This window comes from Mucilaginibacter sp., assembly GCF_039921305.1.
Taxonomy (GTDB): domain Bacteria; phylum Bacteroidota; class Bacteroidia; order Sphingobacteriales; family Sphingobacteriaceae; genus Mucilaginibacter.
The window spans coordinates 1-115,343 of the sequence record NZ_JBDSCA010000057.1; the positions used below are offsets into that span (position 1 = coordinate 1).

Sequence of the window (115,343 nt, forward strand, 5' to 3'; positions counted from 1 at the left end):
TGGAAACCTGCCGTTCTTCCGGCCCAGGTGGGCAAAACGTAAACAAGGTGGAAACCGCAGTGCGGGGAACGCATCTACCATCTGGCTTGCAAGTTATGGCAATGGATACCCGAACACAGTTGGAAAATAAAAAGCTTTGTTTGGCCCGACTGGAAGCCAAAATAATGGTTTGGCAAACTGAACAGTTGATAGCACAACAGCAGAGCCAGTGGCAGGAGCATAACGCCCTGGAACGGGGTAATCCGGTTAAAACGATAAAGGCAGAATTGTTTTAGTTATACTGATAATTACCCCATTGCGAGATTCAATACATTCACGATGGGGTAATTATTTTCACTCAACAGGATATCAACTAGGTTCTTATATTCTCATCACAAGTAACGAATTAAGTTTGAGCTATGTAATAGTCCAAGTATAAATGCAATATATTATATGTAGTCGAGCAACTTTACCGCGCGGTTGTATTAAGTCACTTGGCTCGACCTTGGGAGATCATAAATTTTCGGGTTTATAACCAATCCCTTTTCTTGGACTTAGTTTATCAGGCACAATAATCTTTGATGACAGTTCGTCTAAATACTGGAAGATAAGCTCGATGTTTTTGTCTTGGTTCCCTAATTTGCCTTTGATCTTTTCGATCTGTAGCCATAGCTCTGTTTGATCTGCTAGTGTATCTCTTAACTTAACGAATACATCAATGATCAAAAAGCTCACTTTGATGGCTTTTTCACCTTTAAGCACGTTGGAGAGCTGTAGGATACCGTGTTCGGTAAAACAGAATGGCGCGTAGCGGAGGCCTTGCCTGTCTTCATTGGAGGTCGCAAAATGCGACCTCCAATCTGAAAATTCCAGATCGTTCATTTCGAACATGTATTGTTCCGGGAATCGTTCGATATTTCTTCTCACTTGTTCTTTTAGTCGTTTGGTTTCGACACCATACAATGCTGCAAGGTCCCGATCCAACATAACCTTCTGTCCCCTGATCAAATATATTTTATCAGCGATGATCTTATCAAAGACCATCATTTCTTTATTATCATTTTTCATAATTCAATTTTAACAGCACGTCATGAGACTATTTTTAACTATCCTAACATAATCTGTTATTCGGGGATAAACTTCTTTTTAGCCAATGTTTTTTTCAGCGTAACCATATCTTCTGTAACTTTGATTGCTAGTACCTTGGCATAATGCTGTGTTTGCTTTAAGCTTTTATGTCCCATCATTTTACTGATGGTTTCGATTGGAACATTGTTCGCTAGAGTCACTGTTGTTGCGAAAGAATTTCTAGCCATTTTCGACGTGAGCTCCTTATTAACTTTACAGGTATCGGCAATTTCTTTTAGATAGGAATTATACTTTTGATTACTCAATACCGGTAACAGCATATCTTTCGCTAAACACATCTCATCATCTTGATATTTTTTCAAAATCAGAAGTGCTATTGGCAATAGTGGTATCGCTGCGGGTGTTCCTGTTTTTTGCCTGTTCTTGTAAATTCTTAGTTCACTATTATGGCCTAAGGTTACCTCAGAACGCTTCAATTGCTTAACATCAATGAAGGAAAGTCCGGTAAAACAGCAAAACACGAACAAATCTCTTACCCGGGACAGCCGTTCATTTTGGATGCTTTTACATGTAATTCGCTGGATTTCTTCTTTGTCCAGGTAGATGGTATCAACATCTTCTCTTGTCATCTCAAATTTGGCGAATGGATCGCCAACTAGCCATCCGTTATCCACACAATCCAATACTATCTTTTTCATATTGGCAATGTTTTTCAAAGCTGAATTATGATTAAGTTCTAAACCGGCACGATACCAGTTATATAGCTTCTTAATGAACTCCAAGTCCAATGAGCGGATATTGATGTCATCCACTCGATAGATGTCTTTGATAAATTTGCAGGTGTGCCTAAAGGATGTGTTAAAATTGGTGTAAGTCCCTTTAGCGACACCATTACCAATCATTTTCTTTAAATCTTTGTTATGCGCTTCGAACAATGAAAGCAACATCCATTTCCGCTCATTAATCCCGGATAACAATTCTACTATTGCTAAAGCTGTTACCACTTTACCGCGATCGATCAAATGTTTTCTGGCATCATAAGCTTTGTTTTGCATGACGTCAAGAAACTCATTAAGCGCTTTAGCATCTTCTTTATTGCCACTGGCACGGTTCCCTTTTGAATTCCATCTGGAAGGAAGCCACGAACGTTTAACAGAAAGATCTTTGGAAACACCGTCCACAGTAATCTTGAGGTAGATATACATCATTCCACCTTCGTAATTTCTTGGCTGTTTTAAAAAAAACATTAAGCCTAAACTTTTTTCTAACATAACGATAGATTTTTAAGTGAATAAATATCGAAATACAGCGGCAAAAAGTCAAGATGTTTAATGATTGAACATGTTGTAAATCAGTTTATTAAACCATTTACATGGCGTCTTTTTTTGATGAAAAAAAGACGCCATGGATGTCGCTCATTTTATTTGCGAATTCGTGAATGTTTTGGTTAACTCATGGCAACAAAAAAGCCTGTAAACATATGATTTACAGGCTTTTGGTGTTATTTGACTATTCAATCAGCGGTGAGGGAGGGATTCGAACCCTCGGTACAGTTTCCCGTACGTCAGTTTAGCAAACTGATCCTTTCGGCCTCTCAGGCACCTCACCAGTATCATGTTCCGGTGAACACGTCCCTTTTTTTCGGGATTGCAAATATAGTAAATCGCTTATCCTGTCAAAAAAAAATTTCAGTTATTTAAGTAATCTATTCTAACGTGATAAATCCCCATCAGCATCTTCTTGAAAATCATCTTGATAGTCTCCAAATCTTTCAAAGTAATATCACTGTCTTTAAGCTGATCCTGGTCTAATTTGTACTCAATAATGCGGTCAACAAGGGCATCAATGGTTTGCGCATTGGGTTCGTGGAGCGATCGGGAGGCTGCTTCAACCGAATCTGCAAGCATCAGTACACCTGTTTCTTTAGAAAAAGGGATCGGTCCGGGGTAACGGAAAGTATTTTCGTCGATGATCTTTTCAGGGAAGTTTTTGAGGTACGACTGATAAAAGTAATCAACCCTGGTATTGCCGTGGTGTGTACGGATAAAATCGACCACAATCTCGGGTATACCTTCTTTACGTGCCATTTCTATGCCTTTGCTTACATGGCTGATGATGATCTGCGCGCTATCCTGATAAGGCAGCTTATCGTGCGGATTAAAACCCGGACTTTGGTTCTCAATAAAATAAAGCGGATTTTCCATCTTACCGATATCGTGGTATAATGCACCTGCCCTAACCAATAAAGCGTTGCCGCCAATGGCAAATATAGCGCTCTCGGCAAGGTTTGCTACCTGTAACGAGTGCTGGAACGTTCCCGGCGCACTAAAGGCCAGCTTACGCAGTAAATTGGCGTTGGTATTTGTTAGCTCGATGAGCGTGATATCAGACGTTAGGCCAAATATTTTTTCGAAAATGTAAATGAGCGGATAAGCCAGCAGCGTTAATACAACGCTGAAGATGAAAGGCACAAACTCCATCCAATCGATATTTAAAAAACTGCCTTCGCGGATGAAGGAGATGCCTAAAAAAGCGACTAAATAATTACCAACGATGATTAAGGCTGATATTAAAAACTGCTCGCGGCGGATGAGGTTTTTAATACTGTAGATGGATACCATACCGGCCGTGATCTCGTAATAAGCAAATTCAAAACTGTTGGGCACAAAAAAGCCGGCTACCAAAACTACCAGCAAGTGAATGTTTAGGGCCAAACGGGTATCAAACAAAATCCGGATAATGATGGGTACGATACAATAAGGTATCATATACAAATAAGGCAACTGTATGCGGATGGATATGGATAGCGTGGCCAGCATGGCAGTAACAACCAGCAATATCAAGCCTACCAGGCGGTTATCATAGTAAATATCTTTACGGAAAAGGTACAGAAACACCATCAACAAGGCTATCACGATAGAAACCAGCAGCACCTGCCCTAATACCACCAGGCGTGGATCGCCGGATACACGTACGTTGTCTTCAAACGCTACCCGGAAGGATTCGAGCTTTTGATAAACGTCCTGGTTTATTACTGATCCTTTTGCAACAATCAGCTCGCCCTTTTGCACCATACCGCGTGTTAGGCTCAGGCTGTTCACTACTTCGTTCTCCAAACGGGTAGTGAGCTTTTCATCGTAATTTAAATTGTATTGCAGTCGGTTTTGTATAACGGCTATAATAAAGGCTTTATCAATGCCCTTGTAGGCCGATAAGGTTTGATCAATATAGCTTAGGGCTGTTTCGCGGGTGTACAGTTGGGCGGTATTGGTTTCGTTGGCTACGTTGTTTTGCAGTATGGTAATGCGATAATTTTCTGAGCCGTGCTGATATTTTTTGTTGAGGGCCAATACACCCTTATCGTAAACCTCTTTCAGCAGATTGTTACCCAGGGTAAAATACTTTTGCTTCAAGTTTTCGGGATAGCCCGAACTACGCCATTTGATCTCGAAATCATTTTTATAGCCCTCGGCGCTTTGCTGGGCTACATCTTTATCCAGCTGATAAATGGGGGTAATACTGCGGATGGCTGCCGCCTGATCTTCTTTTAAATCGGCGTCAGATTTTAAAACCGCGAAGCTGTAGGGCGATATCAGATCTTTTTGGTTCCAGATCCTACCTTTATCATATTCGTACCTAAATTTTGCCTGCTTGGGGAGCCAAACCACAATAAAGGCAATACTCACCATCATCATTAAAAACTTAACGTTGCGTGCGTATTTGCGTAGCAGGGCCCGTTGGCGCGAAGGTGTAAGTGTTGCCATGTTAATCTGTTATCAAAAATAAGATAAGTTTTCTGTTTTTATTGGCAGAATGTTGTATTAGTTAATTGGTTGATGATCATTAATATTCCATCAAATCCCAGGCGCTTTGGTAGCCATTTACTCTTTCGGCATAACTAACCAGGTCGGCATAAAAAGGTAGAACGGCCAGTGTTGAGCTATCACCAATAATAACCAGTTTTTTGCGGGCACGTGTCATGGCTACGTTCATCCTGCGTATATCTGCCAAAAAACCAATTTCGCCATCGCTGTTACTGCGCGCCATGCCAATATAAACAATATCTCGTTCTTGTCCCTGAAAACTATCAATAGTGTTCACTGCTATTTTATGGCTGTATTGTTGTAATTCGGGCGTGTTTTCCAATTGTTCGCGCAGCAAACGTATCTGCTCCTGGTAAGGTGAAATAATAGCGACAGAAGGGAAGGTATTTGCTGTAAACATGCCACCAATTTCAGCTACCAGCTTTGATAAGTGCTTAAATAAAAAGGCGGCCTCTTCGGGGTTGGCAACACTTGTGCCAACTGGTTTTTCATTAAACCCGCAACCGGCCGTATCCACAAAAGTGAAGGGTTGATCACCATTAAATAAAACATGATGTGCTACCGATGCATCGGCCTGCAGCTTGTCGTAATAAAACACTTTAGCCGAATAGTCCATAATGGCCTCGTTCATCCGGTATTGAACGTCAAGCAAGGTAACTGCCTCGGGGTGTAGGTTGATGCATTTTTCGAGCAGGGTAGTGCTTAAGCCATTGCGGGCCGCCTCGGCAGATTTAATGGTTGGCGATAACTGGCAATGGTCGCCAGCTAAAACCAACTTCTGCGCTTTTAATATCGGGATCCAGCAGGCTGGTTCTAAGGCTTGCCCGGCTTCGTCAATAACAACTGTATTAAATTTTAGGTTACGGATGGTATAGTGGTTTGAGCCAACCAGCGTAGCTGATATTACCTGCGCTTTAGCAACCACATCGTCAATAATATATTGCTCGGTTTTATCAACGTCTTTCATTATTTTGTGGGCTTCATCAAACAGGGCTTTGCGCTGGTCGCGCTCGGCTTTGCCAAAACTGCGCTTATATTTATGCGCCATGTTTTTAAATTCAGAAGCCATCTTTTTCAGGCGTTTGATCTCTTTAGTTTGGCTGTGATCGGTCATTTTACTATCTAAAGTTAGGGCCATTAATCTATCCGATACCCGCGCCGGGTTCCCTATGCGGAGTACATTTAAACCTTCAGCAGCCAGCTTTTCGCTTAACAGATCCACCGCCGTATTACTTGGAGCAACAACCAGCACTTTGTTTTCGCCGTTGCTGATAAGCGCTTTAATAGCCTGAACCAAAGTGGTGGTTTTACCTGTTCCGGGCGGGCCGTGAATAATAGCCACATCTTGCGCCGAAACGATTTGCTTAACCGCGTTTTGTTGAGATGCGTTTAATCCCGGTAAGGATAAATGGATAGCTTCCGTTGAAAACGATGGCAGTTTATCGCTTGTTAATATTTGTACTAAGCGCGTATCCTGCATGCTGGTAGCCTGTTTAAGCGCGTTCTGCATCTCATTATAGCTATTGTTATCAAAAAGCAGGTCTACACCTAATTTGTCATTGCGGCACCAGTCTGGTAGTTCGTCAGTAAACAAGGTAAGTTTAAGCCTGTTACCACCCTGGTATGATACCGTTCCTTCCAGGCGGTCATTCTTTGGATCGTGATTAGAGAATATCGCTGCCGATGACCCGAACCTGAATTGGTGGCCGATATCTTGGTGCGTAGTGCGTTCCAATTCCACGGTTAAGTAATCTCCCCGGCTGGGTTCGGTACCGCGGATCGCCACCGGATACCAGGTTATACCATTTGTCCGGCGTTCTGCCGCCGAACTCGATTCGGTTAGTTTTAAGTACTGACTGCGATCTTCGTTTAGTTCAACTTTGAGCAGATCTTGCAGTTTTTTGAAATAGTCCATCGCGCAAAGGTAATACTTTGCTCACCGTAACATTCCTGACCCCTTAAAATCATCACGGTTTATCATTTCAATAATATTGTGTAAATAAATTGTAAGTAAATGTGGTTAAAGTGGCCGGGTTGTTAACTGTCGGTTATCATTAAGTTACCCTTTGCTTTGGTGGGCTTTCTGTTCATTAATAAAAGTTCTTTTGCAAATTATTATGGAAAAAAGACTTCTACTTATTCAATTATTATCATTGTTTTTCTGCCTTTCTACCTCCGCGCAATCGCAGGGGATCGTAGTAAAAGGTATAGTTTTAGATGCCGCTACAAAAGATCAGTTGCTTGGTGCTACAATTACTATTGCAGAGTTAAAACTAAACGCGAGCGCACGCCTCGATGGCTCTTTCAGCTTTAACAATGTACAGCCGGGGAGCTATACATTTCATTTTCGCTACGTAGGTTATATCAATAAAGATACCACGATGGAAGTGTATAGCGATAAAAAGCTAAGAATATATCTTCACCCAAAATCATCCGAGTTAAACACGGTAGTTGTATCGGCCAAACAAAGCCGCGAAAGTGAAGCTTCGGCCAAGCGTACGGAGCAATTATCGCCCAATGTAGTTAACATCGTTTCTGCCAAAGCAATTTTGCTATCGCCAGATATTACGGTGGCTAACGTAATGCAAAGGGTATCGGGTGTTTCTATCGAACGAAGCGGCAGCGGCGATGGTCGCTACGCCATTATCCGTGGTATGGATAAACGCTACAATTACACCTTGATAAACGGTATCAAAATACCAAGCCCGGATGCCAAAAACCGCTACGTTCCGTTGGATATTTTCCCGTCAGATCTGGTTGAACGTATCGAGATCAGTAAGACCTTAACCCCCGATATGGAAGGCGACGCCATTGGTGGTTCGGTAAACATGGTAATGAAAAACGCGCCCGACGAGTTATACTTTAACGCGAGCGCTTCTACAGGTACTAACCAAAATATGCTTAATCATGGGTTTAACTCTTTCCCGGTAAGTGCCATCAATACAAAATCGCCTTATGAGGCTAATGGTGCATCGTACCTTGCAAAACCTGCCGATTTTACCCGCAATAATTTAAATTATACTAATAAAAGCTTCATCCCTAATGTAATAGCTAACCTTTCTATAGGTAACAGGTTTTTTGATAAGAAATTGGGTGTAATGCTGGGCGGATCTTACCAAAATACGTATCGTACTTATAGTAATATTTTTGTACAGGGCGATCAATATCTTGATGTAGCAAATGCACCGGGGGCACTGCAAATTAAGCACGCAAGTTCCAGAGATTACTCTACACAAGTAACCCGTACAGGTTTAAACGCAAAAATTGATTATCGTTTTGATGATAAGAACAGGATAAGCGCATATGCATTTTATGCTATTCTGGATGATGCACAGGCACGTTTAACACGCGATAGTATACAAACGCCGCCACGTGCCGGTTACGGTACCGGCGAAGTTTGGTATTATGGTCGTTCAAAATATCAGCACCAATCTATTGCAAACACCACGCTTGATGGTCAGCACTTGCTGCTTCCTGGTTTAAAGTTTAACTGGATAGGCGCTTACTCGCTTGCAAAAAGCAACGTTCCCGATTTGGCAGAGTATGAATATGATGGCGGTTTTTATTCGGATGGAACCAGCTCAACCCCGTACCTGCATGCCAACAAAGTCATGGATATGAAACGTATCTGGCAGGATAACTCTGATAAGGACCTTTCCGGATATGCAAACCTGGCCTTTACCAATAAGCTAGCCAATGTTCCCTTTACCATTACAGCAGGAGGGATGTACAGGAACAAAACGCGCGATAATTTATACCAGAGTTATTTATTGCAGCCCATACCTAATAGCGATGGAACGTTTCAGCAATGGTCGGATATATATCATTTTAACTGGTCGGTTAACAATGCCGATGGAGCCCCGGCCAATGCCAATGCCTATAGGGCCAACGAAGATGTATCTGCAGGTTATGGCATGTTAAAATTCAGGATCAAAAATCTTGAATCGTTGGTTGGTTTGAGGATGGAGAATACATCATTGCATTTTGATACCGATGCCCCGTTAACATCATCTGCTAAAACCGGTGATATAACGTATACGGATATGTTACCGAGCGTTAATTTCAAATATATATTGAACGACAAAACTAACCTGCGCTTATCATACTTTGCTTCTATAAACAGGCCAAGCTTTTATGAAATTGTTCCGGGTGGGCAACCAGGAGATGATTATAACGAAGCAGGTAACCCTGCACTAAAGCACGCTACGGCAGATAACCTGGATTTTCGATATGAACTATTCCCTAAAGCTAATGAGCAAATATTGATCGGTGCTTTCTATAAAAAAATATATAACCCTATTGAGTACGGCTTTACTGATACCAAGTTTAACTCATACGCCCCGCAAAATTTTGGCGATGCTACCAATTATGGTGTAGAAGTTGTTTTCGAAAAGTACATCAGCAATTTTGGTTTAAGGGTAAATTACACCTATACCAATTCGGCCATAACAACAACCAAGTTTCAAACTATTAATAAGAAACCTGTTTTGGGTTTAGAACAAACAAGGCCATTACAAGGCCAGTCTGCACACATTGCCAACGCCGCATTATTATACAAGAATGTTAAGATGGGTATTGATGCGCAGATAGCATGGCAGTTTACCGGCGAGCGTATAGCCCTGGTTTCACCTTACTATGAGTTTGATCAATGGCAAAAAGGCTTAAACACATTTGATATCTCGGCAGAAAAACGTTTCAAAAAACATTTCGCGGTTTTTGTTAAGGCTCAAAACCTGTTAAACACAGCCGATGAATTCTTTATCAAGCAGTCAACTACACAGGGGAACGCTTACCCGGTATCATACCAAACCGTTGGCAGCAACCAAACCCTGTCGAGCAGAACTATCTACGGCCAAAATTACCAGTTAGGATTACGTTACACTTTAAAATAAAAAGACAAATAAACTCAACATCAATCACAAAAAAAATCATGAAGAAACACTTATTTAAAATGGGATTTGCAGCTGTTATGGCGCTCACCATTTTTTCTTGTAAGAAAAGCGGAAGCGGCGAAACGGCGATAATTTCAAAACCACTGTTTGTTGTAGGCCAATCTATTACAACTACCACCTTGCCACAAAAAGACGCTCAGGGAAACTCAATTCCGTTAAAGGGAACAATGCTTGCAGGTAAAACCTATGATATTACCGGTGATGTTACTGTTAACGCGGGCGATACCTTATATATTCAGCCAGGAGTTACCATATTAGTTCATGGAGATGGCCTTACAGCCGATAGCAGCCCTACCTTTTATGTAAATGGCACTTTGGTAAGCGATGGTACTAAAGAAGCTCCAAACACTTTTACCGTTTTTGAAACAGCTACAGTTAAAAAATCAAATTCAACTTTTAAAGATGATGTTGCCAACGATCCTGCTTTTAAAGGATATTGGGGTGGTTTTCAATGCGGCCCTACAGCTAAATTATTATTGTTGAGGTGGACACACTTAGAATATTTAGGTAGCCCATGGGGACCAAATTTTGCTGATTATGGCGTAAAAAGTGGTGATCCGAAATTCGGTATTTATATGAACACCGGCGCTAACAACACTACCGGTAAATTAATTGTTGAAGATTCATGGTTCTATGGCTCAAAAGATGATTGTATTGGTAAATGTGCTAACATTTATGTAAGCATTATGCGTAATACCTTTATCAAAACCGGCGGTACAGGTGGCGAAGGCGTTAACCTTAAAGATGGTGTATTTGGCGATATGGCTTATAACCTGTCATTCGGTGGTGCTACCAATGGTTTAAAAACAGCTTCGGTTGCAGGTAAAAGCACTATGGTAAATATTTACAACAACACTTTGGTACAATGCGGTTTCCGCCAAACCAAAGCAACCCGTAACGGTTCTATCAATACAGAAACCAATACAGGTGGTTTTATTTACAACAACATCATTGTTAACTGTAAATCAGGTTTGCGTATCACATACTCATCAGAAAAAGGTAGCCCGAGCGATACCTTAAATACATCATACGGTAACAGCTTAACTTGTATTGGTCGTGGTACACCAATGGGTGGTACCGAGCAGTATATGGTATTTATTGAGCCTCACCAATACACACAAAAAAGATCGACAGATTTTAATGGTTACGTTAACGGCGCTATAATTACCGGTAGCGTTGCAGATGCAGGTACCAATATTGGAACCAACACAGCAACCGATTCATTAAAATACGATCCATTGTTTGTGAACTATAATGTTGCCACAAACAGCACAGGCAGAAATTACCGTATATGCGAACTGCCTGCCGGATACGATTTTCACTTGAAAACGGGTTCACCAGCTATTGGCGCAGGTGTTTATCCAGGTGGAACAGGTAAAAATGCTATGCCAACTAAAACAGCAGCTCCGTTGTTAACACAATATGGTTTCCCGATGAAGTTAATTCCAACCGGCGGTACTTTTGGTGCAACTATTACTCCTCCAAATAAAGACCTGGGTGCTTTCCCTACCGATGGTAGTGGCAACCAGCACAAATACTAAAACCAAATACTTACACACAATTAAAGGGCGGGCAACCGCCCTTTAATATTTATCCTCGGCAATGAAGTTTTTTTATCCCGCATTCCTCATTTTAGCTTTGGTGTTTTTAAACGCCTGTTCAAAGTCGGCAGGTGACAATGCGCAGCCGGTTAAAACCGATACCATACCGGTTACTAAACCACCCGATACAATACCATCGGCAACTTATGATCTTTCGCTTTTAAGCCCTTGCGGATTGTTTAATACTGTACCAAATACCGCGACTATGGTAAGGCAGGATTATACCGAACTATCGGGAATAGCCGAAAGCCATTTAACCCCCGGCGTTTTATATGTTTTTGAAGATGGCGCGAAAACAAATTCTATTGATCTGACAAATAAATTGGGTGCAGACCTGGGTAAAGTTGTTATAGATGGTGTACAACCCCGAGACTGGGAAGATATAGCCGTTGGCCCCGGGCCTGATGCTACAAAAACCTATGTTTACATGGCCGATATAGGTGATAATAACGCGAGTTATTTGTTTGTAACTATATACAGATTTATTGAGCCGAATCTGTCGGCCGCTACACCCGGTAGTATGATACACGTAACTAACTTTGACAGAATACAGGCCAGCTATTCGCGCGGGGCAACTAATGCAGAAACGATGATGGTTGACCCTTTAACACGAGACATAATTATCGCCACTAAAGAAACCGGTAAAAGTTATATCTACCGCGTTCCTTATCCTCAATCAACCACCACAGTTACAGTTATTAAGCCATTAGCTATGCTGGGTTTTGACCTGCTTACCTCCGGCGATATATCACCCGATGGTAAAGAGGTACTGCTCAGAAACAAAAGCCAGATATGGTACTGGAAACGTGCCGATGGGGAAGATATCATTACCACCCTTCTTCGTAAACCGCAGGACGCACCTTATGCCGCCAACGAGCACCAGGGAGAAGGTGTTGGCTTTGCAGCCGATGGCGGGGGGTATTATACCGATACCGAGATTCGTGATTATCCGGGAGCGATCAGCAACATCAGCTTTTACAAACGCAAATAACATTCAAATCATCACCGAAAACCAAACCTATGTTTACCTCAAAACTTAAATACTTATTTATAGCCGCTGTTTTTTTATCGGCATGTTCTAAAAAGAATGAAGACCGAGCCAATGATCCCGAAATTACATCTTACCAGTTTGTATTCACATCCGACTCGCATTATGGCTTAACACGCCCCGCATTTCAGGGTGGTACCAATGTAGATTCGCACACGGTTAACGCTGCTATGATAGCTCAAATGAATACCCTGCCCAATTTAACCTTACCTAACGATAGCGGCGTTAATGCAGGCAAAAAAATTGGCTCGGTTGATTTTGTTTTCCATGGTGGGGATATTGCCAACCGTATGGAAACCAGCGCGAGTGTACAAACCGCGGCAAAATCATGGGATCAGTTTAATGTCGATTTTCTGCAAAACCTTAATTTAAAAAACAACACAGGCGGTAAGGCGCAATTGTTTCTGGTGCCGGGTAATCACGATGTTTCTAATACTATCGGTTACTATGCAACCATGTCGCCTTTAACCGATGCAACATCGCTAACCAATATTTACAACCTGATGTTAAGCCCGGCGGTTCCAAAAACACCAGCCACTTTAAATTACGGTACCGATAGGGTTAACTATTCAAAAAATCTTGCCGGGATACACTTCTGCTTCATCCAGATGTGGCCTGATTCTGCTGTACGGGTTTGGCTAAATAAAGATTTGCAAACCGTTGCCAACACTACACCGGTAATTATTGTAGCGCACGATCAGCCTGCCGTTGTATCCAATCACTTTACCAACCCTAACGGTAACTTCGGTATCAACAATACCGATAAGTTTGATAACGTTTTAGATGAGCATTTTAAAGATGGTAAAGTAACCACCGTTACCGCTGCTATCGAACAAAGGGCATTTGTAGCATTCTTAAAGGCGCACACCAATATCAAAGCCTATTTCCATGGTCACGTGCACCAAAGTCAGTTTTATACTTACACTGGTCCGGATAACGACATTGCGTTACCAACAGTTGGTGCCGATTCGCCAATGAAAGGTCTGCAATCACTGGCCGACGAAACCAAGCTGACTTTCCAATTCGGTGCCATCGATACCAAAACCATGACCATGACCATCAGGGAATGTTATTGGGATAGTACACCAGGCACCCCTTCAACACCAATAAAGTGGGGCAACAAGTTTACCATTAAACTGAAATAAATTTAATTAAGGGCTACAGGCAATTGAAATTTTTAGGTGCGAGTGGGTACACGTGGTTATGTAACTCTGTAAAAACTCATGGTTTTACCAATAAATTTTAAATGCCAGTAGCCCTTTACTCTAAGTAATCCCTTATTATCGATAAATATTGACGCGTTCCATTCTTTTCCATGTTTGGAATCGTAGATCATCCCATCCTCCCATGAGTTTGTATTGGGATGGTAAGTGAGGTTTCTGAGTATATTTAATCCGTGTATTTTACGATTTCTCAAAGCTGGGTTGGGGTTATGGCTATCTTTCCAATAATCCATTGGTTTGCCATCTACATCACTAAACCAGGTAATAACCGCTTTGTATTGGTTCCCCACCATAGATACTGTAATGATCAGGTTCTTTTCTGTAGCTTCCCACTTACCACAAATGCGCGCCTTTGCCGGTATCGATCCGGCGATAAGCGAAGTAACTGTTAACTGGCTAAACAAGATAAAAGTAAGTAGTGCTTTGATCGGCATATTGTGTGTTTGATTTTTGTATCGCAATATCAATGCCAGTTGCCTGTTAACTAAGTAAATATGAGTGAATTTTAAGAAGCCTGATAATTAAATCTATGCACACGGTTAAATTTAAACAGAAAAGCCACCTATTATATCATAGATGGCTTTCCTGTTTAAAAGGTTGTTAATGTTTATTTCCATCCGCCACCTAAAGAACGGTATAATTCTGAAACCGCGTTCAACTGATCACGTTTTATAGAGGCCAGTTCCAACTCGCTTTGCAGTACATTGCTTTGAGCGGTAATTACCTCAAGGTAGTTAGCCATGCCGTTTTTAAACAACAGGTTGGCATTACTGGTTGCCTGTTGTAAGGTGCTTACACGATTAGCGGCAATGCTTTGCTGCGATTTTAGCTTGTCTATCTTCACCATCGCGTCAGATACTTCGCCAACTGCATTTAATACCGACTGGCGGAATTGCAATACATCCTTTTCGCGTTCAACCTGGGCTACCTTATATTGTGTTGTAAGTTCTTTATGCTGTAATAAAGGCTGTATCACACTACCAGACACAATGCCAAATAATGATGCCGGAATGTTAAACCAGTTGCTCGCCTTAAACGAATTTACACCACCGCTTGCTGTAATGCGCAGGGCAGGGTACATATTGGCTTTGGTAATACCTACTTTACTATTGGCTATCACCAGGTTCAACTCGTTGCTTTTAACATCGGGGCGGTGACTTAACAGGGTAGTAGGTACACCGGTTGATAGGTTCCCCAAAAGAGCGATCTGATCTAAAGTTGAATTGCGGGTAATTTGATCTGGCAATTCTCCGGTTAAAATACGGATGGCATTTTCCTGTATGCTGATGCTTTGCTCAAATTGTGGCACTAACTGCGCAGCGGCTAATTGCTGGGCCTGCGCTTGTTGTATGGCTAATGATGTTACCTGGCCCGCATTGTATTGCAGTTGGATAATGCGTAAAGTGCTGTCATTAAGCTTTACGTTTTGCTTGGCTATTTTGAGTTGCTCATCCAGCATCAGCAAATTAAAATACCCTTGTGATACACCTGCCACAATATTGGTTTGGATAAGCTTACGGGCTTCGGCAGTTTGCAGGTAGGTGGCCAAAGCACTTTTTTGCTGATTATGTATTTTACCCCAGATATCCGCTTCCCACGACAGTGAAAGATTGGCAGAATAATCTTCAATATGCTTGCTGCCAACATTATATTGGCTCAAACTTAATCCGTTAAGACTATTGTCCGATGGTCGGCTTGTATTAGCCGTAACATTCAGGGCTACCTGCGGCACATAGTTCCACTTAACTTGTTTAAGCAATAATTGCGATGCCTCGATATTCTTAACAGCTATTTGCATATCATAGTTTTTGATGATAGCGCTGTCTATCAGTTTTTGCAGGGTGGCATCGGTGAAGAACGTTCTCCATTGGATATCGGCAATACTGCTGGTATCTGCTGTGGCTACCGAGTTTCTGTACGAGGATGGTAGGGCAGCAGTTGGTTTAATATCTTTTGATACTTTACAGGCGCTTAGTAAAAGCAATACTAAAGCGAGCCTGCTGATTTGAGTTTTCATTTTATTGATTTATATATGAACCATATGAACCGCCCCGTTTTTACGGGACAGTTCATTGTGTTTTGATATTAGTTGATGATTAATTCTTCACGATGAACATCAACGTGTTGTCCATTCTGTTTTTCGTGGTCATTTTCGTTCATTAAAACAGCTACGGGTATACCGGTTACTTTCTCTTGCAAATGCTGGAAGATGACGAACAATACCGGGATGATCAATACACCCAATATTACGCCCGAAACCATACCTCCGGCTGCGCCGATACTGATAGAGTGGTTACCCTGGGCTGATGGACCGGTAGCGATACTCATCGGGAACAAACCAGCTACAAAAGCCAGCGAAGTCATGATAATAGGGCGCAACCTTAACTTGGCCGCTTCTAAAGCGGCGGCTACTAATGGCTGACCGGCCTTGCGCCGTTGTACGGCAAACTCAACAATCAGGATGGCGTTTTTAGCCAGCAAACCGATGAGCATGATCAAGGCTACCTGTACGTAAATGTTGTTTTCTATTCCGGTTAAACCGATGGCGATAAACACACCCAAGATACCTGTAGGGATAGATAAGATAACCGCTAAAGGCAAAATATAGCTTTCGTATTGTGCTGATAGTAAGAAGTAAACAAATACCAAACACAACAGGAATACAATAGCTGATTGCCCACCAGAACCAATTTCTTCGCGGGTTTGGCCCGAGAATTCATAGGCGAAGCCTGAGGGTAGTTCTTCTTTAGCTGTTTCCTGTATCGCTTTAATGGCATCACCCGAGCTGTAGCCCGGTTTAGGGATGGCATTGATCTCGATAGAGTTGAACAGATTATAACGCGAAGCAGTTTCGGAACCGTAAACACGGGTTAGTTTAACTAAGGTGTTGATCGGTACCATTTCGCCGGCTCTGTTTTTTACAAATACACGATCGATGGAAGCAGGATCGGTGCGGTCGGCAATATCTGCTTGAACCACTACGCGGTAGTATTTACCAAAGCGGTTAAAATCTGATGCCTGTGCACTACCGAAGTAAGCCTGCATAGTTTGCAAAATGTCTTTAACGTTTACGCCCAATTGATTAGCCTTATCATCGTTAACTTCTAATTGCAATTGCGGATAATCGGCCTTAAAGGTGGTGAATGCGAAGGCAATTTCCTTTTTCTGCATCAGTTTACCAATAAAGCTGTTGGCCACCCCACTAAATTTATCGAGTTTGCCGCCTGTTTTATCCTGCAACACAACATCCAAAGCCTCAACGTTACTGAAACCCGGAACAGTTGGGAAACTGAATACAAAGAATGTACCGCCTGTAATGGTGGCTAATTCACCACGCATGATATTTTGGATGGCATCGATGTCTTTAACTGCGCCACGATCTTTATTAGGCTTCAGCAATACAAAGAATACCGCCGCCGAGGGACTGTTTGATGAGGTTAACAAGTTGAAACCGGATATAGCGGTAACAAACCTTGCGGCAGGTAAGGCACGTACTTTATCTTCGGCTTGTTTCAATATTTTGGTTGTTCCATCTAATGATGTACCCGATGGAGTAGATACCGAAACCGCTACGAAACCCTGATCTTCGGTAGGGATAAAGCCTGATTTTGTAGTTTGTACTAAGTAAACCGTAGCCAAAACTATAACAGCCAACCCGCCCATACTGATCCATTTATTGCGGATCAAAAACTTAAGCGCGCCAACATATCTGTTTGTTATCGAATTAAAGCTACTGTTAAAACCTGCAAAAAATTTGGTTTTAAAGCTCTTTTTAACAACTACTTCGCCGTTTTGGCTGTGGTTATCTTTTAAGAATAAGGCTGCCAATGCAGGGCTTAAAGTTAAAGCGTTAACCGCGGATATCACAATTGCGATGGCCATTGTGAAGGCGAACTGGCGGTAGAAAATACCTGTCGAGCCCGTCATGAAACCAACTGGCAAAAATACTGCCGCCATTACCAATGTGATGGATATAATGGCTCCCGTGATCTCGTGCATGGCTTCGGTAGTTGCCGCTTTTGGGCCGAGGTGCTTATGTTCCATTTTGGCATGCACGGCCTCAACCACTACAATGGCATCATCCACCACAATACCTATCGCCAATACCAATGCGAACAAGGTTAATAGGTTGATAGAGAAACCAAACAGGCTCATGAAGAAGAACGTACCAATAATAGCGACCGGAACGGCTATTGCCGGAATTAAAGTTGAACGGAAATCCTGTAAGAAAATAAACACTACGATGAATACAAGTATGAACGCTTCTATCAATGTATGTTCAACCTGCTCTATTGATTCGTCAAGTGCAGTCTTCGTCCTGTAAAAGTTATTGTATTTGATACCTGATGGGAAATCTTTTGATGCTTTCTCCATCAACTTATCTACAGCTATCTGGATCTCGTTAGCGTTTGAACCGGCTAATTGGATAACACCGATAGCGATACCGTCATGACCGTTTAAGTGGGTTACGCTGGTGTAAGAGTATGCACCTAATTCAACACGGGCCACATCCTTTAACCGCAGTACCGAACCATCGGTATTTGCACGGATAGCGATGTTCTCATACTCTTCGGGCTTGGTAAGCTTGCCCTTATACTTAATTACATATTCAAATACTTCCTTGCTGCGTTCGCCCAATTTACCGGGAGCCGCTTCGATATTCTTATCTTGTATGGCTGCCATAACTTCGGCAGGGGTGATCTTATAGGCTGCCATTTGGCCGGGATTGAGCCAAACGCGCATAGAATAATCTTTAACGCCACCGAATATACTGGCCGAACCAACACCCGGAATACGTTTAAGTTCGGGGATAATGTTGATCTGGGCGTAGTTGGCTACAAAGGTCTGATTGTACTTTTCAGGATCTTCGGTATATATACCCACAGCGCCAATTAAGCTGTTTTGCTGCTTGGTGGTAGTGATACCTTGTTGCACAACTTCGGCAGGGAGCTGACTTGTGGCCTGGGCTACACGGTTTTGTACGTTAACCGCAGCCTGATCGGGATTGGTGCCCTGTTTAAAATAAACTGTGATGGCCAATGTACCATCGTTACTGGCGGTTGAGCTCATGTAACTCATGTTCTCCACACCGTTAATAGATTCTTCTAATGATGGCGCTACTGAACGTAATACAGTTTCGGCGTTAGCACCGGGATAAACTGCTGCTACCAATACCGCAGGTGGAGCGATATCAGGGAATTGCTGCAACGGCAATTTGGTTAAACCGAGTATACCCACGATCACCAATAGAATGGAGATAACCGTTGAGAGTACCGGCCTTTTTATAAATTTTTGAAACATGATTTCTTTGATTTGTTGTTTAGTGGACTCAGGAATCAAGATGCAAGAATCAAGACTGATTACCTTATCTTGATTCTTGAGTCTTGTATCTTGACTCTTAAAATTATTTTAATGCTGCTACTTTATCAGTCGCCTTTTCGGGATGGATTACAGTACCTTCCTGTAAATGGTCAATACCGCTTAGTACAATTTGGTCGCCTTTTTTTACGCCGTCTTTAACTAAGTAATTTGTTCCGCTTTTGCCGATGATGGTAATAGGTACTTTTTTAACTTTGTTGCTATCCGCCACAGCGAAAACAAAAACCTTATCCTGCATCTCTAAGGTTGCCGATTCTGGTATAATAAGCGCGTCGGTATGTTGCAGGCTCAACCTTATTTTACCTGTATTGCCCGAACGTAACAAACCTTGCGCATTGGCGAAACTGGCCCTTACGGTGATAGCGCCGGTGTTTTTATCAAACTGGCCATCTATCATATCAATTTTACCTTGTTGAGTGTATTCGGTGTTATCGGTTAATACTAAGCTTACCGCAGGCAGGTGTTTCAACTTATCGCCAAGTGTACCGCCCGGATTTTGTTGTTTAAAGTTGATGAAATCCTGCTCACTTAATGAGAAGTAAACGTGAACGTTGTGCACATCAGATAATTGGGTTAACGCTTCCGGATCGGTTGGAGCAACCAGGCTACCTTGTTTTTTTAGCAAGCGGCCAATGTAACCGTTAACAGATGCTTTAATAGTTGTATAACCCAGGTTGATCTGTGCTGTTGCTACATTAGCTTTTGCTTGCTCTACATTGGCTTTGGCTACCTGGTAAGCTGCTTTAGCTGTTTTTAATTGATAATCAGACACTACTTTGTATTGCACCAGCGGGGTAAGCTTATCAACTTCTAACTGTGAGCTTAACATAGCGCCTTCGGCTGAATGTTGTGCTGCCAAAGCGTTGTTTAACTGTGCACGGTAAGGTTGATCGTTAATTTTGAATAAAGGTTGGCCAACGGTAACGTAGGCACCTTCGTCAACAAAAACCTTATCAAGCGCGCCAGCTACCTGTGGGCGAACTTCAACGTTTACAGCACCCTCAATAGAGGCAGGGTATTCCTGATAGGTTGTTTGGTTGCCCGATAATACCGTTGCCACTGGTAGTGACGGGGGCGGAGCTACGGCTGCGGTTTGTGGCTTTGGTGAGCAGCCGTATATGCTTAGTGCGATAAACGCGATTAATATACTTTTCATGATGTATGAATTTGGTTGATTTGTAAGTGATGTGTTGTTTGGAGATTCCATATGACTTGATTTGTAGAGATAATTAAAAAAAGATATTTAACATTGTTAAATTATTTAATGATGTTAAAATTATGTTACGTGTTTTAGTTTGTTTTTTCATGATGGTAGGGGTTTAGTTATTTATTGTTGTTTGATCTGTTAATATTTATTTAACACCGTTAAGTTATTTAACAATGTATCTGTAGGTCTAAAAAATAACGACTAATCGTTAATAGTACGGATAATGCCTGTGATAGCGGTTTTTAAAACCTCATGGTTCATCTCTTCAGACCGGCCACGGTTAACCAGGTTGATAGATATCAAACCATGAATAACAGACCAAAAGGTGAAGTATTTAGTACAAACCTCATCTTCGGTAGGTTGGGTCATCATTTTCTCTAAAGCTTCGGCAATCAGATCGTAAGGAGCCTCAGACTCCGGAATGATCTTAGCCAACTCACAACAATTGGTATTAACACCAAACATTACCTGGTATAATTCCTTCTCGGCAAAAGCGAAGTTCCAGTAAGCCAACCACATCGCCTCGAGTTGTTTGGCTGGTAAGTGGTGCTTTTCTTTTGCGGCTTCCATGTCCCGGGCCAGTATTAAAAATCCCTTTCGGGTAAGCTCTAAAATAATTGCCTCTTTACTGGCAAAATACTCATATATAATAGGAGCGGTGTATTCAATTACATCGGCAATTTTGCGCATGCTTAAAGCCTGCCATCCCTCTTCCTTAACAATTTGAAGTGCAGCTTCCAGAATGTTTATCCTGGTTTCTTCTTTCAAACGTAATATCCTGTCTTTACTTGCCATTACTTTATAGTGTGTAAATAATTTAACACTGTTAAGCAAATGTACGGTGATAAATAATTAATTATGTACATCTGATTGTCATAATTATTTTAATGGAGCTGTAATGCAGTTGAAAATTTTGTTAACATACATGCTCTTAATTAACATAATGATAATACTGAGTTAACTATTGGGTAACTTAACTTTGCGCTTTCCTTATCAATACATATGAAAGACACTAAACGTAAAGCACTAATTAAAGCCGCTAAAAAAGAAGCGAAGAAAAATATCCACAACAGTTTGATAGCGGAGCTGGAAAAAGCTGTTGGTTCTATAGGTACTGTATCGGCTAAACTGAAAAAGGTTATCGCCAAAAGTTCAGAAAAACTGGCCAAAAAAATAACCAAAGAAATTCAGTTAGATAAAGCGATAATTGCAGCTAATGCTGCACCTGTTAATGCCGAAAAATCTTCTCCTGCTAAAACTGCACCGGTTAAAGTTAAGAGCCCCGCAAAAAAGACTGAAACTAAAGTTGCCAAGGCAGAAACTGTGGTTACAGCATCATAAGTAAACTATTCTGAATATTAGGAGAGCTTTTAATAGCATTGCAATGTTTATTTTGCAATGCTATTTTGATTATGCAATTGGTTGATCATTTGTTGCTTATATTTGAGATAAATGAGTCGGCATCTCAAGTATGTTTTAGCTTTTAGTTTCCTGATCTTATCCTTGTTTAGCAGGGCCGCTTCGATATTGATGCCGATGGATGAGGCTCAAAAAGATCATTTGAAAGCCTATGGCGTAGCTTTTTGGGTACTAAAGAACGGCGGCGAAGTAGACTGGCTGCTCAATTACCGTGGCGGTAGTTTCATGACCAGGTATGATGTCAAAGCCGAAAACGAATGCAAGATACGTGGTGTGAGTTACGAGATCGTACCCGACGGAAAGGTAGCCCAAATAGTAGCCCTGATAAACGATCCATCGGTAAATATGGATTTGGTTAAGTTGGAAAAAGCACCGCGTATGGCTGTTTACTCGCCCCGCAATAAGGGTCCGCTCGAAGATGCCGTTGTGTTGGTGTTGAATTACGCCGAAATTCCATTTGATTATGTTTACGATGAAGAAGTTTTAAAGGGCGAACTGCCAAAATACGATTGGCTGCACCTGCATCATGAAGATTTTACCGGGCAGTATAGTAAATTTAATGGCGGCCTTTTAGGCGGTATGACGGTTAAATCCAATCCATTTAATACTAATGCGACAGGCAGCATAGCATCCAACCAAAACTGGTACGTTGAAGACCGTAAAACACAAGAGGATAGGGCACATCGGATGGGTTTTAAAAAGGTATCTAAAATGAAACTGGCCGTGGCTCAAAATATCCGGGATTTTTGCGCCGGTGGCGGATTCTTGTTTGCGATGTGCTCTGGTGCCGATAGTTTTGATATAGCACTGGCCGCGGCCAATACCGATATTTGCGATGCAAAATACGATGGTGATGGTATTGACCCGAAGGCTCAGTCAAAGCTGGATTTTAGCCAGACCGTAGCTTTCCAAAACTTTACCGTTGCTTTAAATCCCTTTGCACGTAATTTTAGTGATATTGATGTTGGCCATAGCCGTATGGTTGATAGGGCGCACGATTTTTTTACCCTGTTTGAATTTTCGGCCAAGTGGGATGTGGTGCCCAGTATGTTAACTCAGGATCACGAAAGGGTGATCAAAGGTTTTATGGGCCTCGCTACTGCTTTTAAAAAGGATAAACTTAAACCAGGCGTTACCATATTAGGCGAACTTAAAACAGCCAACGAGGCTCGCTACATTCACGGCGAATACGGAAAGGGCCAGTGGACATTTTATGGTGGTCACGACCCTGAAGATTATCAGCACAGTTTTACTGAACCGCCAACAGATCTGAGTTTGCACCCCAATTCGCCCGGATACCGCTTGATATTGAACAATGTGCTTTTCCCCGCGGCTAAAAAAAGGAAGCAAAAAACGTAGGATGCCTTCTACTCAAAACCCTTGCTTCGTCAAGAATTTGTTCCTCTTGGTGTAAAATAGTTTAGTATGGCCTATGGTTTAACTTGTTTAGCGATGTAATTCATTCATCTCTAAACATAAAACCATGAAAAATCACATCGAATCGCATGACGACTTTGCTTCCGAACAGAATAACGATGGCGTAGATCGCCGCGGCTTTTTAGAATGTATGGCCTGGGCTGGTACCGGCGTACTCTGGATGATGTCGGGCGGTACAATGAAATCATTCGGCATGAGCCAGATGATAGACAGAACAACCGGCGGCCTGAAAAAGGGATTGGTAATGCCTAAGTCTGATTTTAGCTTTGTGCAGATCAGCGATAGCCACATTGGTTTCAGCAAGCCTGCCAATACCGATGTTTTGGGTACCCTTAACGCCACCATAGCCAAAATAAATGCGATGCCTACAACACCATCGTTTGTATTGCACACCGGCGATTTAACACACCTTGCGCAAGCCGAGGAGTTTGATACCCTTGACCAGGCACTAAAAGCCGTAAAAACCGAAAAGATATTTTATGTACCCGGCGAGCACGACGTTACCGATAACGGCAAGCTTTACCTTGAGCGTTACGGAAAAGGCACCCTTGGGGATGGGTGGTATAGCTTCGACTCGCACGGTGTACATTTTATTGCCTTGGTAAACGTTACCAACCACGTTGATGGCGGCTTAGGTTATATTGGCGCCGCACAGTTAAAATGGATGGAGAATGATTTGAAACCCATATCAAGCAGTACACCTATCGTTGTATTTGCGCACATACCGCTTTGGGCCATATATCCGCAATGGGGCTGGGGAACCGATGATAGCGCACAGGCGTTGGCGCTGTTAAAACGCTTTGGTTCGGTATCCGTTTTAAACGGACACATCCATCAAACTATACAAAAGGTTGAGGGCAATATTACTTTCCATACAGCAAATTCAACCGCGTTTCCGCAACCAGCACCCGGCACTGCACCCGGCCCCGGCCCAATGAAAGTTCCCGCCGAAAAATTACGTGGCCTATTAGGATTAACAAGTGTAAATTATGTTGAACATAACCACACGCTTGCCATTACAGATACCCCATTAATCCAAGCCGATAATACAATTCTACAGAAGTAACATGAAAAAGATAACCATACTATTATTAATATTGCTTGTCTCAAAAATAAGCCCGGCACAACTTAAACCGGTTGAGCAAGGCTCAACACTTACCTTCAATATCAAAAACCTGGGCTTTGGCGTTAAGGGTTCATTTAAGGGCTTTGAAGGTAACATCAATTTTGACCCTCAAAATGCAGAGGGCAGCAACTTTGATGTTACCGTTAACTCATCAACTGTAAATACCGATAACAACCTGCGCGATGAGCATTTGCGCGGCGAAGGGTACTTTGATGTCAAAAACCACCCGAATATCCGTTTGGTATCTACCAAAATTGCAGAGAAAAACGGATCATACATGTTTACTGGCGTGCTAATCATTAAAGGTAAATCTCAAAACATCAATTTCCCGTTTACGGCAACACCATTTGCGGATGGTTACCTTTTTAAAGGCGTGTTCAAAATCAAACGGAAGGATTTTGGGGTAGGGGGCACAAGCACTGTATCCGACGAGTTGGAAGTAACCTTAAACGTGATCGCGAAAAAATGAACCGTAAATTAATTATCATTGCAGGTATGGCGGTAAGTGTAACCATTGCATCTGCCGCCGCCACACGCACTGCCGAACCGTCACGTTATACAAACCTCAAAGTACTTCCCAAAAACATTAGCTCAAAAGAACTGCAAAGCATTATGACCGATGATTTTGAAGATGCCCTTGGCGTAAGCTGCGGCTTTTGCCATGCCAATAACAAAGATGGCCACGGCCTTGATTTTGCCAGCGATGCCAAGCCCGAAAAGGAGATAAGCCGAACCATGATGCGCATGACACTGGGTGTCAACAAAACCTATCTCAAGCTCAAGCACCCGCAATTAGGCAGTGCCGCGCTTGTGGTATCTTGTAACACCTGCCACAAAGGGCAGGCCTTTCCTGATGGTGATGTGCCGAAATAGTTGTATTTGATGCCCGATATTGCCACTTTAGCTAACTGATTACCGTTTTGGATTTTAAAAAAGTAACATATCATATTGGTTTTTGGCTGCTGGCCTACGTTTTCTGGATCTTTATTTTCCGGAATGGTACGCTGGTGCTCACCCATACCATTACTATCCAGTTTTGCTATCTGGCTTTCATCTCGGCTAATTACTATTTTAATGCCGCTTATACCATTCCGCAATTGCTCAATAAAAAGCGATATGCAAAGTTTGGTTTGCTATTCATTGCTGGCATTATCCTCACGGCCATCATCCGGATACCGGTATCTATGCTGGTGATCACCTATGTTTTTAAGGTTGTAAATCCTCATTTTGATTATCTCTCCATCTTTTACAACTCCTTTATTAACATATTCTTTTGGGTGGTTTGCATTCTATCGGCACACATGGTAATTGAAAAGATCAGATCGCAGATCTATATCGAACAAATAGAAAAGGAAAAAGCAACTAATGAGCTCAATTTTTTGAGAGCCCAGTTTAACCCGCATTTCCTGTTCAATTCTATCAATTCCATTTACGGCCATATTGATAAATCAAATAAATATGCCCGTGAAATGCTGCTCGTTTTCTCCGAAATGCTACGCTACCAGCTTTATGAATGCAACGTAGAACAGATTGAGCTGGATAGCGAGATCAATTATATCCGCAACTACATAGCCATACAAAAGGGCAGGATAGACGAGCGCATCCAGGTTTCGCTTTGCGCGGATGGGATTAGCGGACAGATCAATGTAGCTCCCTTGCTTTTTATCACCTTTTTAGAGAATGCTTTTAAATATGTTGGCTTTAACGAGGACACGGAAAACCGTATTGATGTAAGTTTGAAATACGAAAATGGCAACCTGTTGTTCCGCGTTTATAATACCAAAGATGCCTTTATCGATCAATCTGAAAGAGCATCGGGCCTGGGGATTGCCAATACCAAAAGGCGTTTAGAAATATTGTATCCCGAAAGGCATAAGCTTAGTATTGTGAATGAGAACGATTATTATGAGATCAATTTAACCCTGCTCGGTGTATGATTTTAAACTGCATCATAATTGACGATGAACCCATAGCCCGTAAACTTTTACAGGAATACATAGATGAAACCGATTATTTAGAATTGGTTGGCTCTGCCGAAAACCCGCTGAAAGCAACCGCTTTGATCAATGAGTTGGATGTGGACCTGATCTTTCTCGACGTTAATATGCCCAAAATGAACGGTTTTCAGTTCCTGCGTTCCGCAACTAATTTACCTATGGTGATCATGACTACGGCTTACGGTCAGTACGCGCTTGATGGTTTTGAGCTGGCCGTGGTTGATTATCTGGTTAAACCATTCTCGCTGGAGCGTTTTATCAAAGCCACACAAAAGGCGCTGGAGCTAAAGTCGCTTAAGCAGAAGAGCAGCAGCGCAGCAGATACACAAGCCGATCACTTTTACGTAAAGTGCGATGGCAAAATAGAACGCGTTTTATACAACGAACTCATTTATATAGAAGCCATGGCTAACTACATTACACTCTATACCGATAGCAAAAAGCTCGTGGTGTACCTCACCATTAAAGGTATTCAAGAAAAGCTGCCGGCGGATAAATTTATACAGGTGCATAAAAGCCATATCATCAATACCGATAAAATAAGCAGTATTGAAGGCAGTATGCTCAACCTGGGTAATACCAAAATCAATATCGGCAGTAGCTTTTACGACGATGTAATTGATAAGCTATTAAAAGGCCGCTTGTTTAAACGATAATATTATCTAATTAACCTCCACGCTCGAACCCAATAGTGCACCTTGCGGCAGTACAACCCGCTTAACCTTAGCGTTAATACTCAAATTAACGCTAAGTTGAGTACGCGATGGATCGGATACCCAAACCCGTTGCTTGCCCGCTATTGTTTTGCATACTATCATACAAGCCTTATCCGGTTGTATGTTGTAGTCTGTTACCTGCAATAAACCAGGTGTATAAAAAGTAGCTATCAAAGTATTACCCGACTGAATAGCTTGAATCTCTGCAGTATTCTTAATAACCTTTACCAGGATGCTTTGCGCCAGCTTAGTCATGCTTTTAGCATCAGTTTCGGGCCTAACTATATAGGCGTAAGTATCGAGTGTTGATTGTGGCTGATAAAGCGTAAATACCGAATCACTCAGCATCTGCTTATCCGCGGCGTTATCAACCGTGTTCCACGAGCCTGCTTGTGCTTTAATTGTAGTTACAGGCTTGCTGTTTTTATCAATAAAAAAGTACCCTGTATTGTTATGCCAAACCCACGGAAGTAGCGGACTATTAGCCTGCGACTTTACAACCTTACCCGTATAATAATTCTGATCAACTGTAGTTACCAAATTCTTTCTGTGTGCGCTTTCAATTCCAGCGCCCAGGCAAACCATCATATCGCCAACAAAAAAATAGCTTTTATGGGCTTTAACGCCTAATCTGTCATAAGTCATGGCGGTTGCACCTATTGTGCCATCGCTTATCAAACCGGTAAATACACCCAGGTTACTGGTTTTAAAAACCTCCCGATCATAAGGCTTAATGGTAGTATCACTGGTAGTTCCGGGTAACATGGCCCAGTTCCATACAGCCTGAATATCGCGGTATTCTTTGCCACTTTGCTGTATTAGTGTAACCCCATCAGCTAAAAAGGCGCCTTTCATGTTTTCGCCGTTTATACTTTCCACTTTACTTACACCGGGGCCATGCATTTTAACACTCATGGCATAATGGCCTCCCTTAAGCTGTACCATATAGTCCGATCGCCAAAAAGCTTTATTGCCATTTATAGGGCAACCATCGCTCAAACCATCCAAAGCATATTTACATGGGTCGCCATTATCGAATGATTTCAGCAGGTTAAAGTTATCCAGCAAAGTTTGCCCCCGTTTCACAGCCGAGTTCGGTCGCGATTGTCTGCCTATTGCCGTAATATCCATAGCACCCTTGAAAACGCTCCAGCGGATGCCGTTTGAACAGTAATCAAATATCATCTTCTGCTTATCGGCATCAAAAGCAAAGCCGGTATTGGCAGTAACCTTCATCCAAAAAAGCAAACTGTTAATAAAATGCAGCCCATAATTGCCAAATTGTAGCATTGGCCCATGCTGATGAAACGAGTAATCGGGCTGTATCCCTTCGCCAACGCCAACACTTATTACCGATTGCATGTTTTGAATTGCTGTGTTAAAAGCACCCGCATTATGATGGATGAGTGCAATGCGGCTCTCAATATCATGCTGCCATATTTTATTCTGGCCAACGGGTTTCTTTTGCTGCACCCGTTTAATCAGCACATTATTCAAAAAGTCTGTTTCGGTGGCATTGGCATCTTTATCCATCATCAGCATAATGGTAGAATAGACATACGGAACATTGATCTGATTTTGCCACCAGTTGGTACATATAAAATCGTTAGCTATCCAAAATTTTAAGGTACGATGGATGGCATCCAGATATTTAGGATCGTTGTTTTTATGATACTCCCTAACCAACAGCATCACCCGGTATAAATGCCACGATGGCCTCCAGGCGCTGGGCGCGTCGGTGTGGTAATTCAGATCAGGCCAACTGCCATCCGCGGCCAGGTGAGCATAATAACCTTGGGCATCCGTAGTGTACTTTACATCATCAGTTAAACGGTAGCTTTGTTCGGTAGCATAAGCCGTGTCTGATAGTAACAGGCTTCTGGTTCTGCCAAATACAGTTTCCATGTCCTTTAACTGAGTGTTTTGAGCGCCCGCCTTAAATAAGGTCAGCAATAACGATATCAAAAATATACAACGAATAAAACGCATAATTATAAATAGGAGAGAGCAGTACGCTCAAGGTTTACAACAACTAAAGTAGCAGAAAAGCCGATAGATAGCTTAAACTAAATAAGCCTCATATGATGCTGTTTTGGCAATAGTGAACACATGTTACAAAATCTCTGTGAGCTCTGTGTTTCCCCTCTCAGTGCACTCTGTGGTTAATTCAAAACCTCACACACTTGGGTAAAAGTGGGTGTTTGAAAAAACAAAATCATAGCCTTTCGGGATTGGCTAACCGCTATATAAGATACAAAATAATACTCAATTACACTTCCCTAAATCCTCACTAATCATATCCGCATCAACCAACCCAATCTTATTCCCAAACGAATTACCCACGAAGGTAATTACCTCAGCAATCTCAATCGAAGTTAATTGAGCCGGCGGCATAGCCTGCGAGTAGGGCTTACCATTTACAATAATATTCCCCATAACGCCATTTTTAATAAAGCAAGGTAATTGGTGTAAGTTAGTTTTAAGATAAGATGAATCCGTTAAAGGCGGAATCAATGCCCCCAAACCTTCGCCCTGGGCGCCATGGCAATTTTGACAATGGTTTTGATAAACAGATTGCCCGGTACTGTAATAGCGCTTAAAGGTTAATTGCCCCTCATCCTGACAGCTTGTTATAACCGTAGCAGCTATCACAAAACAGAAAATAACCAGGATAACTTTCAGCTTCATCTTATTTCTCTAATTGCAACGTATGCATATCGGCAATCAATTGCTTAACCTGCTCCGGAATGGTGCCATCGTATGATCCGCGGATGCGTTTTTGCTTGTCGACCAATAAAAACCAGCCTTCGTGTATCAGACCGTCTTTGCCATCGTTAACACGGGTTAGGTAATGCTTTTCGGCCAGTTGATAGATCTCTTCCTTCTGCCCGTAAAGTAACCACCACGAGTTACCTTGAATACCCAGCTTATCGGCATAATCTTTTAAAACGGGTACGCTGTCATGCTTAGGGTCAATCGTATGCGAAAGTATCTTCACATTCGGGTCGCTCTTAAACTCGTTGTAAACCAAAAGCATATTCCGCTGCATAATAGGGCAGATAGACGGGCAACTGGTGAAAAAAAAGTCGGCCACATATATCTTTCCATCCAGGTTTTTATTGCTGATGGTATCGCCGTATTGGTTCACAAATTTGAACGGTGGTATGGTTTGGTATAGCGTATCGGTAACGGGTTTGCCATCTACCGTTTTGGTTACAGGGGTACGCTCGCCAAAAATAGGCAGGGTTTTAGTACTGTTGCCTGTATTACACGCGGCTAAAAACATTATTCCGCTTATGGCCCAAATTAGTTTTCTCATTTTTGAGTTGTCTTTATAAACGCTGTAGCTTCATCGGTGGCAGCCACCAGTAACGAGTCTACTTGTTTTACCTTAGCATGTTGCTCACGCCAGTATTTCATAATGTCATCGTGGTTTTTACCCGAATTATCCAGATTCAGGTTTTTCATCCAATCGCTCATGGCGTCATCAGCAGCGGTTAGCTTGCCGCTTAATAACGTGGCAGTTTGTTTGTTTATTTTTAAACTATCCGCTTTTTGTATCAGCGTATCCAGCTTCATTTTATTGATCATGGCTTTTTCATCATCGGCCATCACCTTATCATGACTGTCTAATACTTCCTTCTGTAAAGCTTTTTCTTCGTTACGGGCGTTCTGGCAGCTGGTTAATACAATGGCAAGTAATCCAATATAAAATAGTTTCTTCATTTTGCGATAGGGGTGTAGGATAAATTAGTTTGGTGCCGCAAAGGTATATTATCTAACGAAAGTTATATAATCAATGTTAGGTAAAACAAAGCCTTCTTCTTTCATTAATGTCATAATTTGGCCGCGGTGGTGTGTGCCGTGGTTAATTACATGCGCAAGCAGGTCACTTAATTGTGTGTTATAAGTTTCACCGCTGGAATTAGTATAAGTAACCCTGCCCTCAAAATCATCCGCTTGCAGGCGGTTAATAAAATCAACCCAGGCCAGGTGATAATTTTCGGTATCCTCGCGCATCTCATCCGGCAAACGCTCTCCCCATAATATAGCGCTTTGCGGTAAGCCTAAACACCTGTCTAACCAAATGCGCTGTGCCGATAACAAATGCGACATCAGCACATAAATACGCGGGTTTTGTGGAAACTGGTGCTCAAACTTCTCCAACAAGGCATTGTTGGCCCATTTATCGTACTCAAATAGCTTTTTAAAATGTGCTTGCATGGGTAGGAGTGTTATTAGGTTAGTATGTTATAAGTTAAGGCTGGGCAGAATGTTTTGCTAAAATAAGAATAACCTAATAACTGAATTAACGGTACTGCTCCAACTGCATCCAAGCCTTGGCCGGACGGGTATTGGGATAACCATGCTGCGCCCTAAAAGTCTTTCGCTCGGCAGTAAAATGCCACCATTGTTTGCCGTTACCGGGATGATTTGCATAATGCACAATCAGCCTGAACTGGTCCTCAACACAAGGATCGGTCCACGCGCCAATTAATCGCTCGTGGTCATTCAATAATTCGGCACCGCTTTTATCTTTCAATTGCGATAGGGTGTAGTACCCCATGTCGATCAGGTCCTGCGCAAACTTTGGCCCTACAGACGGGATAGCCTGGAACTCGATCAAAGCAGCAATTTGTTTAGCTCTTGGTTCAGGCGCGTTAAGAATAGCGCAAATCTCATCCGGAGCATAATCAACCAATTGATTCATCCGGATACCCGCTTTTTTTAGCGAAGATTTTTCAGATACACTTAAATCAAGCTTAGGAGTCTTCATTGTTTAAACCAATCAACTACTCACCCAATCAACTAATCAACAACTTAATTCTTCTTCCCGCCAAATACCGAGAAGCTTACATAATTCTTCGGATGCGCCTTAATATCAATAAACAGGTTATTCAAGTTAGCCGATGCATCCTTCAGGTTGTTATACATCTTATCGTCATTCAGCAATAAAGCCATCGAACCTGTACCATTATTGATCTTGGCAATAGTAGCCTGTAGCTCGGCAACAGCCTTATTTGCGTTCTCTAAAGTTTCTTTAATATGGCCTTTGGCAACATCATCGCTTATCTTGTTAAAGTTAGATAATGTACCGGTCAAATATTGATTACTGCTTTTTAAATTAGCCGAAATAGACTCCACATTAGCCAAAATATTATTAATGCGCACACTTTGCTTACCCACCAAAGCGTCAACCTTTTGCGTTGTACCCTCTAACGATTGTAGGGTATTGGCGATGCTGTTAAAGCTGCGGTCAACATTTTTTTGGAAACGCGGGTTCATAATATTGTTAACCGAGGATAGTATCGAATCCATTTTAGCTACTATTAATTTGGCTTTCTCTTGCACCGGTTGCAGGCTTTCGGCCAAACTTCCTTTCACACTGGCATCAAGCGTGGCTCCGCTTTCGGCCATTTCTTTACTGTTACCTAACTGAAAGTTGATGGTTTTATTTCCTAAAAGGTCGCCATCTAACTTAGCAACGGTGTTTTTAGGCACATCATACTTATCCTGAACTTTAAATTCAACCAGGGTTGTACCACTGGGTTGTAGAGTTAAGTGTGATACGCGCCCTATCTGGAAACCATTTACCAGCACTGGTTTTGATACCGTAAGGCCGGTAACATCGGTATAAACTGCATAAAACTTATTTTCGGTGGTAAAAACGTCATTACCCTTTAAAAAACTGTAGCCTAATATTAGTATAGCTACACTCACAACGGTTAACGCGCCTATTTTGGTTTCGTTTGATATTTTCAAAATTGTGTTTTGTTAGGTGAACTTTTTATTCAACTTCTTTTTTGTACTCAATTAATGCACGCACAATTGATGCCACTATTTCATTCTGCCCGGCTTCCGAGTTTAAATACTCTTCGTCGGTTGGGTTATTGATAAAGCCGGTTTCAATTAGCACTGCGGGCATTGCGCTGTGGCATAAAACCAATATACCCTGTTCTTTTACACCATCGCTATGCCTACCATCCGTATCTACGAATTCACCGTTCACTAAGTTTGCAAAACGTATGCTGTTTTTACGGTATTTAGCTTTAAATGCATTCAATTGTATCAACGCTACAGGGTCATTAGGGTCAAAAGCCTGGGCTATGCCTTTTCCGCCGGCTTGCTCTTCAAACAAGTTTTCCCGCAACGCTGCAGTTTCTTCTTTATCCCTATGAAAACCGTAAACCAATACTAAAACGCCACGGCCACTTTTATCCGGCACACGTATCTTTTTACCATGGCTGTATGATGTCCTGTCGGACAGCGAGTTACAGTGTAACGATATGAACAAGTCTCCCTTACTATTGTTCGCTATGTCCGATCGTTTTTGCAACGATACACCGGCCGGAGTGGTACGTGTCATCACCACATTCAGGCCCGGTATATTTTTTTCTACCGCTTTTTGCAATTTAAATGCCAACGCCAGCGTTACACCTTCTTCGGTAGAATATGAACCCGCGGCACCGGTATGGCCACCGTGCCCGGCATCAATAATCAGCGTGCGCATTTTAAAACTTGCGTTTACCGTATCCTTCTTGGTTTTTTTAACAGGAGCGTCTGTTTTGTAAGAACATAGCAGTAATAAAAAAAGTAATGGTGACAAACTATAAATGTATCTTTTCAATGCCTTATTTTTCATTATTTTTGAAGCCGCAAGTAATCAATATCTGCAAAAATACTATTCATAATCAATTTTGAAATTTATAAGTCTCTTTTTTCTTTTATTGTTTGCTTTTCTTGTCCACGTACACTCGGCGCCCCGTCGTGCAAATGTAAGCCATATCAGCTTGCGCGATACTATTATTCAGCTTGATACGCTAAAAAATAAAAATCTGTTAAGAAACCGCAATAGAAAGCCCCAGGTAAAAAACGAAGTAACCATTAAAGGAACTAAAGCAGATACCACAAAAAAATCTAAAAGCGCTCTCGCATCCGAAATTAAATATACGGCAAAAGATTCAACTCATGCTGATAATGTGAATCAAACATTACAGTTATGGGGCTCGGCGCGCGTAACGTACGAAGATTTTGAGCTCGACGCGGATTATATACGTGTTGATTATAAAAAGAATACCATATTCGCCAGCGGCTTGCCCGACCCCAGAACAAAGCGTTACAGCGTTCGTCCACTTTTTAAGCAAGGGTCTGATAAACCCCTCGCGGCCGATTCATTGCTCTTTAATTATAAAACCAAAAAGGGTTTAATTTTTAATGCCGCATCCGAGCAGGATGGTAATTTTTTATCGGGCGGTACTGCAAAGCGATTGAATGACGAAGAGGTAGCCTATAAAAATGTACTCTTTAGTACCTGTGATCTGCCTTATCCCGATACCCACTTTGGTATTGTGATAACCAAAGGTATTGCCGAAAAGCATCACATCATATCCGGCCCGGCATATCTTGAAATTGAGGGCGTACCTTTGCCTTTATTTATTCCGTTCGGCTTTTTCCCAAAACCCGATTCAAAATCGTCAGGGTTTATTTTGCCAACCTTTGGCGAAGATCAACAATTGGGTTTTTACCTAAAAGGCTTTGGTTACTACTTTGCCGTGAGCGATTATATGGATGTAACAACGCTGGGTAACTATTACACTAAAGGTTCGTACACTGTTGATGTATCATCGCGCTATTTAAAGAAGTACAAATACCAGGGTAATATATCATTAAGCTATGCCTCAACTAAAGTTGGATTAGAAACCGACCCGCCCAGTAAAGATTTTCACATCAACTGGAGCCATAGTCAAGATGCTAATGCCCACCCGGGTACAACGTTTAGCGCTTCGGTAAATGCGGGTACATCAAGCTATTACCAAAATACCCGTGCCAATGGCGATTATAATATCCAGGCCCTAACACAAAATAACATAGGCTCAAGTATAGCTTTCGGTAAAACATGGCCAGGTTCGCCCTTTAACTTTACAGCCAACTTAGCTCACCGGCAAGATTTGACCAAGCAAACCGTTGATCTAACCTTGCCAAGCTTTAGCTTAAACATGGCAACCTTAAGCCCGTTTGATTCTAAAGACCGTATTGGCGAACAAAAATGGTATCAGCGCATTACCGTAGGTTATAGTTTGCAGGGAACCAATTCGGTGTCCCAAATTCCGGAGGCTCAGTTATTTACGGCAAATACCTTTAAAAAGAAATTTCAAAATGGGTTTAACCAACAAATACCGGTAAGCTTAAGTTTAAACATTTTAAAATATTTCCAGTTTAACTCAAGCTTTAACTATAACGAACGCGATTATTTCCAAACCATACGCAAGCATTACGAGCGTGGCAGCGTTTTGGGTGATAATACACTGGTTGTTGATACCGTTCAGGGTTTTAGGCGTGCCGGCGATTACAGTATTTCCAGCGGTTTCTCAACTAAGTTATACAGTACTGTGTTATTTAAAAAGGGTAACTTAAAGGCTATCCGGCAGGTTATAACCCCCAATGTGAGTTTCCAGTACAGGCCAAACTTTGCCGATCCTAAATATGGTTATTACAACACCATTGTTAGTAATGCAACCATCCCATATCCTTATACCACCCAAACTTATTCTATTTTTGAGCAAAGCGTATATGGTGGGCCGGGTGGTGGTAAATCTGCCGGGTTAGCTATAAGTCTGGATAACAATATAGAAGCAAAAATGGCCGCCAAAAGTAGCGATACATCCGGCACCGAACGCAAAATACCCATTTTACAAGGTCTTTCGTTCTCAACTTTTTACAACCTCATTGCCGATTCATTAAAACTTTCGCCTATCAGTTTTTCGGGCCGTACAGCGTTGTTTAATCAAAAGCTGGGCATCAGCTTCAGCGGTACATTAAACCCCTACGTTAACCAGGTACGCGATTCTGTAAGCGGCAACCAGTTAGTTCGTTACGCACATGTTATTGATCGCTATACCTGGCAGGATGGGCATTTTCCAACCCTAACCAATTTTAGCTTATCAATGGATGTCAGCTTAAACTCGGCATCGTTGCATAGCCCAACCAATAAGGCCGCCGAGGCGCAGCAGGTTAACACCATCAACAACATGAATAAGAACCAGGCGCAAAAACTGGCCCTGATCAATCCCGATCCAAACGCTTATGTCGATTTTAATATTCCCTGGAACGTTAATTTGAGCTTTAACTTTTTTTATAGTAATACAGGGGTAGCTACCACTACCACAAGTACGCTTAATTTAAATGGTGATATCAATATCACACCCAAGTGGAAACTGGTGTATACATCGGGCTTTGATGTGAAACAAGCCAAGGTAAGTACAACCTCGCTCTCCATTTACCGCGACTTGCATTGCTGGGACTTATCCTTCCAATGGATACCTTTTGGATATTATAAATTTTATAGTGTAGATTTAAAGGTGAAAGCTTCTGTATTACAGGATTTGAAACTGAGTAAAAGGAAAGATTACAACAATAACTATTAACATGCTTGCAGAAATTATTACCATTGGCGATGAAATATTGATAGGCCAGATAGTTGATACCAATTCTGCATGGATAGCACAGCAGTTAAACGCTATTGGTGTGCGTGTAAAGCAAATCAGTTCGGTATCTGATAGTAAAGAACATATCCTTACCGCTTTAAGCGAAGCTAAAAACCGCGCCAATATCATCATCATTACAGGTGGCCTGGGCCCAACTAAAGATGATATCACAAAAAAAACCATTGCCGAATATTTTAATGTAGGCATGGTGCAAAACCAGCAGGCGTTAGATAATGTGGCTAAAATATTTGCCAAATATAATCGTCCGCTATTAGAAGTAAACATTAAACAAGCCGAAATACCCGCCAATTGCGAGGTAATTGTAAACCACAACGGCACAGCTCCCGGTATGTGGTTTAATGTTGATGGCAAGGTATATGTATCCATGCCCGGCGTACCGCACGAAATGATGTACATGGTTGAAGAATCGGTTATCCCGAAACTGAAAGCCACCTTCAAGCTTCCGGTAATCACCCACAAAACCATATTGACAGTAGGCGAGGGCGAGTCCTTTTTAGCCGAAAAGATTGCTGATATTGAAGATTCGCTGCCATCGCACATTAAACTGGCCTACTTGCCCAAATTAGGCTCGGTACGTTTAAGATTAAGCGCCTACGGCGAAAACGAAGAAACTTTGCAACAAGAGATTAAGCTTTACGCTGATCAGATCATGATGCGGGTTGGCAGAAGCGTGGTAACCGACGTTGATGTACCGATAGAAAAAGCGATACTGGACGAAATGGCTGATAAAGGCCTAACCTTATCTGTTGCCGAAAGCTGCACGGGTGGTTATATATCGCATTTATTTACCCAACATGCCGGTTCATCACAGGTATTTTTAGGTGGCGCGATATCCTATTCATACGATTTGAAAGAGAGTATGCTGGGTGTAAAAAACGAAACGCTTTGGAGCCATGGTGCCGTAAGCGAAGAAACGGTAACCGAAATGGTAGAAGGTGCCCTGATCAATTTAAAGTCGGACTATGCCATAGCTGTTACCGGGGTAGCAGGCCCTGGCGGTGGTTCTGATGATAAACCGGTTGGTACAGTTTGGATAGCCGTAGCCAATAAAAATAAAACTGTTGCCCGTAAATTTACCTTCGGCAAAAAGCGGATCCAGAATATTGAACGTACTGCCATAACAGGAATGGGCATGCTGATAAATTTACTCAGGGAAAATTCGTAAATTTGCGTTATTATTGTTTATAATTCCAAACAACTACTAACATTATAGATGGCCTTATACAATTTACTTTTGCCAAAAATGGGGGAGAGCGTTGCCGAAGCAACCATTATTAAATGGAGCAAAGGTGTAGGCGACCGTATTACAATGGATGATACCGTTATGGAAATCGCTACCGATAAGGTAGACTCCGAAGTGCCATCACCGGTAGCAGGTACACTGGTAAAGCAATTATATAATATAAACGATGTTGTACAGGTAGGCTCTGTTATAGCCGTTATTGAAACCGCAGAGGCCGGAGCATCGGCATCCGCCCCACAAGCGGCAGCACCGGCACCACAGCCCGAATACAAAGCACCGGAACCGGTTAAACAAGCGCCAACGCCACAACCGGTAACACAAGCCGCGCCAGAGCCGGTTTACACACCACCATATGTTGAACAAATACAACAACCAAGGGCAATAAAACCACTACCGCCAGCAGGCAGCAGGTTTTACTCGCCATTGGTGAAAAATATAGCCATACAAGAAAAAGTTAGTCCGCAAGAATTAGACACTATCCCCGGCAGTGGTGCCGAGGGCCGTTTAACTAAGGAGGATCTATTAGCTTATGTTAAAGAGCGGGCAAACAGGCCACCTGCGCCAAAGCCAGCTCCGCCACGTCCGCAACCTCCTGCACAAAGGCCGCAGTCGGTACAACAACAAAGGCCGGTAACGCAAAACGCGCCACAGCCGCAAGCTGCACCCCAACCACGCCCACAGCCGCCGGTTCAGCAGCAAACTCCTGTGCCACAACCGGCTCAAGTGCAAGCGCCAGCTCAACAGCCGCCAGTGCAACAAGCGCGGCCTGTACAACAACAAGCGCCGCCTGTTCAACAGCCTCCGGCGCAGCAACAATATTATCAACCACCTGTTCAACAGCAACCGCCTGCCCAGCAATATTACCAGCAAGCGCCGCCACAGCCGCAATATATACAACAAGCGCCTGTGCAACAATACATGCCACCACCACAGCAGCAAGCATCACGCGCCGTGTCTTTAAATCCCGGCGACGAGATCATTGAGATGGACCGTATGCGCCGCCTGATTGCTGATCACATGGTGATGAGTGTACACACCTCGCCACACGTAACCTCGTTCATTGAGGCCGATGTAACCAATATGGTAGTATGGCGCGAAAAGGTTAAAAACCAATTCGAAGAGCGCGAAAAAACAAAGATCACTTTTACACCTTTGTTTATCGAAGCCATAGCCCGTGCGATAAAGGATTTGCCGATGATCAATGTATCTGTTAATGGTACACAGATCATCAAACGCAAGGATATAAACATTGGTATGGCAACTGCTTTACCAACAGGTAACCTCATAGTACCCGTGATCCGCCGGGCCGATCAATTGAATCTGGTAGGTTTAACCAAGGCCGTTAACGATCTTTCATCCCGCGCTCGTGTTAACAAACTGGCTCCCGATGAAGTTAAAGACGGTACTTTCACTGTAACTAACGTAGGCTCGTTTGGCAATGTAATGGGTACACCTATTATCAACCAGCCGCAGGTAGCTATTATGGCATTGGGTGTGATCAAAAAGAAGCCTGCCGTTATTTCAACTTCCGAAGGTGATGTAATTGGTATACGCCATATGATGTTCCTATCCTTATCTTACGATCACCGTGTAGTTGATGGTTCTTTAGGGGGCTCATTCCTTCGCAAAGTAGCCGATTACATGGAGCAGTGGGATGTGAATAGGGGATTTTAATTTCGATACTTGTTTAAGTAACAGAAGGACTGAGTGCTTTTTTTTCATGCAGACTCTAAATTGTAGGTCCAATTATATACAAAGTTAATCGGTCGCGGATGTCGGATCAGAGAACGGCAATTAATTTGCGATATTCTTAACCATTTTCATCAATTCGTTTTAGTCATATAACGAAATTTAGCTAACTTGGTAATTACTTACGCGGTGAATATCATGTAATTATCTACCTGCACAAGCTAAAATCATTGTATGTATATCAAGAAAGCGAAATCGGTTGCCATAGCTACTATAATTTTAATCTCTTCGTTTAGCTATCAGAGTAAGGCTAATTTTAAAATAACGATAACAGTAGCAAATTGTAAGGAAGACTTAAAGGCCTATTTAGCCACTGATCTTTCCGGTCGCGAGGTTTCCAATGTAATTGATAGTTGTGCATTAAATGCTGGCGAATTCAAGCTCGAAGGCCATGTTGATAAACCCCAATTCATGACGGTGTATTTGCTTTCAAATCGTCATAACAAGATCAATTATGCAACCCCGATTATAGGATTATTTGTTGAGGATAGTGATATTAGAATAGTTAAGGACTTCGTTAATATTCCGCATTATAACACAGTAACAGCCAGTAATTATCCGTATAATAAAGTTAAGGTTACCGGGTCTGACTTGCAAAATCGTTTAATTGAATTTTATGATGAATTAGATACCAGGAAAAAACAGTATTCAATATTATTAAAAAACTATGTTGCTTACTTAAAATCCCTGAAGGAATCACCGGTGGGATCGGTATCGAGAGGGCTGACCATAATTAAACCATTGGACAGTATCAAAATGAGCACTAGGAAATATATGTTGGCTACTATCAAAGAGAACGAAACTAATCCTTTGGGTATATTGATTACTGAAAAGAATATTGATAAGTTCTCGAAAAAAGAAATAGACAGTGTTTACAGGAGGCTAAATCAGCATTACTTAGGAAGTTCAAAATTGACTGAACTGAACAAAAAAATTATAGAATATAATAAATCCAGCGTGGGCGCACCATTTTTAAATTATGTCCTTCAGGATACTTCCGGCAAGATGGTTAATCTTTCAGATCATGTTCTGAAAAAAGGGAAGTATGTATTATTGGAATTTTGGGCAGAATGGGATAACCCGTCCCGGTTGGGTTTCCCACATCTGAAAAAGTTATATGATCTATATAAATCTTCAGGATTTGAGGTTGTAGGGATAGCACTTAATGATAACGAAGAGAAATGGAAAAAGGCAATAAAAGAAGATGGCACTACCTGGATCCAACTGAGAAACACAAAAGGTCTTTTAGATATTGATCTACTTCGTTTGTACAATTTTAATTCAATACCGTTTAGTGTATTGATAAGTCCGGATGGAACGATTGTTAATCGGGACGCAAGGGAATCGTGGCTGGATAAAAACCTGATCTCTGTTTTTGGAAATAAATTTGCCAACTTATATTAGCCAATATTATCATTTTTAACTAGGTAGTTCCACTGATGGTCAATATACAAGGCTAACCTAATCGCTCCACAAAATCACCAGTAGTACAAAAGCGGTAACCTTCCTTCTGCGCCCAGCCAATAAAGTTGTCTATCCGTTTTTCAAAATCAACACCGGTATTCTTACTTACATATCCGGGGAAACCAAATTTCTCAGGCTTTTTCAGATCAGTGAACTCCCAGGGATGAAAGTAAAGGTTGAGGTATCCATCCTTACGATAAGTTTTTTTACTTAACCATTTCAAAATACCCATCGGCAAATTATGAAATGACAGCCAAAATAACGGGAAACGTACCAACGGCGATACCGAAGATGGCAATTGCAACACTCCATCCTGATAAAACCAGGTGCGGGGCTTGCTAAAGTTATTATACCTTCCGGGAAGGTAGGTTGGGTTAATGGACGAATTGTATTGGTAACCCGCTTTAAATATCTCCAGCTCATCTACAGGCATCATCCGGGCCATGCGGTAGCCTTTTACTTGTTTGCCGGTTAGCTGCTCCAAAGTATCTTTTGATTGCTTTAAATGCTCCACCTTAAAGTCGGAATGATAATAACCATGCGATGCTATTTCGTGACCTTCGTTCACAATACGGGCAATAACATCTGGTTTGTTCAGGGCGTAATTAGCCGTGCAATAAAATGTTGCTTTGATATTACGCCTGGCCATAATATCCAATATTTTATTGGTGCCTTCGGTTGATATGGCTAATTGCTCGGCAAAATCAATGCTTTTACCGTATTCAAACGGCATATCAAACTCTTCAATATCAAAGCTCAGTAGTATCAATATTTTGTGTTTTCGAGGTTAGTTGACCGGATAATATAATTAGGGCGCTGCTTGGCCTGCATAAACATTTTACCTAAGTAAAGGCCAATAATGCCCAAAACCATTAAATTTAAGCCCCCGAAAAATACAACCGAGGCCAAAACCGAAGCCCAACCAGGTGATTCATGTCCGTACATAAAGGTCCAGGCAATGTAGGGGATATAAAGCAGCGACATACACGAAAAGAATGCCCCAATACCAATAGCGATATTCAACGGGCGAACGCTGAATGCCGTAATACCTTCAACGGCAAACTTCACCATCCGCTTAACGGTGTACTTGCTTTTGCCAGAGAAACGGGCATCCGCCTGGTAGTTAATGGCGTATTGTTTAAAGCCCAACCATTTGATCAGCCCACGCATAAACAAGCCGTTCTCATTCAACTGTACCAAAACGTTGGCTACCTTACGGTCTATCAACCTGAAATCGGCGGTGCCTTTTTCCAGTTTGGTATCCGATAGCGAGTTGATCATATTATAAAATATATCCGATGTTTTGGTTTTGAAAAACGTGGCATCGTCCTGGTATTCGCGGGTAGAATACACTACATCATATCCTTCTTCCCACTTCTCAATAAACTGGGTGATCAGCTCCGGCGGGTGCTGCATATCGCCATCCATACTGATGATGCAATCGCCGGTGGCGAAATCATAACCGGCCTTTAAAGCATTCTGATGCCCAAAATTTCGCGAAAGTTCCAGGTAATAAAAGTTAGGGTCCATCTGCGATAGCCCTTTCAGTTTATCTAAAGTATGGTCGGAACTGCCATCATCAATAAAAATAACCTCGTAAACGTATTGGGGTAAAGTTTTGAGCACATCCAACAACCTCGAAGCTAAAACCTCAATATTTCCTTCCTCATTAAAGGATGGTACAACTACCGATATTTTCCTTTTCATGTGGTTAACGTAGGTTGTAGTTTGGGCTCAGTTTCATTGGTGCTGAATGGCCTTGTCCAGGTTTCATAAATAATTTTGAGCCATATCATTAAACAAGGTAGTGCCTTTAAAGCATATTTTTTAGTGATATGTGTACTAATGTATTTAGGGAACAGATCTGACGGTGAAAAACTGGTGATCACCACCGCGAAAATAAGCAGGAACCATTCAAAATTGGTAATGGGCCTATCCAGATTAATAAACCAGATGGCCACACCCAAAAAGGCGATAATATAAGTTGGAGATTCGCTGCTGCTGCTAAAAATAATAGGGAATATCAAGGTAGAAGCCAATATCAGCAATTGAAAGTTTACGTTTTTGTAAGCGTTGATCCGGATGTATGATGATAGATAAAGCAATACCCCCGGCACCAAAAACCAAATTTTTGATAAGCCTGGTACATTAAAAATGCGCCTTGCCATACCCTTAACAGAGATATCCTGCATGGTAGAGCCTGAGTTTTCAATATCTTTTTCGGATAAGCTTTTATACCAATCCTTATAACATTGCACCGTAAAATGGGGCGATGAGAACGGCATCGGTAACACAAAGAAAACTACCGTCCAGAAAACCATGCTCAACGTGAACTTGATCTTGTTTTCCGAAAAGAAGAAAAAGGCCAGTCCCACAATCCCATAAAGCTTTATGTAAGTTCCCAGGGCTATCATACAGGCCGCCCAAAAATCCTGCTTGTTGCGGATGAATATAAAACTCAATATAATTAAGCTGGTAGCCAGTGGGTTAACCTGCACGCTGAACGAGGTTGTCATCAATTCATGAGCGCAAATTAAAAATATGGCCACCTGCTTTTTATCGGTGATGGGCAAAAGCGTAACCGCTTTATATAACATGTATGAGTTGAATACACTCCACAACATTACCCCAAAACCGTCGGGTAAAAAGTAAAAGGGCATTATAACCAGCGCGAATACTGGCCCGTAGTGGTTTTTATCTTCAAAAAACTGGGGGTATTGTAAAAACAGGTTTTTTTGATTGATGAGATCGTAAAACGTGTATTTATAGATTTTGTAATTGTTGATGGCATGGAAAAGCACCTGTTTAAGGGCGGCAATAAAACTAAGGCCAAACCAAAGTATTAATACAAATTTGCGGTTGGTAAACAGTTTCTTTATCGATTCTATCAAGGCGGCGGATGTGAGATTGAAATGCAAAAATATAAAATATACGCGGTGTGCAAAACAGGCTATTGTAAGTAAAATACATTAGGGAGAGAAGAACGTACAAAAAAAGGGATGTCTCTTAAACATCCCCTGACTTTAACATTTTCCAGAAAAGTCTACTACAAATCACGGCTGTTCAATTATTCTACACAGAAAGTTTTATCTCACTTAAATCACCAACACATGCAACAAATGCATTTTGTGATGATATACGATGCTGGTTTGCGATCAGGCTTTTTAATTTCAAAGTTCCGATCACAAAACGGAAATTACCCGAATAGTAACGTTCCTGAATGTGGCTAAAGCCGAGTGCCTCTACCAAACTTTCATCATCATAACGCAGGTAAATATCCAGCTCAATATCGTTGGTAAATTTCAGGTCTTTCTTTTCGTGCGCTTTTTTGTACTCGTACTGATAATCGTAACGCAAAGCCGCTATGTCCGACAATACCGCCGAACCCGTTGGGTGTCCACCAGCTCCCTTACCAAAAAAGAATTGCTGATCAGCAAAAGCGGCCTGTACTACCACACCATTGTATTCGTTATCCACGTTGTATAAAAACTGACCAGCGCTCACAAATCGTGGTAACACAAACATGGCTACATGTTTATCGTCTAATTCTTTAGCTACGGGTACTAATTTTATTTTAAGGCTCTTCTCTTTAGCATATTGCAGGTCGTAGTTTGATAAGGTTTGGATCCCGATATTCAAAACCTCCTCGGGCTTAACCACAACACCATAAGCATGCGATGCTGCGATAACCAGTTTGTATTTAGCATCAAAACCACCAACATCCGATGTTGGGTCGGTTTCGGCGAAGCCTAAATCCTGCGCTTGCTTTAATGCGGTATCGTAATCTAAACCTTCGTTGTAAACTTTGGATAGGATATAGTTTGACGAGCCGTTAAAAATACCGCTGATAGAGTGTAATAACTCATTATCATAATACTCTTCGAGGTTGCGGATGATGGGGATACTACCGCAAACAGCGCCCTCGTATAATAGAGAAGTACCGTGCTCTTTTTGCAGTTGGATAAGTTCTTCCAGATTATCGGCAATCATTTTTTTACTTGCCGATACCACATTTTTACCGGTTGATAATGCCTGCTTAACAATTTGATAAGCCGCTTCCGAATCATTGATCAATTCAACAATAGTATCGATCTCCGGGTTATCCAGTATCACATTTCTGTCGGTAGTGAATAGTTCGGCAGGTAAGCTGCGTTTCTTGTTAGGGTCTTTGATCGCGAACTTTATGATCTCGAAATTTAAGGCTTTGGTGCGGATAATATCGTGTAGTCCTTGTCCCACTACACCGAAGCCAAATATGCCTAATTTTAGTTTTTTGCTCATTTATTGTGTTGGTATTCTGTTGTTGTTTTTTATATATCAAGTATATCATTGCCAGCCTGCCTGTCGGCAGACAGGGAACGAAGCAATCGCGAACTATGCAAGGCCTCTGTCCTTGATTCCTGATTGTCGCTTCTTAATTCTATCTTAAGCTGTTTGCATTTGCACTACTTTCCCACTCAAGCTATCGCCTAAAAAGGCTCCGATTGTGTTGGTTAATATCTCCGTCTCAATCAAAAAGCTATCATGCGCGAATGGCGAATCAAATTCCGAGTAAACGGCATTAGGGATATGCTCTGCTAGTATTTTCTGTTCGTTTGTAGGAAATAAAAAGTCCGACTTAATGCCGATAACCAAAGTTTTAGCCTGAATAGCATTCAAAGCTTGCTCCACACCATCCCGGCCACGGCCCACATTGTGCGAATCCATCGCCTTACTTAAATACCAATAGCTGTAAGCGTTAAAGCGCTTTACCAACTTTTCGCCCTGGTAGTTTTGGTATGATGATGCTTTGTAATCGTCAAGTTTATCCTGGTCTTTATCTAACTGTGTGCTGCAATAAGCCTCGTAGCCACGGTAGGATAGGAGCGCCATACTACGGGCCGCTTTTAAGCCTTTGTTACCACCATTAGGTTTGTTGGCGTAAAATGTACGATCGGTAGCTATGGCCAAACGTTGAGCTTCGTTAAAGGCTATACCCCATGGCGAATGCTTAGCATTGGTAGCAATTAATATCAGATGCTCGGCTTTTCCAGGTTCAATAATAGCCCACTCCATAGCCTGCTGACCGCCTAATGAGCCGCCAATTAATACTTTAATTTTATCAATACCCAAATGATCAGCTAATAATTGGTGCGCCTGAACCATATCCCTGATGGTAACCTGCGGGAATGCTAAATAATAACTTTGTTTGGTAAGTGGATTAATACTCAACGGGTTAGTTGTTCCGTAAGGCGATGTTAAAACATTGGCACATACAATATAATGCTCTTCGGGGTTAAACAGGTCGTTATCGCCAAAAAGGCCGGCCCACCAATCCATCACATCCGAGTTTGCCGTTAGTGCATGGCAAACCCAAATTACGTTATTGCGGTTTTTATTCAGCTTACCAAAAGTATGATACCCAATTTGTAACCCATGAAGCTTTTGGCCGGATTCCAGTGTAATGGTTTTTGGATATTTAAATGTTTCTGCGCTCATTAATTTATGTAGATACTTCCCAATAATGGAAGCTTATTTTTTGATGTTGTTGATTTGAAAATCTCAAGCGGATGCCTTTACTTTGAAATTGTACACGAAATTTTCTTGTAGAAAAAGTACGCGCTCTCTGTCGTTTAGCAATTAATGCTGCTACACATATACATTGGTTTGTTTGAAACAGGAACCAAAGCATAAGCACGACGAGCGTTCGTACGGAAATTAAAGAGGTCTAAAAGCAACAACAGTATTTTCATGGTTGTACATTTATATCCCCCGATGATCCATTCACCGGGCCAGGATTTGGCACCTTCTCCGCCTTGGAGGGTTGCCAGTGGGTTAATGAGCCTGATCTCTCGCCACTTCTTTATAAACCAAACCTTTTGAGGGATTGATCTTTATGGTATCGCTACCAAATAATGTTTCAAATATAGTACAGTAAAAACTACTTTACAAAACTATATTCTGTAATTTTTATATCGTATTGATAGCCAGTGAGATATCTTCTATCAAATCGTCAATGTTTTCTAATCCTACCGATACCCTGAGCAGGTTTTTAGGCGTTTTGGTATCTGGCCCTTCAACCATGGCCCGGTGCTCGATTAAGCTTTCTACACCGCCTAAACTGGTTGCCTGAGTGAAAATTTTAACGGCGTTTACCACTTTAACGGCTTCATCAGCGCCGCCTTTTACACAAAAAGATAACATCCCGCCAAAGCTTAACATTTGTTTTTTGGCTACAGTATATTGTGGGTGTGATGGTAAACCCGGGTACATTACTTTTTCAATTTTAGGATGCTTTTCTAAAAACTCAGCCAGTGCTTGCGCGTTTTGAACATGACCTTTCATCCGATAAGGCAACGTTTTGATGCTGCGCACCAGCATATAGCAATCATGAGGCGAGGGGATAGCACCACCCATTTCCTGCACCTGGCGTATTTTATCCCACCAATCACTTTTATCGACGGTAATTAAAGCGCCACCCATCAAATCGCTATGGCCGCCAAAGTATTTGGTTGTGGAATGCATTACCACATCGGCACCTAAACTTAAAGGCTGCTGGCAAATTGGAGTAGCAAAGGTATTATCAACCGCCACCAACAGGTTATTCTGTTTAGCTATCGCGACAATTTTTTTAATATCTGTAATTTTTAATAATGGATTTGATGGTGTTTCCAGCCAGATCAAACCCGTGTTGGGTTTAATGGTATTCAATAAAGTTTGTTCATCGTTCACATCTACAAAATCAAACTCTAATATCCCAACAAAAACGTTTTTTAACAGGTTACGCAAACCATGATACATATCATCAGGCGCAATTATATGGCTGCCCGGTTTTAACGATTGAAATACCGCCATACCCGCCGAGTTGCCCGATGAAAATGCTGCCGCATCTGCACCGCCCTCTAATTGAGCCAATACATGCTCTAACGAAGTACGGTTAGGATTACTCGATCTACTATAGATATGCCCGCCTGGGTACTCACCATTTTCCCGTTTAAAGGTGGTTGACATGGTGATGGACTGTATTACGGCACCGCTTTCCTTATCGGCCTGGTTACCTGCATGTATAGCTATGGTTTCAATTTTCATGGTATTTGCGTAGAGGTTGCAAAGCTACAAATAGATTGTTTATTGCAACAAATTGCAGATATCCGAATGTCCGTTATTTTTGGCAGCCTGGCAAACACTTAAACCATTTTTACTGGTGAAGTTTTTATCGGCATGGAATTGTAATAGTAGTTTAACTTCTTCTTCGTACCCATATTGAGCGGCTAAAAAAAGAGCAGTTTCTTTGTCGCGGGTAACAACTTCGGTGTTGGCACCGTTTTCGAGTAGTAGTTTTACTATTTTAACGTGACCTTTAAATGATGAAATAATTAACGGCGTAGTATTATCTAAAGCCTTACTATTTACGTTAGCTCCTTTTTTTATCAATAACTCTACAATATCAGTCTTTCCGTTTCGTGATGCGATGATTATCGGGTTCCATTCATGTTCACCTTTAGCATCAATATTACTGTTTTTACTGATCAGATAAGAAGCCATCTCTACATCTCCAACCTGGCAAACTATCATCAAAGGTGTCCAGCCGGATTTTGTTTTGTCCGTAACATCAGCCCCATTTTCAACCAGAATTTTCAAAGCTTTAAAATCGTTTAAACTTGCTGCTTTTAAAATGGGAGTCATGTCATTTTTGTCTGTAACTTTCAAATTCTTTTCAGCCTTTGCCAGAATAGCCAATTGCTCATAGTTCTGATTGATCAAGGTGCTAAATATTTCCTGAGAAAATGCCGTCAGTGGAAGGATAAGCAATAATAAGATGATCGATTTTTTCATGTGATGTTAATGTTACCGATGAAGGTAATATTTTTTATAAGTATTTGCTGTAGCGATCGATGAGCTTTTATCGTACTGTTATAAATATCTCACAATGAAAACCAAACTTTATCTTATCCTCACATTAGTTATCCTTTTAACATCCTGCTCTAAAGAGATCGTTTCTACATCGGGCTTAACTTATGATCAAAGCTTAAAAAAATGGATCGCCTATAAAGCCAGTGTAAATAATAACTATAGCTATACAGTTGTTTCCGGCTCTGTATTTGGTTTTGGATCTTCGACAAAAATAATTGTCCAGGGCGGCAAAATTACAGCGCGCGACTATATAGCTACCCGTAGAATAAATAACGGACCATTAGAAACTTATAAAACATGGAGCGAAACCGCTGCTAATTTGAATACACATAATTTAGAAGGGGCTGACCTGTTAACATTGGATGATATATATACCAAAGCTAAAAATGAGTGGCTGACAGTAGACAAGGAGAAAAATACGATTTACTTTGAAACGGATGATAAAGGCTTACTATCAAGCTGTGGGCATGTGCCTGAAGGATGCCAGGATGATTGTTTTATGGGGATAACGATTAAGGAGATTGTAGGATTATAAGGTGTTTATAATAAAAGTTATAACATGTATTTCTTTGTTACATCAAAATGATCAAAAAATTTGCCCCTTTATCGTACTTTTGCGAACAAAGGAATTACAATGGACTCCGAACTATCTCTAACCGTCTTATTGAATAACCCGCACCTGCTGCCCGAATTAAAGGCTATAGCCCAAAAGGTTTACAACAACGAGCGCATTACTTTTGATGAAGGTGTATTACTTTACGAAAAAGGCGAACTGGCCTACCTGGGTACTTTAGCCAACTACATCCGCGAAAAACGCCACGGCAATAAAACTTATTTTAACCGTAACTTCCATATCGAGCCTACTAACCTTTGCGTGTACGATTGCAAGTTTTGCTCGTACTCCCGCTTAATTAAAGAGCGCTCACAAGGTTGGGAATATACTATGGATGATATGCTCAACATCGTAAAAAAATACGATAATGAACCTGTTACCGAGGTACACATTGTAGGTGGTGTATTGCCACAATACGATGTTCCGTTTTATGCTGAGTTGTTCCGCCGGATAAAAGAGCACAGACCAGAGTTGCATGTAAAAGCTTTAACGCCGGTTGAATACCACTACATCTTCAAAAAAGCCAAAATGGATTACGCAACCGGAATGGCGCTGATGAAAGATGCCGGGCTGGAATCAATGCCGGGCGGTGGCGCCGAGATATTTGATCCTGAAATTCGCGACCAGATAGCTAAAGATAAATGTACTGGCGAGCAATGGCTACAGATCCACGAGGAATGGCACAAACTGGGTATGCGCTCAAACGCGACCATGCTTTATGGCCACATCGAGCAATTTAAACACCGTGTTGACCACATGGAAAGGCTGCGTACTTTGCAGGATAAAACAGGTGGTTTCCAAACGTTTATCCCACTCAAGTTCCGTAACCAGGATAACCAGATGAGCAACGTGCCCGAATCAACTGTAGTTGAAGACTTGCGTAATTACGCTATCGCGCGAATCTATCTCGATAACTTTGATCACATTAAAGCTTATTGGGCTATGATAAGCCGAACTACAGCGCAATTATCATTGAATTTTGGTGTGGATGATATTGACGGGACACTTGACGATACCACCAAGATCTATTCGATGGCAGGAGCAGAGGAGAAAAATCCGGGTATGAGCACTAAGGAACTGGTTGAACTAATAAAACACGTTGGCCGTTACCCTATAGAACGCGACACCTTATATAATGTAATTACAGACTATAACAACGTTGAGTTTACTGATGCACCTAAGCCGCAATTTTATAGATTGCCAGTAGTTCAATAGTTCATTGGTTCACTGGCCATTGGTTCATTAGTGCTAAGCAAGGCAACGAATCAGTAGGTCAAAACCAATCAACTAAATGAACCAATGAACTAATAAACTAATGATAAAAACACTATACATCATCCGCCACGGGCAAACCGACCTGAACAAGCAGGGTATTATTCAAGGCAGTGGAATTGATGCCGATTTGAACGACAGGGGCCGCGCTCAAGGCGCCGCTTTTTACGAAACATATAAGAATATTCCGTTTGATAAGGTTTATATATCAAACCTGAAACGCACTTACCAAACCGTTCAGAAATTTATTGAAGCAGGTATCCCTTATGAAAAACTGGGTGGCTTAAACGAGTTAGCCTGGGGTATTTACGAAGGCCAAACCAGCACGTCCGAAAATAAGGCTGCTTTTTTAAAGATCATGCGTGATTGGATGGAAGGCCGTTTAGACGAAAAACTGCAAGGCGGAGAAAGCCCAAACGAGTTGCAGGCTAAACAAAAGCAGGCGCTTGAAGTGATCATGAGTCACCAGGAAGAAGAAACGGTATTAATTTGTATGCATGGCCGTGCTATGCGTTTGTTTTTATGCTTGTTAACAGGGGTTGATTTAACACATATGGATGAGTTTCCGCATCAAAATGTGATATTATACAAAGTTACCTTTGATGGTAGTAAATTTGAAATAGCAGAGTTTAACAACTCTAACCATCTAAAAAATATGGCTCCCGATCTGTGAAAAAAATAAGAATATCTGCCGTTAGTTATACCAATACCAAACCCTTTTTATACGGTATAAACCACTCTCCGAATATATTAGACAAGATAGAACTGAGCCTTGATGCCCCGGCAGATTGCGCCCAGAAGCTGATTGATGATGTAGTTGATATTGGCCTGATACCCGTTGCCGCTGTATTGAACATTCCCAATTGGGAAATCATTTCCGATTATTGCATCGGTGCGGTAGGTGCTGTTAATTCTGTTTTCATATTTAGCAATTGTGAGATTAAGGATGTGAGAACGTTGCAGTTAGACCCGCAATCGCGCTCGTCAAATAACCTGGCTAAAGTGTTGTTGGAAAATTACTGGAAGCTACAACCGGAGTTTGTTGTTGATGCTGATGATTACAGCCGATCGGCGGAAGCTACTACCGCCTTTGTGCAAATAGGGGACAGGACCTTTGGTAAAGCGGAGAAATACGCTTACGCTTATGATTTGGCCGAAGAGTGGCAAAAGTTTACCGGGCTGCCGTTTATGTTTGCCGGTTGGATAGCTAATAAGCCAATTGCTGAAGATTTTATTGAAGAGTTTAATGCCGCTCTGAAACTTGGTCTAGAGAATCGCGACAAGCTATTTAAAGAATTACCAAGTTACGGCGATTTTGATGTGGAAGATTACCTGATGCATAAGATAGATTTTAACATTACGCCCGAAAAGAAAGAAGCGATGCAAATGTTTCTTGATTACATCAGGAAGCTTTAAGCAGTACTTCTATCTTATCTAATAGCTGGAAAATATCAAAAGGTTTGGCTACAAAATCATTCGCGCCCGACTCCATAACCGATTGGGTTAAGTTTGGCGTGGCCGATATCATGATCACTGGTATCATGTTGGTTTTTTCATTCGCTTTTATCTCTTTGCAAATCTCACGGCCATCTAAGCCCGATAGCATAATGTCCAGTAAAATGATATCCGGAGAAAACTCGTCTATTTTTTTGAACACCTCATCGCCTTTAGGTGTGGTGCTTACTTCATAACCGGAGTATTTCAAAAGCTCAACCAAGGCATCTAAAATATAAGGATCATCGTCAACGGCAAGTACTTTTTTTAACATTAGCTTAAATATTAGTAGGGGAATGAAATTAAGTATCTTAAAAGCATAAATTCAGCATTTTTTAAGTGTTTGTCCGCTTTTTTATGTTGTATATAAAAAGCTACACCAACATGTGTGTGAATGATAAATATCAACCCATGGTTAAATAATGGTCAATTTTTATGCCATTTTACGCTTGTATTTAAGAAATTGGAAAATATAGTGTTCATATTTCCATACAATAATATAAAAAGCCTTTGGATATGCGATTGCGACATTGTTTAATGTTTTGTAATAGGATAGTTATTAATTTATTGAAGAATATTCCATAGTTGTACAACATGCGCGAATAATGTTACGCATCAGGCAGATCACTTTGGATAACTTGCACAAACCAAAAACTAATACTACCTTTGCGCCACAATTAACAGAATATTTAACGCTTTAATATTATTCAAGAAATGTATTTAAGTACTGAATGGAAATCAGAGATTTTCGCAAAACATGGTGGCGTTGCTACCAACACAGGTTCAACAGAAGCACAAGTTGCTTTATTTACTTCACGCATTGCTCACTTAACCGGCCACTTAAAGAAAAATAAGAAAGATTTTTCTACACAGTTGTCCCTTCAAAAGTTAGTAGGTAAACGTCGTGGATTGTTAGCCTACCTTTACAAAAAAGATATTAACAGATATCGTGCTATTATCAAAGCTTTAGAGCTTCGCGATATCATCAAGTAAATATTCTTGAGATCTTATAAAAAGCCGTCGCATTTTGCTGATGGCTTTTTTACTTTTGTTTCCAACAAAAAACACTATAAAAACCGCTGCATTCCTAAAGATGAAAAATGCAGTTAAACAAAAACAAGATGAGTTTAAACGTAATTAAAAAGGTAATCGATTTAGGTGACGGCCGCACCATTGAGATCGAAACAGGAAAATTGGCCAAACAAGCCGATGGCTCTGTGGTAATTAAAATGGGTGATACCATGTTATTGGCTACAGTAGTATCGTCAAAAGAAGCAAAAGAAGGTATTGACTTTTTGCCTCTATCTGTTGATTATCAAGAAAAATATGCTGCTACCGGTCGTATCCCCGGTGGATTTTTACGCCGTGAGGCGCGTTTGTCAGACTATGAGGTTTTAATCTCCCGTTTGGTTGACCGTGCATTGCGCCCAATGTTCCCTGGTGATTACCATGCGGATACACAAGTAATGATCTCGTTAATATCAGCTGATAAAGATATCATGCCTGATTGTTTAGCCGGTTTAGCTGCATCAGCAGCCTTAGCTTGTTCTGATATCCCGTTCAACGGCCCTATATCAGAAGTACGTGTGGCTAAAGTTGATGGTCAGTTAGTGATCAACCCAACTTTAACCCAATTGCAACGTGCAACTTTAGAATTTATAGTTGCAGGTAGCGAACACGATATTAACATGGTTGAAGGCGAAAGTGCCGAGATTCAGGAAGCTGAATTGGTTGAAGCCATTAAATTCGCTCACACCGCTATTAAAATACAGTGTTTAGTTCAAAAAGAATTAACTGCTGAACTTGGTAAAACCGAAAAACGCGTTTACAGCCACGAGCATAGCAACGAAGATTTGAAGAAAGCTATCTACGCTGCAACTTACGATCAGGTTTACGCTATCGCCGGCGCTGCATCTGGTAAAGATGAGCGTGGTGCTAAGTTTAAAGAAGTTAGAGATGCTTATATCGCTACTTTAGGCGAGATAGATGATATCACTAAATCATTAGCTAAAAAATATTATCACGATGTTGAGTACGACGCTATCCGTAACCTTGTATTAGATGAAGGCAAACGTTTAGATGGCCGTACAACTACACAAATACGCCCTATCTGGAGCGAAGTTGGTTATTTACCCGCTGCTCACGGTTCTGCGGTATTTACACGTGGCGAAACACAATCATTAACCTCGGTTACTTTAGGTGCTAAGGATGATGAGCAAATGATTGATGGCGCGTTCATCAATGGTTACCAAAAATTCTTGTTGCACTACAACTTCCCAGGTTTCTCAACCGGCGAGGTTCGCCCGAACAGGGGAGCTGGCCGTCGCGAGATTGGTCACGGTAACTTGGCTATGCGTTCATTAAAACGTGTATTACCTGCCGAAGATCAAAATCCTTACACTATCCGTATCGTTTCTGATATTTTGGAATCAAACGGTTCATCATCAATGGCTACGGTTTGTGCCGGTACATTGGCATTGATGGATGCAGGTATCAAAATTACCAACCCGGTATCAGGTATCGCCATGGGATTGATCACCAACGAAATGGGTACTAAATACGCTATCCTTTCTGATATCTTAGGTGATGAAGATCACTTGGGTGATATGGACTTTAAAGTAACCGGTACTAAAAATGGTATAGTTGCTGTTCAAATGGACTTAAAAATAAACGGTTTATCATACGAAGTTTTAACCAATGCGTTAAACCAGGCTAAAGATGGTCGTTTACATATCCTTGGCGAAATGGCTAAAACCATTACCGCTCCGCGCGAAGACTATAAAGAACACGCTCCACGTATCGTTTCTATGCGTATCGATAAAGAATTTATTGGTGCTATCATCGGTCCCGGTGGTAAGATCATCCAGGAAATGCAACGTGAAAGCGGCGCAACCATTTCTATCGAAGAGAAAGACAATCAAGGTATCATCCAGATTTTTGGTGATAACAAAGAATCTATCGATAAAGCGGTTACCCGTATCCGCCAGATCGTAGCTAAACCAGAGGTTGGCGAAATTTACGAAGGTAAGGTTCGTTCTATCATGCCTTTCGGCGCGTTTGTTGAGATCATGCCGGGTAAAGATGGTTTATTGCACATATCAGAAATTGACCACAAACGTATCGAAACAATGGATGGTATTTTTGAAATTGGCGATGAAGTGCGTGTGAAATTATTGGATGTTGATAAGCAAGGTAAGTTAAAACTTTCTCGTAAAGCTTTATTACCACGCCCTGAGGCTCCTGCTAAAAACTAATTTTAGTAAAAGCTATATTTTATTTAAAAGCCCCCAGCAATGGGGGCTTTTTTTGCATTATGGCAAGATAATTGCTGACAAATTCGTATGTATTTTATGGGGCGCTATGAAAAGTTGATTTTTTTAGGAAATTTGCATACTCAGGTTATGTATTTGATTCACTAATTATAACTAATGATTAACAGCGTCCCAATATCCGATCCTACTTGTAAATGATTACGCCGCCACCAACATCTGATCCGTTAGGCTTTCTAAACAGCCCATCGGGCGAACCGCCACGTCAAACCGGGCAGACTGATCTGATACAGGATCTGTTGTATGAAATTATCCGCGTTAAAGATCTGATCAAATATTACGAAGAAATCCCCAATGGTGCCGGAGCTTTAGGCGCCGCCATCCTGATAGAACTTGTTGCCGAAGCTTATAAATCACTGGTTGATTATGATACGATTTTGATGAAGAAGTATTATGATCTGCTGTTGAATTGTGATTGATACGATCCTGTATATTTTATTTTTTGTGTAAGTTTGGCGCATGAACCATCTGCTCTCCCCATCTATATTAACGGCTGATTTTGCCAATTTACAAAGAGACATAGACATGCTTAACCAAAGCGAAGGCGACTGGATACATGTTGATGTGATGGACGGTGTTTTTGTACCTAATATCTCGTTTGGTTTCGCGGTTATTAAGGCTATCAAAAAGTACGCGCAGAAACCTTTGGATGTGCATTTGATGATCGTTGATCCCGATAGATACCTCGAAGAATTTAAGAGCGCCGGCGCCGATGGTATCACTGTACATTACGAAGCCTGCATGCACTTAAACAGAACCGTTAACAAGATAAAAGAGTTAGGTTGCAGGGCAGGGGTAGCTATTAATCCGCATACGCCTGTGGCCGTGCTGGATGATATTATTGAAGATTTGGATATGGTGCTTATCATGTCTGTAAATCCGGGTTTTGGGGCACAAAAATTTATCCCGAACACCTATAAAAAAATAGCTGATCTTAAAAAATTAAGCGCTACACGTAACCCCGATGTTTATATTGAGATTGATGGTGGTGTGGATGAAAGCAACGCTGCCAAACTAATAAGCACAGGTGCTAATGTATTGGTTGCGGGCAATGCTGTGTTTTCGGCGGCCGATCCAAAAAATGCCATCAGCAGGCTTAAACACATTTCCTGAATTTTTAGTAAAGATTTATTAACATTTAGCTAATCGGTGTTATCAAATAATTTTGATAAAAAGTAGCTAACTAATTTCAAATTGCTAACTTCGGGGCGTTAAAATTTACATACTCTTAATAGAGTACTTTGTTTTTAGCAAGTATGATAATATACCAAGTCTATAGTTTTTAACGTTAAAACCTTATTCTTGGCCAGATAAGCATAATAAACACAATTAATATGAAACATAATTTTGGTGCCGGACCAGGCATTTTACCACACGAAGTACTGAAACAAGCCGCCGAGGCTGTTGTAGATTTGAACGGAATTGGATTGTCAATTTTAGAGATATCACACCGATCGGCAGAGTTTGAGGCTGTTTTGGACGAAGCTATCAGTTTGGTAAAAGAACTGTTTAACGTTCCCGAAGGTTACTCTGTATTGTTTTTACAAGGTGGGGCCAGTACTCAATTTGCTATGGTGCCTTATAACCTATTACCATCAACCGGCAAAGCTGCTTATGTTGAGAGTGGTGTTTGGGCAAACAAGGCTTTAAAAGAAGCTAAGTATTTTGGCGATGTAGAAGTTTTGGCTACAGCTAAAGAGGATAACTTCCGCCATATCCCTAAAGATTTTGTGATCCCTACGGATGCGGCTTATTTGCACATCACATCAAACAATACCATTTACGGTACACAGTTACATGAGTTCCCTAAATCGCCAATACCAATGATTTGCGATATGTCGTCGGATATATTTAGCCGCGTAGTTAACGTTGCCGATTTTGGTTTGATATATGCAGGCGCTCAAAAAAACATGGGCCCTGCCGGTACAACTTTGGTAATTGTTAAGGATGATATTTTAGGCAAGGTTGATCGTAAGATACCATCAATGTTTAACTATCAAACACAGATAGAAGGTGGCTCAATGTACAATACGCCTCCATGCTTTGCTATCTATGTATCTATGCTTACCCTGCGTTGGTTAAAAGCCAATGGTGGTGTTGCAGCTATCGAGAAGGCTAACGATGCCAAGGCAGCAGCTTTGTACGAAGAGATTGACCGTAACCCTTTATTTAAAGGTGTATGCGTTCCGGAAGACCGTTCGAAGATGAATGTATGCTTCCTGGTTGAAAATCCGGAGCACGAAAAACCGTTCCTTAAATTAGCCGAAGAGCGCGGTATAGTAGGTATCAAAGGTCACCGCAGTGCAGGTGGTTTCAGGGCATCTATTTACAATGCATTACCTATCACCAGCGTGCATGTGCTGATCGAAGCTATGCAAGATTTTGCTGAAAAGAATGCTTAGTAGATAGTTCATTGTTCATAGATCATGGTAAAAAAGCTATGCTCACAATGAACACCATGAACCATGATCTATTAACCATGAACAAATATTGAACTATAAAAAGTAAAAAACAAATGATCAAATTATTAGCTAATGATGGTATCGACCCGGCTGGTAAGGCTCTTTTAGAGGCTGCTGGTTTTGTAGTAGATACTGTAAATATTCCGCAGGATGAACTTCCCGCAAGGTTAAACGAATACGACGCTATAACTGTACGTAGCGCTACCAAAGTGCGTAAAGCATTATTAGACGCCTGCCCTAACATTAAGTTGGTTGGCCGTGGCGGTGTTGGTGTTGATAATATTGATGTTGATTACGCTAAAGAAAAAGGCGTAGCAGTGTTCAATACTCCGGCTGCATCTTCGCGTTCGGTTGCCGAATTGGTTTTTGGTCATTTGTTTAGCGGCGTTCGCTTTTTACAGGATAGTAACCGCAAAATGCCTGTTGAAGGCAATACCAAATTTAACGATCTAAAAAAGGCTTATGCTAAAGGTGTTGAGTTAGGAGGCAAAACCCTTGGTATTTTGGGCTTTGGCCGTATCGGCCGCGAAGTAGCTAAAATGGCCATTGGTTTAGGTATGGATGTTATAGCTTACGATTTGTTCCCTTTTAACCCTGAGTTGGATCTGGAATTAGGTGGTGGCCTTAAGGTTAAAGCAAGCGTGAAGACCGCTACTTTAGAAGAGGTTATCAAAAACAGCGACTTTATCACATTGCATACCCCATTTATTGACAAGGCTCTTTTAGGTGCTGAAGAATTAGCACAGCTTAAAAAAGGCGTAGGTTTGGTTAACTGCTCACGTGGTGGCCTGATAGACGAATTGGCTTTGGTTGATGCTTTGAACAGCGGACAAGTTAGTTTTGCCGCTTTAGATGTTTATGATAACGAGCCTACACCACGTGCCGAGATCATAACTCATCCAAAGATATCACTAACGCCGCATATTGGTGCCGCTACCAACGAAGCGCAAGAGCGTATTGGTGTTGAGTTGGCCAACCTGATTATTGGTTACTTTAAAAAATAATTTAACAACCATAAAAAAATGCTCCGTGGAAATATTCTACGGAGCATTTTTGTTTTTAAAGCAGGAGTTATTACTGTAAGGAAACATCAAATGTTCCCGAAACTTTTACAAGAGCGTTGGTTGCCATGTTTACCATTTTACCATCAAAAGTGCCTTTTGCCGAACCTTTCACGGTGCCTAAATCTGTTGATGTAATTGTGAAGCTTTCGGATGTTACCGTTACAACCTCTGTACCACCGGCACCAGTTAATTCTATAGTGGGCAGTTTAATGAAAGATCCGGCAAAATTCATACTATAAGTGCCCGGTTTAACACCCTCAAAACTAACACTAAAGGCGTGATTTATAAACTGTTGAACATCCGCCGAACCTGAAGTTATTAATGTGGATGGAACGGTTGAAAAAGCAAGTACCCCTGTTGTAGGCGTAGTACCGAAACCCATAAAATAATTAGGCAAGGTCCAGGTATATGTACCCATATTTTCTATGGTAAATGTAACTGTACCCGTTGTTGTGCCAAAGGTAGCGCTACCGGTAGTTGGTGTTGTAAAAGATGTTCCAGAGCCACCTGTGACGGCATGGCCAGGCATTTTAGTACATGCGTTTACCAAAAAACACGTGGATAGGGCTAACAGGAAAATTACAAATCTTGATTTTTGTAAATAAGGCATCGTAAATTAATTAGATATATTAAATGAACCCGAAACCCTTACCGAATCGCTTTTGGCACTTTTGGTATCAGTTACATAACCGTCAAAAGTTCCTTTAACAGTACCTCGCGCTTCGTTGCTTTGGGTGTTAGAAACAGCAATGCTCTCCGAAATAACTTTAGTTTTAAATGTTGATGTAGCCCCGGTTTGTTGCAGATCAACACCTGTCATGGTCAAATGAAAAAATCTTACCTTGTATGTTCCGGCACTCGTTCCGGTATAATCAATGCTAAAATAAGTAGTGAACAACATGTCGAAAGAAGAAACTGAAGTTGAATATCCACTGCCCGACGATAATGCAAGGCTATTAATGGCAAAAACGTAGGATGGAGAAGATAAAGCTTTTTCGGCATCATTGCCTATCTTGAAAATCACGGTATTTGTTGCTCCAATAGCAACCGGGCCAACACCGTCACTACTGGAACTGCCCGTGCTGCCAGTTGAGCCTGTAGTGCCGGAAGATGTAGTTGTGGTTTTTGCTACAATGCCGGTATAATGGCCGGGCATTTTTGTGCACGATGTTAAAATTAAAGCCGCGTAAAGACAATTGAGTAAGGTTTTTTTCATAGAGAAATAAATACTCAATAAATATAGCGATTATATAAACACTAACAATATTAATATTGAATGCTGTAGCTACCGGTTACCAAAACAGAATCTGCAGCTGATGATTTATTGAATGAGTAAAAGGTGAAGCTACCATTGTACGTTTTACCTGTATCATCAATTTTAGCTACCCTTACTATATCGTTTTTTTTGGATGCTAAAGATATGTATGTGCTTGTGCCCACAAGCAGTTGTGAGCCCTCCATCACATACTGGCCGCTTCCTAAGCTATCTATATGGAATGATAAGGTGAAGCCTAAACTACCATCAATACTATTGCCTTTAACTAAATATTGCCTGTAATTTGGGAGCGTTGTGTTAATAGCCGTGGTATTAAATGTAATAACATCCGGAACGGACTTTATTATGTAAGTCTGCCCGCCAAGGCTGATCTGGATCACACGGGTTACTTTTTCGGATGGCAATAGGTAACCCTCACTTTTTTTCTGACAAGCTGAAAATAAGGTTATACAAATTATCGCGGAAGCAATAAAAGCAACGTATAAATTATAAGGGGATACTCTTTTCACATTCAAATACTTGGGTTAAAGTTAAATACTTTTCCGCATTATTTAAACAGGCTAAAATTCGTAGGTCAAATCCTTTTCGGCGATAGTTACTTTATAGCCGTCGGCATCTAAAGCGTCGGCCATTGCCTGCATGCTTACGGTTTCGCCGTGTACCAAAAAAATGTTTTTAAGTTTAGCGCTATCCTGTTGTTTAATAGTGTTGATCAGATCATTATGATCACCATGGGCGCTAAACAAATCTGTTTTTTTAATGGTAGCGTACACGGCCAGGTCACGGTCTTTAATGTGAACAATAGGATCGCCACGAAGTAATCTGTAACCTAATGTTCCTTTAGCGCAGTAACCGATGAATAGGATGGTGCAATAGTAATTTTGGATGTTATTGTACAGATGATCCTGTATCCGGCCCCCTTCCAGCATACCCGCCGATGAGATAATGATACAAGGTTCAAAATAATTTGATACCTGCCGGCTGTCTTTTAAACTCTCAACATAAGTTAAATTTTCAAATTCAAATTCGTCGCCCAGTTTGTGGTAAAAGTCTTTGGCGTCGTCGTTCAGCATGCTGTGGTGCTTGCGAAAAACGGTGGTTGCCATGCTGGCCATAGGGCTATCAACAAATACTTTTACAGGAGGCAATAAACCACTGCTGAATATTTTATTGAGCGAAAACACCAGGGCCTGTGTGCGCCCGATACTGAATGCCGGAATAATTAACCTGCCCGATTCTTTAATACAGCACTGGTTAATTACTTCAACCAAAGTTTGCTCAATGGTTTTATCTTTGGTGTGGTAGCGGCCTCCGTAGGTTGACTCGCAAACCAAGTAATCAACTGGTGGTATGTCTTGAGGGTCGTTTAATACCGGGTAGTTTTTTCTGCCGATATCACCGGTAAAGGCTATTGATCTTTGTTCGCCGTTCTCTGTAACGTTTAATACTGCTGCACCGGCACCTAATAAATGGCCAACCGGGATAAAGGTTAATTCGATATCGCCATTGATGCGGAAGGGGCGGTTAAAGCCGATGGTAACAAAGCGGTCAACCGTATCCATTACATGTTTTTGCAAATAAAGTGGTTGCCTGCCCTTGCCCGGATGTTTGCGGTTATGCTTGCGCGATGTTTGTTCTTTGCGCAAAAATATGTTTACCGAGTCCATCAATAATAGTTCGGTGAGTTCGGCGGTGGGTGGGGTACAAAGTATCTGGCCGTTAAAGCCCATCCGCACCAGTGTAGGTAAATTTCCCGAATGGTCTATGTGAGCGTGGGTTAGTACCACAACGTCTACCTCTTCGGGGCGGAAGGGGAAGTTTTCGTTGAGCATAATATTGTGGTCGCGTTCGTAATCGAGGCCGCAATCAATCAGTATCTTATATTTTCCTACTTCGAGCAGGTGCATGCTCCCGGTAACCTGCTGAGCCGCGCCGTGTATAGTTAGTTTCATTATATGGAAGATGTATCAGGTAAGATGGAAGATGTGTCGGCTTCCATTGATCGCTATATTTTATTAATGTATTTATTTATTAATTTATAAAGCGTCATTGCGAGGAACGAAGCAATCTCTACATAGGCAGAATCAACTTGTATAGCTGCTCTGTATAGTTAGGGATTGCTTCGTTCCTCGCAATGACGAGTGGTGAGAAGTATTGCCAATGTTAACTTAACTCAAACTGCAACCCGCTCAAATACCTGTACAATCCCTGTTCGTTTTTGAGCAATTCATCGTGGCTGCCGCTTTCTAATATAACACCTTTTTCTAACACTATGATCTTATCTGCCTCACGAATTGTAGATAATCTGTGGGCGATGATGATTGAGGTACGGTTTTTCATCAATTCTTCCAGGGCTTCCTGCACCAAACGTTCTGATTCTGAATCGAGTGAGGAGGTGGCTTCGTCTAAAATTAAAATAGCCGGGTCTTTTAATAAAGCACGGGCTATAGCTACGCGTTGCCTTTGTCCGCCCGAGAGTTTCACACCACGTTCGCCTACTATGGTATCATACCCTTCCGGGAAACCGCTGATGAATTCATGGGCGTTAGCGCGTTTGCTGGCTTGTATGATATCTTCTTCGCTGGATGATAGTTTGCCATAGGCGATGTTTTCGCGGATGGTGCCGCCAAAAAGCATCACATCTTGCGGAACAATGGCTACCTGGTTGCGGATATCAGTAAGCTCATAATCTTTGGCTGGCTTACCATCAAACAATAGCTCTCCACTTTGCGGGTAGTAAAATTGCAGTATCAATGCCGCTGTGGTTGATTTACCCGAACCGCTTGGCCCTACAATAGCCACCTTTTGCCCCGCGCTTGCCTCGAACGATACATCTTTTAATACCTCGATCTCATCCCGAGAAGGGTAATGGAACTTTACATTTTTAAAGGCCAGATTACCCTCTATCTTTTGCTTAATGGTGTTTTCACTTTCGCGGATGGAAACATCTTCGCCGGTTTCGTCCAGTATCTCTAAAACGCGCTCGCTTGATCCCAATGCTTTCTGCATGTTGGCATAAAGCTCGGGCAAGGCACTTAATCCTGAACTCACAAAGGCCGCGTAAATAATAAACTTGGTTAATGTGCCAAAAGTTAAACCATGATCATGAATGCTTACTAAATACGAACCATACCATACCACGCAGGATATGGTACCGAACATAAAAAATACGACAAACGATGCGAACAATCCACGGAATTTTGCGGTTTTGATGGAAAGATTGACCACATCGCGGATAACATTGGTATAGCGGTCTGCCTCAAAAGCTTCGTTAACAAAAGCCTTTACATTAGCTATGCCTTGTAAGGTTTCTTCAACTATCGTATTTGATTCGGCCAGTTTATCTTGTGTTTCACGGGCTAAACGTCGCGTAAAGCGGCCAAAAAACTTACCTAACACAATTAATACAGGCAAAACTAATAATATAGCGAATGTGAGTTTGAACGATATAATGGCCAGTATAACAATGCCACCAACCACTATTATGGTACTACGCAGCATTTCGGCAAGGGTAGAGGTAATGGCTCCCTGTATTTGCGACAGGTCGGCAGAAATACGGCTGTTCAATTCGCCAACCCGGCGATTGGAGAAAAAATTCATCTCCAAAGTAATGAGCTTAAAAAACGTATCACGACGAATATCCGCCAAAGCACGTTCGGCAGCCTGGGTGAAAAATGTAACCCGGAAATACGAAATAATGGCCTGTACAAATAATACAGCCAATGCTAATAAACCCACTCCGGTTAAGGTATTGGGCATATAACCTTGTTTGTGTATGCCTTGTGATAAATCTATGAGCGCGCCAAAAAATGCCGGGAAGGCTAAACCGGTTACACTGGTTAAAATTAAAAAGATGAAACCGCCGATAAACTGCCCACGATAGGGCCTTACATAGGAGAGTAGTTTGGTGATGTTTTTTAAACTTTCTCGCGTTATTTTAGCTTTTGGAAGGTCTATTCTTGATTTGCTGTCGCTTTGTGCGTGTCCACGTGCCATTATCTTAATTTAAAAAATACATATTACAGTGGATAACGATGGTGCAATCAAAATACTTTAAATAACTATTCATTATCTAACATGGCACAATATATCAAAAATAAGCTTTTATGCTTTGCTTGTATTACTTCGGCGCAAAAAAAGAAAAATTGACGTTGCAATGAGCAACAGGATAATGATGATATGCATGGTGAGTTTTTGATGATATTGGTTTGATTCCCGTGCCGAGTCAGCTTTTAGCTCGTCGTTTAGCTGGCGTAGTTTATTAATGGTAACCATGTAGTTAAAACTGCGGTCGGCATTGTCATGCGATTGGGCTACTACCTGCGTGGTTTGGAAGGTTTTAAAATCGAGCAATACTTTGATCTCTTTAAATATCACCTCATCGGTTTGGGCAATGTCCATTAATATCTCGCCTGATCGGCGGATATCCTTTTTAGTTTGCCAGCCGAAGATGCCTGTTTTGGTGTTAAGGCTAACCGAGTATTGATTGAACTTTTGGGCACGCTGAGCCAATAAGTCATTTATTTTGTTGCGTTGGAGTTGATAGGCGGCAGAGTCTGTACTGATATCGGCATGCGCAACAGAGAGGGTTAGCGCCATTAGCAGGCACATTAAAAATGTTTTCATAAGTATAAAAAGGATTTACTGGAAATCGATAATTACGCTATCGCCAAGGTTTAGGCCGAGTAATCCGCTGGCATTGCCTTTGTTAATGGCAATTTCAAGGTGATCGCTAATCCCAAACATACACAGCTTTTCGCCCTCGGGCACCTCGTTGTAGTGCCAGCTCAGGTGATTGATAGTTTCGTTACGTTTAAAGTATAGTACAAACCTGCGGCCTTTTTGTTCGCTGTTAAAAAAATCTTTGGTAATGTTAGTGATCACATTCTGGAAGGCATCGATGTAGATCACGCTGCCCTTGATCACGTTTTTCTCTACCACAGGTTGCAGGTTCATTTTCTTTTCGAGCGTGGTTACCGGTAAGCCAATTAGTTCGGGAGCGTTACTTTCTGCCAAATGGCAGGCGGCCTTTACGAAGATATCGGCAAGGGGGAAGTGGAGGAACTTGAGATCTTGCATAATGTTGATCTCGTAAATTTCTTTCACATCATCGGTAAACATGAGCGAAAATATGCCGTTATCGGCCCCTACAAAGTACTGGTTGCGGTAGCGCACCATAAGGTATTTGGTGTGGGCGTTGTATACGGTATCAATCCCGATAAGGTGAACGGTATTGTCAGGAAAATAATGAAAACTATTTTTTAAAATGAACGCGGCTTGTTGTACATTAAACGCGGCAACCGAGTGTGTAATATCAACAATAGTTACGGTGGGGATTAACTTTAATATACTACCTTTAAGTACGGCCTGATAAATATCTTTATCACCAAGGTCAGTAGTTAAAGTTATAATTGCCATTAATTTTTTAAATATTATTGCTAATCTTGTGAACGCCTTAGCGGGTACAAATATTCAATTTTTAATTCAATAAAAAACTCAAAAACTAAAAAATACATAGCTTGAACGAACTAAAATTAACTATTGAGCATATTAACCCCGCCGTGCTGTGGGGCCCGAACAATGATCACTTTGAGATCATTAAAAAACAGTATCCTAAATTGAAATTAGTTGCCCGTGGCAATGATATTAAAGTGTTGGGAGATGAGCAGGAACTGTTGTTATTTCAGGAGAAGCTTAATAAGTTGATACAGCATGTAGAGAAATACGAAACGCTGGATACCAATGATTTAGGTAGGATAATGGGCGCTAAAATTCAGGATACACCCGTTGCCGAAGCCGGGAGCGATAAACCGGGTAGTATGGGCGAGGTAATTGTATTTGGCCCTAACGGTATTATGGTGAAGGCGCGTACAGCTAACCAGCGGCGCATGGTTGATACCATTGTGAAAAATGATATCATCTTCGCTATTGGTCCTGCGGGTACCGGTAAAACCTATACCGCGGTTGCATTGGCAGTTCGGGCTTTGAAGAATAAGGAGGTTAAGCGCATCATTTTAACCCGACCGGCTGTTGAGGCAGGGGAGAACCTGGGTTTTTTACCGGGCGACTTAAAGGAAAAGATTGATCCGTACCTGCGCCCTTTGTATGATGCTTTGGATGATATGATACCTGCGGAAAAGCTGAAGCTTTACCTGGAAAACCGCACCATCGAAATTGCACCCCTGGCTTTTATGCGTGGCCGTACCTTGGATAATTGCTTTGTAATATTGGATGAGGCCCAAAATGCCACCGATATGCAGCTCAAAATGTTTTTAACCCGGATGGGCCCAACGGCCAAGTTTATTGTTACCGGCGATGTTACGCAGATAGATTTACCTAAAAAGCAACAATCGGGTTTGCATACAGCATTGCGCATTTTAACTGATATTAAAGGAATTGACATTATTTACCTTACCGGCGAAGATGTGGTGCGCCACAAATTGGTAAGGAAGATTTTGGAAGCCTACGGGGATATACAGTAAGAATAGAATCAGGAGCCAAGAGTCAGGAATCAAGACTTGGTTTGGCAGGATTAAAATAAAAGGGTATGTCATTTCGAACGAGGTACGAGGAGAAATCTTTTGCGCTTGATAGGTCTACAAGTAGACTTGTCGCATGCAAAAGATTTCTCCCTGCGGTTCGAAATGACATTTTCTTTTAATTAGCTATACAATTAAACTAGCAATGAATTCAATAAAAGAAACACATTTCAATTTCCCAGATCAAACCAATTACTATAAGGGTAAGGTTAGGGATGTTTATACTATTGCGGATAGATACCTGGCTATGGTGGTTACCGACAGGATATCGGCCTTTGATGTGGTTTTGCCGGAGCCTATCCCGTTTAAGGGGCAGGTATTAAACCAGATTGCCGCCAAGTTTTTGAGTGCTACAGCGGATATTGTACCTAACTGGGTGCTTGCCGTACCAGACCCAAACGTGACCATTGGACGCATTTGCGAACCGTTTAAAGTAGAGATGGTGATTCGTGGTTACCTTGCAGGCCATGCAGCCCGTGAATACGCTACCGGCAGGCGTTTAGTTTGTGGCGTTAGCTTACCGGAAGGTTTAAAAGAGAACGATAAACTCGCCGCGCCAATTATTACGCCCACAACCAAGGCGGCTGTTGGGCATGATGAGGATATATCCCGTGAGGATATTTTAGCTAAAGGCATTGTATCAGAAAGTGATTATTTGCAGTTGGAAGCCTATACGCGCGCACTGTTTGCCCGTGGTACCGAGATGGCCGCCAAACAAGGTTTAATACTAGTTGATACAAAATATGAGTTTGGTAAAGTTAATGGTGTGATCTATTTGATAGATGAGATCCACACGCCGGATTCTTCCCGCTATTTTTATAAAGAGGGTTACGAACAACGCCAGCAAACCGGTGAGCCGCAAAAGCAGTTGAGCAAAGAGTTTGTGCGCCGCTGGCTGATAGAGAATGGTTTTCAGGGGAAAGAGGGGCAGCAGGTACCGGTAATGGATACGGATAAGGTTAATTCTATCTCCGAAAGGTATATTGAACTTTATGAACAGATCATTGGTGAAAAATTTGTGAAACCATCTGCAGGGGATGTTTTGGAAAGGGTGGAGAAGAACATTGCTGAAGCGATTGGGAAGTTAGGATAGGCTTGCCAAGACAGTGCTTTCAGAATATAAACAAAAAATAGCGATGGGTTTCATCGCTATTTTTTGTTTGGTTGAAAGTGTGAATATCTCTTCTTCAGAAAGTAACGGGTGCTGTGTCCGTTTCATTCCTTCGTTTTTTGCGTAAGAGGAGCACAATGTTAGCCACCAGCACTATCAAAGTAGTACGATCAGGGGAGATTATTGTAAACAAAAAATACTATGATGCATAAATGATCACGAAAAGGAATTTACACCAAACTTTTTTTGAGGGCTTGTAGCCGCTGGTATAGCCAGTGGGTGTGGTATGGGATGTGTTACCCATAAGATGGGTTTATCTATTGAGTTCATTTAGGGGTAAAAACAAGGTTGATATAAAAAATAAATTTTATATATTAATATATCCTCATTATTCATTTGTATTGTTAATCATTTAATAAAGCCTATTTTATTTGCACTTAAAATAATATACCTTTACATCACAATTTATTAGCCATGAAATTTAGTGTAGATAAGCACGAAAAATATGTTTTGGTTAAGCTTAACGAAAGTAAGCTCAATTCATCCATTACACCTCAGCTTAAATCGGAGTTGATATTAATGAACACCGAAGGGCAGAGGAATATTGTTCTGGACCTTTCGATGGTGAAATTTGCAGATTCGTCGGGCTTAAGCAGTTTGCTGGTTGGGCATCGTTTATGTAAAAATGGTGATGGTGTATTTATACTGGTTGGTTTAAATTCATCAGTTGCACGATTGATCACTATATCACAATTGGATAACGTTTTAACCGTTGTTAATACATCAGACGAAGCTATCGACCTGATCTTTATGGAGGAGATAGAAAAAGATCTGAAAAACGAAGCAAGATAAGGCTCTATTTGTTAACCGAACATGAGATTTGATGTAACCATCCTGGGCAGTAGTTCGGCAACACCTATTTACAACAGAAATCCCACCGCGCAGGCGCTTAATATTAACGAGCGTTTTTACCTGATAGATTGCGGCGAGGGCACACAGCAGCAAATGTTGAGGTTCGATATCAAATCGAGCCGGATAGACTATATTTTCATCAGTCATTTGCATGGCGATCATTACCTTGGGCTTGTTGGTTTACTATCATCACTGCATTTAAACGGCAGGAAAAAGCCTATTACCCTATTTGGTCCGGCTCATTTAAAAGAGATCATTGATATTCAATTTCTATACTCAGAAACTACTTTACACTTTGATCTGGTATTTGTAGCAATTAACCCTTTACAATCAGAAGTTATTCTGGATAACCAGGATGTTATTGTCGAAACCATCGTATTAGATCATAGAATAGCTTGTACAGGTTTTTTGTTCAGGCAAAAGAAACGTTTACGCAAGATCAATAAAGAAAAGGTTGAAGAATTAGGAGTGCCGGTTGAGTATTACTCCGCTTTAAAAAGGGGAGTTGATTATTTTGCTGTGAATGGTACCGTACATCCCAATAGTGAATTAACCAACTCGCCAGACGAGCCGATGGCTTATGCTTATTGCTCGGATACGTTATACAATGAAAGCTATTTTGAAAAGATAGCGAAGGTTGACCTGCTTTATCATGAAGCTACCTTTGCGCATGATATGCTGGAGCGGGCTAATACAACCCATCATACCACGGCCTGGCAAGCAGGAGAGGTAGCCAGAATTACGGGTGCTAAGAAACTAATTATAGGTCATTTCTCGGCAAGGTATAAAACACTGAATGAGTTGCTGGACGAGGCACGTTCGGTATTCCCAAATACAGAATTAGCTATTGAGGGCAAAACGTTTGTTATAGGCACTTAATATGGGTGTAGAGATTGAACGTAAGTTTTTGGTTGATCATGCTCAGTGGAACCAATTAAGCAAACCCAAAGGTATGGTAATCCGTCAGGGTTATATGCTGAAAGCCGATGATAAAACAATCCGGATCCGGGTAAAAGATGATCAGAGTTATATCACCATTAAGGGTAAAACGCAAGGCATCTCGCGTAGTGAATATGAATATGCTATTCCGTTAAAAGAGGGTAATGAATTATTAGCCGCGTTTTGTGCCGCTGTTATTGATAAAACCCGTTACAATATAACTTTTGCTGGTAAACTTTGGGAGGTTGATGTGTTTGAAGGCGATAATGCGGGTTTGATAGTTGCCGAAATTGAATTGGAAAGCGAGGATGAAATGTTTGATTTACCGGAGTGGATCACTAAAGAAGTAACTGATGATGCGCGGTATTTCAATTCTAACTTATCTGTTAATCCGTATAAAAACTGGTAAATAAAAAAGCGACGTGCTTTTAAGTACATCGCTATGTTTTAAGTATGGCTGATTCTGTTTAGCTAAATATGGTGGTCTGGTTTTCTATAACCTTCTCAATTGATAATTTACCCGAACCAATAACGCTGAATACAACCAATAGTACTAAAACTATAATAGCTATACTGGTTTCGGTATTAACAGGTAATTGTACTGAGTTTGACATGATAACGGCGGTAACCATAATAGGTATTTGCACAAGCGCCGCTACGCGGGTTAATACACCAAGGGCGATCATGATACCTCCCACAAGATGAAAAAACGCCACCAGGTAAACAAAAAACATTAAGGTAGAATCTGATAAACCCATCGCGTTTTGGTTTACCAGGATGCTGTGAATGGTGTAGGTGTTGTTCATAAAGGAGATGCCTTTGAACAGTAAGAAAACGCCAAGTGCAATGCGGATAGGATCAAGTACCACAGGGTGATGTTTGTTACCCCAGGTTTCAATTTTGTGAACTAAGTTCATAACGGCCTCCTTTTTTAAAGTTTAAATTAATTTGGTGCTATAAAGTTACAAATAGAGTATTTGTATAGCAATAGATTAATACTGAAAAATTACTTCAATATGTTAATAATCAAATTATTATGAATAGTTTACCTGTAGAGGTTTAAGGGTTTAAAACTTGTAATAAAAATGCTTTAAGAGTTAAAAGCATAGCAGTAAAAAAGACTAAGCTTGCAAATTTGATTTCGGGAAAGTTAAGGCTGTGATAACAGTGTGAACAAAACTATACCAGGAAGTAGTGAAATAGCGAGAAACCAATGAGCGCGCCCATTACACTACCCGCTAAAACCTGCATTGGTGTATGCACTTTAAGGTAAAGCCTTGCCATACAAACGGTAACGGTTAAAAACAGAATAATGTAATACAGTAGCTCAAATTCGGGGCTTGGGTAGCGTGTTTGAAGTTCCCATAGTATGGCGAACATGCCCCAGGCACCGCACGCGTGGGTGCTTATTTTCCAGAAAGGGGTGATCAGGGTTAGGCCGATAACAGATACCGATACGGCTACCATAGATAAGGTGAGCGCGTTTGTTGCCCCTTGGGTATAAACCAGAAACAAACATACCGCCGCATAAATAAAACAGGAGAATATTTGAGGTATTACCCGGTCTTCCTTATTATCCAGCGTAAGCGTTTTTATTTTTTTTTGCTTATATAGTATAAATACAACAATGAATGGGAGCAGGGTAGTGGCCAGCAATATATATAATATAGCCAGTAGTTTATCGCTTGTGTTGTGAATGTGTGTTAGGCCGGGGAAAAAGAAAAGGATGATCCAAAACAGGTATGCAGGAGCAATAAGGGGGATAAGTATAATAGAAACTATATGCGCTGCAATTCTTTTCATCTGGTTATTAAGGGTATGCGTTGTTGTGATTTTTAAAAACAAGTGATTACTAAGGGAACAAAATATTCTGGCTTATCCAAAAAAATGTATTAAAAAGCCTTTACCGTTAAAAGCAAGGTGAAAGATTTTTGTTTTTTATGAAAAATATAATTATCTGCTGTTTTTGGCTTGTGAAATTATTAAATTTGTAAAAGTGTATTGGTATGATGCTTTCGTGCTATCAAAAATGCGTTGTTTTGCGACTTTATTATGCGGTTTGTTGCCGTTTTGGTTTGTTTTTATCATAAATGATGATGTTTTGTAGCAAAAGTTCTACTATCTATATTAATTTGATAGTTTTTTTATGAATAATTGAAATTTTATTATAGATTCGCATTCATTATTGAATTATTCGTTACAAAAATTGCATATTTGAAGCAAGCTTTACAAAAACACAATTAACAATGGCAACAAAACTCGAATACATTTGGCTTGACGGCTACAAACCAACACAAAGCCTACGTAGCAAAACTAAAATTGTAGATGATTTCGGCGGAACATTAGGCGAATGCCCTGATTGGAGCTTTGACGGTTCTTCGACCGAGCAGGCACCAGGTGGCTCATCTGATTGTATCCTGAAACCAGTTTACATCTGTCCGGATCCACAAAGAAAAAGCGCTTTCTTAGTAATGTGCGAAGTTTTAAATTCTAAAGGTGAAGCTCACGAATCAAATGGTCGTGCGTTGATCCAGGATGATGATAACGATTTTTGGTTCGGTTTTGAGCAAGAATATTTCTTGTGGGATCCTAAAACTAACAAGCCACTTGGTTTCCCGGTTAACGGTTATCCAGGTCCGCAAGGTCCATACTATTGTTCTGTAGGCGCTAATAACGCTTTCGGTCGCGAGATCGTTGAAGAGCACTTAGATGTATGTTTAGAAGCAGGTTTAAATGTTGAAGGTATCAATGCTGAAGTTGCTGCAGGTCAATGGGAATTCCAGATCTTCGCTAAAGGCGCTAAAGAAGCTGGTGACCAGATCTGGGTTGCACGTTATTTGTTAGAGCGTATCGGCGAAAGCTATGGTGTTTCTATCAACTGGCATTGCAAACCATTAGGTCAGTTAGACTGGAATGGTTCTGGTATGCACGCTAACTTCTCAAACACAACTTTGAGAACTGCTGCAAGTCAAGAAACTTATACTAAAATATTAGAAGCTTTCCGCCCACCTGCTGTAGTAGCTGAGCATATCGCCGTTTACGGTGCCGATAACGATCAACGTTTAACAGGTAAACACGAAACCGCTTCTATCAACGATTATAGCTATGGTGTTTCAGATCGTGGCGCTTCTATCCGTATTCCTTTATTCACAGTTCAAAAAGGCTGGAGCGGATATTTGGAAGATCGTCGCCCTAACTCTGCTGCCGATCCATACAAAGTAGCTGCTGTTATCATCAAAACTGTAAAATCAGCTAAATTATAATACTGGCTTACCAGATATAGAAATCCTCCCGAAGTAATTCGGGGGGATTTTTTTTTGCCTTTATAATCCGTAAATAATACCCTGCCAATAGCTATATTTGCTATTAAGATACCAATATATACCATGGATAAGCAGCAACTCATTGATTACCTCAATGAAAAGGATATACATAAGATCAAGTTCGCCTTTGCCGATATTGATGGCGTACTGCGTGGCAAGATCATCAACAAACAAAAATTTATTGATGGCCTGCAAGATGGCTATGGCTTTTGCGATGTGGTTTTTGGTTGGGACACTACCGATACCTGTTATGATAATGTAGCCATAACGGGCTGGCATACCGGTTACCCGGATAGGCCATGCCGTATTGATATTGATACTTTTAGAACCATTCCGTGGCAGGATGATATTCCTTTCTTTTTGGCCGATTTTAGTAAAGCCGAGGGTGATGATCTGCATACCTGCTCACGCAGTTTGCTTAAGCACATTGCTGCTGATGCCAAGCAAATGGGTTACCATACCGAGTTTGCACAGGAGTTTGAGTGGTTCAACTTTAACGAAACACCGCAAAGTTTGCAGGATAAAGGCTTTACTAAGTTGCAAACACTAACACCGGGCATGTTTGGTTATTCTATCCTGCGTCCATCGCAACATAGCGACTTTTATTACGATCTGTTTAATCTGCTTGAAAAATTCAATGTGCCTCTCGAAGGTTTGCATACCGAAACCGGACCCGGCGTTTACGAAGCCGCTATAGTTCACGATCATGTTTTGGCTGCTGCCGATAAGGCTGTGCTGTTTAAAAACGCCGCCAAAGAGATAGCCTCCAAGCATGGCATCACCGCGTCATTCATGGCTAAATGGAGCGAAGCCTTGCCGGGATGCAGCGGGCATATTCACCAGAGTTTATGGAGCCTGGATAAAACCGATAACTTGTTTTATGACGCTAATGACGCGCATGATATGAGCGATACGATGAAACATTATCTGGCCGGGCAGCTTTATTGTTTGCCGCATATATTGCCTATGTACGCGCCAACCATCAATAGCTTTAAGCGTTTGGTAGAAGGGGCCTGGGCACCAACTACCGTAACCTGGGGTTTTGATAACCGTACAGCCGCATTACGCGTATTACATCCGTCTAAAAAATATACCCGGTTAGAAACCCGTATTCCGGGTTCTGATAGTAATCCGTATTTAGCGATGGCTGCTGCGCTGGCATCGGGTTTATATGGTATTAAGCATAAGCTTGCTTTGGATATCCCGCCAACGGTGGGCAATGCTTATCAGGATACTAAAAATGGTAAGCTAAGAAGTAATTTGCATGAAGCAGCTACCGATATGAAGAACTCGGCTGTAGCCAAAGAACTTTTTGGCGAAGCTTTTGTTGAGCACTTTACACAAACCCGCCTGTGGGAGTGGAAACAATATGCCAAACATGTGAGCGATTGGGAGTTGAAGAGGTATTTTGAGATAATTTAGATTTTTTACCACAGAGGGCACTGAGAAATAAAAACACAGAGCAACACAGAGGGATTTTATGAGTGAAAATGAGATTTCTGGGATTATTATTGGGGCAGCTATTGATGTGCATAAGGTTTTAGGCCCTGGGTTATTGGAAAGTGCTTATAAGGAGTGTTTGTATTATAAAATACTCCAAACCGGTTTGATTGTTGAGAAAGAAAGAGCAATGCCGTTAGTTTTTGAAGGGGTGAAACTTGAAGTTGGTTATAGAATTGATATTTTGGTTGAAAATAGAATTGTAATTGAAGTGAAAAGTGTTGATGCGTTAAATGATATTCATTTGGCTCAAACTTTAACCTACATGAAACTCGGTAATTATAGATTAGGCTTATTGATGAATTTTAATGTTTTAAAACTGAAAGAAGGGGTTAAACGAGTTGTTAACGGTTATGAAAATGCAACTCTGTGAACCTCCGTGTAAAAACTCTGTTCTCTCTGTGGTTAAAACAAACTATGTAATATGAACTATTCATCCATTATAAAAAAAGCGTGGAACGGTTATGATAGCTCGAAGGTTATTAAACGGGTGGAGGATATTAGCGCTATGGTATCTACCAATCATGTTTTCAGGATAACTTTTGAGGATGAAGATATCATTATTGCCAAGATGTCTACCTACGGAAAGTACGAGCATTTTAAAGAGGATCATCGCATTATCCATTCACTATCAAATAATCTGTTATACCCTTTCGAAAATTTAGTGGCGCGCTCGCTGCTCAAAAATAACCGGGTGTATACTTACCGTTACAAATGGCGTAAAAATGATGCCTGGGTAGTTTTTTATAATCCGGTAAGGGTTAATAAGCGTTTGCCAAGAAGGCTGGAAGAAGACCAGATCAAGCAATTGGGCCAGCAAATGGCAAAATTTCATAAAGCTTGTTTCCGTATTAATAATGTTTTGCCAAAGTCGTCAAAAACCCTGGGTACAGATATCCGGATATTGATAGAGCGTCTTGAAAAACAGCCCGAAGACTTCGGTACACCTGAGCAGGTTGTGATGCTGAGGCAACATTGCGACGACTTTTTAAAGAACCGTGCTAAATACAATGCTAAAGGTTCGTTGGGGAGCATACCCGTTTTTTTAGATTGGAATATTGGTAATTTCTCGGTCGACAGGCATTTGAATCTGTATTCGCGCTGGGATTACGATTGGTTTAGGATGAGCAGCCGGATACTTGACTTTTATTTTTTGAGCAGGGTGGTATCTGATGCCGGCGATCGTACGGTATTTAGTTATGTGATAGGCCCTATGATGGAAGACCGGTTTATTATCTTTTTGAAAGAATATCACAAAACATACCCAATAAAAGCCGAAGAGATCTATTTTTTAAAAGATGCTTACCGTTTTTTTATCCTTAACTATGTGATTAAAGATGGTAAATACTTTTTTAGCGAGCAATACGCCAAAAAACTGCAAATCGAAGCGCTCGAAATTTATCTGCCATCAATAGCTACTGAGTTTGATGCCGAAAAACTATTGAACGCGCTTGAAATACCTATCCCAACATCCAGATTAGCCACCGTATAAGTCCACTATTAGAATGATTCAAACCCAAAACTTTAAAGATATTGTTGATCAGTACAAGGTTATATTTTTCGATTCTTTTGGCGTGATCAAAAACTACCAGGGTTTAGTGCCGGGAATGAATAAAACCTTTGAATACCTTGAAGAGCAAAACAAAAAGTACTATATTGTAACTAACGACGCTTCGCGTAGCCCTATACAACTGGCCGATGGGTTTCATAAAATAGGTTTGCCAACCATTAAATACAGCAACATCATATCATCGGGCATGTTGGCTAAAGAGTATCTGGATTTAAAGGTACATGATGGAATTGTAGCCTACCTGGGTACACCGAATTCTGCTCATTATATTGAAACATCGGGCTTGCATACCTTGCCGGTTAGTGATATAAACGATAGTAATATCAACCAGGTAAATGCATTGGTATTGCTTGATGATGAGGGATTTAACTGGTATAGCGATTTAAATAAAGTAGTTAACCTGTTGCGTCGCCGTAATATTCCGACTATTGTGGCCAATACTGATCTGGCTTATCCTCTTTCATCAACAGATGTGGCTATCGCGATAGGAGGTATCGCGAATATGATCGAAACTATTTTGGGTAGAGAGTTTATTCGCTTTGGTAAGCCCGATTCTCAAACCTTTATGTTCGCTTATGACCTGGTTCGCGAGAAGATGTCTATCAACAAAAAGGATATTTTGATGGTAGGGGATACGCTGCATACCGATATTTTGGGTGGCAATAAATTTGGTTTGGATACCGTATTGGTATTCACCGGCAATACCCTGCCTAAAGATGCCGAAACACGGATAGCTTCGACTGGTATAGTGCCAACCTACATTTGCGATGACGCGGTGGTTGATATTTATCCGGAATATTTTCATTTCCAATCTAAATAGTCTCTCAAACCAATAAAAGCCTTTCAGTGTGAAAGGCTTTTGGTGATGTGTCCCGGCTATAAGAAAATATTTTTTATTGCGATTTGGTTATTTAAACTGAATATTAGTGTTCTGGAAATAAATATGGAACGCTTTTTGAATAATATTACCAAACGAAGCGGAATTACGTTGATCAAAAGTTTTTAACAATTGAGAACAATTTATTTGTTAAGCGTAACTTTGCGAGTTGCAATAAAATACGAAAAATAAATATTTTTATGTTAATCGCAGTAGAAATAGTGCTGATGGTGGTTTCTGTTATTTTACCACTGTACACTCCAAAAAAGAAATTCAATAAAGTTGTCGATACCAATACTAATGGTTCGCATTATGCCATTGATGAATATGGCTACATTGTGAAACTTTAGTTTTTAAGGAACGCCGATCTAAAAAAATTTGAAGCCGGCCTGTGTATGAAAAATACGCTCGTCGGCTTCTTATTGTTTAACAAGTATACAAATTATGCTTTAAATGTAAAATAAAACGCTCTTAATTTTTCATGAAATGATTTTAAACCGAAAAAAGGCGAGCAAAAAGTTAAAATTTGGATAAATAATCTCCATAAAATAAAATTTGTGAGCCGGAATTTAAATTCATAGCTAAAATTGAAGTGTCAAAAAAGGTTTTCTCAAAATCTTAATATCAAACCAATACTTGTAGTTCTTCATATTGGGCAATTGCTAAATTAGGTTGCATTTTTATCATAAAAGTTTCTATCGGCCCACTGTTTTCCCGCTGATCGCCGGTGGCGAGCACCAAATTATCGTGAATTGTAGTTACTAAAGTTAATCCACCTGTAACGTAGGTAATCGACACCTCGTGGGCCGTTTTTATAGTCAAATCTGATGTTAAAAGTTTAAATTCGGCTATCTCAAAATGTACCCCGTTGCCTAACTGATCTTACAGCCCCGGTATTTTATTGCAAAGCTCTTCAACAATGTGTGTTACAGCAATGCTGAGTTTATAATGCAATGAGTTTGCCCGGCCATCGTTGGTCTTGATCTCTTCAAAAGTTTTAAACTTACCATCTATATTATAAGCCTGAGATTTCATCAGAAATTCCTGATAGGATATATTGAAAACCTTTTGCTCAAAATCACTTACCGATAACGTGTTTATAACTTGTTTATATGCCAGCTTAATTAATGCTTTAGCCATAATGTGTAGTGTTTAGATATGTTGTTATGATTTATAAGGCCAGCGCTATGGTAAATGTACCTGTGTATCCTGCTGCAACGCTTCCGCTTAGGGTTAGCATCTCAGCAGCCAGGTCTGTGGCCGAATCACCAAAAACACTGTCGGTTGCGTTTGTGGTTGTATTCACTCCGTGTGCCGCGTATAAAGTACTCACATGTACTGTGTTTGATATGGTTTCGCTAAAAGCCATCTGGCTGGTTTTTTTCAAAACATTATTAATATATACCTCAATATGGATATGCGTGGCCCGGCCAGAATACCAGCCCGGGTAAATGGTGGTAAATTTAACCTGGCCATTAGTATCTGACAATTGATACCCTCTTAACCATGTTTTACCAACATAACTTTGAGTGCCCAATATACCGGGTTGGTTAGCATAGCCAGAATAATAGCCGTCTTTATTACATTGCCAGATATCAACCCTAACATTAGGTACAACCGCTTTGCTGTTATTGATATTAATAACGTTTAAAGTTAAGGCTAATGGTATACCGGTTTGTCCATCGGTAACATCAACACGTTGTAAAGGGTTGGTGATCTCGCCGCCGACGTAAGGATAGGGGCCTTCGGTTTCTGTTGGGGTTTCGCCGGCAACGGTTGTGCTGCTACTGGATGTTGTTGTTGTTGTGCCATCATCTGATGCTGTTTTTTTGCAGGCCTCGAGTACCATTGGGCCGGCAGCTGCTGCAATAGCAAAGGTTCTTAAAAAATTTTTACGTTCCATAGTTTTATTATATTAGGGTGTAAGCTAATAGTAAAACTATATAGGGCACATGAAAATTAAATGAAGGGGAAGAAAAGCGCTTGTTAATGAATGTTAAATTAATACCACAGTTCATGATGCCTGTTTCAAAATATATTTGTTATTTAATGCCCAATTATATCCTATCGTAAAATTACATCATGAAAAACAAACTGATACTGGCTTTAACCATTTTGCCTTTATTTGCCGCTGCTCAAAACAATAATAAATTATGGTATAATAAGCCCGCCAAAGTATGGACAGAGGCACTACCCTTGGGGAATGGCCGCCTGGGCGCGATGGTTTTTGGCCGGGTTGATCATGAGTTGATACAGCTAAACGAAGGCACACTTTGGAGCGGTGGGCCGGTAAAGCATAATGTGAACCCCGGTGCTTTTGGCTTTTTACAACAAACCCGTGATGCTTTAAAAGAAGAGAATTATACTAAAGCCGCAGGCCTTGCCCGTAAAATACAGGGTGTTTATTCCGAATCGTTTGAGCCGTTGGGCGATGTGATGATCAGTCAGCAATTTAAAAGTAAAGAACCAAGCGCTTATTACCGTGAGTTGGATATTCATGATGCCATAACCACCACCCGTTTTACGATGGATGGTACCGAGTTTACGCGGCAATTGTTTGTTTCGGCGCCCGATCAGGTTATTGTGATGCGTTTTACATCAAATATAACCGGGCAGTTAAACTTTAAAGTATCAACCAAGAGCCTGTTGAAATATCAAAACGATGTTGTTAACGATGGCGAGATAGCCATGAAAGGCCGAGCTCCTTTTCACGTTGATCCCAACTATGTAAGGTATAACAAACAGCCTGTGATTTATCAGGATAGCCTTACCGGGAAACAAGGTATGCGCTATGTATTGTTGATAAAAGCTATTGGCAATGGTACTATTACCAGCGATACCAGTGGCATATCTGTTCAAAATGGCTCGGATGTAACCCTGTTTTTATCTGCCGCCACAAGCTTTAACGGGTTTGATAAATCTCCGGATAAGGAAGGTAAAGATGAAGTGAAGCTGGCCACGCAATACTTAGATGCAGCTACGCTAAAAAACTGGCAAACACTGTTTAATAATCATTTAACTGATTACCATAAATATTATGATCGTGTAAGTTTCAATTTAACCGCTCCTGTGGATAATACTAATGCCATTTTACCCACAAACGAACGTTTAATTGGTTATACAAAAGGCGCTAAAGACCCTGAACTGGAAACATTATACTATAATTTTGGAAGGTATTTATTGATATCGTGCTCAAGGCCCGGGGGCGCCGCTGCCAACCTGCAAGGCATTTGGAACGATAACATGCGCCCATCATGGAGCTCAAACTTTACTACCAATATTAATACCCAGATGAATTATTGGCCATCTGAAATGACTAACCTTTCGGAGTTGAACGAGCCCTTGTTTGAGCAAATTAAGCACCTTGCCGTTACCGGGAAGGCTACCGCTACCGAGTTTTACCATGCTAACGGTTGGGCTGTACACCATAATAGTGATATATGGGCGCTATCAAACCCCGTTGGCGATATGAAGGGCGACCCTAAATGGGCCAACTGGAGCATGGGCTCGCCGTGGTTGAGCCAGCATTTGTTTACGCATTACCAATTTACCGGCGATAAAGAGTTTTTGAAAACAACGGCTTATCCGCTAATGAAAGGGGCCGCCGAATTTTGCCTGAGCTGGCTGATTGAAGATAAGAATGGTTTATTGGTAACAGCGCCAGCATTATCGCCCGAGAATGATTTTATTGATGATAAAGGCCAAAAGGGTAGTGTATCTGTAGCTACTACCATGGATATCTCTATCATTTGGGATTTGTTTACCAACGTGATAGAAGCCTCGAACATCCTGGAAACAGATAAAGCTTTCCGCGATCTGATCATCGCCAAAAGGGAAAAGCTGTTCCCACTACACATTGGAAAAAAAGGAAATTTACAGGAATGGTATAAAGATTGGGAAGACGTAGACCCGCACCACCGCCATGTATCTCACCTGTTCGGTTTACATCCTGGTCGCGAGATATCGCCATTAACTACCCCTGATTTTGCAGCTGCCGCAAAAAAAACTTTAGAACTGCGTGGTGATGATGGCACTGGTTGGAGCCTGGCCTGGAAAATTAACTTTTGGGCGCGTTTGATGGATGGGAATCATGCTTACAGTTTGATCCGTGATCTGCTGCGCGCCGCGGGGGGTAAAACTCTTGGTGAAAACTACAGCGGTAATGGTTCGGGGACTTATCCAAACCTGTTTGATGCCCATCCGCCGTTCCAGATAGATGGTAATTTTGGCGGTACGGCCGGTATGACCGAGCTATTGCTGCAAAGCCATATGGGTGAGGTTGATTTGTTGCCCGCCTTGCCTGATGCGTGGCCATCGGGAGCTATTAAAGGGTTAAAAGCCCGTGGCAATTTTGAGATTGGTATGGTGTGGAATAATCATAAGTTGACAACTTCGACCATTAAAGCGGAAATAGGAGGTGTATGTAAGATCAGAACCATGTCGCCAATAAAAGTTGTTGGGTTACCTGTGAAATCGCAAAAAAGCACCATTGGTTATTTAACCACGCTTCAAACTGTGAAGGGTAAAACGTACCAGTTGATAGGTGAGTAATACAGATTTTGCACAGGAAGTTTACCGTTTGTATACAGAATGATTAGCTAATATTGGTTAAAATCCAAATTAAAAGATCATGAAAAAGAACCTGTTATTTGCTGTATTGTTATCGGCTACAGCTACAATTGGCTTGCATGCGCAAGATGTAAAAATTAAGGATGTACCTGCGAATGTAAAAGCGGCCTTTGCTAAAAAATATCCCGAGTCGGCTAAGTTTAAAGTAAGCTGGGAAAAGGAGAAAGGTAATTTTGAAGCCAACTGGGGTGGTAAAAGCGGCGAAGCTAATTCTGCCGTGTTTACACCTGCTGCTGAGTTTGTTGAATTGGTTGTATCAATACCAATAAGCGCTTTACCTGCCGCTGTTGCACCATATATAAAAGCTCATTATAAAAAATCAATTGCCGAAGCAGGTAAAGTTACGGATGCCAGCGGTAAACAATTTTACGAGGCCGAAGTTAAAGGCGAAAAGGATTTAATATTTGATGAGAGCGGCAAGTTTGTGAAAGCAGATTAGGTTAAAACTTTTATGTCATCTCGAGCGATAGTGAGAGATCTTTTGCGCATGCTTGGTATGCGCTTTATTCCCGCGCAAAAGATTTCTCGTCGTACCTTCTTGAAATGACATGGCCGAGAGAGAGCTATGGTTAGATATTAGTTATTGCTCCTCGTAATGATAGGTTAGGCCACCATCTACAAAGTAGGTTGATCCGGTGACGTAAGCTGCATCGGCGGAAGCTAAGAATGAAACTACCGCCGCTACATCTTCTGGCTTGCCCAATTTTTTCATGGGGATGTTTTTCAATACATTATTAAGTAACTCCGGATTGGCCATTAGCGATTGGTTGATAGGAGTGGAGATGGCTCCGGGGGCTACGTTGTTGATGCGGATATTTAGAGGTGCCAATTCGGTAGCCAGATTGCGGGTTAGCATTTTTAAGGCGCCTTTGCTGGCACAGTAAGCTGCGAAATGCGGAAAAATGATCTCTTCGTGGACCGAGCTCATGTTCACAACTACCCCTTCGCGTTTAGCGCCCATGCAATACTTTACGAATGCCTGTATGCCAAAGAATATGCCTTTGAGGTTGGTATCCATAACAAAATCGTATTCTTCTTCGGTTACTTCCCAAAAGTTATGGTTTTTTTCTACACCTGCGTTATTTACCAAAATGTCCAGAGTGCCGTAAGTCGCGATAGCATCACCAATTAGCTTCACCACATCTGCAGATGCGCTTACATCGGCAGCTATAAAGGTAGCGCGCCTGCCCATAGCGGTTATCTGGTTGATCAAACCTTCGGCGCGTTCATCGTATTTGCGGCCATTCAGTATAATATCGGCACCTTCACTGGCCAGCCTTAAAGCGCATGCCGCGCCAATGCCTTGTGTGCTACCTGTAATTAAAGCTATCTTATTTTCAAAACGATTCATTGGTACTATGTTTTATGTAAGTTAAGGTTTACGGGCGGGGAATGTTTAGCAGGAGATGTTTTTTAATGATTTGTTAATGTGGGAGGTGGATTGTGAGGTTTTGATGGGGATAAGTGGGCGATTTTTCGTATATTTGAGAGATTAGATAAAGGAGTAAGGAACAAGGAATAAAGATCTTTTTATTTCTTACTTTATCTCCCTCCTTATGGTTTGAATAGCCCAGACTTTACTTTCTGGAATGCCGAAATAATTGGGCATATCGTAATATAATAACACCCATAAATACCCATATTTTGTTATTTAAGTTATTGAGGTTGTGTGAGTTATTGTTTGGTATTGAATTATGAATTTGATAATTTAAATTTAGTATTTAACGGAAAACACCCATAAATACCCATGTCTTTATGACGTTCCCGTCAGGATGGGTTATGAATATTGTAATTTATAGTAGGGTTATCAAGCCTGTCCAGCCGGTTTGGTGGCTGGCTCCTAAACCCTTGCCGGTATCGCCATTAAAATACTCGTGGTAGAGGATATAATCTTTAAAATGAGGGTCGTGATTGAATTTGGGATGACCGCCAAATACGGCGCGCTCGCCGTGTTCGTTGCGCAGGAAGATGGCTTTAAGGCGCTTGCTTAGTAAGCCCGCAACATCTGCCAGCGAAAAGTATTGGTTTGAGCCGGTTGGATATTCCACTTTAAAATCATCACCATAATAGGCATGGAAATGATATAACGATTGGATGAGCAGGTAATTAACGGGCATCCATATGGGGCCGCGCCAATTGCTGTTGCCGCCAAACATGCCTGTTTCGCTTTCGGCGGCGGTGTATTTGACAGAGAAGTCGGTGCCATTGAGCCAGTATTCGTAAGGCTCATTCTCGTAAGTTTTTGATATGGAGCGGATGCCGAAGTCGGAAAGAAATTCATTAGGATCAAGCATCCGGCGCAACAAAAGCTTCATGCGGTGGCCGCGTAACAGGGATAGCAAATGCTGCTCATCGCCGTTCTTATCTTTCCAGTAGCTCACCAGTTGCACCAGATCGGGCCGTTGCTGCATAAAAAAATCCAGATGCGCCCTTAGTTTAGGTAGCTTATCCCAACGGGCATCGTCAAACACATTAACCGCGAACATGGGTATCAGGCCAACCAAAGTACGAACACGGAGCCTATCGTAATTGCCATCGGGTTTGCGCAGCAAGTCGTAATAAAAGCCGTCTTGTTCGTCCCATAGGCCGTATGAATCTTCGCCCATATTAGCTATGGAGCCCGCAATGAACAAGAAGTGTTCCACAAACTTGATGGCCATGTTCTCGTAAATAGGATTGCCTATACTTAGCTCCGTGCTGATGTGCAGCATATTGAGGGCATACATGGCCATCCAACTTGTACCATCGGCTTGTTCCAAACAGCCGCCACCGGGTACGGGAGCGCTGCGGTTAAATACGCCTATATTATCGAGGCCTAAAAAGCCGCCTTCAAAAACGTTGTTGCCCTCGCTGTCTTTCTGGTTAACCCACCAGGTGAAATTGAGGAGCAATTTGTTGAAGATATCCTGTAAAAAGGCAGTATCGGGTTTGCCTTTTACATTCTTATCCAGTTCGTAAACATGCAGGGTTGCTAAAGCGTGTACCGGAGGGTTTACGTCGCTAAAATCCCATTCGTAGGCGGGTAATTGTCCGCTTGGGTGTATGTATTTGGCGCTAACCAGCAGGCTCAGTTGCTGCTTGGCAAAATCGGGATCGATAGGGGCTATGGCCATGCAATGGAAAGCCAGGTCCCAGGCGGCAAACCAAGGGTATTCCCATTTATCGGGCATCGAGATAATATCACCAGCCATAAGGTGTTTCCAGCGATGGTTGCGTCCACGCCGTCTTTTTTCAGGTGGTGAAGGCTGTTCCGGGTCGCCTTCTATCCAGCGGTTCACATCGTATAAAAAGAATTGCTTGCTCCACAGCATCCCGGCCCAGGCCTGGCGTTGTACCAGTTTTTCGTCGTCGTTGATTAGAGTGGTTTGCTTGTCGCGATAAAAGTCATCAGCTTCGGCTTGGCGCGATGCAAGCAAGGTGTCAAAATTCCCGAAAGGTGTTTTTTGCTGATTTTTGCTTAACCTGAGTTTAAAAGTTACGCTACCCTGAGCAGGTACATTTTCTTGATACCATATGGCCGCTTTAGTCCCCTCGTGTTGCGGGTTAATGGCGTTATTATCGCCATTAATAACGTGGTTGTTAATACCATCCTTAACAAAAGGCGAAGGGTTTGGCGAGTTGTATAAGCGCTCGGTATTAGTCTCGTTCTCGGTAAATAGGAACTCGGCATTGCCATCGGCGTAACAATAATAATCGCCTATGATGTTTGATCGCATCATCATACAATTATTGCCCTGGTAAAGCATTTGAGGTTTAGCCGTATCATTGCCCAAGCCCCAGGTTTTGCGGAACCAAAGTTGAGGTAAGGCATGTATAACAGCATCGTTCACACCCCGGTTATGGATGGTGTATTGGATCAGCAGGTCGTCTTCGGCGTTTTTGGCGTATTCGATGAATACATCAAAATAGCTGTTATCGTTAAACAGGCCAGTATCTATCAGTTCAAACTCCGGGTCGTTTTTACCACGGCGGGCGTTCTCATCAATCAACTGGCTGTAAGGGTATGGTTGCTGTGTGTATTTGTACAGCATTTTCATATAGCTGTGGGTAGGCGTGTTATCCAGATAGTAATATAGCTCTTTAACATCTTCGCCGTGATTGCCTTGCTGGTTGGTTAAGCCAAATAAACGTTCTTTTAATATCGCATCCTTACCATTCCACAGCGCTAATCCCATGCATAATATCTGCTTGTCGTCGCTTATCCCGGCAAGGCCTTCTTCGCCCCAACGGTAAGCTTTGCTGCGGGCCATATCGTGCGTGATGTAGTTCCAGGCATCGCCGTTGGCGCTGTAATCTTCACGCACGGTTCCCCATTGCCGTTCGGATAGGTATGGTCCCCATTTTAGCCAGTTGCTTTTTTGAGCGTAATGGTCGTTAAGTCGGCTTTGTTCGGTGGTCATGTTTCGGTGGCAGATATTTAATATCTAAGCTAAGGTTTAAATCTGGTTTTTGTGCTGGCGCACGATGTGCTTTAATGTAAGCTTAATGTTATTTTTAATTAGGAAAGGCGATTTTTTAAGAAGCAATACAATAGAGTGTTACTTTTACCAGCAACAATTTAAAGCAATATAACATACAATGGAACTCTTTATAAAAATGACGGTAAGCGCCTGGGACACTCAAAATGCCCGCTTAAACAAACTGGTAACCAGCCTGACTACCGAGCAAATGGCTGCCGAAACCGCGCCAAACCGCAATACCGGTAACTATCTTTTTGGCCATTTAATTGCTGTGAGCGATGCCTTATTACCTATAATGGGATGGGGTGAAAGATTATATCCTGAGCTGGAAACTATCTTTCTGAAAAATCCAGATAAATGTGGTTTAGAGCAACCGTCGCTGGAAACGTTAAAATCTTACTTCGTGATAGTGAACGAGAAGATTGATAAACACATTGAAAGCATGAGCGTAAAAGATTGGTTTAGTCGCCATACCGCGGTATCTGCCGAGGACTTTGAGAAGGAACCACATCGCAATAAGCTGAATATCCTGATCAACAGAACAAACCACACCAGTTACCATTTGGGCCAAATGGCTTATCTGGCTAATAAGGCCGATATTGGTTAACTGCGCAATTGATAAAACGTTTTATAACAGAAGGCGCAGTAATAAGGCCTAATGGGTATAAAGAATAAAATGTTCCGGCCGATCCAATTGCGGCGCTCCGGATGATTGAGATTGCCGGAACATTTTAGGCAGTACCGAACTTGTTGTTTCATGATCATGTATGTGATTTTTAAAACAACAAGCTGTAGCTATTTTGAAATCTATGGTCGCCTTGGTGGGGGTGGCAAATGCCCGGGTGCCGGTGGCCTGTGCAGTACAATTTTTCTGTGAGCAGGCGGATGCTTTATTTTAGGCCATTTTATATGCGGCGTTTTTAAATGTAAGCGTGGCGGTGGTGGCGGCCCGCCATTGGGGTGCGGTGGTAAATGTATTTGCGCACTGGCGTTAATGGCTACCGTAGTTAATACGGCTGCTATCAATAGTTTTAAAGTTTTCATCGTATCGGGTTAAGTAATTACTTGGTGATAACTAAAATATAAGCAAAAAGTTTTATTTGCACCTATTTACCCTAAGTAAAAAACTATTAGGCTATTTAAACAGTATGTATTAACGTTTGACCATATATATGAAATATATTGCCTGTTTGTTATTCACTGTTATGAGCATATCCGCATTAGCGCAAAGCCAGCAGGTAGAAGAAACCATTAACGTAAATGGCGTTAAGCGTGAATTTACAACTTACCTACCTACAGATGCTATTGGAGGTATGCCTGTTGTTATTTCATTGCATGGCGGTTTCGCCAGTCCGAAAGGGCAATTTAAACTGGCAGATTTTCGCCCCATCGCGGATAAGGATAAGTTTATTGTAGTTTGTCCCGCTTCAAAACACGGCTGGGAGGATGGTAAAGACGTAGGCAAAATTGATGAGGTTAAATTTATAGATCAACTGATAAGCTACCTTATTAAAACCTACCATGCTAACGGTAACCGGATTTACGTTACCGGGATTTCAAAAGGTGGCTTTATGACGGCCAGATTGGCTTGCCAGTTAAGTAGCCGGATAGCCGCTGTTGCCATAGTAGCTGCCACCTTGGATAGCAACGAAGGCTATACGCCTCAATATCCAATGCCTATACTGTTTATCCACGGCACAAAAGATCCAATTGTTTCTTATAATGGTGGCAGCCTTTTTGGGCGTGAAGTATATTCACATCGCGATATCATTAAAAAATGGGCGGCTATTGATAATTGTAATCCTAAGCCCGTTATTACCAATATACCCGATAAGGCCGGTGATGGCACAAGCCTTATAAAAGAAGAATACACCAACAGCGCTACAGGTATGCAGGTAATAGGCTATACGGTAAATAATGGTGGCCATACCTGGCCCGGAGGCTCTCAATATTTGCCCCGTTTTTTGATCGGGAAAACCACCAAAAACTTAAACGCCTGTCAAACCATATGGGATTTTTTTAAACCGTACACCTTACAGTAATAGTAATTTAGTAAGGCTTGTCAATTGATATAGTTAGTGCCATTCAGGTTCACACAATTTTTGTTTATTTGTTTCGGGATATAAATAGTATGACTTTAAATACAACACTTGCGAATGATAAATTGGTGCAAACTAAAAAACTGCAACAATTGCTGGCTTATTTGAATCAAAGCTCGCCCTTTTATCAACAATTATTTAAGGGAAATCGGGTTGATATCAGTACCATAAAATCCCTTGCTGATTTGCAAATATTGCCATTCACAACTAAAGAAGATCTGCAACAACGCAACAATGATTTTGTATGCGTTAGCCGCGATCAGGTTATAGAATACGCCTCAACATCAGGAACATTAGGTAGCCCGGTAACTATTGCCTTAACCGAAAACGATCTTAATCGCCTTGCTATAAACGAGTATAATTCTTTCGCTTGCGCGGATGGTTCAGCAACAGATATTTACCAGCTCATGCTTACGCTCGACAGGCAATTTATGGCCGGAATAGCCTATTATATGGGTTTGCGCAAAATGGGGGCGGGTATTATCAGGTTAGGCCCCGGTGTGCCATCCTTACAGTGGGAAACTATCCAAAGGCTTAAGCCAACGGCTATTGTTGCTGTGCCATCGTTTATTTTGAAACTTATCGCATTCGCGAAAGATCATGGTATCGATTTGAATCAATCTTCGGTGAAAAAAGCTGTTTGTATAGGCGAGAATATCCGGAATACAGATTTCTCTTATAACATCCTCGGCAAAAAAATAACAGATGCGTGGGACATTCAACTCTACTCAACCTACGCCTCAACCGAAATGCAAACGGCTTTTACCGAGTGTAGCGAGGGCCATGGCGGCCATTTACAGCCTGATTTATTGATAGTTGAGCTATTGGATGATAATAACCAACCCGTACCACCGAACACTCCCGGCGAGGTTACAATAACCACATTAGGTGTAGAGGGTATGCCACTGTTACGCTATAAAACCGGCGATATTTGCATGTATCATGATGAACCTTGTGGCTGTGGCCGCACAAGCCTGCGCTTATCACCCATTATAGGTCGTAAAAAGCAGATGATCAAATTTAAGGGCACCACATTATATCCACCTGCTTTGTTTGACTTGCTGAATGAGATAGAAGAGGTATTGGATTTTGTAGTAGAAGTTTACCCCAACGAAGTTGGTTTAGACGAGGTTTTGCTTCACTTGCTACCAACCGACCAGACCGAAGCAACCGACCGTAATATACGCGCTAATTTACAGGCCCGCCTACGTGTAAGCCCTGGCATTAAATACATTACCCAACCCGAAATACAGAAAATGCAATTCCCCGAAGCGAGCCGTAAAGCCATAAAGTTTATTGATAAGCGAGTTTAGGTAAATATTTTAGTGTATTTGTTTAGTAGGGTTTATATTTGTTGGTTGAGTATTAAAACTTCTTTATCATTTCGAACGTTAGTGAGAAATGACAGATAGATCAACCTCACAGAATAAGTAATAATTAAAATTCGCCTATGATATCTGTTGGACAGAATGTCCTTTCTTTAGCTGATTTTTCCGAATTGGTATTCAAAGGAAAATCCGTTAATATCCCCGAAAATGCTTTAAATAAGGTTGATACCAATTTTAAATTTTTGCAGCAATTTTCCTCAAATAAGCTTATTTACGGTATTAATACCGGCTTTGGCCCTATGGCGCAATATAAAGTAAGCGAAGAAAACTTGTTGCAATTACAATATAACCTCATCCGCAGCCATAGCTCCGGCAACGGCGAACTGCTTACGCCAACCTTAGTTAAGGCGTTAATGATAGCCCGCTTAAACAGCATGATGCAGGCCTATTCTGGCGTTCATACCGATGTGGTGGAACTGCTGCGCGAACTGATCAATCAAAACGTAACGCCTTGCATTTACGAGCACGGCGGCGTAGGTGCCAGTGGCGATTTGGTTCAGTTGGCCCATTTGGGTTTGGTACTGATAGGTGAGGGAGAGGTGTTATACGAAGGCGCTAAGTACCCAACTATCGAGATCTATAATAAGCTTAACATCAAACCGCTAACCATTCATGTGCGCGAAGGCCTGGCTATTATTAATGGCACCTCTGCCATGACGGGCATTGGTATGGTGAACGTGATACAAGCCCAAAAACTTTTAGGCTGGGCCGCCACGCTATCTGCCATGACCAACGAAGTTGTGGAAGCCTATGACGATCATTTTTCGCATGAACTGAACATCGTAAAGCATCATAAAGGGCAAAACAAAATAGCCGCTATGCTGCGCGATATCTTGCAGGATAGTCAGATGATTCGCAGCCGCTCAGAACATTTGTACCAACCGGATAATATTGGTCATGATGTTTTTGAGGATAAGGTGCAGGAATATTACTCACTACGTTGTGTAACGCAGGTTTTGGGGCCTATTTATGATACCATTGTTAATGCCGAAACTGTTTTAGTGAATGAGCTAAACTCCGTTAACGATAACCCGGTGATTGACCACATTAATCAAAACGTATTCCACGGTGGTAATTTCCATGGCGATTATGTATCGCTTGAGATGGATAAACTCAAAATAGCGATCACCAAATTATCAATGCTTTCAGAACGTCAATTAAATTATTTGATGAACGAAAAGCTGAACAAAAAATTCCCGCCGTTTTTAAACCTGGGTATTTTAGGCTTAAACTTTGGTATGCAGGGTATGCAATTTACGGCAACCTCAACCACTGCCGAAAACCAAACGCTGTCTTTCCCAATGTATGTGCATAGTATCCCAAATAATAATGATAATCAGGATATTGTGAGCATGGGCTGCAACGCAGCTTTAATGACGAAGCGTGTTATTGATAATGCCTTTGCTGTACTGGCCATTCAATTAATGAGTCTGTTACAAGCTGTTGATTATTTGAAGTGTCAGGGCAAACTGGCATCGCACACGTTGGATGTGTATACAAAAATGAGAGAAATTTTCCCGGTATTTATTGAAGATCAGCCTAAATATAAAGATCTCGAAAACGTAAAACAATATCTCGAAGTAACCGATCCGTCTATCTCATTCAATTCGTAAATATTTTAGGTGGGTGTGAAATGACTTTTTTATCTTAAATAATGGCAGGCGTTTACATAGTTTCGGATAACATTACATCGCCCCTAGGTACAACAACTGCTGATAACTTCGCACAGTTAAAAAATGGTATTTCGGGTGTCAGGCTACATAACAATAGCATGTCTGACACGTCATTTTATGCATCTTTATTTGGTGATGATACTTTCGCTGATAATGTTCAACACACCAAATTTGAGCAGTTGTTGATCGCATCCATTACAAATGCTTTAGAAGGTACAGGATTGGAACCAGCGGGTTCTAAAACAGCTCTGATCATATCGTCAACCAAGGGAAATATTAGTTTGTTAGAAACCGAAGTGCATACGCCAGAGTTAAATAAACGTATCGCGTTGCACAATTCAGCTAAATTAGTCGCAAATCACTTCGGTTTTATCACACAACCTATCGTGGTATCTAATGCCTGTATTTCGGGCATATTAGGCACTGTAACAGGCATGCGGTTGATAGAATCGGGTCAATATGAAACCGTGATTGTTAGCGGTGCAGATGTAATCTCAAAATTTATCCTTTCGGGGTTCCAATCCTTCAATGCCATTAGCTCGCAACCTTGCAAGCCATTTGATGCCGATAGGGACGGGATAACATTGGGCGAAGGCGCGGCTACCATCATCTTATCATCAAACCCAAAATACAACAGGGGTATCCGGGTAATGGGTGGTGCCAGCAGTAACGATGCTAACCATATTTCGGCGCCATCGCGTACGGGGGAGGAACTGGCGCAAGCCATCAACGCAAGTTTAAAACAAGCGGGACTATCATCAAGCGATATTGATTTGATCTCGGCACACGGTACGGCAACCATCTACAACGACGAAATGGAAGCCAAAGCTATTACCTTAGCGGGGCTACAAACAACTCCACTGAACAGCCTAAAGGGTTTTTACGGGCACACGCTAGGGGCAGCGGGATTAATTGAATCTATCATATCCCTGCAATCGTTAAAACAGAATATCATTATACCAACAGCCGGTTTTAATCAAATTGGCGTGCCAACGCCCGTAAATGTTTGTACCGAACTAACATCCCAGCCATTAAAAAACATTCTAAAAACAGCATCCGGTTTTGGCGGTTGTAATGGAGCTGTAATATTCAGTAAAGCAGATTAATGGTATCAGATACACATATTAGCGCCACTTGCATTATAAGCAACAATATAGTTTGTAAGAACGGGGGAACCGCATTTACAAGCAATGAAGCAAATATGTCTGAATTTTTGGTAGATATATATAAGCATTTTGAGCTTAACTATACCCGTTTTTATAAAATGGATAGGCTGAGTAAATTGGGTTGGCTAACATCAGAACTTTTACTCAAGGAGAGTTTTGATAAAGAGAAATACAACCCTGCCGAAGTTGGGATAGTTTTTGCCAATGCAAACTCGAGTTTAGATTCTGATGTTAAATACATGTCATCGGTATCAGATATTCCGAGTCCGGCTTTGTTTGTTTATACCTTGCCTAACATCATGATCGGCGAGATCAGTATTCGCAATCACTTTAAAGGTGAAGCGGCTTTTTTTGTATCCGAAAGTTTTGATGCTACTTTTATGGAACAATACATTAATAATTTGTTCTATAATGATATTTTTAAGGCCTGTATTTGTGGTTGGGTTGATGTGTTGGGGAATGATTATAAAGCTGTTTTATTTTTAGTTGAGAAGGGCAATGGAATAATCTCCTTCACGACAGATAACATGAATAAATATTTTAATGACTGAACAGAATAATGAGTTCTGAAGTATATATATCAGGTTTGGGTGCGATAACCGCCATTGGCAATAATGTTGCCGAGTGCTATGCCGCGCTCCGGAATGGTCAGGCAGGCATGGGAGAAATTACGGGTCTGGCTACGATACACCGTAACAAAATTCCGGTTGCGGAAGTTAAATTGACCAATGATGAACTGGCAGAGATGGGAGGCTTATCAGCACACTTAAGCCGCACCGCTTTATTGAGCATGGTAGCCGCGCGCGAAGCATTGAACGATGCCGGGATAGCCGGTTTAAATCAACTCCGTACTGGTTTTGTTTCTGCCAATACCGTTGGCGGGATGGATAAAAGCGAGGAGTTTTTTGTCGAGTTTTTAGCGGATAATGCCAAAGGCAAACTCAAAAATGTTTACGACCACGAATGTGGCAGCATGACCGAACTGGTAGCTGTGCCTTTGGGTATCAGTAAGCAAATGACTACCATCAGTACCGCCTGTTCATCATCGGCCAACGCCATATTTTACGGCGCCCGGATGATCAAAAACGGTTTGTTAGATGTAGTAATAGCCGGCGGTACAGATGCACTGGCTAAATTCACGCTCAACGGTTTTAACACATTAATGATATTGGATAAAGCGTTTTGCAAGCCATTTGATGAGAACCGAGAAGGCCTGAACTTAGGCGAAGGCGCGGGTTATGTGGTTTTAGTATCTGATAAGGTAGCCAAAACCCTAAATAAACAACCCTACTGCAAACTAAGTGGCTATAATAACAGTAACGATGCCTATCATCAAACCGCTTCATCGCCCGAAGGCACTGGCTCGTATCTGGCTATGCAGGGGGCTTTAAAAAAAGCGGGTCTGCAAACGTCGGATATCAGCTACATTAATCTGCATGGAACAGGGACACCTAATAATGATAGTGCCGAAGGTACTGCGGTAAAGCGCTTATTTGAACCAAATTTTCCGCCTATGAGTTCTACCAAATCATACACTGGTCATACCCTGGGGGCAAGTGGTGCGGTTGAGGCGGTGTTTTCTGTGCTGGCTATTCAGCATAATGTGATATATCCAAACCTGCGTTTCGAAACTCAAATGCACGAGTTGCCGTTTGCGCCCGAAACGGAATTGAGGACAGATGTGCAAGTTAACCACGTAATGTCAAACTCGTTTGGTTTTGGTGGCAATTGTACATCCTTAATATTCTCGAAATTATGAAGATGTATATCCGTTCGGCCACCTGTATATCTGCACAAAAAACATTTGAGAGCGATGGCTTTCTAACTGATATTATTGAAAACACTGGCACACGCCTAAAACCCGTTGAACCCGATTATTCAAAATACATCGATTTGAAACTGGCCCGCCGCATGAGCCATATCATTAAGATGGGTGTAGCCGCTGCAAAACAATGTTTAACTAATGCCGACGTAGAAATGCCCGGTGCTATTATTACCGGAACGGCCTTTGGTTGTATGGAAGATACGGTAACGTTCTTAACCCGGCTTGTTGAGTTGAACGAAGAAATGCTACCGCCAACGGCTTTCATCCAATCTACCCATAACACGGTGGCCGCGCAGATAGCCTTGATGTTGAAGTGCCACAACTATAACAATACCTTTGTACATAAGGGTATATCATTTGAAAGTGCCGTTCAGGATGCCTGGATGCTGTTAAATGAGGGTGATGCCAATGATATTTTAGTAGGTGGAATAGACGAAATGGTAGATACCAGCTTTAAGGTATTAACCCGGTTGGGTTTGTACAAACGTTCGCCTATATCAAACCTGCAACTATTTAATACCCCAACAAGTGGCACACTAGGAGGTGAGGGAGCCGCTTTCTTTTTACTGAATAATAAGCCCTCAATAGATAATTTAGCCGAATTTAGTGGCTTTAAAACCTTTTATGGAGAATACGATAGCGAAGCATTAGCTCAGCAGATCAATACTTTCTTATCAGAGCATGATCAGCATATATCTAATATCGACCTGGTCATTACGGGCCGTAACGGGGATACAAAAAACGATGCTGTTTATAACGATTTAAGCATCCTCAACAATAAGGCCCAGGCTAATTACAAGCATTTATCAGGAGAGTATTCCGTATCGTCGTCATTTGCCCTATGGATGGCAGCGAATATTCTAAACAAAGGTGTTGTACCCGAGATCGTTGTTCATGCCGATTTAAGCACTCAGTCGCCAAAAACTGTATTGATCTACAATCATTACCAAGCTAAGTACCATTCGCTAATGCTGGTTTCCGCTTGCTGATATATTATAGGATTTCCCCTTTAAGGGAGAAAGGGCTTACTTCGTTCTGTTAGCCGTAATATAATCGGCCATGGTGTTCACATTAACCAAAACTTTACGGCCATCTTTAGGGTCACGGATATCGATACCGTATTCACGTTTCAGCAATACGATCAATTCTAACGAGTCGATAGAATCTAAACCCAAGCCATCACCAAATAAAGGCGCGTCGTCCTTAATTTCATCAGGCGTCATCGGGGTTAGGTTTAAAAACGATATAATTTGTTCTTTTAACTGTTGTTTTAATTCTGCAATTTCCATCAAAATTTGTTCTATATACTAACGTCCGGTCTTTCGGACTAACTAAATCAATTTCTTCATTTTCAAACCTGCAATCGCTACAGCCTGAAATATGATCGTAATACCCAGCAAAGGTATAATATTTACCAGAACATCCTTTAAGCCGCCGCCCTCTAAAAACAAGCCGTAATAAGCCTCAAGGCACCAATGTAAAGGCGATAACTTCATTACCACCTGGAACGATTCGGGCATGGCAAAACTTGGTACCATTAAGCCGCCAATAGCTGCCAGCATCACAATAGATATGGCGCCAAAGCCATTGGCCTGTTCCTGCGTTTGCGCGAAAACGCCGATACAAATAGCATAGCTCACCGCGCACCAGCCACATATTAGTGATACAATAACCAATCCCAAAACATCTGCCGGTAAGTTCAATACTGGCAAACCCATTGCCGGGAAAAGCCATATTCCAATGGCGAATATCACTGCCGCTTGCAACATGGTAACTGCCAGGTAAGTAATTTGTTTGGATAACAATGCGACGAAATAATTAGTAGGCAAAGTTTTTAACCTGATAAAGCTGCCACTCAATTTTTCGCGAACAAGGCTTCCGGCTAAAGATATCACCACAAAAAACATGGCGAAGATGGTCCATGCCGGTACATTATGTTGTGATGCATTGGGGATGTTCCGGCTACCATTTTTTGAAACGGGTGTTTCGTTTATGGCTATTTTGTTATTCAATAATTCGTTCTCTAATTTGGCCGGAAGTTGCTTCTCGTTTATTGAGAAATACATATTGCGCAATATCTGCTTGCTTTCTACCAACTGCAGGGCGCTATATAAAGCCCCCTGCACAGAACGGCGGAACTGATCCTGCAAAGCAGGTTTATAATATAAATTGAGCGGCAAGGTGTTGTTTGCTGATGAATCTGTTTTACCGCCATCCAAGCCAAAAGTATTCAGAGCTTTGCCCGATACAGATTGAGCCTGAGCATTTATTTTTGCCGAAAAATCGGACGGAATAACAATGGCCAAAGGCGCATCTGTATTATGCATTTGCTCCGTAATAGCTTTATCACTTTCTCCTTTCGGGATAAACTGCATCTTAAACATCGCGATTTTATTAACCGATGCTATAAACTCTTTGCTTATTTTTCCGGTATCGCGGTTGCACACCAGTAAAGCCACCTTGTTTTTGTTCACTAGTTCAAAGGTGTTATTCTGGATACTGGTAATGATCAGCACTAAAGCGATTGGCATGCCAAACATGAGCGCTATACCAACCTTATCACGGGTTAATATGCGGATGTCTTTAACGATAGTTGCCCAAAGTTTAAACATGCTAATTCCTGTAATCCTTTCCGGTTAAGTTTAAAAACAGACCTTCTAAACCACCCTGATCATGTTCAGCCAATAAATTAGGCAAAGTATCATGAGCTATAATTTTACCTGAGTCTATCATGGCTACCCGCTCGCACAATGCCTCGGCCTCACTTAACTGGTGCGATGTATAGATCAGCGTGGTACCGCTCTCATTCAACTCCAATAGGTAATTAATAATAGCGTGGCGTGTTTGTACATCTACACCTACAGTAGGTTCATCTAAAAATAGGATAGAGGGGTTATGTATTACCCCAATAGCCAGGTTAACCCTGCGTTTCATCCCGCCCGAAAAATTCTGAACCTGCTCATCGCGAACATCAGTCAAACCCAAAATCTCTAACAATTCAGTGGTTCGTGTCCTGATCTGCTGTTTATTTAAGCCCGACCAGGCACCAAAAAATTCCAGATTTTCAACCGGGCTCAATTCATGATAAAAAGAAAAATCCTGTGGCACAAAGCCAAACAGCTTATTGATCTTTTTATGATTACCCTTCATCTCATGACCTAACAGCTTAATGTTTCCTTCCGGGAAAGGGAGTAAACCCGTCATCAAGTTCATCAGCGTAGTTTTACCCGCGCCGTTCGGGCCGAATAATCCAAAACGCTCGCCCTTGGCTATCTGTAAATTAAAATGCGAGAAAAACGTACCGGTATTACCGGGATAATTAAACGCCACATTTTGTATATCGATAGCCAAAATATCCATCACCATTTGATTTTGGATAAAGCGGTAAATGCCTGTTTTTCTATCTCGGCAATTTCAAACAAGTAATCGCTCATTTGATTGAAATCTTCCTGACTACCAATCCGGCCTTTGTATATCCCCGATGCCTGTACAGCGGCAGTTCGCCACAGATCACCTGCTTGAGTAAATGTATTGGATATTTCCAGCAACTCATCCTGAGGTAAATAAGCATGAGCCTGTTGTAAAAAAGCCCCGTAAATATAACGGAAACCACCGCCCCCCGTACCAATTTCTTCTTGCATGCGCACTAATTGGGCAAGGTATAATCCAGCGGTTTTTAAACCCAGTTTATCGCGCCAGTTTTTTATCCGTTTGGCGATGAATTTGATGCCATCAACTCCGGTAATAGGGCCGGGGATATGTAGCATATTATTAACATTCTTTTTAATCCCTCTTTTTATTGCTTTGCGTATCTGATCATCGGTAACTGGTCTGCTTTCTTTTGGGTAGTATAATTGTCCGTTAGGTGCTAAAGCACCCTTGGCAAAACGTACACGTTCCAGTTCGTAACCCGTCATGGTGGTTACGGTTTCCATCACCGGGTCGCTTATCAGGTAATTATCGCCTTCTTTACCATAAACTATCAGGTTATGGGCATTGAAATGAAAGCGGTATTCTTTCGGGAAATATGGTAAATAATAAACCCCAACCTGGCAACCAACCGGGTGACCGGCAGCTAAGCATTCATCCAAATAGCTTTGTGCTTTAAGCTTTGAGCTAAATTTTTTACGCACAACGGGTATATCCAAAGCCTTGCAGGTACGGTTAAAAACTAATCCTGGCAAAGTACGGAAAGCTATCGCGGGTCCGTTATTGATTTTAATAAGTGGTATATAAACAAAGAATAAACCGGCGCCAATACCAAATGCTAATGGCTCAGTAATTTGATGAACACCAATATTTTGCAACAGGCTTGTGGTAACCCCATTTTCGCAATGGGCTGCCTGCAAGTGTTCATAATCAAGCTTCATTAACTTTCATGCTTTTTAAATCTGGTACGCTTATGTTAAAAACTTCGGCGTAACGTTGTAGTTTTTTATCAGATAAGGTTTTAAAAACCTCCGGCTTTAAATGTCTTTTGATTTGCCATTTCCAAAAGCCTGTGTAATCAGCCAGTATGCTAATATCCATCAAAGATTTCTCCATAAAATAAAGCAATGGACTGGCCTCACCATTTAAAACCTTTTGTTTAGCTTGTTCTACACGGTCGGCAATTTCGTCCCAGGCAGCATCAAGGGCGGTTATTTTAACATCCCAGCCCTTGCTTAGTTCGGTGGTGTATTTGCCGCTTTTATCGGTAGCATAGCAAACCTCCTTGGTTATTTTACCCAACGAACTAAGATCTTGAGGAACATCTTCCTTTTTCATTTTCCAATTAAACAACAGTAAGCATGGCATACATATACGAAAAGCGCGAGCTTTCGGGTACCAATAAGAGCAGTTTTTCGCCAACTTTCAATTTGCCGCTGTTAAACAATTCGTTTATCATCAGGTAAATAGAGGCCGCGCCCACATTACCAACGGTATAAAGGTTGATAAACCATTTTTCGTAAGGGATGCCGCCGCCATATATCTCAACCAGATCGTAAATTTTGCTTTTGAAAAAATTGCTTGATATATGTGGTAAAAAATGATCAATATCGGCAACAGTTAAACCACGCCTGTCAAATATCTCTTTGATTTTTTTGCCACCCAGCGCAACAATATTATCGCTCAATAAATTAATATCCTGCTTAACGCTGAAGATGCTTTTGGTCATGATCTCTTCGGGAGTATAATCCATAAAGCCCTTTAATGTGCCATCAGGTTGTTTTTCGCCACCCATGTACATACAGGTTTCCATTTCGTTGGCGTAGGATACACCTTCTATCCAATCCAATCGCAAACTGATACCTTCCTTATTTGGTTCGTCCGACATTAAGAAGGCCGATGCACCATCAGATAACATCCATCTCAAAAAATCCTTTTGGAAAGAGATATAAGGGTTCTCATTTAATTCGACCAGTTTGTGTGCTTCTTCTTCAAATACATCCGATACTAATAATCCCGAAAATCTTTCAGAGCCTGTAGCTACAGCCAGCTTTACATCGCCGGTGCGGATAGCCATATAAGCGTATTTTAAAGCGTGCATCCCAGCGCAGCAAACACCTGCCGGTGATACTACTTCTATGGCCTCAGCTTCGGGTAGCCAACCATGTGTCATTACACCGTGGCTCGGCATCATTTGATCGGGAGAGGAGGTGCCGCATGATAGCAGTTCAATATCTTTAATATGCTCTGGCTCGTCTTTAAACAATTCTTTAACAGCTAAGGCTGTCATCTGCGCATTGGTATGGGTTGATTTTCCGCCCTTTTCTAAGGCATAATAGCGGTTAGTTATAGCGTTGTTACGCAGTACAATGTTTTTTGATTTAGATGGTTTGCCGTTGATATAGCCCAGGTACAGTTCCATATCTTGGTTTGGAACGGGCTCATTAGGGAAATAGGCAGACGTTTTATTAATATAAACAGGCATATATAAATTTATGATAAACTTAAAAAATGTTGTTTCCGGGCTTTAATTCGCTTAGGCGTTGTAAAGCGGAAAAATATAGCGTTGAGTGTTAGCATTATTGGCGCGCCTATCCAAAACGCAATTAGCAGATAATACTTAAATACCTTTAACCAAGCTGTTTTGTTTTTTCTTTTTGAAATAAAGGTGGCCCAAACCTTAAATATTTTGCCCGCCACAGTTTCAATAACCATTAAGTTGTATTTTAATACCACAGCGCGTTGCTTGTCTAATTCGTTTTGAAAACCTTCATAATTATTACCAAGCAGATGTGGCAGCAGGCTTTCGCCGAAAGCTGCGCTGCGCTTAATTTCAGAATCGGGCACGCCTGGTGGCGGAAATATCCCCAGGTAACTATCCTTTTTACCCTTCAGCATCCAATGAAAAATAGTTACAAAACTAATCGGGTTAGGGTGGGTGTCAACCAACGCAATGTTGCCAACCAGTGTGGCGCCAGCGGCCTTAATTAGCTTTTTAACCCGTACAAAAGCATTGAGCCACATGTTACGTGCGCCGGTAACAGTTATTACCGGTGTATCTTTTAAAATAGCTTTGAACCTTGCATCATTCATTAACGAATTAAATGGAATGCTTGGTGATAAAAACCAGGCCTGGTAACCTAATACGATCAGGTCGTATTTGGTTTCTGCTAAGGTAAATGGTTCCAGTTCTGCCGGTACATCAAGTTGGCAATCGGGCATCACACTAAAAAAACGGTCGGTTGTCCACGGGAATGCATAGTTATGTTTCAAATTAACATTAACCCTTTCAACTGAAATTCCTACGTTCTCTAAGGGAACAGTAAAATTATCAAGAATCTCCCTTAACTGGCCCGATTGCGTGTAGCAAATAGCTAATACCTTTTTAGTCATGCTCAAAAATTAGAGGTCTTGTGGGCGTAAAATTTTTGAACTTTTACTGTAATCTGCAATGGCAGATTGTATGGTTGGTGATAAATTTTTGTACGATTTAATAATGTACGCCTTATCGCTTTGCAACTGGGCTTTATACTTTACAATTTTGGGCGCGTTCTCTTGTATTATCAATCTTAAAAAGCGGTACTCGGCATTGGTGCTATCTTTGGATAGCACGGTTTCTAATTTAATGCGCCCATTTTTAAACAGCTTTAATTTTTCGCCAGGAATGGCTACTAAACCCGCTTTGCGCATTAACAGGGTTCCTTCGTAGGCTTCCTTATCGCTTCCGGTGGAGGTATTTAATATAGATAGTTCATTATTGATCTCGCTTAATTTACCCAACCGGATAGTCACGTAAAATGCTGATTTATCGAATTTTTGCATCAGGTTTTCGCCCTTTGCAATAGCGAATACAGCAACCAAAAACAATAAAAATATAAACCTCGTCTTCATAGATGATCCTGGTCAATTACCATGCGAATATAAAGATTTATGTTGAATGTGATATTTAGTGCCATTCCCTTAACCGAATTTTCGCAGATTTCTATTACTTTTGAGGGTTAACTACCAAGCTGTCTATAGACTACGACTTTACTCAATACTAAGTGCAAACTTCCCCAAAGCAATTTTCAAATCAATGGGCCATTATATTGGGCGGTTCAAGCGGCTTTGGCTTTGCGGCTGTTGAAAAGCTGGCTTCGCGCGGTATGAACGTGGCTCTTTTGTATCGTGAAATGCGTTCATCCGAAAAGGAACTCAAACAAAAGCTGGATGAACTTGCCGAAGCTAACGGAGTAACCATTTTGCCTTTCAACGTTAACGCGCTTGATGTTACCGGTCGTGATCAGTTTATTGAGCAGGTTGATCATGTTATCCCAAAAGGTAGTGTAAAACTATTACTCCATTCCATTGCCCGTGGTAACTTAAAGCCATTGGTAGGAGAGGATGCAACGCTTTCTGCAGAAGATATTCAACATACCAGCTATGCCATGAGCAATAGTTTGCTTGATTGGGCAAGGCTTATCATAAAAAACGAATTGTTTAACACCGATGCCCGCATTATTGGTTTAACAAGCGAGGGAGCTCACCGTTATTGGGATGGCTATGCCGCGGTTTCTATCGCGAAAGCATCATTAGAGAGCCTGGCTACTTATATGGCTGTAGAGTTGAGCAAATATGGCCTGCGCACCAACATAATACAGGCAGGCGTTACCGATACACCATCGTTAAGAATGATTGCCGGTAGCGAACAATTGATTGATAATGCTGTTATCAGGAACCCGATGGGTAGAATGACAGAGCCGCAGGATGTGGCCAACGTAATTTACCTGTTGTGTACACCCGAAGCAGCCTGGATAAACGGATCGTTAATTCATGTAGATGGCGGGGAGCACTGCCGGTAGTTTTTACTTTTGATTGAACATGAATAACGATATACTTAGCTATTTACCTTACAAATCATCTTTCCTGTTTGTTGATAATATATCGGCTTTGGACAGTGATGGGGTAACCGGCGATCATACTTTAAAACCCGATGCCTTTTTTTACGAAGATCATTTTGTAAATAACCCGGTAACTCCCGGCGTTATCATTACCGAAATTATGGCGCAAATAGGTTTGGTGGTTTTAGGGATCCATTTGATGATAAGCGGACAACACGAAGACCAGGTTTTGATGGATGAGGGTTCGTTCCCGTTGCTCACCTCAACCAATGTAGATTTTTATAAAATGGTGCTGCCCGGAGAAAAAGTTGTGGTAACATCTAAAAAACAATATTTTAGGTTTGGTAAATTAAAATGTGCCGTAGAGATGCATAATGGCTCAAACGAATTAGTGGCTAAAGGGATATTTTCGGGCGTAATTAAAAGCGCTATTCCTAAAAAAGATAAAGAAGCAGAATGAGTCGTCGTGTAGTAATTACAGGTTTAGGTGTGGTTTCTCCCAATGGGATAGGCGTGCCCGATTTTTTACATGCCATCCAAAATGGCACATCAGGTATTAAATTCTATCCCGAATTTGAAGAGTTGAAATTTAATTGCCAGGTAGCGGGTATCCCTCAATTTGAGTGGGAGCAACTGCGCAACTACATTCCCGAAACATCATTATACGGTTTGAAAGGTAAAGGTATAGCCTTCGGCATAAAAGCGGCCTTAGATGCCTGGATGGATGCCGGTAACGAAATATACAGTGAAGAAACTTTGTGGGATACCGGGTGTGTTTTTGGCAGCAGTGTGTCTGATACGGATGTGATCAAAATGGCCATCAATAGAGTTGATGCCAAAGAGTCTAAAAAATTAGGCTCACGCGTGGTAGAACAAATAATGAATAGCGGTGTTACTGCTTATATATCAGGCCGTTTAGGCTTGGGTAACAAAGTTATCAATAACTCGGCGGCTTGTGCTACGGGTACGCAATCTGTAATATTAGGGTACGAATGCATTAAATTCGGGATGGCTAAACGGATGGTTGTAGGTAGCTGTGAGTTTGTTGACCGTTACATATTCGGAGGTTTTGATTCAATGCGGGTATTATCACGTAAGTTTAATGATAATCCCGAAGCGGCATCAAGACCTATGAGTTTAACTGCCGGTGGCTTTGTTCCGGGGTCTGGAGCAGGTGCGTTGGTACTGGAAGATTTAGAATACGCCTTAGCTCGTGGAGCAAAGATATACGCTGAAATATTGGGTGGATCAACCAATAGCGGTGGCCAGCGCAATGGCGGCAGCATGACGGCACCCGGCCCGGCGGGCGTAATCAAGTGTATTGATGATGCCATTAAATTGGCAAACATTGATGCGGATCAGGTCGATCTGGTAAGCGGCCATTTAACCGCTACCATGGCCGATAAATATGAAATAGAGAACTGGAGCAAGGTTTTAAATCGTAGGGGCGACAACTTCCCTATGGTGAACTCGCTTAAATCAATGGTGGGGCATAGCCTTAGCGCGGCGGGTTCGCTGGAGATGGTTGCAGCGGTTTTGCAAATAGTGCACAATTTTGTGCATCCAAATATTAACTTAGAGGACCCAAATCCCGAAATAGTGGAGATAGCGGGCCAAAACAATTTACCAACAAAATTGGTAAACAAGGAGGTTAATATCGTGGCGAAAGCTAATTTTGGCTTTGGCGATGTTAATGCCTGTTTAATAATATCAAAATATAAATAACTAATGAGTAGAGCAGAAATTCTGGACGAACTAAAAAAAGTACTAACCCCTTACACGGAAAATAAAGAAATGCTCGCCGGCATTACCGAAGAAACTGACCTGATCAAAGACCTGAAGATCAATTCGGCTAATTTGGTTGATATAATTATTGATGCCGAATCACAATACAACATCGAGATTGATTTTGACTCTGCCGAAAAAATGTTCTCGGTAGGTAATTGTATAGATGTTATTGCCGATAAAGTAAATCACTCTGCTTGATAAGTATTGGGAACGATATTGTAGCGTTAGGAGCCATTAACAGGCAACGCAGCAACGATACCCGTTTCCATTCCAAATTTATAACACCAACCGAACTCGCGCTTTACCAACAGCCTGCCATTGCCGCAATGCCATTCGAAAGTTTTGTATGGCTGCTATGGTCGGTTAAAGAGGCGGCCTATAAATATCAAAAACGGCTTGAGCCCGATCTGATTTTTTCTCCGGCAAAAATCGTTGTTCAGCATATCATTATCCCGGCAACTTATCCCAATAAGGTAATAGAAGATGCCTGGGAAATTGATGTGTTAGGTGTGGATTTTATCCACGGCGAAGTTCATATCAATACAGGCAAATTATATTTCAAATCAATTATTAATGCTGATCTGATAGCTACTGTTGTTGATCAGGAGCCAGCATTTCAAAATATCTATTGGGGTATTCAAAAAATAGTGCATACTGATAGTGAAAACCAATCCCGTTTGGTTAGGGTGTTCTTACTCAATAAATTCCAAAGCGTCTTCCCGCAAGGCAACCTAACCTTGCAAAAAAGCGCTGTTGGTTATCCTGTTTTATTCAATAACGGGGTAGAAACAGGCATCCTCATTTCGTTGGCACATCATGGGCATTTTACCTCTTATTGTTTTAATATGGCCCATCAGGTATTAATTTAGTGGTAAGCGAGGATATTGAAGATGCAGTTATTCGCCCCAGGCTGTTATCATCAAGTTCCTGTTACCACCATAATTGCGGTGCTCGCACAGGTAAATACCTTGCCATGTACCCAAAGCTAACCTGCCATTGCGGATAGGTATCATTACAGAACAGCCTAGTAATGCCGCTTTTAAATGCGCGGGCATATCGTCAGAGCCTTCATCGTCATGCAAATAATCCGGGTCGTTCTCGGGCACGGTCTTATTAAAAAACATCTCGAAATCTTTTCGCACAGTAGGGTCGGCATTTTCATTAATACTTAATGATGCCGATGTATGTTGAATAAACACCTGGCACATCCCCGTTTTAATACTGCCTATCTGCGGCACTGATCGCACAATTTCTGACGTGATCAAATGGAATCCCCGCTTTTGTTCTCTGATCTGGATCTGTTGCTGATGTATCTGCATTGGTATTTGCTTTGTGGAAATATAACAAAAATACGTACTAATAGTTGCGTTTAAAGCTCAAATCAATATCTTTAGGTTTAACCAAGCCGTATGGAGCAATTTTTTCAACTCAAAAAAAATAATACCACCATCGCTACCGAAGTTATTGCCGGGGCATCGTCTTTTCTGGCCACATCTTATATCATCGTAGTAAACCCGTCTATTTTAAGCCAGGCAGGTATGCCATTTGCCGCTGTGCTTACCGCTACAATACTGGTGTCGTTTTTCAGTAGCTTAATGATGGGGCTGTATGCTAAGAACCCTATACTCGTAGCTCCAGGGATGGGCCTCAATGCATTTTTTACCTTTACCGTAGTATTGGGTATGAAAGTACCCTGGCAAACCGCGTTGGGTGCTGTGTTCTGGTCGGGCATCATATTTCTATTGCTTTCCATATTCAATATCCGTACGCATATTGTAAAAGCCATACCTAAACAATTGCGTTACGCCATTACAGCGGGGATAGGCTTGTTTATCACGCTCATTGGTTTTACCAGTGCAAAGTTTATCGTCGCTAATCCGGCAACTATTATTGGCATCGGCGCTTTAAAGCCAGCTTTGGTAACGTTTCTTGCTGGCTTTTTTGTAATGGCTGTTCTGCTTATCCGTAAAGCAAAAGGAGCCATCCTTTTCGGGATTTTGTTTACCACCTTAGCGGCATACCCCATCGGGCGGTATTGGGGTGGGGCAGATCCGTTGGTTAGTTATAAAGGAGTGTTCGGTATGCCCAATTTTAGCCTGCTTTTTAATCTCGATATTATTGGATCTTTAAAATGGTCCTTCCTCCCGGTTATCTTCGCTTTCGTCTTCACAGATATGTTCGATAGTTTGTCCACCTTCATCGGCCTGTCCGAAGCTGCCAATTTATTAGACGAAAACGGAGAGCCTCAAAACGTAAAACAATCCCTTTTAACCGATGCCGTTTCAACAACGCTGGCAAGCCTCGTAGGTTCAAGCCCCGGCACTGCTTATATCGAATCTGCAGTGGGTATTGGCAGCGGCGGTCGCACAGGTTTAACGGCTGTAGTTGGCGCATTGTTATTCTTGCCTTTCCTGTTCTTAGCGCCATTATTATCTATTGTTCCGTCAATAGCAACCGCGCCAGCGCTGGTATTGGTGGGCGTATTCATGCTGCAATCAGTCATTAAAATAAACTGGACCCGGTTAGACGATGCCATTCCCGCCTTCCTTGCGCTGGTACTTATCCCATTCACTTACTCAATTACTCAAGGCATCATCTGGGGATTCCTAAGCTTTACTATACTCAAGGTATGTTCCGGAAAAGCAAAAGAAATTAGCCCCGCACTTTGGATCATTGATGCATTCGCCATAATGGCTTTAATATTAGCATAATAAACATGAAGAAACTTATACTACTCGCATTCATTATTCTATTCAATCTTCAATTATCAAAGTCACAAACCATAGGTATATTGGGTGCTTTTGGTGCCGAAGTGGCTCTTATTCATTCACGCATTCAAAATCCTGAAGAGATCGTTATTCAAAATATACATTTTACCAGGGGGATATTGAACGGTCATCCAGTAGTGCTGGCGCAAACCGGTATGGGTAAGGTGAACGCGGCTATCACAACCTCGCTGTTGCTTGATCACTTTAAACCAAGCCAGGTGCTGTTTACAGGTATAGCCGGTGGGGTAGACCCACAACTTGCTCCCGGCGACTTAGTCATAGGTGATAAAATAGCCCATCACGATTATGGCACAATAACTCCCGACAGCATGCAAAGGCGCGCCACTCAAGACCCTGTTACCATGCTCCCTAATCCACAATACTTTCTTAGCGCGCCAAAACTGGTTAAACTGGCTCAGGATGTAAGCAGCAAGCTTGAGTTCGCTAAAATTGGTTCGGGCAAACATGCACCCAAAATTGTGACGGGCACTATTGTAACAGGCGATGTTTTTGTGGCATCAACCTTAGCTACCCGGCAACTATGGCAAAAAATGCATGCCGAGGCTACCGAAATGGAAGGTGCTGCCGTGGCACAAACCTGCTGGCAACAAACGGTGCCTTTCCTGGTTATTCGTAGCCTGAGCGATAGCGCGAGCAATAACGCGCACCAGGATGTTGCTTCGTTTTACCAAACCGCCGCTATAAATTCGGCAACTTTGGTAATGGCTATTGTTGGGCAAATAAAATAGAGGCGTATGCCGCATTTTGTAAATTATTATACTGTATCGTTATAAATCTTCTATTTTTTAACGTTTTTTCAAAATATCGATCTTAAAATAAAATAATCACTTTTTTACACTTAATTATTGCAAAAAGTATTTTTTACAAACATTTTTCGCATATTTGGCAAGGTATTATCCTGTATTCATAAAATACAGCCTTCTCAAATAAAATATAATGGATCTAACTCACGCTAACCACAATACCAGCACCCTCGACGAACTTGATTTTTCTATTCTAATGCTTTTGCAGGAAGACGGCCGCATGTCGTTCACCGTAATGGCCGAAAAACTGGGTGTTTCAATCAGTAACATCCGTACCCGTGTGGGTAAACTTATTGAAGATAAAACTATCCAAATTGTAGGCCGCGTTAACCCCGAAAAGGTTGGTTTCCATGCTTACGCCCATATCAAGATCTCCATCCGCCCGGCAAATTTGATCGAAGATGTAGCCAAAAAAGTAATGGAGTTTCCCGAAGTTAGCTTTCTCGCCAGCACATCAGGCGATTTTGACTTAGAGGTTGACGTAATGTGCCGCGATAACAGTCACCTGGTAGAGGTAGTGAACGAACGCATAGCCCGCATAGAAGGCGTTTACCAAACCAAAACCGATATGTATTTCAAAGTACTTAAGCTGGCTCAACCAGATTTAAGCGGATTGAGATAATAACCGAAATAAGAATTTTGTCGGTATTTGTCGGTGTTTTCAAAACGAAAATCACCACGAGTCATTGCGAACGATAGTGAAGCAATCCCCGACTATGTACGTTGCATGTTTTATAAGAACCAATAATCGGCATAACTTAACTAACAATTTTGTCGGTATTTATCGGTATTTTTAAATGTGTTGGTTCCTGTATATTAGTTCTTAACTCTCTTCCCTCCAATATACAAAAAATATCCCACATCCTCAAATCACTCTGTACACTTACTAATCCACGTCTGTAATTATTCTGCATAATTTGCAAAAAAATATTAATTTTTTGCAAATTATGTTTTTTGTGCGTATGTTTAAACCTTATTGACAATTGTTGATAGTTCATACCCTAATTGTAGATACTTCTTTTCCAATTTAGGTTTTTGATAACTAACAATGCCAATTACAATTAAACTAAATTATAAAATGAAGTACGGTTCAGTTAAAAATTACATACACGGCCAGTTTATTGATGCCCCCGCCGATAGATACATGGATGTGGTATCGCCTGTGGATGGTTCCTTATTATCCAAAGTTCCTATGTCTGCTGCTGCGGAATTGGATTCTGCAGTTCAATCCGCAAAATCAGCAGCCAAAGGCTGGGCAAATACGCCTATTAAAGAGCGGGTACAGGTATTCTTCCGCTATAAGCAATTATTGCATCAAAATCTCGAAGAACTCTCCAAACTCATCGTAGAAGAGAACGGTAAAACGTACACCGAGGCTGTAGCCGAAATAGAAAAAGCGATAGAGTTAACCGAATTCGCTACGTCGTTACCACAACTCATAACTGGCGAATTACTTGAAGTAAGCCGCGGCATCGAATGTCGCACCGAATATGTGCCTTTGGGCGTAGTAGCCTCCATCGTGCCCTTCAACTTCCCAAGCATGGTACCTAACTGGACTATCCCTAACGCGATAGCCTTAGGTAACTGTATGATCATGAAACCATCAGAAAAAGTGCCATTGAGCGTTGGCCGGATAGCCGAATTGTTAAAAGAAGCCGGTTTACCCGATGGTGTATTTAATGTGGTACATGGTGATAGCGTAATAGTTGAAGCTATTTGCGATCATCCCGGTATCGAGGCGGTATCTTTTGTAGGATCAACCAAAGTAGCCAAGATCGTTTACCGCCGCGCTACCTATAATTACAAACGTTGCCTGGCTTTAGGTGGTGCCAAAAATCACTTGCTGGTATTGCCCGATGCTATTCCGGGAATGACGGCGGCTAACATTACCGCGTCGATGAGCGGTTGTGGTGGGCAGCGTTGTATGGCAGCATCGGCCATGGTTGGCGTTGGCGAAATCGATCACATCGTATCAAAAATAGTTGATGAGGTAAATAAAATAGTGGTAGGCGATAATTTGGGCGCGGTGATCAGCAAAGCATCAAAAGATAACATCGAAAAATATATTACCAGCGCCGAAGCGCAGGGAGCCAAAATATTGGTAGATGGCCGTAACACTGTAGTTAAAGGTAAAGAGGACGGCTTTTACGTTGGCCCAACCGTTATTGATTACGTTACTCCGGATATGGATGTGGCCCGCGAAGAGATCTTTGGTCCGGTGATCAGCATCATGCGCGCCAAAACATTAGACGAGGCATTAGCCATTGAAAATGCCAACCCTTATGGTAACGCTGCAGCGGTATTCACTCAAAATGGTGGAGCGGCAAGGCACGTGATCAGCAACGCGAGCGCAGGTATGATAGGCGTGAACGTAGGTGTACCCGTACCACGTGAACCATTCTCATTCGGTGGCTGGAACGAAAGCAAATTCGGCGTAGGAGACATCACCGGAAAAAGCTCTATCGAGTTCTGGACTAAATTGAAAAAAACAACCACCAAGTGGAACCCAGAAGCGGGCGTAAACTGGATGAGCTAGCCCCCCGACCCCCTAAAGGGGGAGGAATAGGGCAAACGAATACTAAAGAAAACTAAATATTAACTTTTATTCCCCCTTTAGGGGGTTAGGGGGCTTAACTATGCTAACATCAGAAACATTATCAGAAACAGAAGAGATCGTACAGAACAGTATGGATTATACCCTGTTTTCATGGAGCAAACAAAAGGGTATTAACCCAATAGCTATAAAAAGCGCGCAAGGCGTTTACCTATACGATTACGAAGGCAAACGTTATATCGACTTTTCATCAGGTTTGATGAACGTGAACATCGGCCACAACAACCCGCGCGTGGCACAGGCTGTGTTTGAGCAAATGTCGCAGGTAAGTTATGTTACCCCAAGCTGCGTTACCAAAGTACGTGGCGAACTGGGTAAAAAACTGGCCGAGATAACCCCGGGTAACCTGACTAAAACATTATTCACCGTATGTGGGGCTACGGCTATCGAGAACGCCATTAAACTGGCGCGCCTTTACACAGGTCGTCATAAAATTATAACCCGTTACAGGGCGTTTCACGGTGCGTCTTATGGCGCTATGACGGCTGGCGGTGATCCGCGTAAAATTGCGTCCGATTCCCAGCAAGCGCCAAACTTTGTGCACGTTGAAGATCCATACTGCTACCGCTGCCCCTGGGGGAAAGAGATTCAAAGCTGTAACCGTGAATGTGTAAGCCACATAGAGCGTGTAATTGAATTTGAAGGGCCGGAAACTGTAGCCGCCATACTAATGGAAGGTGAAAGCGGAACATCGGGCTGTATCAAATACCCGCCTGATTATTTGAAAAAACTACGTGCCCTGTGTGATAAACATGGTATCCTGTTAATTGTAGATGAGGTAATGAGCGGCTTTGGCCGTACTGGTAAATGGTTTGGTGTGGATAATAACGGTGGTGTTGTTCCGGATATGATAGCGACAGCCAAAGGTATTACCGCAGGTTATTTACCATTAGGCGCTTTAATTGTAACCGATACAATTGCCGCCGCTTTTGATGATAAACCATTGATGCTGGGTTTAACATATTCTGCCCACCCGGTAAGTTGTGCCGCAGGGCTGGAAGTTCTTAAAATATACGAAGACGAAAACCTGATCGAAAACGCCGCCAACATGGGGCGCTACATCGAAGAGTTGGTTGAAGAAATGAAGAAATCGCACCCGAGCATCGGCGATTTTCGTAACACGGGCTTGCTGGGCTGTATCGAGTTGGTGAAAAACCGTAATACCAAAGAGCCTATGGCACCTTACAACGCTAAGGCCAGCGAAATGGAGATCATGAACAAGGTTGCTGCTAAGATAAAAGAACTCGGCATGTACGCTTTTGTTAGGTGGAATTATGTGTTCATCGCTCCACCGCTATCTATCACTAAAGAGCAGGTTGACGAGGGTATGGAAATCATATCTAAGGCTATTAGTATTGCCGATGAATACGTATATTAACGTTTTAAAATGTTAGTATAAAATGAAGGATACATCAACCATCTCAACCGAAATAATGGACGCGGAATTGCACAGCGAAGACCTCGCCGCTATCCCTATGGATAAGCGCACCTGGAATACCTGGAATTACGCCGCTCTTTGGATCAGCATGAGCTTATGTATCCCTACCTACATGCTGGCCAGCTCATTAATCGAAGGCGGCATGAACTGGTGGCAATCTATACTAACCATTTTGATAGGTAACACTATTGTGTTGATTCCCATGGTATTAAACGGACGCGCGGGCGCTAAATATGGCATCCCGTTTCCGGTTTTTGCAAGGGCGAGTTTTGGTATAAGGGGAGCCAATATTCCGGCTATGCTTCGCGCCATAATTGCCTGTGGCTGGTTCGGTATCCAAACCTGGATAGGTGGTTACGCCCTTTATCAAATGGTTAAATTGTGGATTCCGGGCATCGCCACGCTTCCGCAGATCTTCCCGGTTTCCTGGGCTTTAGAAACCGGTCCGGCTATCATGTTCCTGCTGTTTTGGGCGCTAAATATGTATGTAGTTTATTTGGGTGTTGATAGCATTAAAAAACTATTGGTGTTCAAAGCTTTCTTTTTACCCGCTGCTGCGTTGGCCTTGTTGTTCTGGGCTATCAATGCCGGGCATGGTTTAGGTCCTATTTTAGATCAGCCATCCAAATTCAAATCAACCGGCGAATTCTGGCATTACTTTTTCCCTTCCCTTACGGGGATGGTAGGTTTCTGGGCAACATTATCATTAAATATTCCCGATTTTACCCGCTACGCCAAAAGCCAAAAAGCACAGGTAATGGGGCAGGCTATAGGCTTGCCAACCTCCATGACGTTGTTTTCGTTCATCGGTGTGGTGGTAACCTCGGCAACGTTCATCATCTACGGTAAAACCATTTGGGATCCCGTAGTGCTGGCCGGAAAATTCGATAGCAAACTATTGGTAAGCATTGCCATGTTAGCTGTAGCCTTATCAACATTGGCAACCAATATAGCGGCCAATATCGTAAGTCCGGCTAACGATTTTGCTAACCTGTCGCCATCAAAAATCAACTTTAAAACAGGTGGTTATATCACTGGTATCATAGGTATGTGTATCTTCCCATGGAAACTAATTGCCGATCCATCAGGCTATATTTTTACCTGGCTGGTAGGCTATTCAGGCTTATTGGGGCCAATAGGAGGTATCATGATAGCGGACTACTATTTCATCCGCAAACAAACTCTAAGTTTAAAAGAACTGTACAGCTACAATGGCCGCTACACATTTGGCAACGGTTTTAACACCGCAGCTATTGTGGCATTGGTATTAGGTATCGCGCCAAACATCCCCGGCTTTTTAACCACTATACATGTATTGAGTAAAGATGCCGTTTGGCCCTGGGTTGATTACCTGTACAACTATGCCTGGTTTGTAGGCTTCTTCATTTCGGGCTTGGTTTACCTCGTAATGATGCAAAAACAAAAAGAAACCGTAACCGAATTTACTAATCTTAACGAAGGAGATCTGAATGTCAGTATTAATTAAAAATGGCAGGGTCATCACTGCCGCTGATGATTCTATTGCTGATATCTATATCGAAGGCGAAACAATTGTCGCTATCGGAAAAAATTTAAGCTATAAAGCCGATAAGGTTATCGATGCCACAGGAAAAATGGTTTTCCCGGGTGGTATCGATCCCCACGTACACCTGAGCATGCCTTTTATGGGTACATTCTCCAGCGATACCTACGAAACAGGTACACGTGCCGCATTATACGGCGGCACCACAACCGTGATCGATTTTGTGCTGCAAACACAAGGCGATTCACTAAAAAATGCTTTGACGGATTGGCAATCACGCGCAACAGGCACTGCCGTTGGCGATTACAGCTTCCATATGGCTGTAACAGATTATAACGAAAATGTAAAGGCCGAGATCAAACAAATGGTTGAGGAGGAGGGAATAACCTCTTTCAAAACATTTATGGCTTATAAAGGTGCACTGATGGTTGATGACCGTCAGATGTTTGGTTTGATGAGTGAAGTGAAAAAACAGGGTGGGATGGTTACAGCTCACGCGACTAATGGAGATATGATTGACCTCCTGGTTGCCAAGCACCGCTCCGAAGGCAAACTATCCCCCCTGTATCACTATTTATCGCAACCAGAAGTTACCGAGGCCGAGGCATCAAACCGGTTCGCCCAAATGGCTGGTTATACGGGCTGCCCTGCCTACATTGTTCACCTAACCTGTGAGGGCGCGTTGAACGCCGTTCGCGAAGCTGGTGCCCGCAATTACCAGGTATTTGCCGAAACCTGTATCCAGTATTTAATTTTAGATGCATCGTTATACGAGCAAAATTTTGAGGGCGCTAAATGGGTAATGAGTCCGCCCTTACGGAAAAAGAAAGATCAGGCAGCGTTATGGGCCGGTATCAATCAAGGCTTGCTCCAAATTGTAGCTACCGACCACTGCCCCTTCATGTGGGAGCAAAAACTGATGGGCAAGGATGATTTTTCAAAGATCCCGAACGGACACCCTGCGATAGAGAACAGGTTTGAATTGTTATTCTCCGAAGGTGTGAACAAAGGCAAAATAAGCCTTTCCAAATTTGTAGAAGTATCAGCTACCAACGCCGCCAAAGCATTCGGTATGTATCCCCGCAAGGGAACCATAGCGGTAGGCAGCGATGCCGATGTCGTGATCTTCGATCCGAATGAACAGCACACGCTATCAGCAGCCACTCACCACATGAACGTGGATTACTCCGGCTACGAAGGCTGGCAAGTTACAGGCAAAGTGAAAACGGTATTGTTGCGTGGTAAGGTTGCTATTGACGATAATAATTGTTTGGTTGATAAAGGTTACGGGCAGTTTATTAAGAGGAATAAGGTAACAGGGAAATTATAATTAACACAACCAACTATGTCATTTCGACGATAGGAGAAATCTTCTGCTCAATAAAAGTCTGCGACGTGCAAAGTTCACAAGCATGGAGCAGAAGATTTCTCTCTCGTACCTCGTTCGAAATGACAAATTTTAAATAAGGGATAACATTAACTATACTATAGAAAAACATTTACATGCCAAGAATCATTAAATCAGGCTTAATACAAATGAGTTTGCCGCTTACCGAAGGTGAGGGAACCATTCCCGAAATTGTGAACGCCATGGTACAAAAGCACATCCCTTACATTGAGGAAGCCGGAAAGCAAGGTGTACAAATATTGTGCCTGCAAGAGATTTTCAATACCCCATACTTTTGCCCCGGTCAGGATGCCAAATGG

At 41.7% G+C, this 115,343-nt stretch carries 109 protein-coding genes, 1 tRNA gene and 1 riboswitch (1 of these 111 running past the window's edge); of the genes, 60 read left to right on the forward strand and 50 right to left on the reverse strand.

Annotated features, from left to right (window positions below):
- Positions 1-275, forward strand: a 275-nt coding sequence (locus tag ABIN91_RS17735; RefSeq protein WP_348052740.1) for a peptide chain release factor-like protein, incomplete at its 5' end; no start/stop codon positions are given.
- A gap of 217 nt (positions 276-492) precedes the next feature.
- Here the strand turns inward: ABIN91_RS17735 and ABIN91_RS17740 are convergent.
- The 5 genes from ABIN91_RS17740 to ABIN91_RS17760 form a co-directional block, all read right to left on the reverse strand.
- A complete protein-coding gene (locus ABIN91_RS17740; RefSeq protein WP_348052742.1) occupies positions 493-1,026 on the reverse strand; it encodes an ORF6N domain-containing protein in 534 nt (177 codons plus the stop codon).
- A gap of 77 nt (positions 1,027-1,103) precedes the next feature.
- Positions 1,104-2,339, reverse strand: a complete 1,236-nt coding sequence (locus ABIN91_RS17745; protein WP_348052744.1) for a site-specific integrase — start codon at positions 2,337-2,339, stop codon at positions 1,104-1,106.
- Positions 2,340-2,589: 250 nt separating this feature from the next.
- Positions 2,590-2,676, reverse strand: a tRNA-Ser gene (locus ABIN91_RS17750).
- 80 nt (positions 2,677-2,756) lie between these two features.
- Positions 2,757-4,832: an HDIG domain-containing metalloprotein gene (locus ABIN91_RS17755; protein ID WP_348052746.1), complete on the reverse strand. Its 2,076-nt coding sequence runs from the start codon at positions 4,830-4,832 to the stop codon at positions 2,757-2,759.
- A 79-nt stretch (positions 4,833-4,911) separates the two neighbouring features.
- Positions 4,912-6,807 (reverse strand): AAA domain-containing protein, encoded by a 1,896-nt coding sequence (locus ABIN91_RS17760; protein WP_348052748.1) that lies wholly within the window; start codon positions 6,805-6,807, stop codon positions 4,912-4,914.
- A gap of 202 nt (positions 6,808-7,009) precedes the next feature.
- Between ABIN91_RS17760 and ABIN91_RS17765 the strand changes: the two genes are divergently transcribed.
- From ABIN91_RS17765 to ABIN91_RS17780, 4 genes are all read left to right on the forward strand, one after another.
- Positions 7,010-9,784: a TonB-dependent receptor gene (locus ABIN91_RS17765; RefSeq protein ID WP_348052750.1), complete on the forward strand. Its 2,775-nt coding sequence runs from the start codon at positions 7,010-7,012 to the stop codon at positions 9,782-9,784.
- A gap of 38 nt (positions 9,785-9,822) precedes the next feature.
- The gene (locus ABIN91_RS17770; protein WP_348052752.1) at positions 9,823-11,385 is read left to right on the forward strand and encodes a hypothetical protein; all 1,563 of its coding nucleotides are present in this window, start codon (positions 9,823-9,825) and stop codon (positions 11,383-11,385) included.
- A gap of 61 nt (positions 11,386-11,446) precedes the next feature.
- A complete protein-coding gene (locus ABIN91_RS17775) occupies positions 11,447-12,436 on the forward strand; it encodes a hypothetical protein (RefSeq protein WP_348052754.1) in 990 nt (329 codons plus the stop codon).
- Between the two features lie 29 nt (positions 12,437-12,465).
- The gene (locus ABIN91_RS17780) at positions 12,466-13,638 is read left to right on the forward strand and encodes a metallophosphoesterase (protein ID WP_348052755.1); all 1,173 of its coding nucleotides are present in this window, start codon (positions 12,466-12,468) and stop codon (positions 13,636-13,638) included.
- Positions 13,639-13,694: 56 nt separating this feature from the next.
- Here the strand turns inward: ABIN91_RS17780 and ABIN91_RS17785 are convergent, their stop codons facing one another.
- The 5 genes from ABIN91_RS17785 to ABIN91_RS17805 form a co-directional block, all read right to left on the reverse strand.
- Positions 13,695-14,150, reverse strand: a complete 456-nt coding sequence (locus ABIN91_RS17785; protein WP_348052757.1) for a DUF2147 domain-containing protein — start codon at positions 14,148-14,150, stop codon at positions 13,695-13,697.
- 173 nt (positions 14,151-14,323) lie between these two features.
- Complete coding sequence (locus ABIN91_RS17790; protein WP_348052759.1) at positions 14,324-15,733, reverse strand: efflux transporter outer membrane subunit; 1,410 nt, start codon at positions 15,731-15,733, stop codon at positions 14,324-14,326.
- 68 nt (positions 15,734-15,801) lie between these two features.
- Positions 15,802-19,017 (reverse strand): efflux RND transporter permease subunit, encoded by a 3,216-nt coding sequence (locus tag ABIN91_RS17795; protein ID WP_348052760.1) that lies wholly within the window; start codon positions 19,015-19,017, stop codon positions 15,802-15,804.
- Between the two features lie 103 nt (positions 19,018-19,120).
- Entirely contained in the window at positions 19,121-20,251 is a 1,131-nt protein-coding gene (locus tag ABIN91_RS17800; protein WP_348052762.1) for an efflux RND transporter periplasmic adaptor subunit, read from the reverse strand.
- Between the two features lie 252 nt (positions 20,252-20,503).
- Positions 20,504-21,097 carry a TetR/AcrR family transcriptional regulator gene (locus tag ABIN91_RS17805; RefSeq protein WP_348052764.1) on the reverse strand — a complete coding sequence of 198 codons (594 nt, stop codon included), beginning with the start codon at positions 21,095-21,097 and terminating at the stop codon, positions 20,504-20,506.
- Positions 21,098-21,304: 207 nt separating this feature from the next.
- Between ABIN91_RS17805 and ABIN91_RS17810 the strand changes: the two genes are divergently transcribed.
- The 7 genes from ABIN91_RS17810 (at position 21,305) to ABIN91_RS17840 (ending at position 26,937) form a co-directional block, all read left to right on the forward strand.
- Positions 21,305-21,643, forward strand: coding sequence for a hypothetical protein (locus tag ABIN91_RS17810; protein WP_348052766.1), 339 nt, complete (start codon positions 21,305-21,307; stop codon positions 21,641-21,643).
- 111 nt (positions 21,644-21,754) lie between these two features.
- Positions 21,755-23,080, forward strand: a complete 1,326-nt coding sequence (locus tag ABIN91_RS17815; protein WP_348052768.1) for an asparagine synthetase B — start codon at positions 21,755-21,757, stop codon at positions 23,078-23,080.
- Positions 23,081-23,204: 124 nt separating this feature from the next.
- A complete protein-coding gene (locus tag ABIN91_RS17820; protein WP_348052769.1) occupies positions 23,205-24,224 on the forward strand; it encodes a metallophosphoesterase in 1,020 nt (339 codons plus the stop codon).
- A gap of 1 nt (position 24,225) precedes the next feature.
- Positions 24,226-24,753 (forward strand): YceI family protein, encoded by a 528-nt coding sequence (locus tag ABIN91_RS17825; RefSeq protein ID WP_348052771.1) that lies wholly within the window; start codon positions 24,226-24,228, stop codon positions 24,751-24,753.
- Positions 24,750-25,157 (forward strand): c-type cytochrome, encoded by a 408-nt coding sequence (locus ABIN91_RS17830; RefSeq protein ID WP_348052772.1) that lies wholly within the window; start codon positions 24,750-24,752, stop codon positions 25,155-25,157. Before ABIN91_RS17825 ends, ABIN91_RS17830 begins: the two co-directional genes overlap by 4 nt.
- 47 nt (positions 25,158-25,204) lie before the next feature.
- A complete protein-coding gene (locus tag ABIN91_RS17835) occupies positions 25,205-26,221 on the forward strand; it encodes a histidine kinase (protein ID WP_348052773.1) in 1,017 nt (338 codons plus the stop codon).
- The gene (locus ABIN91_RS17840; RefSeq protein WP_348052774.1) at positions 26,218-26,937 is read left to right on the forward strand and encodes a LytTR family DNA-binding domain-containing protein; all 720 of its coding nucleotides are present in this window, start codon (positions 26,218-26,220) and stop codon (positions 26,935-26,937) included. Before ABIN91_RS17835 ends, ABIN91_RS17840 begins: the two co-directional genes overlap by 4 nt.
- Before the next feature lie 6 nt (positions 26,938-26,943).
- Here ABIN91_RS17840 and ABIN91_RS17845 read toward each other — a convergent pair whose 3' ends face one another.
- From ABIN91_RS17845 to ABIN91_RS17880, 8 genes are all read right to left on the reverse strand, one after another.
- Positions 26,944-28,902 carry a polysaccharide lyase family 8 super-sandwich domain-containing protein gene (locus ABIN91_RS17845; RefSeq protein WP_348052775.1) on the reverse strand — a complete coding sequence of 653 codons (1,959 nt, stop codon included), beginning with the start codon at positions 28,900-28,902 and terminating at the stop codon, positions 26,944-26,946.
- A 360-nt stretch (positions 28,903-29,262) separates the two neighbouring features.
- A complete protein-coding gene (locus ABIN91_RS17850) occupies positions 29,263-29,685 on the reverse strand; it encodes a cytochrome c (RefSeq protein ID WP_348052776.1) in 423 nt (140 codons plus the stop codon).
- Position 29,686: 1 nt separating this feature from the next.
- Entirely contained in the window at positions 29,687-30,316 is a 630-nt protein-coding gene (locus tag ABIN91_RS17855; protein ID WP_348052777.1) for an SCO family protein, read from the reverse strand.
- Positions 30,313-30,723, reverse strand: coding sequence for a hypothetical protein (locus tag ABIN91_RS17860; RefSeq protein WP_348052778.1), 411 nt, complete (start codon positions 30,721-30,723; stop codon positions 30,313-30,315). Before ABIN91_RS17860 ends, ABIN91_RS17855 begins: the two co-directional genes overlap by 4 nt.
- A gap of 48 nt (positions 30,724-30,771) precedes the next feature.
- Entirely contained in the window at positions 30,772-31,221 is a 450-nt protein-coding gene (locus tag ABIN91_RS17865) for a DinB family protein (protein ID WP_348052779.1), read from the reverse strand.
- Between the two features lie 85 nt (positions 31,222-31,306).
- Positions 31,307-31,774 (reverse strand): helix-hairpin-helix domain-containing protein, encoded by a 468-nt coding sequence (locus ABIN91_RS17870; RefSeq protein WP_348052780.1) that lies wholly within the window; start codon positions 31,772-31,774, stop codon positions 31,307-31,309.
- Between the two features lie 44 nt (positions 31,775-31,818).
- Complete coding sequence (locus ABIN91_RS17875; protein ID WP_348052781.1) at positions 31,819-32,760, reverse strand: MlaD family protein; 942 nt, start codon at positions 32,758-32,760, stop codon at positions 31,819-31,821.
- 25 nt (positions 32,761-32,785) lie between these two features.
- On the reverse strand, positions 32,786-33,640 hold the full coding sequence (locus ABIN91_RS17880) for an N-acetylmuramoyl-L-alanine amidase (protein ID WP_348052782.1): 855 nt from the start codon (positions 33,638-33,640) through the stop codon (positions 32,786-32,788).
- Between the two features lie 55 nt (positions 33,641-33,695).
- On the opposite strand from ABIN91_RS17880, the gene ABIN91_RS17885 reads away from it, so the two are divergent.
- The 4 genes from ABIN91_RS17885 to ABIN91_RS17900 all read left to right on the forward strand — a co-directional run bounded on the left by ABIN91_RS17885 (position 33,696) and on the right by ABIN91_RS17900 (position 40,899).
- On the forward strand, positions 33,696-36,422 hold the full coding sequence (locus ABIN91_RS17885) for a putative LPS assembly protein LptD (RefSeq protein WP_348052783.1): 2,727 nt from the start codon (positions 33,696-33,698) through the stop codon (positions 36,420-36,422).
- A gap of 1 nt (position 36,423) precedes the next feature.
- Positions 36,424-37,668: a competence/damage-inducible protein A gene (locus tag ABIN91_RS17890; protein ID WP_348052784.1), complete on the forward strand. Its 1,245-nt coding sequence runs from the start codon at positions 36,424-36,426 to the stop codon at positions 37,666-37,668.
- A 78-nt stretch (positions 37,669-37,746) separates the two neighbouring features.
- Positions 37,747-39,420: a dihydrolipoamide acetyltransferase family protein gene (locus ABIN91_RS17895; RefSeq protein WP_348052785.1), complete on the forward strand. Its 1,674-nt coding sequence runs from the start codon at positions 37,747-37,749 to the stop codon at positions 39,418-39,420.
- 249 nt (positions 39,421-39,669) lie between these two features.
- Positions 39,670-40,899, forward strand: a complete 1,230-nt coding sequence (locus ABIN91_RS17900; RefSeq protein ID WP_348052786.1) for a TlpA disulfide reductase family protein — start codon at positions 39,670-39,672, stop codon at positions 40,897-40,899.
- 52 nt (positions 40,900-40,951) lie between these two features.
- Here the strand turns inward: ABIN91_RS17900 and ABIN91_RS17905 are convergent, their stop codons facing one another.
- The 7 genes from ABIN91_RS17905 to ABIN91_RS17935 all read right to left on the reverse strand — a co-directional run bounded on the left by ABIN91_RS17905 (position 40,952) and on the right by ABIN91_RS17935 (position 48,774).
- Complete coding sequence (locus ABIN91_RS17905; RefSeq protein ID WP_348052787.1) at positions 40,952-41,728, reverse strand: polysaccharide deacetylase family protein; 777 nt, start codon at positions 41,726-41,728, stop codon at positions 40,952-40,954.
- Positions 41,725-42,666, reverse strand: a complete 942-nt coding sequence (locus ABIN91_RS17910; protein WP_348052789.1) for a glycosyltransferase family 2 protein — start codon at positions 42,664-42,666, stop codon at positions 41,725-41,727. The genes ABIN91_RS17905 and ABIN91_RS17910 overlap by 4 nt, the downstream gene beginning before the upstream one ends.
- Positions 42,663-43,877, reverse strand: coding sequence for a glycosyltransferase family 87 protein (locus tag ABIN91_RS17915; protein ID WP_348052791.1), 1,215 nt, complete (start codon positions 43,875-43,877; stop codon positions 42,663-42,665). The genes ABIN91_RS17910 and ABIN91_RS17915 overlap by 4 nt, the downstream gene beginning before the upstream one ends.
- 154 nt (positions 43,878-44,031) lie before the next feature.
- Positions 44,032-45,240: a homoserine dehydrogenase gene (locus ABIN91_RS17920; protein ID WP_348052793.1), complete on the reverse strand. Its 1,209-nt coding sequence runs from the start codon at positions 45,238-45,240 to the stop codon at positions 44,032-44,034.
- A 144-nt stretch (positions 45,241-45,384) separates the two neighbouring features.
- Positions 45,385-46,437 (reverse strand): homoserine O-acetyltransferase, encoded by a 1,053-nt coding sequence (gene metX / locus ABIN91_RS17925; protein ID WP_348052795.1) that lies wholly within the window; start codon positions 46,435-46,437, stop codon positions 45,385-45,387.
- Positions 46,438-46,698: 261 nt separating this feature from the next.
- Positions 46,699-46,810: riboswitch (SAM riboswitch) on the reverse strand.
- Positions 46,811-46,908: 98 nt separating this feature from the next.
- The gene (locus tag ABIN91_RS17930) at positions 46,909-48,027 is read right to left on the reverse strand and encodes an aminotransferase class I/II-fold pyridoxal phosphate-dependent enzyme (RefSeq protein WP_348052797.1); all 1,119 of its coding nucleotides are present in this window, start codon (positions 48,025-48,027) and stop codon (positions 46,909-46,911) included.
- A 39-nt stretch (positions 48,028-48,066) separates the two neighbouring features.
- A complete protein-coding gene (locus ABIN91_RS17935) occupies positions 48,067-48,774 on the reverse strand; it encodes an ankyrin repeat domain-containing protein (protein WP_348052799.1) in 708 nt (235 codons plus the stop codon).
- A 94-nt stretch (positions 48,775-48,868) separates the two neighbouring features.
- On the opposite strand from ABIN91_RS17935, the gene ABIN91_RS17940 reads away from it, so the two are divergent.
- The 4 genes from ABIN91_RS17940 (at position 48,869) to ABIN91_RS17955 (ending at position 52,153) form a co-directional block, all read left to right on the forward strand.
- Positions 48,869-49,387, forward strand: a complete 519-nt coding sequence (locus ABIN91_RS17940) for a hypothetical protein (protein ID WP_348052800.1) — start codon at positions 48,869-48,871, stop codon at positions 49,385-49,387.
- 99 nt (positions 49,388-49,486) lie between these two features.
- Positions 49,487-50,680: an aminofutalosine synthase MqnE gene (gene mqnE, locus ABIN91_RS17945; RefSeq protein ID WP_348052802.1), complete on the forward strand. Its 1,194-nt coding sequence runs from the start codon at positions 49,487-49,489 to the stop codon at positions 50,678-50,680.
- A gap of 100 nt (positions 50,681-50,780) precedes the next feature.
- On the forward strand, positions 50,781-51,410 hold the full coding sequence (locus tag ABIN91_RS17950; protein WP_348052804.1) for a histidine phosphatase family protein: 630 nt from the start codon (positions 50,781-50,783) through the stop codon (positions 51,408-51,410).
- Complete coding sequence (locus tag ABIN91_RS17955; protein WP_348052805.1) at positions 51,407-52,153, forward strand: menaquinone biosynthesis protein; 747 nt, start codon at positions 51,407-51,409, stop codon at positions 52,151-52,153. Before ABIN91_RS17950 ends, ABIN91_RS17955 begins: the two co-directional genes overlap by 4 nt.
- Here ABIN91_RS17955 and ABIN91_RS17960 read toward each other — a convergent pair.
- Positions 52,140-52,505, reverse strand: coding sequence for a response regulator transcription factor (locus ABIN91_RS17960; RefSeq protein ID WP_348052807.1), 366 nt, complete (start codon positions 52,503-52,505; stop codon positions 52,140-52,142). The two genes, ABIN91_RS17955 and ABIN91_RS17960, sit on opposite strands and share 14 nt — an antisense overlap.
- 440 nt (positions 52,506-52,945) lie before the next feature.
- On the opposite strand from ABIN91_RS17960, the gene rpsO reads away from it, so the two are divergent.
- The 6 genes from rpsO (at position 52,946) to ABIN91_RS17990 (ending at position 59,026) form a co-directional block, all read left to right on the forward strand.
- A complete protein-coding gene (gene rpsO / locus ABIN91_RS17965) occupies positions 52,946-53,224 on the forward strand; it encodes a 30S ribosomal protein S15 (RefSeq protein ID WP_348052808.1) in 279 nt (92 codons plus the stop codon).
- Positions 53,225-53,352: 128 nt separating this feature from the next.
- Positions 53,353-55,485 carry a polyribonucleotide nucleotidyltransferase gene (gene pnp, locus ABIN91_RS17970; protein WP_348052810.1) on the forward strand — a complete coding sequence of 711 codons (2,133 nt, stop codon included), beginning with the start codon at positions 53,353-53,355 and terminating at the stop codon, positions 55,483-55,485.
- A 212-nt stretch (positions 55,486-55,697) separates the two neighbouring features.
- Positions 55,698-55,979 carry a hypothetical protein gene (locus ABIN91_RS17975; protein WP_348052812.1) on the forward strand — a complete coding sequence of 94 codons (282 nt, stop codon included), beginning with the start codon at positions 55,698-55,700 and terminating at the stop codon, positions 55,977-55,979.
- Between the two features lie 40 nt (positions 55,980-56,019).
- Entirely contained in the window at positions 56,020-56,673 is a 654-nt protein-coding gene (rpe, locus tag ABIN91_RS17980; protein WP_348052813.1) for a ribulose-phosphate 3-epimerase, read from the forward strand.
- Between the two features lie 221 nt (positions 56,674-56,894).
- Positions 56,895-57,962, forward strand: coding sequence for a 3-phosphoserine/phosphohydroxythreonine transaminase (serC, locus tag ABIN91_RS17985; protein ID WP_348052815.1), 1,068 nt, complete (start codon positions 56,895-56,897; stop codon positions 57,960-57,962).
- Between the two features lie 113 nt (positions 57,963-58,075).
- On the forward strand, positions 58,076-59,026 hold the full coding sequence (locus ABIN91_RS17990; protein WP_348052816.1) for a D-2-hydroxyacid dehydrogenase: 951 nt from the start codon (positions 58,076-58,078) through the stop codon (positions 59,024-59,026).
- A gap of 70 nt (positions 59,027-59,096) precedes the next feature.
- Here ABIN91_RS17990 and ABIN91_RS17995 read toward each other — a convergent pair whose 3' ends face one another.
- The 7 genes from ABIN91_RS17995 to ABIN91_RS18025 form a co-directional block, all read right to left on the reverse strand.
- The gene (locus ABIN91_RS17995) at positions 59,097-59,615 is read right to left on the reverse strand and encodes a hypothetical protein (RefSeq protein WP_348052817.1); all 519 of its coding nucleotides are present in this window, start codon (positions 59,613-59,615) and stop codon (positions 59,097-59,099) included.
- A gap of 87 nt (positions 59,616-59,702) precedes the next feature.
- A complete protein-coding gene (locus ABIN91_RS18000; RefSeq protein ID WP_348052819.1) occupies positions 59,703-60,302 on the reverse strand; it encodes a hypothetical protein in 600 nt (199 codons plus the stop codon).
- A gap of 50 nt (positions 60,303-60,352) precedes the next feature.
- A complete protein-coding gene (locus ABIN91_RS18005) occupies positions 60,353-60,871 on the reverse strand; it encodes a hypothetical protein (protein ID WP_348052821.1) in 519 nt (172 codons plus the stop codon).
- Positions 60,872-60,922: 51 nt separating this feature from the next.
- Complete coding sequence (locus ABIN91_RS18010) at positions 60,923-62,314, reverse strand: MBL fold metallo-hydrolase (protein ID WP_348052823.1); 1,392 nt, start codon at positions 62,312-62,314, stop codon at positions 60,923-60,925.
- 211 nt (positions 62,315-62,525) lie between these two features.
- Positions 62,526-64,358, reverse strand: a complete 1,833-nt coding sequence (locus tag ABIN91_RS18015) for an ABC transporter transmembrane domain-containing protein (protein ID WP_348052825.1) — start codon at positions 64,356-64,358, stop codon at positions 62,526-62,528.
- Positions 64,359-64,466: 108 nt separating this feature from the next.
- Positions 64,467-64,988: a hypothetical protein gene (locus ABIN91_RS18020; protein WP_348052827.1), complete on the reverse strand. Its 522-nt coding sequence runs from the start codon at positions 64,986-64,988 to the stop codon at positions 64,467-64,469.
- 15 nt (positions 64,989-65,003) lie between these two features.
- A complete protein-coding gene (locus ABIN91_RS18025; protein WP_348052829.1) occupies positions 65,004-65,780 on the reverse strand; it encodes an SAM-dependent chlorinase/fluorinase in 777 nt (258 codons plus the stop codon).
- A gap of 101 nt (positions 65,781-65,881) precedes the next feature.
- Between ABIN91_RS18025 and ABIN91_RS18030 the strand changes: the two genes are divergently transcribed.
- The 5 genes from ABIN91_RS18030 (at position 65,882) to ABIN91_RS18050 (ending at position 70,272) form a co-directional block, all read left to right on the forward strand.
- Positions 65,882-66,844 (forward strand): PhoH family protein, encoded by a 963-nt coding sequence (locus ABIN91_RS18030; protein ID WP_348052831.1) that lies wholly within the window; start codon positions 65,882-65,884, stop codon positions 66,842-66,844.
- Between the two features lie 202 nt (positions 66,845-67,046).
- Positions 67,047-67,994, forward strand: coding sequence for a phosphoribosylaminoimidazolesuccinocarboxamide synthase (locus tag ABIN91_RS18035; protein WP_348052832.1), 948 nt, complete (start codon positions 67,047-67,049; stop codon positions 67,992-67,994).
- A gap of 492 nt (positions 67,995-68,486) precedes the next feature.
- A complete protein-coding gene (locus ABIN91_RS18040) occupies positions 68,487-68,864 on the forward strand; it encodes an STAS domain-containing protein (protein ID WP_348052833.1) in 378 nt (125 codons plus the stop codon).
- 21 nt (positions 68,865-68,885) lie between these two features.
- Positions 68,886-69,803, forward strand: a complete 918-nt coding sequence (locus ABIN91_RS18045; RefSeq protein ID WP_348052834.1) for a ribonuclease Z — start codon at positions 68,886-68,888, stop codon at positions 69,801-69,803.
- Between the two features lies 1 nt (position 69,804).
- Positions 69,805-70,272 carry a CYTH domain-containing protein gene (locus ABIN91_RS18050; RefSeq protein WP_348052835.1) on the forward strand — a complete coding sequence of 156 codons (468 nt, stop codon included), beginning with the start codon at positions 69,805-69,807 and terminating at the stop codon, positions 70,270-70,272.
- Between the two features lie 58 nt (positions 70,273-70,330).
- On the opposite strand, the gene ABIN91_RS18055 is transcribed toward ABIN91_RS18050, so the two are convergent.
- Both ABIN91_RS18055 and ABIN91_RS18060 read right to left on the reverse strand, forming a co-directional pair.
- A complete protein-coding gene (locus ABIN91_RS18055; protein ID WP_348052836.1) occupies positions 70,331-70,780 on the reverse strand; it encodes a DoxX family protein in 450 nt (149 codons plus the stop codon).
- A gap of 262 nt (positions 70,781-71,042) precedes the next feature.
- Positions 71,043-71,666 carry a phosphatase PAP2 family protein gene (locus ABIN91_RS18060; RefSeq protein ID WP_348052837.1) on the reverse strand — a complete coding sequence of 208 codons (624 nt, stop codon included), beginning with the start codon at positions 71,664-71,666 and terminating at the stop codon, positions 71,043-71,045.
- 443 nt (positions 71,667-72,109) lie between these two features.
- Between ABIN91_RS18060 and ABIN91_RS18065 the strand changes: the two genes are divergently transcribed.
- The 6 genes from ABIN91_RS18065 to ABIN91_RS18090 all read left to right on the forward strand — a co-directional run bounded on the left by ABIN91_RS18065 (position 72,110) and on the right by ABIN91_RS18090 (position 77,483).
- Complete coding sequence (locus tag ABIN91_RS18065) at positions 72,110-73,126, forward strand: glutamine synthetase beta-grasp domain-containing protein (protein WP_348052839.1); 1,017 nt, start codon at positions 72,110-72,112, stop codon at positions 73,124-73,126.
- Between the two features lie 123 nt (positions 73,127-73,249).
- Positions 73,250-74,608: a glutamine synthetase family protein gene (locus ABIN91_RS18070; protein ID WP_348052841.1), complete on the forward strand. Its 1,359-nt coding sequence runs from the start codon at positions 73,250-73,252 to the stop codon at positions 74,606-74,608.
- A 58-nt stretch (positions 74,609-74,666) separates the two neighbouring features.
- A complete protein-coding gene (locus ABIN91_RS18075; RefSeq protein WP_348052843.1) occupies positions 74,667-75,059 on the forward strand; it encodes a GxxExxY protein in 393 nt (130 codons plus the stop codon).
- Positions 75,060-75,110: 51 nt separating this feature from the next.
- On the forward strand, positions 75,111-76,178 hold the full coding sequence (locus ABIN91_RS18080) for a hypothetical protein (RefSeq protein WP_348052844.1): 1,068 nt from the start codon (positions 75,111-75,113) through the stop codon (positions 76,176-76,178).
- A gap of 13 nt (positions 76,179-76,191) precedes the next feature.
- Positions 76,192-77,076, forward strand: coding sequence for an HAD-IIA family hydrolase (locus ABIN91_RS18085; RefSeq protein ID WP_348052845.1), 885 nt, complete (start codon positions 76,192-76,194; stop codon positions 77,074-77,076).
- A gap of 257 nt (positions 77,077-77,333) precedes the next feature.
- Entirely contained in the window at positions 77,334-77,483 is a 150-nt protein-coding gene (locus tag ABIN91_RS18090) for a hypothetical protein (protein ID WP_348052846.1), read from the forward strand.
- Positions 77,484-77,757: 274 nt separating this feature from the next.
- Here ABIN91_RS18090 and ABIN91_RS18095 read toward each other — a convergent pair whose 3' ends face one another.
- Genes ABIN91_RS18095 through ABIN91_RS18105 form a run of 3 tightly spaced genes read right to left on the reverse strand, consistent with a single transcriptional unit; the run spans position 77,758 to position 79,036 of the window.
- The gene (locus tag ABIN91_RS18095; protein ID WP_348052847.1) at positions 77,758-77,955 is read right to left on the reverse strand and encodes a hypothetical protein; all 198 of its coding nucleotides are present in this window, start codon (positions 77,953-77,955) and stop codon (positions 77,758-77,760) included.
- A 60-nt stretch (positions 77,956-78,015) separates the two neighbouring features.
- Positions 78,016-78,273: a hypothetical protein gene (locus ABIN91_RS18100; protein ID WP_348052848.1), complete on the reverse strand. Its 258-nt coding sequence runs from the start codon at positions 78,271-78,273 to the stop codon at positions 78,016-78,018.
- Between the two features lie 31 nt (positions 78,274-78,304).
- Positions 78,305-79,036: an intradiol ring-cleavage dioxygenase gene (locus ABIN91_RS18105; protein ID WP_348052849.1), complete on the reverse strand. Its 732-nt coding sequence runs from the start codon at positions 79,034-79,036 to the stop codon at positions 78,305-78,307.
- 179 nt (positions 79,037-79,215) lie between these two features.
- Between ABIN91_RS18105 and ABIN91_RS18110 the strand changes: the two genes are divergently transcribed.
- Positions 79,216-81,684 (forward strand): glycoside hydrolase family 95 protein, encoded by a 2,469-nt coding sequence (locus ABIN91_RS18110; RefSeq protein WP_348052850.1) that lies wholly within the window; start codon positions 79,216-79,218, stop codon positions 81,682-81,684.
- Between the two features lie 79 nt (positions 81,685-81,763).
- A complete protein-coding gene (locus tag ABIN91_RS18115; protein ID WP_348052851.1) occupies positions 81,764-82,201 on the forward strand; it encodes a PepSY-like domain-containing protein in 438 nt (145 codons plus the stop codon).
- A gap of 141 nt (positions 82,202-82,342) precedes the next feature.
- Here ABIN91_RS18115 and ABIN91_RS18120 read toward each other — a convergent pair whose 3' ends face one another.
- Complete coding sequence (locus ABIN91_RS18120; protein ID WP_348052852.1) at positions 82,343-83,113, reverse strand: glucose 1-dehydrogenase; 771 nt, start codon at positions 83,111-83,113, stop codon at positions 82,343-82,345.
- A 442-nt stretch (positions 83,114-83,555) separates the two neighbouring features.
- Positions 83,556-86,162, reverse strand: coding sequence for a glucosidase (locus ABIN91_RS18125; protein ID WP_348052853.1), 2,607 nt, complete (start codon positions 86,160-86,162; stop codon positions 83,556-83,558).
- Positions 86,163-86,340: 178 nt separating this feature from the next.
- Between ABIN91_RS18125 and ABIN91_RS18130 the strand changes: the two genes are divergently transcribed.
- A complete protein-coding gene (locus ABIN91_RS18130) occupies positions 86,341-86,829 on the forward strand; it encodes a DinB family protein (RefSeq protein ID WP_348052854.1) in 489 nt (162 codons plus the stop codon).
- 200 nt (positions 86,830-87,029) lie between these two features.
- On the opposite strand, the gene ABIN91_RS18135 is transcribed toward ABIN91_RS18130, so the two are convergent.
- On the reverse strand, positions 87,030-87,266 hold the full coding sequence (locus ABIN91_RS18135; protein WP_348052855.1) for a hypothetical protein: 237 nt from the start codon (positions 87,264-87,266) through the stop codon (positions 87,030-87,032).
- A 161-nt stretch (positions 87,267-87,427) separates the two neighbouring features.
- On the opposite strand from ABIN91_RS18135, the gene ABIN91_RS18140 reads away from it, so the two are divergent.
- The 7 genes from ABIN91_RS18140 to ABIN91_RS18170 all read left to right on the forward strand — a co-directional run bounded on the left by ABIN91_RS18140 (position 87,428) and on the right by ABIN91_RS18170 (position 95,362).
- Positions 87,428-88,264 (forward strand): hypothetical protein, encoded by an 837-nt coding sequence (locus tag ABIN91_RS18140; RefSeq protein ID WP_348052856.1) that lies wholly within the window; start codon positions 87,428-87,430, stop codon positions 88,262-88,264.
- A gap of 89 nt (positions 88,265-88,353) precedes the next feature.
- Entirely contained in the window at positions 88,354-89,634 is a 1,281-nt protein-coding gene (locus ABIN91_RS18145) for an AMP-binding protein (protein WP_348052857.1), read from the forward strand.
- Between the two features lie 137 nt (positions 89,635-89,771).
- Positions 89,772-91,322 (forward strand): aromatic amino acid ammonia-lyase, encoded by a 1,551-nt coding sequence (locus ABIN91_RS18150; protein ID WP_348052858.1) that lies wholly within the window; start codon positions 89,772-89,774, stop codon positions 91,320-91,322.
- Between the two features lie 41 nt (positions 91,323-91,363).
- Positions 91,364-92,488, forward strand: a complete 1,125-nt coding sequence (locus ABIN91_RS18155; protein WP_348052859.1) for a beta-ketoacyl synthase N-terminal-like domain-containing protein — start codon at positions 91,364-91,366, stop codon at positions 92,486-92,488.
- Positions 92,489-92,583: 95 nt separating this feature from the next.
- On the forward strand, positions 92,584-93,099 hold the full coding sequence (locus tag ABIN91_RS18160; RefSeq protein ID WP_348052860.1) for a hypothetical protein: 516 nt from the start codon (positions 92,584-92,586) through the stop codon (positions 93,097-93,099).
- Between the two features lie 8 nt (positions 93,100-93,107).
- On the forward strand, positions 93,108-94,307 hold the full coding sequence (locus ABIN91_RS18165; RefSeq protein WP_348052861.1) for a beta-ketoacyl-[acyl-carrier-protein] synthase family protein: 1,200 nt from the start codon (positions 93,108-93,110) through the stop codon (positions 94,305-94,307).
- Positions 94,304-95,362 carry a beta-ketoacyl synthase chain length factor gene (locus ABIN91_RS18170; protein ID WP_348052862.1) on the forward strand — a complete coding sequence of 353 codons (1,059 nt, stop codon included), beginning with the start codon at positions 94,304-94,306 and terminating at the stop codon, positions 95,360-95,362. The genes ABIN91_RS18165 and ABIN91_RS18170 overlap by 4 nt, the downstream gene beginning before the upstream one ends.
- A 36-nt stretch (positions 95,363-95,398) precedes the next feature.
- Here ABIN91_RS18170 and ABIN91_RS18175 read toward each other — a convergent pair whose 3' ends face one another.
- Genes ABIN91_RS18175 through ABIN91_RS18210 form a run of 8 tightly spaced genes read right to left on the reverse strand, consistent with a single transcriptional unit; the run spans position 95,399 to position 101,693 of the window.
- A complete protein-coding gene (locus ABIN91_RS18175) occupies positions 95,399-95,662 on the reverse strand; it encodes a phosphopantetheine-binding protein (RefSeq protein ID WP_348052863.1) in 264 nt (87 codons plus the stop codon).
- A gap of 42 nt (positions 95,663-95,704) precedes the next feature.
- Positions 95,705-96,985 (reverse strand): ABC transporter permease, encoded by a 1,281-nt coding sequence (locus tag ABIN91_RS18180; RefSeq protein ID WP_348052864.1) that lies wholly within the window; start codon positions 96,983-96,985, stop codon positions 95,705-95,707.
- 1 nt (position 96,986) lies between these two features.
- Entirely contained in the window at positions 96,987-97,739 is a 753-nt protein-coding gene (locus ABIN91_RS18185; protein ID WP_348052865.1) for an ABC transporter ATP-binding protein, read from the reverse strand.
- Positions 97,733-98,743 carry a BtrH N-terminal domain-containing protein gene (locus tag ABIN91_RS18190; RefSeq protein WP_348052866.1) on the reverse strand — a complete coding sequence of 337 codons (1,011 nt, stop codon included), beginning with the start codon at positions 98,741-98,743 and terminating at the stop codon, positions 97,733-97,735. The genes ABIN91_RS18185 and ABIN91_RS18190 overlap by 7 nt, the downstream gene beginning before the upstream one ends.
- Positions 98,733-99,140 (reverse strand): hypothetical protein, encoded by a 408-nt coding sequence (locus tag ABIN91_RS18195; RefSeq protein WP_348052867.1) that lies wholly within the window; start codon positions 99,138-99,140, stop codon positions 98,733-98,735. Before ABIN91_RS18195 ends, ABIN91_RS18190 begins: the two co-directional genes overlap by 11 nt.
- A 7-nt stretch (positions 99,141-99,147) precedes the next feature.
- Positions 99,148-100,287 carry a beta-ketoacyl-ACP synthase III gene (locus ABIN91_RS18200; protein ID WP_348052868.1) on the reverse strand — a complete coding sequence of 380 codons (1,140 nt, stop codon included), beginning with the start codon at positions 100,285-100,287 and terminating at the stop codon, positions 99,148-99,150.
- A gap of 8 nt (positions 100,288-100,295) precedes the next feature.
- A complete protein-coding gene (locus tag ABIN91_RS18205) occupies positions 100,296-101,195 on the reverse strand; it encodes a hypothetical protein (protein ID WP_348052869.1) in 900 nt (299 codons plus the stop codon).
- 9 nt (positions 101,196-101,204) lie between these two features.
- A complete protein-coding gene (locus ABIN91_RS18210; RefSeq protein WP_348052870.1) occupies positions 101,205-101,693 on the reverse strand; it encodes a hypothetical protein in 489 nt (162 codons plus the stop codon).
- A 152-nt stretch (positions 101,694-101,845) separates the two neighbouring features.
- Between ABIN91_RS18210 and ABIN91_RS18215 the strand changes: the two genes are divergently transcribed.
- The 5 genes from ABIN91_RS18215 to ABIN91_RS18235 are packed head-to-tail and all read left to right on the forward strand — an operon-like array spanning position 101,846 to position 105,339.
- On the forward strand, positions 101,846-102,643 hold the full coding sequence (locus ABIN91_RS18215) for an SDR family oxidoreductase (RefSeq protein ID WP_348052871.1): 798 nt from the start codon (positions 101,846-101,848) through the stop codon (positions 102,641-102,643).
- Between the two features lie 19 nt (positions 102,644-102,662).
- The gene (locus tag ABIN91_RS18220) at positions 102,663-103,142 is read left to right on the forward strand and encodes a FabA/FabZ family ACP-dehydratase (protein ID WP_348052872.1); all 480 of its coding nucleotides are present in this window, start codon (positions 102,663-102,665) and stop codon (positions 103,140-103,142) included.
- Entirely contained in the window at positions 103,139-104,407 is a 1,269-nt protein-coding gene (locus ABIN91_RS18225; RefSeq protein ID WP_348052873.1) for a beta-ketoacyl-[acyl-carrier-protein] synthase family protein, read from the forward strand. The genes ABIN91_RS18220 and ABIN91_RS18225 overlap by 4 nt, the downstream gene beginning before the upstream one ends.
- Positions 104,408-104,410: 3 nt before the next feature.
- Complete coding sequence (locus ABIN91_RS18230) at positions 104,411-104,668, forward strand: acyl carrier protein (protein ID WP_348052874.1); 258 nt, start codon at positions 104,411-104,413, stop codon at positions 104,666-104,668.
- On the forward strand, positions 104,665-105,339 hold the full coding sequence (locus ABIN91_RS18235) for a 4'-phosphopantetheinyl transferase superfamily protein (protein WP_348052875.1): 675 nt from the start codon (positions 104,665-104,667) through the stop codon (positions 105,337-105,339). The genes ABIN91_RS18230 and ABIN91_RS18235 overlap by 4 nt, the downstream gene beginning before the upstream one ends.
- A 27-nt stretch (positions 105,340-105,366) precedes the next feature.
- Here ABIN91_RS18235 and ABIN91_RS18240 read toward each other — a convergent pair whose 3' ends face one another.
- Positions 105,367-105,789, reverse strand: a complete 423-nt coding sequence (locus ABIN91_RS18240) for a secondary thiamine-phosphate synthase enzyme YjbQ (protein ID WP_348052876.1) — start codon at positions 105,787-105,789, stop codon at positions 105,367-105,369.
- A 90-nt stretch (positions 105,790-105,879) separates the two neighbouring features.
- Here ABIN91_RS18240 and ABIN91_RS18245 point away from each other — a divergent pair, with 90 nt between their 5' ends.
- The 8 genes from ABIN91_RS18245 to ABIN91_RS18280 all read left to right on the forward strand — a co-directional run.
- The gene (locus ABIN91_RS18245; protein WP_348052877.1) at positions 105,880-107,181 is read left to right on the forward strand and encodes an NCS2 family permease; all 1,302 of its coding nucleotides are present in this window, start codon (positions 105,880-105,882) and stop codon (positions 107,179-107,181) included.
- 5 nt (positions 107,182-107,186) lie between these two features.
- Positions 107,187-107,987, forward strand: a complete 801-nt coding sequence (locus ABIN91_RS18250) for a 5'-methylthioadenosine/adenosylhomocysteine nucleosidase (protein ID WP_348052878.1) — start codon at positions 107,187-107,189, stop codon at positions 107,985-107,987.
- Between the two features lie 208 nt (positions 107,988-108,195).
- A complete protein-coding gene (locus ABIN91_RS18255; RefSeq protein ID WP_348052879.1) occupies positions 108,196-108,684 on the forward strand; it encodes an Lrp/AsnC family transcriptional regulator in 489 nt (162 codons plus the stop codon).
- Between the two features lie 456 nt (positions 108,685-109,140).
- Positions 109,141-110,598 (forward strand): CoA-acylating methylmalonate-semialdehyde dehydrogenase, encoded by a 1,458-nt coding sequence (locus tag ABIN91_RS18260; RefSeq protein WP_348052880.1) that lies wholly within the window; start codon positions 109,141-109,143, stop codon positions 110,596-110,598.
- Between the two features lie 100 nt (positions 110,599-110,698).
- On the forward strand, positions 110,699-112,054 hold the full coding sequence (locus ABIN91_RS18265) for an aminotransferase class III-fold pyridoxal phosphate-dependent enzyme (RefSeq protein WP_348052881.1): 1,356 nt from the start codon (positions 110,699-110,701) through the stop codon (positions 112,052-112,054).
- Between the two features lie 22 nt (positions 112,055-112,076).
- Positions 112,077-113,600: an NCS1 family nucleobase:cation symporter-1 gene (locus ABIN91_RS18270; protein WP_348052882.1), complete on the forward strand. Its 1,524-nt coding sequence runs from the start codon at positions 112,077-112,079 to the stop codon at positions 113,598-113,600.
- Complete coding sequence (gene hydA / locus ABIN91_RS18275) at positions 113,584-114,966, forward strand: dihydropyrimidinase (protein WP_348052883.1); 1,383 nt, start codon at positions 113,584-113,586, stop codon at positions 114,964-114,966. Before ABIN91_RS18270 ends, hydA begins: the two co-directional genes overlap by 17 nt.
- 173 nt (positions 114,967-115,139) lie before the next feature.
- Positions 115,140-115,343: the start of a nitrilase-related carbon-nitrogen hydrolase gene (locus tag ABIN91_RS18280; RefSeq protein WP_348052884.1), read on the forward strand. The gene runs 663 nt beyond the window's last position; 204 of the gene's 867 nt are visible here — the first part of the coding sequence; its start codon is at positions 115,140-115,142; the stop codon falls past the right edge of the window.

Excerpts from the sequence above, each read along its gene's own strand:
- ABIN91_RS17740 (WP_348052742.1), bottom strand. The coding sequence starts at position 1,026 with ATGATGGTCTTTGATAAGATCATCGCTGATAAAATATATTTGATCAGG.
- ABIN91_RS17745 (WP_348052744.1), bottom strand. The coding sequence starts at position 2,339 with ATGTTAGAAAAAAGTTTAGGCTTAATGTTTTTTTTAAAACAGCCAAGA.
- ABIN91_RS17755 (WP_348052746.1), bottom strand. The coding sequence starts at position 4,832 with ATGGCAACACTTACACCTTCGCGCCAACGGGCCCTGCTACGCAAATAC.
- ABIN91_RS17760 (WP_348052748.1), bottom strand. The coding sequence starts at position 6,807 with ATGGACTATTTCAAAAAACTGCAAGATCTGCTCAAAGTTGAACTAAAC.
- ABIN91_RS17765 (WP_348052750.1), top strand. The coding sequence starts at position 7,010 with ATGGAAAAAAGACTTCTACTTATTCAATTATTATCATTGTTTTTCTGC.
- ABIN91_RS17770 (WP_348052752.1), top strand. The coding sequence starts at position 9,823 with ATGAAGAAACACTTATTTAAAATGGGATTTGCAGCTGTTATGGCGCTC.
- ABIN91_RS17775 (WP_348052754.1), top strand. The coding sequence starts at position 11,447 with ATGAAGTTTTTTTATCCCGCATTCCTCATTTTAGCTTTGGTGTTTTTA.
- ABIN91_RS17780 (WP_348052755.1), top strand. The coding sequence starts at position 12,466 with ATGTTTACCTCAAAACTTAAATACTTATTTATAGCCGCTGTTTTTTTA.
- ABIN91_RS17785 (WP_348052757.1), bottom strand. The coding sequence starts at position 14,150 with ATGCCGATCAAAGCACTACTTACTTTTATCTTGTTTAGCCAGTTAACA.
- ABIN91_RS17790 (WP_348052759.1), bottom strand. The coding sequence starts at position 15,733 with ATGAAAACTCAAATCAGCAGGCTCGCTTTAGTATTGCTTTTACTAAGC.
- ABIN91_RS17795 (WP_348052760.1), bottom strand. The coding sequence starts at position 19,017 with ATGTTTCAAAAATTTATAAAAAGGCCGGTACTCTCAACGGTTATCTCC.
- ABIN91_RS17800 (WP_348052762.1), bottom strand. The coding sequence starts at position 20,251 with ATGAAAAGTATATTAATCGCGTTTATCGCACTAAGCATATACGGCTGC.
- ABIN91_RS17805 (WP_348052764.1), bottom strand. The coding sequence starts at position 21,097 with ATGGCAAGTAAAGACAGGATATTACGTTTGAAAGAAGAAACCAGGATA.
- ABIN91_RS17810 (WP_348052766.1), top strand. The coding sequence starts at position 21,305 with ATGAAAGACACTAAACGTAAAGCACTAATTAAAGCCGCTAAAAAAGAA.
- ABIN91_RS17815 (WP_348052768.1), top strand. The coding sequence starts at position 21,755 with ATGAGTCGGCATCTCAAGTATGTTTTAGCTTTTAGTTTCCTGATCTTA.
- ABIN91_RS17820 (WP_348052769.1), top strand. The coding sequence starts at position 23,205 with ATGAAAAATCACATCGAATCGCATGACGACTTTGCTTCCGAACAGAAT.
- ABIN91_RS17825 (WP_348052771.1), top strand. The coding sequence starts at position 24,226 with ATGAAAAAGATAACCATACTATTATTAATATTGCTTGTCTCAAAAATA.
- ABIN91_RS17830 (WP_348052772.1), top strand. The coding sequence starts at position 24,750 with ATGAACCGTAAATTAATTATCATTGCAGGTATGGCGGTAAGTGTAACC.
- ABIN91_RS17840 (WP_348052774.1), top strand. The coding sequence starts at position 26,218 with ATGATTTTAAACTGCATCATAATTGACGATGAACCCATAGCCCGTAAA.
- ABIN91_RS17845 (WP_348052775.1), bottom strand. The coding sequence starts at position 28,902 with ATGGAAACTGTATTTGGCAGAACCAGAAGCCTGTTACTATCAGACACG.
- ABIN91_RS17850 (WP_348052776.1), bottom strand. The coding sequence starts at position 29,685 with ATGAAGCTGAAAGTTATCCTGGTTATTTTCTGTTTTGTGATAGCTGCT.
- ABIN91_RS17855 (WP_348052777.1), bottom strand. The coding sequence starts at position 30,316 with ATGAGAAAACTAATTTGGGCCATAAGCGGAATAATGTTTTTAGCCGCG.
- ABIN91_RS17860 (WP_348052778.1), bottom strand. The coding sequence starts at position 30,723 with ATGAAGAAACTATTTTATATTGGATTACTTGCCATTGTATTAACCAGC.
- ABIN91_RS17865 (WP_348052779.1), bottom strand. The coding sequence starts at position 31,221 with ATGCAAGCACATTTTAAAAAGCTATTTGAGTACGATAAATGGGCCAAC.
- ABIN91_RS17870 (WP_348052780.1), bottom strand. The coding sequence starts at position 31,774 with ATGAAGACTCCTAAGCTTGATTTAAGTGTATCTGAAAAATCTTCGCTA.
- ABIN91_RS17880 (WP_348052782.1), bottom strand. The coding sequence starts at position 33,640 with ATGAAAAATAAGGCATTGAAAAGATACATTTATAGTTTGTCACCATTA.
- ABIN91_RS17890 (WP_348052784.1), top strand. The coding sequence starts at position 36,424 with ATGCTTGCAGAAATTATTACCATTGGCGATGAAATATTGATAGGCCAG.
- ABIN91_RS17895 (WP_348052785.1), top strand. The coding sequence starts at position 37,747 with ATGGGGGAGAGCGTTGCCGAAGCAACCATTATTAAATGGAGCAAAGGT.
- ABIN91_RS17900 (WP_348052786.1), top strand. The coding sequence starts at position 39,670 with ATGTATATCAAGAAAGCGAAATCGGTTGCCATAGCTACTATAATTTTA.
- ABIN91_RS17910 (WP_348052789.1), bottom strand. The coding sequence starts at position 42,666 with ATGAAAAGGAAAATATCGGTAGTTGTACCATCCTTTAATGAGGAAGGA.
- ABIN91_RS17920 (WP_348052793.1), bottom strand. The coding sequence starts at position 45,240 with ATGAGCAAAAAACTAAAATTAGGCATATTTGGCTTCGGTGTAGTGGGA.
- metX (WP_348052795.1), bottom strand. The coding sequence starts at position 46,437 with ATGAGCGCAGAAACATTTAAATATCCAAAAACCATTACACTGGAATCC.
- ABIN91_RS17930 (WP_348052797.1), bottom strand. The coding sequence starts at position 48,027 with ATGAAAATTGAAACCATAGCTATACATGCAGGTAACCAGGCCGATAAG.
- ABIN91_RS17935 (WP_348052799.1), bottom strand. The coding sequence starts at position 48,774 with ATGAAAAAATCGATCATCTTATTATTGCTTATCCTTCCACTGACGGCA.
- ABIN91_RS17940 (WP_348052800.1), top strand. The coding sequence starts at position 48,869 with ATGAAAACCAAACTTTATCTTATCCTCACATTAGTTATCCTTTTAACA.
- mqnE (WP_348052802.1), top strand. The coding sequence starts at position 49,487 with ATGGACTCCGAACTATCTCTAACCGTCTTATTGAATAACCCGCACCTG.
- ABIN91_RS17950 (WP_348052804.1), top strand. The coding sequence starts at position 50,781 with ATGATAAAAACACTATACATCATCCGCCACGGGCAAACCGACCTGAAC.
- ABIN91_RS17960 (WP_348052807.1), bottom strand. The coding sequence starts at position 52,505 with ATGTTAAAAAAAGTACTTGCCGTTGACGATGATCCTTATATTTTAGAT.
- rpsO (WP_348052808.1), top strand. The coding sequence starts at position 52,946 with ATGTATTTAAGTACTGAATGGAAATCAGAGATTTTCGCAAAACATGGT.
- pnp (WP_348052810.1), top strand. The coding sequence starts at position 53,353 with ATGAGTTTAAACGTAATTAAAAAGGTAATCGATTTAGGTGACGGCCGC.
- ABIN91_RS17975 (WP_348052812.1), top strand. The coding sequence starts at position 55,698 with ATGATTACGCCGCCACCAACATCTGATCCGTTAGGCTTTCTAAACAGC.
- rpe (WP_348052813.1), top strand. The coding sequence starts at position 56,020 with ATGAACCATCTGCTCTCCCCATCTATATTAACGGCTGATTTTGCCAAT.
- serC (WP_348052815.1), top strand. The coding sequence starts at position 56,895 with ATGAAACATAATTTTGGTGCCGGACCAGGCATTTTACCACACGAAGTA.
- ABIN91_RS17990 (WP_348052816.1), top strand. The coding sequence starts at position 58,076 with ATGATCAAATTATTAGCTAATGATGGTATCGACCCGGCTGGTAAGGCT.
- ABIN91_RS17995 (WP_348052817.1), bottom strand. The coding sequence starts at position 59,615 with ATGCCTGGCCATGCCGTCACAGGTGGCTCTGGAACATCTTTTACAACA.
- ABIN91_RS18000 (WP_348052819.1), bottom strand. The coding sequence starts at position 60,302 with ATGAAAAAAACCTTACTCAATTGTCTTTACGCGGCTTTAATTTTAACA.
- ABIN91_RS18010 (WP_348052823.1), bottom strand. The coding sequence starts at position 62,314 with ATGAAACTAACTATACACGGCGCGGCTCAGCAGGTTACCGGGAGCATG.
- ABIN91_RS18015 (WP_348052825.1), bottom strand. The coding sequence starts at position 64,358 with ATGGCACGTGGACACGCACAAAGCGACAGCAAATCAAGAATAGACCTT.
- ABIN91_RS18020 (WP_348052827.1), bottom strand. The coding sequence starts at position 64,988 with ATGAAAACATTTTTAATGTGCCTGCTAATGGCGCTAACCCTCTCTGTT.
- ABIN91_RS18025 (WP_348052829.1), bottom strand. The coding sequence starts at position 65,780 with ATGGCAATTATAACTTTAACTACTGACCTTGGTGATAAAGATATTTAT.
- ABIN91_RS18035 (WP_348052832.1), top strand. The coding sequence starts at position 67,047 with ATGAATTCAATAAAAGAAACACATTTCAATTTCCCAGATCAAACCAAT.
- ABIN91_RS18040 (WP_348052833.1), top strand. The coding sequence starts at position 68,487 with ATGAAATTTAGTGTAGATAAGCACGAAAAATATGTTTTGGTTAAGCTT.
- ABIN91_RS18045 (WP_348052834.1), top strand. The coding sequence starts at position 68,886 with ATGAGATTTGATGTAACCATCCTGGGCAGTAGTTCGGCAACACCTATT.
- ABIN91_RS18050 (WP_348052835.1), top strand. The coding sequence starts at position 69,805 with ATGGGTGTAGAGATTGAACGTAAGTTTTTGGTTGATCATGCTCAGTGG.
- ABIN91_RS18055 (WP_348052836.1), bottom strand. The coding sequence starts at position 70,780 with ATGAACTTAGTTCACAAAATTGAAACCTGGGGTAACAAACATCACCCT.
- ABIN91_RS18060 (WP_348052837.1), bottom strand. The coding sequence starts at position 71,666 with ATGAAAAGAATTGCAGCGCATATAGTTTCTATTATACTTATCCCCCTT.
- ABIN91_RS18065 (WP_348052839.1), top strand. The coding sequence starts at position 72,110 with ATGGCAACAAAACTCGAATACATTTGGCTTGACGGCTACAAACCAACA.
- ABIN91_RS18070 (WP_348052841.1), top strand. The coding sequence starts at position 73,250 with ATGGATAAGCAGCAACTCATTGATTACCTCAATGAAAAGGATATACAT.
- ABIN91_RS18075 (WP_348052843.1), top strand. The coding sequence starts at position 74,667 with ATGAGTGAAAATGAGATTTCTGGGATTATTATTGGGGCAGCTATTGAT.
- ABIN91_RS18080 (WP_348052844.1), top strand. The coding sequence starts at position 75,111 with ATGAACTATTCATCCATTATAAAAAAAGCGTGGAACGGTTATGATAGC.
- ABIN91_RS18085 (WP_348052845.1), top strand. The coding sequence starts at position 76,192 with ATGATTCAAACCCAAAACTTTAAAGATATTGTTGATCAGTACAAGGTT.
- ABIN91_RS18090 (WP_348052846.1), top strand. The coding sequence starts at position 77,334 with ATGTTAATCGCAGTAGAAATAGTGCTGATGGTGGTTTCTGTTATTTTA.
- ABIN91_RS18100 (WP_348052848.1), bottom strand. The coding sequence starts at position 78,273 with ATGGCTAAAGCATTAATTAAGCTGGCATATAAACAAGTTATAAACACG.
- ABIN91_RS18105 (WP_348052849.1), bottom strand. The coding sequence starts at position 79,036 with ATGGAACGTAAAAATTTTTTAAGAACCTTTGCTATTGCAGCAGCTGCC.
- ABIN91_RS18110 (WP_348052850.1), top strand. The coding sequence starts at position 79,216 with ATGAAAAACAAACTGATACTGGCTTTAACCATTTTGCCTTTATTTGCC.
- ABIN91_RS18115 (WP_348052851.1), top strand. The coding sequence starts at position 81,764 with ATGAAAAAGAACCTGTTATTTGCTGTATTGTTATCGGCTACAGCTACA.
- ABIN91_RS18120 (WP_348052852.1), bottom strand. The coding sequence starts at position 83,113 with ATGAATCGTTTTGAAAATAAGATAGCTTTAATTACAGGTAGCACACAA.
- ABIN91_RS18125 (WP_348052853.1), bottom strand. The coding sequence starts at position 86,162 with ATGACCACCGAACAAAGCCGACTTAACGACCATTACGCTCAAAAAAGC.
- ABIN91_RS18130 (WP_348052854.1), top strand. The coding sequence starts at position 86,341 with ATGGAACTCTTTATAAAAATGACGGTAAGCGCCTGGGACACTCAAAAT.
- ABIN91_RS18135 (WP_348052855.1), bottom strand. The coding sequence starts at position 87,266 with ATGAAAACTTTAAAACTATTGATAGCAGCCGTATTAACTACGGTAGCC.
- ABIN91_RS18140 (WP_348052856.1), top strand. The coding sequence starts at position 87,428 with ATGAGCATATCCGCATTAGCGCAAAGCCAGCAGGTAGAAGAAACCATT.
- ABIN91_RS18145 (WP_348052857.1), top strand. The coding sequence starts at position 88,354 with ATGACTTTAAATACAACACTTGCGAATGATAAATTGGTGCAAACTAAA.
- ABIN91_RS18150 (WP_348052858.1), top strand. The coding sequence starts at position 89,772 with ATGATATCTGTTGGACAGAATGTCCTTTCTTTAGCTGATTTTTCCGAA.
- ABIN91_RS18155 (WP_348052859.1), top strand. The coding sequence starts at position 91,364 with ATGGCAGGCGTTTACATAGTTTCGGATAACATTACATCGCCCCTAGGT.
- ABIN91_RS18160 (WP_348052860.1), top strand. The coding sequence starts at position 92,584 with ATGTCTGAATTTTTGGTAGATATATATAAGCATTTTGAGCTTAACTAT.
- ABIN91_RS18165 (WP_348052861.1), top strand. The coding sequence starts at position 93,108 with ATGAGTTCTGAAGTATATATATCAGGTTTGGGTGCGATAACCGCCATT.
- ABIN91_RS18170 (WP_348052862.1), top strand. The coding sequence starts at position 94,304 with ATGAAGATGTATATCCGTTCGGCCACCTGTATATCTGCACAAAAAACA.
- ABIN91_RS18175 (WP_348052863.1), bottom strand. The coding sequence starts at position 95,662 with ATGGAAATTGCAGAATTAAAACAACAGTTAAAAGAACAAATTATATCG.
- ABIN91_RS18180 (WP_348052864.1), bottom strand. The coding sequence starts at position 96,985 with ATGTTTAAACTTTGGGCAACTATCGTTAAAGACATCCGCATATTAACC.
- ABIN91_RS18185 (WP_348052865.1), bottom strand. The coding sequence starts at position 97,739 with ATGGTGATGGATATTTTGGCTATCGATATACAAAATGTGGCGTTTAAT.
- ABIN91_RS18190 (WP_348052866.1), bottom strand. The coding sequence starts at position 98,743 with ATGAAGCTTGATTATGAACACTTGCAGGCAGCCCATTGCGAAAATGGG.
- ABIN91_RS18195 (WP_348052867.1), bottom strand. The coding sequence starts at position 99,140 with ATGAAAAAGGAAGATGTTCCTCAAGATCTTAGTTCGTTGGGTAAAATA.
- ABIN91_RS18200 (WP_348052868.1), bottom strand. The coding sequence starts at position 100,287 with ATGCCTGTTTATATTAATAAAACGTCTGCCTATTTCCCTAATGAGCCC.
- ABIN91_RS18205 (WP_348052869.1), bottom strand. The coding sequence starts at position 101,195 with ATGACTAAAAAGGTATTAGCTATTTGCTACACGCAATCGGGCCAGTTA.
- ABIN91_RS18210 (WP_348052870.1), bottom strand. The coding sequence starts at position 101,693 with ATGAAGACGAGGTTTATATTTTTATTGTTTTTGGTTGCTGTATTCGCT.
- ABIN91_RS18220 (WP_348052872.1), top strand. The coding sequence starts at position 102,663 with ATGAATAACGATATACTTAGCTATTTACCTTACAAATCATCTTTCCTG.
- ABIN91_RS18225 (WP_348052873.1), top strand. The coding sequence starts at position 103,139 with ATGAGTCGTCGTGTAGTAATTACAGGTTTAGGTGTGGTTTCTCCCAAT.
- ABIN91_RS18230 (WP_348052874.1), top strand. The coding sequence starts at position 104,411 with ATGAGTAGAGCAGAAATTCTGGACGAACTAAAAAAAGTACTAACCCCT.
- ABIN91_RS18240 (WP_348052876.1), bottom strand. The coding sequence starts at position 105,789 with ATGCAGATACATCAGCAACAGATCCAGATCAGAGAACAAAAGCGGGGA.
- ABIN91_RS18245 (WP_348052877.1), top strand. The coding sequence starts at position 105,880 with ATGGAGCAATTTTTTCAACTCAAAAAAAATAATACCACCATCGCTACC.
- ABIN91_RS18250 (WP_348052878.1), top strand. The coding sequence starts at position 107,187 with ATGAAGAAACTTATACTACTCGCATTCATTATTCTATTCAATCTTCAA.
- ABIN91_RS18255 (WP_348052879.1), top strand. The coding sequence starts at position 108,196 with ATGGATCTAACTCACGCTAACCACAATACCAGCACCCTCGACGAACTT.
- ABIN91_RS18260 (WP_348052880.1), top strand. The coding sequence starts at position 109,141 with ATGAAGTACGGTTCAGTTAAAAATTACATACACGGCCAGTTTATTGAT.
- ABIN91_RS18265 (WP_348052881.1), top strand. The coding sequence starts at position 110,699 with ATGCTAACATCAGAAACATTATCAGAAACAGAAGAGATCGTACAGAAC.
- ABIN91_RS18270 (WP_348052882.1), top strand. The coding sequence starts at position 112,077 with ATGAAGGATACATCAACCATCTCAACCGAAATAATGGACGCGGAATTG.
- hydA (WP_348052883.1), top strand. The coding sequence starts at position 113,584 with ATGTCAGTATTAATTAAAAATGGCAGGGTCATCACTGCCGCTGATGAT.